The sequence below is a fragment of the Paenarthrobacter sp. NEAU-H11 genome, assembly GCF_050573415.1.
GTDB lineage: Bacteria > Actinomycetota > Actinomycetes > Actinomycetales > Micrococcaceae > Arthrobacter.
This window is the reverse complement of record NZ_JBNZGA010000005.1, coordinates 113,401-228,743: the sequence shown is the minus strand read 5'-3', so window position 1 is coordinate 228,743 and position 115,343 is coordinate 113,401. Positions and strand designations below refer to the sequence as shown.

The window sequence follows — 115,343 nt, the reverse complement described above, 5'->3', positions numbered from 1 at the left end:
GATACCGCCCCCGGCGGCGCACCCGTCAACGAAGTAGTCATCGAGGGCCGCTCATGAAGCACCTGCTCTCCACCGAGGACCTCAGCCTTGCCAGCGCGATCCGTATCCTCGACACCGCCGAGGAGATGGCTGCCGTGGGCGACCGCGAGGTCAAGAAGCTCCCGGCCCTTCGCGGCCGTACCGTGGTGAACCTCTTCTTCGAAGATTCCACCCGCACCCGCATCTCCTTCGAGGCCGCCGCCAAGCGGCTCTCGGCGGATGTCATCAACTTCGCCGCCAAGGGATCCTCGGTGTCCAAGGGGGAGTCCCTGAAGGACACCGCCCAGACGCTGTCCGCCATGGGCGCGGACGCCGTCGTGATCCGCCACTGGGCCTCCGGTGCGCCGCACCGCCTGGCCGCAACCGACTGGATCGACGCCGCCGTCATCAACGCCGGGGACGGCACCCACGAACACCCGACCCAGGCACTGCTCGATGCGTTCACCATGCGCCGGCACTGGGCCCGCCTGGCCGGCACCGGTTCCGAAGGCGCAGACCTCAAGGGCATGCGGGTGGCCATTGCCGGGGACGTCCTGCACTCGCGGGTGGCGCGCTCCAACGTCTGGCTCCTGCGTACCCTCGGTGCCGACGTCACCCTCGTGGCGCCGCCCACCCTGCTGCCCATCGGCGTCGAAAAGTGGCCCTGCAAGGTCAGCTACAACCTGGACGAGACCCTCGAACAGGGCGTGGACGCGGTCATGATGCTCCGCGTCCAGGGTGAACGCATGAATGCATCCTTCTTCCCCAGTACCCGTGAGTACTCCCGCCGCTGGGGCTTTGATGACAACCGTCTGCGGGCGCTGGACACCCTGGGCATGAAGGACACCATCATCATGCACCCCGGCCCGATGAACCGCGGCCTGGAAATTTCGGCGGCAGCCGCTGATTCACCGCGTTCCACCGTGCTGGCCCAGGTCCGCAACGGCGTCTCGGTGCGCATGGCCGCACTCTACCTGCTGCTCTCCGGGGACACCCGCGGACCAGCCGCCACCCCCGCCCTGGCGTACGCCGGCACCCATCCCACCAAGGAGAGCAACTGATGGCAGCCAACACCGGAACCTACCTGATCCGCGGCGCCTCGATCCTGGGCGGCGAACCGGCGGACCTGCTGATCCGCGACGGGCTGATCGCTGAGCGTGGGACGGGTCTTTCAGCCGACGGAGCCACAGTGGTCGACGCCGCCGGCCTGGTGGCACTGCCGGGCATGGTGGACGTCCATACCCACCTCCGCGAACCCGGCCGCGAAGACGCCGAAACCGTGGAGACCGGAACCCGGGCCGCCGCGCTGGGCGGTTACACCGCTGTCCATGCGATGGCCAACAGCACTCCCGTGGCAGACACCGCCGGCGTGGTGGAACAGGTCTACACGCTCGGCCAAACGGCCGGCTGGGTGGACGTCCGGCCCGTCGGCGCCGTCACCGTGGGCCTGGCCGGGGAACAGCTCGCCGAGTTGGGCGCCATGGCCGATTCCCGCGCCAGGGTCCGGATGTTCTCCGACGACGGCATCTGCGTCCACGATCCCGTCCTCATGCGCCGTGCGCTGGAATACGTCAAGGCGTTCGACGGCGTGGTGGCCCAGCACGCGCAGGAACCCCGCCTGACAGCCGGCGCCCAGATGAACGAGGGCGAGGTGTCCGCCGTGCTGGGGCTGGCAGGGTGGCCCGCGGTGGCCGAGGAAAGCATCATAGCCCGCGACGTCCTGCTGGCCCGGCATGTCGGGTCCCGGCTCCACGTCTGCCACGTCTCCACCGCCGGTTCGGTGGAAATCATCCGCTGGGCCAAGGAGCGCGGCATCAACGTCACCGCCGAGGTCACCCCGCACCACCTGCTCCTGACCGACGACCTGGTCCGCAGCTACGATCCCGTCTACAAGGTGAACCCGCCCTTGCGGACCGACGCCGATGTCCAGGCCCTGCGCGCCGGCCTCGCGGACGGCACCATCGACGTCGTGGGCACGGACCACGCGCCGCACCCCAGTGAGCACAAGGAATGCGAGTGGGCGCAGGCGGCCATGGGAATGACCGGACTGGAAACAGCCCTGTCCGTGGTCCAGCACACCATGATCGAAACCGGCCTGATCACCTGGGCGGATTTTGCCAGGGTGACCTCCACGGCGGCTGCCGCGATCGGCCGCCTCGAGGACCAGGGCCGGCCGCTGGAAGCAGGGGAGCCCGCCAACATCACCTTGGTGGACCCGGCCGCGCGCTGGACCGTGGAGCCCGCAAAGATGGCCACGATGGGACGGAACTCCCCGTTCAAGGGCATGGAACTGCCCGGCAAGGTGGTGGCCACGTTCTTCAAGGGCCACCCCACCGTCCTCAACGGCGAGCTCAACACCCCGTACCCGTACGGGTACGCCACAACCGCAGGCGCAGCCTGATGGACACCAAGCTGCTTTCGCTGGTCATCACGCTGGGCCTCATCGCCATAGCATTTGCCCTTATCTGGATGGGCTGGCGGAACCGCCTAAGGCGCCAGGCCGACGTCGAGCTGTTGCCCGTGGTGCCGGAGGCGCCGGGGGAGCCGCTCGCCGCAGCCGAGGGCCAGTACGTAGCATCCACCACCGCCGGTGACTGGCTGGACCGGATCGCCGTGCATGCGCTGGGCATCCGCACCAATGCCACGCTGGAGGTCTACCCGCACGGCGTCCTCTTTGACCGTTCCGGGGCTCCGGCGCTCTACATCCCGGCGGCGTCCCTGGCCGGCGTCCGGCTGGACAGCGGGATGACCGGAAAGTTCGTGGAGAAGGACGGCCTCCTCGTCCTTGCCTGGGCGCACGGCAGCCATGTACTGGACACCGGCTTCCGGACCAGGCGCGCAGAGGACAGGAACGTGCTCATCGCAGCACTTCAGGAATTGATTTCTTCGGCCCCCGCGGCTGATGCCAATAGTGGAAAGTAAGACAGTGACAACAAACACCGCAGTAACCGCCCCAGTTTCCGCTCCCGTGTCCGCTCCAGCTGCGCTGGTGCTCGAAGACGGCCGCATCTTCCGCGGAAGCAGCTACGGCGCCACCGGAACCGCGCTGGGCGAAGCAGTCTTCGCCACCGGCATGACCGGCTACCAGGAAACCATCACGGACCCCTCCTACGCCCGCCAGCTCGTGGTGCAGACCGCACCACACATCGGCAACACCGGCGTGAACAATGAGGACGCCGAGTCCCGCCGCATCTGGGTCGCCGGCTACATCGTCCGCGATGCCGCCCGCCGCCCGTCCAACTGGCGCTCCGAGCGTTCGCTGGACGAGGAGCTGGTGGCACAGGGCATCGTCGGCATCCAGGGCGTGGACACCCGCGCCATCACCCGCCACCTGCGCGAGCACAAGACCATGCGCGCCGGCATCTTCTCCGGCGAGGCCGCCCAGGCCACGGACAAGGAACTGCTCGACGCCGTGCTGGCCAGCGCCCCGATGGAAGGCGCCCGGCTGGCCGAGGAAGTCAGTATCGACGAAGCCTACGTGGTGGAACCCAAGGACCACGGCTGGGACGGCGAACCCCGCTTCAGCATCGCCGCCATCGACCTTGGCATCAAGGCCATGACCCCGGTCCGGTTCGCCGAGCGCGGCGTCCGCGTGCACGTGCTTCCGGCCACCGCAACCCTGGCGGACGTCAAAGCCGTCAACCCGGACGGCTTCTTTATGTCCAACGGCCCCGGGGACCCCGCCACAGCCGACGCCCAGGTCAAGCTCCTCCGCTCCGTCCTGGACGAAAAGCTGCCCTACTTCGGCATCTGCTTCGGCAACCAGATCCTGGGCCGTGCGCTCGGCTTCGGCACCTACAAGCTGAAGTACGGCCACCGCGGCATCAACCAGCCAGTCATGGACCGGCGCACCGGCAAGGTGGAGATCACCTCCCAGAACCACGGCTTTGCCGTGGATGCACCGCTCGACGGCGCCACGCAGGCACCGGAGGCACGTTACGGCCGCGTCGAAGTCAGCCACGTCAGCCTGAACGACGATGTGGTGGAAGGCCTCGCCTGCCTGGACATCCCCGCCTTCTCCGTCCAGTACCACCCGGAAGCAGCCGCGGGACCGCACGACGCCGCGTACCTCTTCGACCGCTTCATTGACCTGATGGAGGGCACCCGGGACGGCAGGACCGCCAACCTGTCCAAGGAACCGGTGGACTCCGCCCATCCCGCTGCCGGTGCCGCCGCTGGTACCGGCCACAACAACGACAACAAGACTGAGGACAAGAAGTAATGCCGAAACGTACAGATCTCAAAAGCGTCCTCGTCATTGGTTCCGGCCCGATCGTCATCGGCCAGGCCGCCGAGTTCGACTACTCCGGCACGCAGGCGCTGCGCGTCCTGAAGGAGGAGGGCCTCCGGGTCATCCTGGTCAACTCCAACCCGGCCACCATCATGACGGACCCCGAGTTCGCCGATGCCACCTACATCGAGCCCATCACCCCCGAGGTGGTGGAGAAGATCATCGCCAAGGAACGCCCCGACGCCGTACTGCCCACACTCGGCGGGCAGACCGCGCTGAACACGGCCATCGCGCTGGACAAGAACGGCGTGCTGGAGAAGTACAACGTGGAGCTGATCGGCGCCAACATCGCCGCCATCGAGCTTGGCGAGGACCGCGAGAAGTTCAAGGGCGTCGTGGAGCGCTGCGGCGCCGAGTCCGCCCGCAGCCACATCATCCACACCATGGACGAGGCATTGAAAGCCGCCGAGGACCTCGGCTACCCGATGGTGGTCCGCCCGTCCTTCACCATGGGCGGCCTGGGCTCCGGCCTCGCCTACAACGAGGACGACCTCCGCCGCATCGTCGGCCAGGGCCTGCAGTACAGCCCCACCAGCGAGGTGCTGCTCGAAGAGAGCATCCTCGGCTGGAAGGAATACGAGCTCGAGATGATGCGCGACAAGAACGACAACGTCGTGGTGGTCTGCTCCATTGAAAACTTCGATCCCGTGGGCGTCCACACCGGCGACTCCATCACGGTGGCGCCGGCCCTCACCCTCACCGACCGGGAATACCAGCGGCTGCGCGACATCTCCATCGCCGTCATCCGTGAAGTTGGCGTGGACACCGGCGGCTGCAACATCCAGTTCGCCATCGACCCCGCCACCGGCCGCGTCGTGGTCATCGAGATGAACCCCCGGGTGTCCCGGTCCTCGGCGCTGGCGTCCAAGGCCACGGGGTTTGCGATCGCCAAGATCGCCACCAAGCTTTCCCTCGGCTACACGCTGGACGAGATCCCCAACGACATCACCCAGAAGACCCCGGCGTCCTTCGAGCCCACGCTCGACTACGTTGTGGTCAAGGTTCCGCGGTTCGCGTTCGAGAAGTTCCCGGCGGCGGACAACACCCTCACCACCACCATGAAGTCCGTGGGCGAGGCCATGGCCATGGGCCGCAACTTCACCGAAGCCCTGCAGAAGGCACTGCGCTCCCTGGAGCAGAAGGGTTCGCAGCTGGACTTCAGCTCCGTCCCGGAATGGGAAGTGCCGGACCTCATCGAGAAGGCAAAGCGCCCGACGACGGAACGGCTCCACCAGGTGCAGCGCGCCCTCCTGGGCGGCGCCACCGTTGAACAGCTCTTCGAAGCCACCAAGATCGACCCCTGGTTCCTTGACCAGCTCCAGCTCCTCAACGAGATCTCCCGGGAAATCCGCCAGGCCGGCGCGCTGACGGCTGACATGCTCAAGCGGGCCAAGCGCCACGGCTTCTCCGACGAGCAGATCGGCTCCCTCACCCACAACTCCGAGGCCGTGGTCCGCGGAGTGCGCCAGGCCCTGGGCATCCGCCCCGTCTACAAGACCGTGGACACCTGCGCCGCCGAGTTCGCCGCGTACACGCCCTACCACTACTCGGCCTACGACGAGGAGGACGAGGTTGCGCTGCACTCCAAGCCGTCCATCCTGATCCTCGGCTCCGGCCCCAACCGCATCGGCCAGGGCATCGAGTTCGACTACTCCTGCGTCCATGCCTCCATGGCGCTGCGCAAGGCCGGCTACGAGACCGTCATGGTTAACTGCAACCCGGAAACCGTCTCCACCGACTACGACATCTCCACCCGCCTGTACTTCGAGCCGCTCACGCTCGAGGACGTGTTGGAGGTCATCGCCGCCGAGGAACGCACCGGCGGCGTGATGGGCGTGTTCGTCCAGCTCGGCGGCCAGACCCCCCTCAAGCTGGCCCAGCAGCTGGCCGACGCCGGCGTCCCCATCCTTGGCACCTCCCCGGAGGCGATCGACCTCGCCGAGCACCGCGGCGCCTTCTCCCGGGTGCTCGACAAGGCCGGCCTCATCTCCCCGAAGAACGGCACCGCCGTGTCCTTCGAGGACGCCAAGAAGATCGCCGACGAGATCGGCTACCCGGTCCTGGTCCGCCCGTCCTACGTGCTGGGCGGCCGCGGCATGGAGATCGTCTACGACGAGCCCAACCTGTCCCGCTACATCGCCAACGCCACGGAAATCACCCCGGACCACCCGGTGCTGATCGACCGCTTCCTGGAGGACGCCGTCGAAATCGACGTCGACGCGCTCTTCGACGGGACGGACATGTACCTGGGCGGCATCATGGAGCACATCGAGGAAGCCGGCATCCACTCCGGCGACTCGGCCTGCGTCCTGCCGCCCATCACCCTCGGCACCAATGTCCTGGAACGGGTCCGCACGGCAACCCGCGCCATCGCCGAAGGCGTGGGCGTCCGCGGCCTGATCAACATCCAGTTCGCCCTCGCCTCGGATGTGCTGTACGTCCTGGAAGCCAACCCCCGCGCATCGCGCACGGTGCCGTTCGTCTCCAAGGCCACCGGCGTGCAGATGGCCAAGGCCGCCGCGCTGATCGGCACCGGCGTGACCATCAACCAGCTCCGCAGCGCCTACAAGATGCTGCCGGAGACCGGTGACGGATCCACCCTGCCCCTGGACGCCCCTGTCTCCGTCAAGGAGGCAGTCCTGCCGTTCAGCCGCTTCCGTACGCTGGAAGGCAAGGTTGTGGATTCCCTGCTCGGCCCGGAAATGCGCTCCACCGGCGAGGTGATGGGCATCGACAAGCACTTCGACACCGCCTTCGCGAAGAGCCAGGCCGCCGCCAACAACGCACTGCCCACCGAAGGCAAGATCTTTGTCTCCGTGGCCAACCGGGACAAGCGCTCGGTGATCATGGGCGTCAAGCGGCTCTCCGACCTCGGTTTCGAGATCGTGTCCACCGGCGGCACCGCCGACGTCCTGCGCCGCAACGGCATCCAGGCAACGCCGGTCCGCAAGGTGGCAGAAGGCAGCAGCGCCGAAGGCGAAGGCACCATCGCCGACCTCGTGATCGCGGGTGAGATCGACATGGTCTTCAACACGCCTTCCGGCGGCGAGGCCCGCAGCGACGGCTACGAACTCCGGGCCGCGGCGACGTCCATCGGCATCCCCTGCATCACCACGGTGGCCGAGTTCAACGCCGCAGTGCAGGCCATCGAGGCCATGCGGACCTACGAATGGTCGGTCACCAGCCTGCAGGAGCATGCCGCTGCCCTGGCCGAGTCCCAGAAGGCGGCGCTGCAGCGTGCCTGAGCAGGCACCAGCGTCCCCCGCAGGGCAGGGCCGGGAGCCCTTCGGCTCCCGGCTTGGCGCGGCAATGGCAGCCCGGGGTCCGCTCTGCGTCGGGATCGATCCGCACCCTGCGCTGTTGAAGGCCTGGGGGCTGGCGGACGACGCCGGCGGGCTGAGGCGGTTTTCGCTGACAGTTTTGGAGGCCGTGGGTTCGCTCGCTGCCGCCATCAAGCCGCAGGTGGCGCTGTATGAGCGCCACGGGTCCGCCGGCATGGCTGTCCTGGAGGAGCTTCTTGCCGAAGCGCGCGATGAGTCGGTGCTCACCATCGCCGATGCCAAGCGCGGCGACATCGGATCCACCATGGCCGCCTACGCAGACGCCTGGCTCCGTGACGATTCCCCGCTGGCAGCGGATTCGGTGACACTCAGCCCGTACCTGGGTTTTGAGTCCCTGCGGCCAGCCCTGGACCTCGCTGCCGCGACCGGCCGCGGCGTCTTCGTCCTTGCCCTGACGTCCAATCCGGAGGGCGCCTCGGTCCAGCACGTCGGCGGAACCGATTCGGTGGCCCGGAGGATTACCGAAGCCGCCGCGGCGGAAAACCGGCGCTACCCGGGGAACCTGGGCTCCGTGGGCCTGGTGGTGGGTGCAACCGTGGGCTCGGCCCTCGCTGAACTGGAACTGGACCTTGCCGCGGTCCGCGGCCCGCTCCTGGCGCCGGGCCTCGGGGCCCAGGGCGCCACGCCCGCCGACCTCCGCGCCACGTTCGGTACGGCCTACCCGCAGGTCCTCGGAACATCCAGCCGGGACATCCTGTCCGCCGGGCCGGACCTGCGCGGCCTGCGGGACGCCGCGCAGCGGACCCTGCACGGCCTCCGCAGCGAATAGCGGCGGGTTTCACCGGATGCATTGATTCGGGCAGCACCAAAGGGTAGTTTCAGGACAGGTCCAAGGGCGGCCGCCTTTGGACACAGTCCGCCGAATCCGGGGGTGTCCACATGGTCCTGCGACCGTTATCCGCGTCGGAACGGGCTGACGCGCTGAACAAGGCAGCAGCAGCCAGGGCCACCCGCGCGGCGGCCAAGGAAAGCCTGAAGAACGGTGAGAGGTCCGCGGCGGACATCATCGACTCCGCGCAGCAGGACGACGCCCTTGCGCGGATGAAGGTTTCGGAGCTGCTCGAGGCCCTTCCGGGCATCGGAAAGGTCCGGGCCGCGATCATCATGGGCCAGTTGGGAATCGCCGCTTCCCGCAGGGTCCGCGGCCTGGGCGTTCACCAGCGCCGGGCGCTGGTAGATTTTATAGACGATAACCAGGGCGGGCCCTAAACCCGCCTTAACCCAAACCCCGGCAAAGGAATACGTGAGCAAGAAACCTGGATTGACAGTCCTCGCTGGCCCGACGGCTGTTGGCAAAGGCACCGTGTCCACCTACATCCGGGACAACTATCCCGAGGTCTGGCTGTCCGTATCCGCCACCACCCGCGCACCCCGCCCCGGAGAGCAGGACGGGGTCCACTACTTTTTCAAGTCCAAGGAAGAGTTCGAAAAACTCGTGGCTGACGGTGAACTCCTCGAATGGGCAGTGGTCCACGGCCAGAACACCTATGGGACCTTGAAGAGCACGGTGGACCATGCCATCGCCGAGGGCCGGTCCGTGCTCCTGGAAATCGACCTGCAGGGTGCCCGGCAGGTCAAGGCCGCTGTCCCGGACGCCCAGTTTGTGTTCCTGGCCCCGCCCAGCTGGGACGAAATGGTGCGCCGCCTGGTGGGCCGCGGCACGGAATCCCCCGAGGAACAGCAGCGACGCCTGGAAACCGCTAAACTGGAACTTGCTGCTGAACCGGAGTTCGACCATACCGTCATCAACGACGACGTTCGCCGGGCAGCGGACGAGCTTGTTTCACTCATGGGGCTGACCCCGCATCCGCACGGTTTGCCGGAACCGTCAACCCGCTAGAACTTTGGAGAATTCGTGTCCACGAACCTTGAAGGCATCATCAACCCGCCGATCGACTCGCTGCTTAAAGCGGCGGATTCCAAGTACGGCCTGGTGATCTTCGGTGCCAAGCGTGCTCGTCAGATCAACGCCTACTACGCCCAGCTGCACGAGGGCCTTTTCGAATACGTCGGCCCGCTGGTTGACACCAAGCTGAACGAGAAGTCCCTCTCGATCGCCCTTCGCGAGATCAACGAAGGCAAGCTGGTCTCCACGCCGATCCAGCCGGCAGAGTAAAACTGCCGCCTGACGTACTGGTGACGGAGGCCACGTGCGCATAGTCCTCGGAGTCGGGGGAGGGATTGCCGCCTACAAGGTGGCGTCGCTCCTCCGGCTTTTTACTGAAGCCGGGCACAACGTGACCGTGATTCCCACGGAGGCGTCCACACGTTTTGTGGGCACCGCCACCTGGGAGGCGCTATCCGGGAATCCGGTCAGCAACAGCGTCTTTCACGACGTCCACCAGGTCAACCACGTGCGTCTCGGCCACGAGGCAGACCTCGTGGTCGTCGCTCCGGCCACGGCGGACCTCCTGGCGAAGGCTGCAACCGGACAGGCCGGGGACCTCCTGACGAACACGCTGCTGATGGCTCACGGGCCGGTGCTGTTTGCCCCCGCCATGCACACCGAAATGTGGCAGCACGCGGCCACCCGCGCCAATGTCGAGACCCTCCGCGGGCGCGGGGCCGCGGTCCTGGAGCCGGCCACCGGGCGGCTCACGGGTGCAGATTCGGGCCCCGGCAGGCTTCCCGAGCCGGAAGCCATTTTCGCCGCCGCCATGGCCCTGGTGGAGGGCCGGCAGGACTTTCAGCTTCCGCTGGCCGGCCGCACAATCACCATCAGCGCCGGTGGCACCCGCGAGCCCCTGGACCCGGTGCGGTTCCTGGGCAACAGGTCCTCGGGCAAGCAAGGTGTCGCCCTGGCCGTAGCCGCCCGGAATGCGGGGGCAAACGTCCGGCTGCTCGCAGCGCACATGGAAGTCCCGCCGCCGGCCGGCGTCGAGGTTGTCCAGGTGGAGACCGCCCTGCAATTGCGGGAGGCGGCGCTGGCGGCGGCAGCTGATTCCGACGTCGTCATCATGTCCGCGGCAGTGGCGGACTTCCGCCCCGCGGAGGTCTCGGACACCAAGATCAAGAAACGTGATGACCGGACCGATCCCGTGATCACCTTGGTCCGCAACCCGGACATCCTGCTTGAACTGGTGGAACTGCGCAACAGTACCGTCCGGGGGGAGGGGCACCAGCTGATTGTCGGCTTCGCGGCGGAGACCGGAGACAGCGACGGCGATGTCCTGGCCCACGCCGAAGCGAAGCTGCAACGCAAAGGCTGCGACCTGCTGGTGGTCAACCACGTGGGTACGGACAAAGTGTTTGGCCAGGACACCACTTCGGTTGTCATCCTTGCCCGCTCCGGGTCCGATCCACAGGAGGCGTCCGGAACCAAGACCGAGGTGTCAGCGGCCATCATCAGCCGGATCGCCTTTGAACTGAATGCCGTTTCGCCCCGCGCCTGAGTGTTTCAGGCCACGTTTGCTTAGCACGGAGACATCTCCCGGCGTCTCCTGCGGGGCGGGCGTATTCCAACCAGTAAGGTAGTTAAGTGACTTTACCGCTGCACCTTCCCCACACTTCCGGGGCCACGCCTCCCGCGCTTCGGCTCTTCACTTCCGAGTCGGTCACCGAGGGCCACCCGGACAAGATCTGCGACCAGATCAGTGACGCCATCCTGGACGCGCTGCTGGCCGCCGACCCCGAATCCCGGGTCGCGGTGGAGACAATGGCCACTACCGGCCTGGTCCACGTTGCAGGCGAAGTCACCACCGATGCCTACGTGGAGATTCCGCAGATCGTGCGCGAAACCATCCTGGGCATCGGCTACGACTCTTCAGCCAATGGATTCGACGGCGCCCGCTGCGGAGTGTCCGTATCCATCGGCCAGCAGTCCAACGACATCGCCGGGGGCGTGTTCAACTCCCTGGAGGCCCGTGAGGGGCGCCAGGAAGACGATTACGACCTTCAGGGCGCCGGCGACCAAGGGCTCATGTTCGGGTACGCCAGCGATGAAACCCCCTCCTACATGCCCGTGCCCATCTGGCTGGCACACCGGTTGTCCGAGCGCCTCACCGAAGTGCGCAAGTCGGGCCAACTGGCCTACCTGCGTCCGGACGGCAAGACCCAGGTGACGGTCGGATACGACAAAGACGTTCCGGTCTCGGTGGAAACCGTGGTTATCTCAAGCCAGCACGCCGAAGGTGCAAGCCTTGACCAGCTCCGCGCCGACCTCGCGTCGATCGTCATCGAACCGGTGCTCGCAGGTGCCAACCTGGACCTGTCCCGGGTGCGCAACATCCTCAACCCTGCCGGCGAGTTCGTCATTGGCGGCCCCGTGGGCGACGCCGGCCTCACCGGCCGCAAGATCATCGTGGACACGTACGGCGGCATGGCCAGGCACGGCGGCGGGGCCTTCTCCGGCAAGGACCCGTCCAAGGTGGACCGCTCGGCTGCCTACGCCATGCGGTGGGTTGCCAAGAACGTGGTGGCGGCAGGACTCGCCAAGCGTGCGGAGATCCAGATTGCGTACGCCATTGGCCAGGCCCGTCCCGTAGGTACCTACGTGGAAACCTTCGGGACTGAAACCGTTGATCCGGCCCGGATCAGCGCCGCCATCGCGGAAATTTTCGACTTGCGCCCCCGTGCCATCATCGATGCACTGGACCTGAAGCGCCCCATCTATGCCAAGACGGCAGCCCACGGCCACTTTGGCCGCGACGAGCCGGACTTTACCTGGGAGCGGCTGGACCGCGTTGATGACCTGAAGGCGTTCTTCAACGCCTAAGCCCCGGTAGGCCGCCCTGAGCCTTTTTTGCCTTGGGAATCATTGCCTTCGGCGGAATGTCACCGCCCTGTGGTTGGCTGGACATGTCCACGCGGGAGCTGAACGGAGGTAACGGCCATCGCTGCTGACAGGACCCTCAAGCCATTCCTGGACATCCCGGACGCCGTGCAGCCTACCCTGCTGCAGGGGTTTCCTTCCGCGTCCCGGCCGCCGGGACCGCAGTTGTCAAAGAATATGCCCGTGGCCAGGGTGCTGGTGGAATCCTCCCTTCCGCACCTGGACCGGCTTTTCGACTACGGGGTTCCGGAGGCCCTTGACGAGTCCGCCAAGCCGGGAGTCCGGGTCAAAGTCAAGTTCAACGGCCAGGACCTCAACGGGTTCATCATGGAGCGGGTGGCAGAGTCCGACGCCGGGCACACCCTGGTGCCGTTGGCGAAGGTTGTGTCCCCGGTGCCGGTGCTGACGCCCGCCGTCCGGGAGCTTGTTTCCTCCGTCGCCGCACGCTACGCCGGGACGGTCAGCGATGTCCTCCGCGTCGCCGTCCCGCCCAGGGTGGCCAGGCTGGAAAAGGAGTTCGCGTCAGCGGAGCCGGAGGGGCCGGCAGTCCCGGACCAGGCAGAACCCCGCGAGGCCACGGCCCTGCAGGCCGGTCCCGCGCAGGACGCCCTGCCGAGTGCCTGGGCGGCCTACCATAACGGCCAGGCCTTCCTGCAGCACCTGGCCGGTGGCGGTTCGCCCAGGGCCGTGCTGAACCCGCTGCAGGGATTCGGTCCGGGTGGGTGGCCCCAGCTGCTGGCGGAGGCCGTGGCCGCCGCGTACGCATCAGGGCGCGGCGCGGTGGTGGTTGTGCCCGATTACCGCGACCTTGACCGCCTTGAAGAGGCGCTCCACTGCCTGCTGCCCGAAGACGCAGTTGCCCGGCTGACTGCCGACGACGGTCCCACCCCGCGGTACCGGAACTTCCTGCGGCTCCTGGCAGGGACTGCCCGCGTTGCCATCGGCACCAGGTCGGCAGCTTTTGCACCCGTCAAGGACCTGGGCCTGGTGGCCTGTTGGGACGACGGCGACGACCTCCACATCGAGCAGCGCGCCCCGTATGCGCACGCCCGCGAGGTGCTGCTCCTGCGGGCTGGGCAGGAGGATGCCGCGTGCCTCCTTGCAGGCCACTCCCGAAGCACGGAAGCCCAGCGGCTGGTAGAAGCGGGCTGGGCACGTGCGGTCGAAGCCGGCCGCCCTGACGTCCGGAGGACAGCTCCGCGCATCGTCAACACTGCTGACAGCTTCGAGCAGGAGCGGGATCCGCTGGCCAGGATCGCCCGCCTGCCCGGTGCCGCGTGGCGGGCCGCCAAGGAGGGGCTGGAGCGCGGACCGGTCCTGGTCCAGGTGGCCCGCGCCGGTTATGCGCCGTCACTGGCCTGTGAGATGTGCCGGGAGCCGGCGCGCTGCGGCAGCTGCCAGGGACCACTGGCCGTGGCAGGCGCCAGCGGCACGTCCGCCATGCCCCAATGCCGCTGGTGCTCCACCCCGGCGCCGGACTGGCACTGCGTGCACTGCGGCGGCAGGCGCCTGCGCAAGGGTGCCACCGGAGTGATCAGGACAGCTGAGGAACTCGGCCGTGCCTTTCCCGGGAAGACCGTCGTTACTTCCTCGGGAGACCAGGTAAAGGCTGAGGTGGGTCCGGGCAAGGCACTGGTGGTGGCCACTGTGGGTGCCGAACCGGTAGCGGACGGGGGATACGCGGCTGCACTGCTCCTGGACGGTGATTCACTCCTGCGCCGGGAGACGCTGCGCGCCGGCGAGGATACGGTGCGTCGGTGGTTCAATGCAGCCGCTCTGGTGCGTCCGGCGGCGGACGGCGGGCTGGTAGTGGTCACGGCCGCGGATACAGCTGCCGTGGGTGCACTGCTTCGCTGGGACCCCGCCGGTTATGCGGAACGGGAACTTTCCCTGCGCATGGAGCTGCAGCTTCCCCCCGCGGTCCGCCTCGCCTCCGTCACCGGGCCGCGCGCCGCCGTCGAACATTACACCGGTGCCGTGTCAGCGGAACTTGCCTCCAGCGGGATCACCTTACGGACCGCCGGGCCCGCACCCGTGGTGCTCAGCGGTCCGCCGTCGCCCCGCCGTTCAGCGGAGGATGTGCGCACCCTGCTCTTCTTCCCCTACGGACAGGCTGCGGCCGTCACTCGTGTCCTGCGGGTCACCAGGGCAGCGGCCGCTGCGAAACGCTCCAGCGAGCCTTTCCAGCTCCGGCTGGACGGCATCGACGTCCTCTAGGGGCTTCTTCTAACGCCGGCCCCGGCGCCGGGCCATGATTTCGTGTGCCACATCCACCAGCTGGCGGGCCGACTCGTCCCAGGTGAACTCCCGTGCACGCGCAACGCAGCGCCGCGAAAGTTCCTCCCAGTGCCCGTTGTCCTGGAGCGTGCGCACGGCATCGGCAAACTGTTCCGGGGACTCCGGATCCACGTAGAGAGCGGCGTCCCCGCCGACCTCCCGGAAGATGGGGATGTCGCTGGCAACAACAGGGGTGCCGAGCGCCATGGCCTCCACCAGGGGAAGCCCGTAGCCTTCAGCCCGGGACAGGCTGACCAGCGCCGCAGCAGAGCGCAGGAATTCGTGATACTGCTCGTCCGTGACGCCGTTGTGGAATACCACGTGCGCCCCTGGAGGAACCAGGCGTTCCAATTCGGCGCGGCGTTGGGGCGTGATGCGGCTGAGCAGGTGGAGGGTGTACCCGGGCAGGCCCGCCATCCCCGCCACCATGGTTTCCACGTTCTTGTACGGCATGAAAGAGCCCATGTAGACGAGCGCGCGGTCTGCACCGGCGCCAGCGGGCCGCGGTCCGTGTTCCTGCTCCGGCTGGGGGGCATTGCTGATGATCCGCACCGGGCGGCGCGTCAGGCGGTACTTTGCGATCAGCGCTTCCGTGGTTGCGCTGATGGTGGCCACAGTGTCGGCGCGGTTGAGGAGGAGCCGCTGCGGCCAGTATGCCTTGTGGTACAGCCGCCACAGCAGGCGCACGGGCGCGGGGAGGAAGCCGGGCGGGGCCGGGTGTTCGTAGTAGATAAGGTCGTGGAGGGTCAGGACCAGGCCGTACTTGCGGCCCCATGTTCCCATCGTCTGCATGGGGCACACCACCACGTCGGCGCCCAGCTTGTTGATGGTCCGCGCCACGAACAATTCCGACGGCGACAGCGGGCTGCCGATCAGGGTGTACGGAACGTCCGGGAGCAGGGCGAGTTGCCGGACGTCGGAGACCAGCATGGAGACGTCGGCGATTTTAGCCGTGGCGGCAATCAGGCTGGCGCCGTAGCGGCTGATGCCGTCGTGGTGGTCTGTCCGGGTAAACCGTGCGTCAATGACAATCTTCACGCGGGATGGTCCTTAAGGAAGCTGCGGATGAAAGTGGCTGCCGGTTCAGGTGTCTCGTAGTGGATCAGATGCCCGACGCCGGGAATCACCTGGAGCTCTCCATCCGGCAGCAGCGCAGCCAGGCGGTGTTGGTCGGCCAGGACGGCGATCTCGTCCTTTTCCCCCGCGATCAGCAGGACTGGCAGGGTCAGCCGGCCGGCTACTTCCGCCACATGGCTGCTGACTGATGCCGTAAACGATTCAAGGAGGCTCTCCCGGCTGGCGAAAGCGCTGAAGTAGGCGTGGTGCTGGCCGTGGATGAACCGGCGGAGGTCTTTATCGCCCGTCTTGGCCATGGTTTCACTCATTACCCGGACAATCAGCGGATTCCGCAGCAGGGCCAGTCCCACCGTCCGGGGGAGCCGGGCTGAAAGGCGGTAGTACAGGATCGCCAGCCTGGTCATCACACCCTTTGGCCCTTCCAGTGCCGGTGCCGCAATGGGGTTGATGAGGATGAGCGGATCCACGGTGCCGGGACGATCGGCCACGAAGTGCGCCGCAATGATGGAGCCGAACGAGTGTCCCAGCAGGACCGTGTCCGGGCCGAGGCCCAGGGCTGCCATGAATTGCGTGATGAACAGGCCGTAGCGCTCCACGGAATGCTCGCCCGACCGGAATGCCGCGGACTCACCAAATGCGGGCAGGTCCGGCATGATGATCCGCATCTCGGGAAGCTGGTCTGCCACCCTCAGCAGTCCGTGGTGGTCTCCGCGGAAGCCATGGATGACCAGGATGGTGCGTGTTTCGGGGCTGGCCACCAGCGGTTCGTAGGTCCAATAGGCAACCTTGCCGCCGTCGAGCTCCAGGGTGGAGGCGGACGTGCGTGCGGCCAGGTCGGCGCTGAAGTAGGCGGGCGCGGCGGATCCGGGCTGTGCTGTAGTCATGTGTCCTGCCTCAGTTAACGGTGTCCGGGTGGGACCCGGTGCGGTAACCCCGGTCCAGCCCGGCCAGCGCCGTCATGTCCCGGGCGGAGAGCTCGAAGTCGAAGATGTCCATGTTTTCCCGGATCCGCACCTCCGAGCTCGCCTTGGGGATGGCAATATTTCCCAGCTGGATATGCCAGCGGAGGATCACCTGGGCGGGGGTTTTGCCATGTTCGGAGGCGCAGGCGCGGACAACGGGGTCGGCGAGGACCTGGCCCCGCCCCAGGGGGCTCCACGCTTCGGTCCGGATACCCAGTCCATCATGCTGTGTCCGGAGTTCTGCCTGCTGCAGCCACGGATGCAGTTCTATCTGGTTGACGGCGGGGACCACTTCCGCGGTCTGCAGCAGCCGGTCAAGGTGGGCGGGCTGGAAATTGCTGACGCCGATGGCACGGACTTTTCCTTCCCGGTACAGGGTTTCCAGTGCACGGTACGTGTCCGGAAATAGGCCGCGGGCGGCGCAAGGCCAGTGGATGAGGTACATGTCAACGTAGTCAAGGCCGAGATTGACCATGGACTCATCAAAGGCACGCAGCGTGGCGTCATAGCCGTGGTCGCTGTTCCACACCTTCGTGGTGACGAAAATGTCTTCCCGGGACAGCGCCGGGAACAGCTCGCCCGAGCCGCCGCTGCCCGCGTCACCGCCCAGTTGGGAACTGATGCCCCGAGCCACACCGGTTTCGTTGCCGTACATCGCCGCCGTGTCGAAGTGGCGGTATCCGGCTGCGAGCGCAGTGGCGACGAGGCCTTCCGCGTCGGCGGCCGGGACCTTGTAGAGCCCGTATCCGAGTTGGTGGATCAGCACGCCGTTGTTCAGGCTGAGCCGCGGTGAAGTTCTCATAGCCACGACTCTACCCACCAGCGGTGGCGAGACCTTCAAAATCCACCAGGCGGCGCGCGGTGGCCTCGTCCAGGATCAGGTCCGTGGCCAGGCCCGCCGCCAGGGCTCCGCGGAGCCCGTTGATCTTGGACACCCCGGACACTACACAGATCCTCCGTCGGACTTGCCGCAACTGCGCGAGTGCGGGTCCGGTGGATCGTTCGTTGAGGACGATCCCGTCGGAGGAGCCATCGCTGCGGAAGAAGACGGTGGCTACGTCGCCCACAACATCCGAGGTTGCCAGGATGTTGAGGTCAGCCTCGTCCAGGTATCCACCGGCATACACGTGGCTGGGATAGTCGGCGTCCACGGAGCCCACGCCGAAAATTGCGATGCTCATCTTCGCCTGGAGTTCGAGGATCCGTTGCACGCTGCGTTCATTCCACATGGCAACCTTGGTGGCTGCGTGGTCAAAGAAGGCAGGCACCGGGAACTGTTCAACCCTGGCCCCGTAGGCGCTTCCAAACCGCCGCATGATGTCGCTGGCATACGTGATACCGGTGGTGTGCATGTTGCCGGCGCCGTTCAACTGCACGATGACGCTGTCATGGGTGATCTTGCGGGTGAGGTGGCGGCTGACGGCGCTCAGGGTGGATCCCCAGGCCACTCCGATGATCGCGTTGGAATCCACCAGCGGTCCGATGGTTCGCGCTGCCTGCATCGCCACCCGGTCCAGTGTTTCCGCCTCATTGAGTATTTCCATGACCGGAACCACGTGGACATCCACGCCGTACCGCCGGCGGATCCTGCCCTCCAGTTCGGGGCCCGTATCCAGCGGATTGCGGATCTGGATTTGCACCAGGCCGGATTCGCGGGCGGAGGACAGGAGGCGGGAAACCGTGGACCGGGACGTCCCCAGCTCCCGGGCTATGGCGTCCATGGTGAGGTCCTGCAGGTAATACATTTGTGCAGCCCGCAGTGCGTCAGAGTGGCGTGAGGGGTCCATCAGTCCTCCAGACTGCACGTTTGTGCATAGTGCTTGACTCCATTTTCCATTACTCCAAAGAATAGTGGTGAAACGGCGGTAAACCCATCCGGTACCGCGTCACACAAAGCCCCAAGGGAGTTGTTTTGGGACCCAAGGATTTTCACGTCCAACCTATTGCTTCAGCGGCGAAGCCAGGAGTGGAGCGCAGCGCAGTGCACCACCTCCGGCGCCGTCCACATGCCAAGGTCCTCGTGGTGGGAGGAGGTATCAACGGCGTGGGAACTTTCCGTGACCTTGCGCTGCAGGGCGTGGACGTCGCCCTCGTGGAACGCGGCGACTACTGCCAGGGGGCCAGCGGCGCCTCCTCCCACATGATCCATGGCGGCATCCGCTACCTGGAAAACGGCGAGTTTCGCCTGGTCCGGGAATCAGTGGTGGAACGTAACCGGTTGCTTCGCATCGCCCCGCACTACGTTAAGCCGCTGCAGACCACCATCCCGATCTTCAGCACCTTCTCCGGCGTCCTTGCGGCACCGCTTCGCTTCCTGACGCACAAGCAGCACGGCAAGCCGAAGGAACGGGGGGCCTTCCTCATCAAGCTCGGCCTGAGCCTGTACGACTCCTTTTCCCGGGATGGCGGCGCCGTCCCGCGTCACCAGTTCCGCAGCGGCCAGCGTGCCCTTGCCGAGCTGCCCAGCCTCCGCCCCGACGTGAAATACACGGCGACCTACTTCGACGCTTCCGTGCACAACCCGGAGCGGCTTACGCTCGATGTCCTCCAGGACGGGGAGAAAGCCGGGCTGGCGGCAACCGGTGCAGGCAACGGACAGGGCAGCACGGCCCGTGCCAGCAACTACGTTTCGCTGCAGTCCGTCACCGGACAGCCCAATCCGGGCACCGGCCGGGGAAGCACCGTGCGGCTGCGGGACGAACTGACGGGGGAGGAATTCGACTTCACTGCAGACGTCATTGTGAACACCACGGGCGCCTGGGTGGACCTCACCAACGCCGCCATGGGCTCTGCCTCCACGTTCATGGGCGGCACCAAGGGCTCCCACATCGTCCTGGACCACCCTGCGCTCCTTGAAGCCTGCCGCGGCAGGGAGATCTTCTTCGAGCACACGGACGGGCGGATCGTCCTGATCTACCCCATGGGTGACCGGGTCCTTGTGGGTACCACGGATGTGGATGCGGACATGGCGGAGGACGCCGTCTGCACAGATGAGGAAATCGAGTACTTCTTCGACCTGATAGGCCACGTGTTCCCGGACATCGCCGTTACCCGTGAGCAGATCGTCTACACCTTCTCCGGAGTGCGGCCGCTGCCGCGCCACGATGCCACCCAGCCCGGCTTCGTTTCCCGCGACTACCGCATCGAGCGCCGGGAAACGGGACTGGACCGGAATGGAAAGGGCGCCGTGGTCTTGAGCCTGGTAGGCGGCAAATGGACAACCTTCCGTGCCCTCGCCGAACACATGACGAACGACGTCCTGGCTGAGATCGGGATGGAGCGCAAAGTCTCCACCGCGCAGTTGCCTATCGGCGGCGGCGCCGGGTTCCCTGCCGATGAGGCCGGTGTCCAGAAGTGGATCAAGGCCCATATGGCCGACAACCGTGACGCGGACCGTACAGCAGGGCTCCTGACCAGGTACGGGACACGTGCGGAAGCGGTCATGGAATACCTTGACGCCGGACCTGACAGGCTGCTGCACTCCACCCGCGAACTGAGCGTCCGTGAACTTGAGTTCATGGCGGCCCATGAGCAGGTGGGGCACCTGGTGGACGTCCTCATCCGCCGGACCTCCCTGGCGTTCCGGGGGCTGGTGACGGGCGAGTTGCTCAACGAAATGGCCGAAGTGCTGTCCGTTCCCTTGGGTTGGAACGCCGCAGCCCGGGCAGCGGAAATCAAGCATGCCCAGGAAGTGCTGCAGAAGTTCCACCGTGTAGAAACCCACAGCCTGGTCGCCTGAGGCCCGGCTGTCGGCCGGGGCGGCAACCCGCCCCGGCCACACGGTCCTTCAACCCGCGAAGGACCTCCATCTGAAAATAAAAGGAGTCAAAGATGTCTCTTGGAATAGTTTTCCTTTCCGAAGTATTCGGAACGGCGATGCTGACCCTTCTGGGTTGCGGCGTCGTCGCCAACGTTGCCCTGAGGGGGACAAAGGGCAACAGCGGCGGGTTCCTGATGGTCACCTGGGGATGGGGCATCGCTGTCTTCGCGGGCGTCTTCGTGGCCGCAAAGTCCGGGGCGCACCTGAATCCTGCCGTGACCTTGGGGCTGCTGATTAACGGAAAGGCCGAATACGCGCCGGATGTACCGGTGGATTTCGCTTCCACCCTGACGTACTTCGGCGGCGAGATGCTCGGCGCCTTCCTCGGCGCCGTGGTGTGCTGGCTCGCCTACAAACAGCACTTTGACGCTGAAGAGGAGGTTGCCAGCAAGCTTGCCGTCTTCTCCACCGGACCGGCCATCCGCTCCAGTTCCTGGAACCTGGTGACCGAAATCATCGGCACCTTCGTCCTGGTGTTTGTCATCCTGACGTTCGGCGGGACCCCCTCCGGCCTGGGCCCGCTGGCTGTCGCACTCCTCGTCGTCGGCATCGGCGTCTCCCTGGGCGGCCCCACCGGCTACGCCATCAACCCTGCCCGCGACCTCGGTCCACGCATTGCCCATGCCCTGCTCCCCATCAAGGGCAAGGGCTCGAGCGACTGGGGCTATTCCTGGATTCCGGTGGTAGGCCCGCTGGTTGGCGGCGCCCTTGGCGGCATCGTCGCCAGGATTGCCCCCATCATCGTCACGGCCGCCTCCTGACCCCCTACCCAACCACTGCTCAACTCCATTACAGACAAGGACGTCAACCATGAACCAGTACGTAATCGCCATCGACCAGGGAACCACCAGCACCCGTGCCATCGTCTTCGACCACAGCGGGAGCATCGTGTCCTCTGGGCAGATGGAGCACGAACAGATCTTCCCGCAGGCCGGCTGGGTGGAGCACAACCCGGCCGAAATCTGGAACAACACCCGGGAGGTCATTGCCTCAGCGCTGTCGAAGGCGAACCTGACACGGCACGATATTGCCGCCGTCGGCATCACCAACCAGCGTGAAACTGCGGTGGTGTGGGACAAGACCACCGGTGAGGCCGTCTACAACGCCATCGTCTGGCAGGATACCCGCACCCAGGACATCGTGGACGAGCTGGCCAAGGATGGCGGGCCGGACCGCTTCAAGCAAAAAGTGGGCCTCCCGCTGGCCACGTACTTCTCCGGAACAAAGATCAAGTGGATCCTGGACAACGTGGAGGGCGCCCGCGCCAGGGCTGAGGCCGGCGACCTGGTCTTTGGCAACACCGACTCTTGGGTCCTGTGGAACCTGACCGGCGGAGTGGACGGCGGGGTTCACGTCACGGACGTCACCAACGCCTCCCGCACGCTGTTCATGGACCTGGATAGCCTGCAGTGGGATGAGGAGATCCTTGGCATCTTCGGTGTTCCCCGGACGATGATGCCCGAGATTAAGTCCTCCTCGGAGGTGTACGGCACCGTGCACACCTCCCAACTCCTGCGGGAGGTTCCCGTTGCCGGGATCCTCGGGGACCAGCAGGCCGCCACGTTCGGCCAGGCGGCCTTCGAGGCAGGCGAGGCCAAGAACACGTACGGCACGGGCTGCTTCCTGATCTTCAACACCGGCGAGGAGATCGTCCACTCCAAGAACGGGCTGCTGACGACGGTGGGCTACAAACTCGGTGACGCTGCGCCGCACTACGCCCTGGAAGGTTCCATCGCCGTCACCGGCTCGCTCATCCAGTGGCTGCGTGACAACCTGGGCCTGATCAGCAGCGCACCCGAGGTGGAAACCCTGGCTGCGTCCGTGAAGGACAACGGCGGCGTGTACATCGTGCCGGCCTTCTCGGGTCTCTTCGCACCCTATTGGCGGTCCGATGCGCGCGGCGCCATCGTGGGACTGACCAGGTTCGTCAACAGGAACCACATCGCGCGTGCCGCGCTGGAGGCCACCGCCTTCCAGACGCGGGAGGTCCTGGACGCTGTGAACGCGGACTCCGGCGTTCCGCTGACCGAGCTGAAGGTCGACGGCGGCATGGTGGCCAATGATGCGCTGATGCAGTTCCAGGCGGACATCCTGGGCGTCCCCGTCATCCGGCCAAAGGTAGTGGAGACAACCGCGCTGGGTGCCGCCTACGCCGCCGGCCTTGCCGTCGGGTTCTGGAAGGACCTGGGGGAGTGCTCGGCCAACTGGTCCGAGGACAAGCGCTGGGAACCGCAGCTGGACCAGGCGGAGCAGGACCGGCAGATGCGGCTTTGGAAGAAGGCCGTCACCAAGTCCATGGACTGGGTTGACGAGGACGTGCGCTAGGCGCCCCTGCTGGCAGCGGATGGCGAAGAAGGAGGGCGGCACGGGTGCCGCCCTCCTTCTTGCGCCGGCTTCATGCCGGCCAGGAACTTCCTCTGCCTCTCAGTAGTTGAGTTCGGCCCGCGGCGTCTTGGCATAGACGCTCCGGCTGACCTCGTATCCCCTTTCGTCCAGTTCCAGGGCCTGCGCGTTGACGGCCTCGAACTGCTCGGCGTTCAGTTTCCGCACTTTCACCAGATCCATGAATTCCTGGTCCGGACCTCCAACAGCAGTGACCTTAATCAGCCCGGTTCCGGCTGAGTAGAACTTCCGCTGGTGTCCGGCCTCAGGCGGTTCCAGGGGGTTGTATTCGTCGATCACCAGGACGTCGTCGTAGCACCCGGTGGGAACGCAGACTTCGTGGTTTTTCTTGAACACCGTCCCGCAGTCAAGGAAATCAACCCTGGGTGCGTATGCCTGGACGTAGGAGGCCGTGCCGGTCTTGGGCTTAGCCTGCATGGCGATGCCGGCTTGAGCCTTGGCCAAACCGCTGATGAAGGTGCTTGGGGCACCTACGAACTCGCCGTTTTCGTATTCCTCAGGGTATTCGCCAAACAGCCACACATCCCCGGCACGGGTCTGGGCAAAGAAGGCCAGTTCGGACTCCACCAGTTCACCGTCAGAGTAGTCACGGTCCCACATCACACGGGTGGTCACGCCGTCGATTACCTTCGTCAGGCCGGTGACCGTATGGACCACCTTGTGCGCCTGTACGCCGTCAGCCGATGTCACGGTGCCCACCGTGGTGAACTGCATGCCCGGCTTGAGCGGGAACCACTTGTTGTCGATCCGCGGATATTCCGGGAAGGCGGACCGGTCGAAATTAATCGCGGACCCTTCGCCGCAGAGTTCGTCGGCTGCCGGCGCGGCCGCCGTTGGTGCCGAGATCACCGTCAGCGACCCGAAGGCCAGCAGCAGCGCGGACCCGTATGCTGTGAGGCGGCGTGCCAAAAGCGTCATCTCAGTGCCTTTCATACTGGTTGGAAGAGGACTACACCGCAGGGGCCGGCTGCAGTTCGGGGGTGCTGCGCCGACCGCGGCCGCCCTTGGCGAAGCGGAGGTACAGCGAGGGGACGATGAACAGGTTGACCAACGTCGACGTGACGAGCCCGCCCAGGATCACCACCGCCATCGGATGCTCGATCTCGTGGCCCGGGATGTTGCCCATGACAACGAGTGGCACCAGGGCCAGCGCGGTGGCCAGCGTGGTCATCAGGATCGGCGACAACCGCTCTGCAGCCCCGCGAAGCACCAGCTCCGGCCCGAAGGGGACGCCTTCGAACTGTTCAAGGTGCTGGCAGTGGTTGATGAGCAGGATGCCGTTGCGTGCAGCGATCCCCATCAGCGTCAGGAAGCCGACCAGGGAACCCAGGGACAGGATTCCGCCGCTGAGGTGCGCAGCGATCACCCCGCCCACAAGCGCCACCGGGAGGGTCAGGATGGCCAGGGTGGCAAGCCGCCAGCTCCTGAAAGCAGCCTGCAGGAGAAGGTAGACAACGATGAGCGCGACGATGGAGTAGAGCATCAGGCGCTGCGATGCGGCCTGCCGTTCCGCGTATTCGCCGAGGACAACGGCGCTGTAGCCGACCGGGAACTGGACTGATTTCATGCCGTCCTGCAGCTTCTCCACCACCTTGGCCAGGTCGCCTTCCTTGACGTTGGCGCTGACATCGATGCGCCTTGACCCTTCGGAACGTTCAACGACGTTGGGTGTCGGCTTGACCGAAACGGCCGCCACGTCAGCCAACCGGATCTTCTGCCCGGACGGCGTATCCAGCACGAGGTTCTCTATGCTTGTGACGCTCGTCCGGACCTCCGGCGGGCTCCAGACCTGGACGTCGTAGGCTTTGCCGTCACGGTAGATGTCGCCGACCTCTTCGCCGGCCACCATGGTGGCCGCCGCCCGGCGCACATCGCCCGGCTTCAGTCCGTAGCGGTTCGCTGCGTCCAGGTTCACCTCCACATCAATCTGCGGAATGTTGGACTGGAGCGCGACCTTGGCACCGATGGCCCCGTCAATGCCGCCGAGGATCTCTTTGATCTTGTCGGCTTCCTGGCGAAGTATCGAAAGGTCGTCGCCGTAGACGCGGACGACGACGGCATAGCCGGTCCCCGTCAGCACCTCACGGATGCGTTCCTTGAGGTAGGTCTGCACGTCCCTTTGAATACCGGGGTAGCCGGCCACTACAGACTCGACCGACTTCAGCGTGGAATCGTAGTCCACGCCCGGGTCTACGCTGATCCAGTTCTCACCAAAGTAGACACCCACCACTTCATCAGCGTTGAAGGCCTGGCCGGTGTGGGATCCGCAGTTGTTCACGCCCTGGATGGTCATGAGTTCCTTGCAGGCCAGCTGGCTGACCCGGACTTCTTCGGCGTTGGACGTACCTGGTTTGGTAAGCCAGTGCATCAGGAAATCGCGTTCCTTGAAGGAAGGGAGCAGGGATTGGCCCAGCAACGGTGCCGCCACTATGCCCACCATGCCGAAGGCGGCCAAGGCGAGGTAACCGGGAATTGGCCGCCGGACGATGGGCCGGAGGGCCTTGCTGTACCAGCGCTTGAGGACCCTGACCACGGGCGGATCCCTGTCCTCCAGCTTGGCGTTCCGGAGGAAGATGTATGCCAACGCGGGGGTCACCGTAAGGGCCACGAGCATCGACGCGAACACTGCCAACGTGTAGGCCGTGGCCAGCGGCCGGAAGAAGGCCCCCGTCAGCCCGTCCAGGAAGAAGATCGGAACCGTGGCCGCGACGATGATCAGTGTGGCATAAACGATGGGTCCCCGGACCTCCAGGGACGCGTTGACCACAACCCTCGCGGTGCTTCCCGTGCCCCCGGTTGCCCGGTGGTGCCGAAGGCGCCTGACGATGTTTTCGACGTCGATGATGGCATCGTCCACCACCACCCCGACCGCAATCACCAGCCCCGCAAGCACCATGGTGTTGACTGTGCCGCCGGTCCAATAGAGCACAAGGGCAGCCGCCACCAGCGACAAGGGGATGGCCAGCACGCTGACCAGCGCCGTCCGCCACTGGAAGAGGAAGACACTCAACACCATGATGACAAGCAGGCAGCCAAGGAGAAGGGCGACGCCCAGGTTATTGAGGGATTCCTCGATGAATGTTGCCGGCCGGAAAATCGTGGTGTCCACGGCAATTCCGGTCAGGCCGGGTTCGAGTTGCTTCATTGCCTCTTCAACGCCCCGGGTGACTTCAAGGGTGTTTCCCCACGGCAGTTTCTCCACGATCAGCATCAGGCCCGGGCCGCCGTTGATCACTGCGTCACCAATAAGCTGCTGGTGGTCCTCCACGACATTTGCCACGTCGCCCAGCTTCAGTGGTGGCTGCCCCTCCCGGTCCTCCAGCGCCACCTGGGCGAGGTCTTCCGGGGTGGTGATGGGCTGGACGTGGCGGATTCCGATGGATTGGCTGGGCGTGTCCAGGGATCCGCCGGTGCCGATCATGGCACCCGAGGAGTAATGGAGGAGCCCGGCATCCAGCGCATTGGCCGTAGAATTCATCACTGTTTCCAGGCTGACCTTGTGGGTCGCCAGCCTGGCGGGATCCGCCTGGACCTGCAGCATCTGGAGGCGTTCGCCCCAGATTGCCACGTTCGCCACACCCGGAACGCGGAGCAGATGGGCCCTGATGTTCCAGTAGGAGATCATGGACATCTCGATCAGGGACCGCGTGTCGGAGGACAGGCCGATCTTCATCACCCGGCTGGTGGAGGACAGCGGTTGCAGCATCACCGGCGGGGCTGCCCAGGTGGGCAGGGTGGGAATGACTGTCGCCATCCGTTCGGATACCAGCTGGCGTGCAGTCAGCAGATCCGTGCCGTTCTCGAATTCCATGACGATCGAGGACAACTGCGGGACTGATTTGGAGCGCATGTGGTCGAGGCCGTCTATGCCGTTGAAGGCCTCCTCCATGGGAACCGATACCAGTTCTTCAACCTCCGCGGCCGTTAGGCCAAGGCATGCTGTCTGGACCTCGACTTTTGGCGGCGCGAATTCAGGGAAGACATCCACTGAGGCGTTGCTGAGCTGGGCGCCGCCAACCATCATCAGAGCCGCCGCCAACGCGATGACGATGGATCTGAAGCGCAGGCTGGCGGCGACTATCCGGCGCATGTCATTTGCCCGTGACGAACTCTGCGCCGAACAACTCAGCGGCGGCCACGGTCACCACTTGGGAACCCACTGCGGGACCTGCGCTGGCGGTGACAACACCAGCCTCCACTTTGGTCACGGTGACGGCCTGGCGTTCAAACACCCGTGGTTCGGGGTTCCCGTAAACCCAGGTCTTCCCCTCGGCGTCGTAAAGCAGGGCAGCGTAGGGGAGGAGGATGCCTCCATCCGCCGGCTTGACGGTCTCCGTGAGCAGTTCAAGCCGTTCAATGGCCCGCTGGCTGAGCGTTATGCGTGCAATCCCCGTGGTGGCGTTCTTCTCCACCTTGGCAGGCGCTTCGGCTGCAGACTCCGCCTGCGCTGTGGACTGGGCGCAGGCCGGCAGTGAAGACAGCAGGGCGGCGCAGACGGCAGCTGCGACTGGCAGGCGCCGAAGGAGGCTTTTGCTGGTCATGATACTTTCACCTTTTCCGGCATCGACATGACTGGATGTTCTGATTCGTAGACTTCCGACCACTCTTCGGGCTCGGTGCGGGGACCGAACCACAGGGTGAGCAGCGGGAGGATGAAGAGCCCCACGAGCGTTGTGGTCACCAGGCCACCGGCCAGGATCAGCAGCATCGGCCCTATCAAGGCTTGGCCGACCGTGCCGCCCATGAAGGCGGGCGGTATCAGCACAAGCAGCGTGATGATGGCCGACTTCAGGACTGGCGACACGCGGTCCCGGGCTGCCTGCATGACCACGTCTGTGCGCGAAGCTCCGGCAGTCTCCCGCCAGATCTCGTCGACGCGTGCGGACAACAGGGCTGCGTTGCGCGCGGCGATGGCAAGGACGGCAGCAAACGCTGTCAGTGACAGCCAGGACAGCGACGCCGATCCGAACCAGGCCGCCACCGCTGCTCCGGACATCGCGGCGGGAAGGGCCAGGAAGGTGGCGACAGCCAGTTTCCAGCTCCTCACCGCTGTCTGGAGCAGAAGCAGCACAGCCAGGGCGGCAGCAACTCCGAGTCCGTGCACCAAGGTATCCGCGGCCTGGAGTTCACCATATTTCGTGGGGATCTCGGCGTGGTACTCGAGCGGGAACTCGATTTGCTGGACGGCTGCCTGGATGTCCCGCTGGATATCTTCCAAGGGGCGTCCGCTGATGTCGGCGACAATGTCGATGCGCCGCGACGTAGCATCGTGCTGGACCACGACTTCACTCGGGACCATCCGCACGTCGGCGATCTGCCCCAGTTGGATGTGGCCGCCGTTGGGGGTGTCAAGGAGCAGCTCACGGATGCTTGTCAGGTCATCCCGGACGCCAACGGCACCCCGGATAACCACTTCGAAAACCTTCTGCTGTTCAAAGAGGTTCCCAACCACGATGCCCTGCATCAGGGTCGCAGCGGCGCGCCTTGCGTCACCGGGCTTGATACCTGCCTTTTGGGCGGCTTCGAGGTTGACCTGGACCTCCACTATCGGGGTCACGGCCGGTGCGTCGATGGTCGGGTTGTTCACCCCGTTGATCTTTTGGAGGGCCTGGCGGACCTCTTCTGCCTTTTTACGCAGCACCGGCATTTCCGTTCCAAAGACCCGGACCGCAAAGTCCGGTTCCATGCTGGAGCGTACATCTCCGATGGTTTGCTGCGAGTAGTTCATCACGTTGTGCGCGATGCCAGGGTAACCCTGGACCACTTCCCGCACGGCACGCTCGGTTTCGCCGAAGTTGGCGCCCCGGTCGATCGACACCCACAGCTCAGCGGAGCTGTTGCCTACCACCTGGTCTGCTGAAATGGCGCGTCCCAGGTGCCCGCCGACTCCGGAGACCCCCGGAAGGGCCCGAAGTTCCTCGGCGGCCTTGGCGGCAACCCGCTGGACTTCATCGTTGGAGGTCCCGGCCATGGTGTCCCACTGAACCAAAAGAGTGCGGTCAGGCATCGTGGGAACAAGTTGCCTGTTTTGCGTCAGCTGGGAACCGGCTACGATCCCCAGCATTCCCACAACCACCACCACCGCGACGGCAAGGCCTTTCCGGGGACCGATACCGTCCAGCGCGCGGCCGTAGTAGGCCTTCGCGCGTCCTACAGCGGGAAGTTCCCTGGCCGGAGCAGTCTTCGGCGGAAGCAGGAAGTACGCCAGCACGGGCGTCACGGAGAGGCCAACTATCAGTGCGGCGGCGAGGGTCAGCGCAAGTGACCAGAACAGCGGGGTGAAGAACGAGCCGCCGACCCCGGTCAGAAAGAGCGTGGGAACGAGGACAACCACCATGATGAGCGATGCGTGGAACAGCGGAGTGCGGATTCCCTTCGCGATGAGGCTGATCCTCGACCTTGGGGAAGTTCCCGGCTTCGCCACATCCTGGCCCGAGGCCAGCCGCCGGTGGGCCTGGATGTCTTCCACAATGTCGCCCACGATTACCGATGTGCCGAGCAGAACCCCGAGCAGGATGGCGATGTTGAGTGTTGCATTCTGGGCGAACAGTACAACTGCGGCCGTCGTGACCGTCGTGGCGATGGCCACGAGCGCAATCACAGCCGCACGCCAGGAGCGGAAAAGCAGCCAGAACAGGGCTACGGCAATCAGCAGGCTGATGAGCAGGGAGAGGCCCAGGCTGTCGACGGATTCCTGGACGCCGGTTGCCGGCCGGAAGACGGACGTGTCGATCTGGATCCCGGTGAGGCCCGGCTCCATGTCCTTCAGCGCGGCTTCAACGTTGCGGGTGACTTCCAGTGTGTTGGTGCCCGGGAACTTTTCGACGACCAGCATCAGGCCTGCACCTGAGCCGGCCACGGCGTCCCCGATCAGCGGCTGGTGGCCTTCCTTGACCTGGGCGATGTCGCCCAGGAGCACCGGCGGGTCCGCTTCCTCCACGCTGACCTTTGCCAGGTCGGCCGGGGTGCGGATAGGGAGGACGTGCTGGATGCCAAGGCGCTGGTTGGGTGACTCCACGAAGCCGCCGGTACCCGGCGTGGATGCCTCCAGGAAGCTCAGCGGCGAAACCCAGACGGCGTTGCCCGTGGTCTTGACCAGCTGCTCAAGGGTTATGCCCTTGTCGCGGAGCTGCGTGGGAGTGACTTCAACTTGCAGCTGCTGTTCGCGCTGGCCCCAGATAGACACGTTTGCGACGCCCGGGATGCCTATCAGGCGCGGCTTGATCTTCCACCGGGCCAGGACGGACATGTCGATGCCCGAGAGCTCGGTGGAGTTCATCTTGATCATCATCACGCGGCTCGTGGACGACATCGGCTGCATGATCAGGGGCGGCGAGGAGACGTTGGGCAGCGCGTGGGCCTGCGTCATCCTTTCCGCCACCAGCTGGCGTGCACGCAGGACGTCCGTACCGGGCTCGAAGACGAGTTCGATGGACGACAGGCCGGGAACGGACTTGGAGCGTATCTCGTCCAGCCAGGCCACGCCATTAAGAAGGTCCGCCTCCATGGGGGCGGTGATGAGCTGTTCGACCTCAGCGGCGGAAAGCCCGAGGGCTTCGGTCTGGATCTCGACTTGTGCGGGGGCGAACTCCGGCATGGTGTCCACAGCCATATGTGGAATGTTTACTACGCCAAAAGTAATAAGGCCCGCTGCGATCGCGAGAACCAGAATCCGAAACTGCATGCTGAACCGGGTAACCCAGCCAAACATGGTTCGTCACCCGTTGGATTCTCGGCCGGGGTTAGACGAAGGGTAAGACCCGCGGCTACTTTGCTGCGGGTGTAACTGGCATGAATACATTTCAGGCTCCTACGCCGGAGACCAGTCAGTTTCCCCCTCAGACTTGGTCATTACAATGCACCTGCCCTGCCACTGTTGGCAAGGGGGGAAAGCACACAAGTTCGCAGCTGTAGGGGGGTAGGGGAGGGCACGTGGTTTTGCGGGTTGCGTCAGTAGGGGGACACGTAATCCTGCGGGCCGTTCCAGTAGGGGGACTCGTACCCTCGGGGTCCTGACGGAGGCCGTCATTCCCGGCAGGCCCCCGGCGGTGTTCCTTCGCGGGTGCGCTAAAGTGGTTTCATGCGTGCGATCCTTCTGCTTAGCCAGCCGCCCGGTATCCGGACCAACGGATAGCGTGCGGCAGCCCCTCCATGGTGAGGGGCTTTTGTGTGTCCGGGAGCGTCCGGTGACAGCAGGAGGATCAGGCCGTTATGGCAGCACAGATGCCGTAACAGAACAGAAGAGGGCAGCAGTGGGCGTTCAGCCGGAGACAGAGACCGGAACAGCAGCAACAGTGTCAGCGGAGGTGGCCGAGGAGGGCATCTACAGCTTCACGGCGATGGAGGCCAAATGGCCGCAGGTGTGGGAAGACCTTAAGGTCTTCACCCCTGTCGACGACGGGTCCCGGGAGCGGCGCTACGTGCTGGATATGTTCCCGTACCCTTCGGGCGACCTCCACATGGGCCATGCGGAGGCGTTCGCCATGGGTGACGTGGTGGCCCGCTATCTGCGCCAGAAAGGATTCGACGTCCTCCACCCGATCGGCTGGGACTCCTTTGGCCTTCCGGCGGAAAACGCTGCCATCAAGCGCAACGCCCACCCCAGCGAGTGGACCTACGCCAACATCGACACCCAGGCCGCGTCCTTTAAGCGGTACGCCATCTCGGCCGACTGGTCGCGCCGGCTGCATACCTCGGATCCCGAGTACTACCGCTGGACCCAGTGGCTGTTCAAGCGTTTCTACGAGCGCGGGCTGGCATACCGCAAGGACTCCCCGGTCAACTGGTGCCCCAAGGACCAAACGGTGCTGGCCAACGAACAGGTAGTCAACGGTGCCTGCGAGCGCTGCGGCACCACCGTCACCAAGAAGTCCCTGAACCAGTGGTACTTCAAGATCACCGAATACGCCGACAGGCTGCTTGACGACATGGAGCAGCTCCGCGGCCACTGGCCCGAGCGCGTCCTGGCCATGCAGAAGAACTGGATTGGCCGCTCCGAGGGCGCCCACGTCAACTTCGTGATCGAGGCCGACGGCGGCAAGCCCGCCAAGGAGGTGACTGTCTTCACCACCCGCCCCGACACCCTGTACGGCGCGACGTTCTTTGTGGTGGCCGCGGACGCGCCGCTCGCCGTCGAACTCGTCACCGGGGAGCACGCCGCGGCCCTGGACGAATACCGCGAGCAGGTCAAGGCACTCTCCGAGATTGAACGCCAGTCCACTGAGCGGGAGAAGACCGGCGTCTTCACCGGCCGGTACGCCGTCAACCCGCTCAACGGGGAGAAGCTTCCCGTCTGGGCCGCTGACTACGTCCTGGCCGACTACGGCACCGGCGCGATCATGGCCGTGCCGGCCCACGACCAGCGCGACTTGGACTTCGCCCGCACCTTCGACCTGCCTGTCCGGGCAGTCCTGGACACGGGCGAGGAGGATCCTGCCGTTTCCGGCACGGCTACCACGGGGGAGGGCACCCTGATCAACTCGGGCGGGCTGGATGGCCTGCCCAAGGCGGAGGCCATCCCGGCCGCGATCGCCATGCTGGAACGCCAGGGCACCGGTGAGAAGTTCGTGAACTTCCGCCTGCGGGACTGGCTGCTCAGCCGCCAGCGGTTCTGGGGCACCCCGATCCCGATCATCCACTGCCCGTCCTGCGGCGAGGTTCCTGTCCCCGACGAGCAGCTGCCCGTCACGCTGCCGTCCGATTTGCGCGGTGAAGACCTGTCGCCCAAGGGCACCTCTCCGCTGGCTGCTGCCGAAGCGTGGGTCAACGTGGATTGCCCTTCCTGCCACGGCCCGGCCAAGCGGGACACCGACACCATGGACACCTTCGTGGACTCGTCGTGGTACTTCCTGCGCTTCGTTTCGCCGCACTACACGGAAGGGCCTTTCGACCCGGAGAAAATCAACGACTGGATGCCGGTGGGCCAGTACGTTGGCGGCGTTGAGCACGCGATCCTGCACCTGCTGTACGCCCGGTTCTTCACCAAAGTCATCCACGACCTCGGCATGATCGACGCCGACGAGCCGTTCAGCGCCCTGCTCAACCAGGGGCAGGTGCTCAACGGCGGCAAAGCCATGAGCAAGTCCCTCGGCAACGGTGTGGACCTCGGCGAGCAGCTGGACAAATACGGCGTGGATGCCGTCCGCCTGACCATGATCTTCGCCTCCCCGCCCGAGGACGACGTGGACTGGGCTGACGTTTCGCCCTCCGGTTCCGCCAAGTTCCTGGCGCGGGCGTGGCGCCTGGCCCAGGACGTGGCGAGCGAACCCGGCGTCGACGTCACCAGCGGCGACCGCGCACTGCGCTCCGTTACGCACCGGACCATCGCCGACGCCGCCGCGCTGCTGGACGCCAACAAGTTCAACGTGGTGGTGGCCAAACTGATGGAGCTGGTCAACGCCACCCGCAAGACCATAGACGCAGCCTCCGGTGCCGGCGGCGCCGACCCCGCTGTGCGCGAGGCCGCTGAGGCCGTCGCGGTGATCCTGAGCCTGTTCGCGCCGTATACGGCTGAGGACATGTGGAACGTCCTGGGCCACCCGGCCTCCGTCGCGAATGCGGGATGGCCGGCCCATGACGCCTCCCTGCTGGTCCAGGACACCGTCACGGCAGTGGTCCAGGTCCAGGGCAAGGTCCGGGACAGGCTGGAAGTGTCCCCGAACGTCTCCGAGGACCAGCTGCGCGAACTGGCGCTTGCGTCGGAGAATGTCCAGCGGGCACTGGACGGCCGCGGCATCCGCACGGTGATTGTCCGCGCACCTAAACTGGTCAACATCGTCCCGGCCTAGCCGGACCGGGCCGCCGGAACAGCTCCGGCGGCCTGCAGTGACACCAGGAGGCCCCCTTGCCCGACCGCGACACCGCCGCCTGGCCCTGGCTCCGCGCACGCCTGGCGGCCATGCGCGCCAGGCAGGAGGCTGCCAGGCGGGACGATTCCGGAACACGGCCGGGCGCCGTCGTGCGTACTGCCGTGGTCACTGATTCCGCAGCTGCCTTGCCGCCGGAGTGGGTGTCCGCGCTCACGGGCGACGGCGTCCTGACGGTCATTCCGATGCCTGTGATGGTTGGGTCGGAGATCTATGGCGAGGGCGAAGACGACATCTCCGAAACCATCGCCCTGGCGTTGGCCGCCGGGACCTCCGTTAAGACCTCCCGGCCCTCGCCCGGCCAATTCGAGCAGGCCTACCGCGCTGCCCGGCAAAAGGGCTTCGAGGCGGTAGTCTCCATCCATATTTCCGGGGACCTGTCCGGGACGGCGGACGCGGCCCGGCTGGCTGCGGCGAGGGTGGACATCCCGGTGGAGGTCGTGGACTCCCGCACCGTTGGCATGGCTTTGGGCATGGCCGTCCAGGCGGCAGTGGGGGCAGCGGCCGACGGCGGTGGCGCTGCGGCCGTTGCCGCTGCCGCGGCTGGACAGGCAGGACGGACCAAGGTGTATTTCTACGTCCCGAGCCTGGAGCAGCTGCGCCGCGGGGGCCGGATCGGTGCAGCCGCCTCGCTGCTGGGGACGATGCTGGCCATCAAGCCGATCCTGGCGGTGGAGGGCGGCAGGATTGTCCTGCTTGAGAAGGTGCGGTCTGCTGCAAGGGCTGTTGCGCGCCTGGAAGAGATCGTCGCCGCCGATGCTGCCGGCCGGCCGGCATCGGCCGTCCACCTTGCCATCCACCATTTCGGCAATCCCGACGAAGCCAAAAACCTGGCTGCACGCCTGGCCTTGGCCTTGCCGGGGCGCCCGCCGGCCCAGACCAGCCCGCTTCCCGCTGTCCTCGCGGCCCATGCCGGCCTGGGGGTCCTGGCCGTGATCGTGGGGGAAGAGCTGACGGAAACGGGCAGCCGTTCGGCAGGCCTTTCCACATAACGCGTACCTGCCCTGTTGCCGCGCCCGGACGTTTCCCTAGCGTGAAGCCATGTCACGGCGGGACGCTGGAGAAGCAGGTGGTCCGGCGCGCCATGCCAGGAATCGCCTGCAGGCCGCCCTCGGGGAGGCTCCCGCGGGGCTGCTCCGGAACGGTAACGGGCCCGGTCCTTTTGAGTACCGGGGACCGGCCGGGGACCCGCCGGGGGCCTCCCCGCACTCCCCACCCGCCGGTTCCCGGCAGGACCTGGACCCTGCCGCCGCCACTCCCGTGGGATCCGTGCTCCGGTGGCGGCTGGGGCCGCGCCTCGCTGTGCTGCTGGGCATCCTCTCTGTTGCGGCGGGGGCATGGTTCTGGTGGCAGGTGGCATCAGGCCGTCCGGAGATCCTGCCCCTCAGCGGCATCAGCCCCGGTGGTCCGGTGGCGGACGGCGCCCCCGCGGGGGACCAGGGGACCGGAGGTGATCCTGAAGCTGCCAGGGACGCCCGCGGCGATGAATCCCCAGGCTCGGTAGTGGTCCATGTGGCCGGGGCAGTGGCAAGGCCGGGCGTGGTTCAACTGCCCGCAGGAAGCCGGGTGCACGAGGCCATCGCGGCAGCAGGAGGCGGGGCGCCGGGAGCCGACCTGAACCGCCTGAACCTTGCCCTCGCCGTGGAGGACGGCCAGAAGATCCATGTTCCGCGGGAAGGGGAGGAGGTCCCTGCAGGCGGGCCGGATGGCGCTGGCCAGGATGGCGGCAGCGGTGCAATGCCGCCGGAAGGAAAAGTCAACCTCAACACGGCGGGCGTGGAGGAGCTGGACGCCTTGCCGAAAGTGGGTCCTGTCCTTGCCCAACGAATCGTGGACTGGCGCAAGGAGCACGGGGCATTCAAGAACGTCGAGGAGTTGGACGCCGTGGACGGCGTGGGACCCAAGATGCTTGAAGCATTGCTGCCACTGGTGACGGTGTGAGGCCCTGGCGGTATGGGGAGGCCCGGTATGAGAAGGCCCGGGTGAACCGTGATCCCGATGGGTAGTGGCAGGAAGACCTCCCGGACGAGTCCCTGGAGCCGTTACGTGCAGTCCGCTGTGAAAGGACCGGCTACTCCACCCGGTCCTGGGGGCAGCCGTGAAGCAGGCGCCCGCCTTCCCGGGACCCGTGACAATCCGGCAGTCCGCTCCGGGGATGCTCCTTTCGAGCGCCGGAGGCCGGGGCTTGCAGTGCCCTTCCGGCACCGTGTCCTGGAATATTGGAGCCGGATCCTAAAGGACACCTGGCCGCGGGCAGTGAAGGACGGGGCAGGGACAACCACCGGCACCCCCGGTGAGGCCCCGCGCCGCCGCACAGACGTCCGCCTCACCCTGCCGGCAGCCGCGGTGTGGGCTGCGTCAGTCGCCGGGCTCTGGCTGGACCCTACAGCCCTGGCGGTCGTATGTTGCGCAGCGGTGGCCTTGGGGCTGCTCCTGCTGTTCCGCACGGCCCGGCCCTCCTTGCCCGGCCTCCGCCGGCGCAGGCTACGGGCAAACCCGGCAGGGGGAACCCGTACCGGGGGAACGGGGGCATCGGGAGGCGGGGCCTGCGAAGGAGGGGCGCCGGCAGCCAAAAATACTCCGGTTCGGCGGAGTTTCCTGGCCACCAGCGCGGTGGCACTCTTCCTGGCTGCCGCCGCGGCATCGCACTCGGCCGTCGCGTCCAGCCAGAGGTCCGAGGGCCCGCTGGCGGCGGCGATTGCGTCCGGGAAGTCGGTGGTGGCCGTGGTCGAAGTGGCGGGAGCCCCGCGCGCACTGGCGGCACCCGGCCAGGCAGGACCGCCCGAGCGTTGGTCGGTGCCCGTCTGGACACGGGATGTCAGCACCGGCGGCGTCCTGCTCAGGACGCGTGCCCACCTTGTGGTTATGGGCGGCCCGGCCTGGGCAACCCTTGTGCCGGGCCAGCTGGTCCGCACCGCAGGAAAGCTTCGCCCTCCTGATCCGGGCAGGGAGGAGGCCGGCACCCTCACTGCTTCCTCCCCGCCCGGGCGGCCCAACGAATCTCCGCTACTGCAGGGATCGGCCAAGGAACTGCGGGAACGGCTTGTTGCCGCAGCTTCCTTCCTCTCCCCTGATCCAGCGGGCCTGCTTCCCGGCATGGTCACGGGAGACACCAGCGCGCTGGATGAGGGCCTGAAGAACGCCATGAAAGGTGTGGGCATGACGCACCTGACAGCTGTCAGCGGGGCCAACTGCAGCCTGGTCCTCGGTGCATTGCTGTTGGCCTGCCGCAGCCTCCGCCTGCCCCGGGTGCCGGCTGCTGTGCTGGCCGGGGCCGGACTGGGCCTGTTCGTGGTGCTTGTGGGTCCCGATGCGAGCGTGCTTCGGGCGGCGCTGATGGGAGGTGTTGGACTGATCTCACTGGCAGGCGGGCGGTCCGGACGCGGGCTCAGCTTCCTGAGCGTGGCCGTCATCGCGCTGCTGCTGATCGACCCGGGCCTGGGATCGAGCTTCGGTTTCCTCCTGTCCGTCCTGGCCACCCTGGGGATCATTGTCCTCGGGCGCCGCATCATCGACTGGACGCCGGTGTTCATTCCGCGTTGGGTGGCGGCCGGGGTCGCAGTGCCGTTGTCGGCGCAACTGATGTGCGGGCCGGTTACAGTGCTGCTGCAACCCGAATTCTCAACGTACTCGCTGCTGGCCAATGTCATCGCTTCACCCCTGGTGGCTCCGGTGACACTTCTGGGGACCGCAGCCGTGCCCCTGGTAATTCCGGCTCCCTGGCCCGCCACAGCCCTGATCGCCGTAGCGGGCATCTTCAGCGCCGGCATTGCAGCCACGGCAAGGTTCACCTCACAGCTCCCGGGCGCATCACTTCCGTGGCCGGAAGGCGTTGCCGGGCTGCTCACCATGCTCTTCCTGTCAGCCCTCACGTTAGGAACGCTGTGGGCGGCGTCCCGGCCCCGCAGGTTCGGCCGCTGCGTCCTGGCTTCCCATCGGCGCGTTGTAGCCCTGATCGAGGCCCTTGAATCGCGCCAAGTCGGTACCCTGGACGGCCTTGGCCGCGGGTCAGGGCCCGGGCCGAGCCGGCCCGTGGTGCCACTGACGCCTGCCGGCTTGGACCGGACGGCCGGACGTGGCAGGCTGGAATCCTCCACAAGACTTTCCGGAAGGAACCCACGATGGCCGCTGCGCAGAAGCGAGCAACCCGTTCCCCGGCATCGAATGCGGCCTCCTGGCGGGATGTAAAGCCCGCTGCGGTGGTGCTGGTCAGCGGCCCGGAGGAGTACCTGGGCATCAGGGCCATGGACCACATCCGTGCCCAGGTCCGGGCAACAGCCCCGGACGTGGAGGTCAGCCGCATCAATGCGGCCGCGTACGAGCCCGGCACCCTGCTGATGCAGGTCAGCCCGTCGCTGTTCGGCGAAAGCAAGCTCATCGAGGTCGAAGCTGTCGAGGCCATGAACGACGCCTTCCTCGCTGACGCGCTTCGGTACGTAGAACATACGGAACCCGATGCCGTCCTTGTCCTGCGGCACGGCGGGGGAGTCCGTGGGAAGAAACTCCTGGACGCAATCAAGAAGGACGGCTGGCCCGTGGTGGACTGCCAGCCCCTCAAGAAAGACGCAGACAAGGTGGCCTTCGTGGCGGCCGAGTTCAAGGCCGGCGGCCGCCGTATTGAGCAGGACGCGGTGCAGGCCCTGGTCAACGCTGTCGGCGCAAACCTCTCGGAACTTGCGGCGGCGTGCAGCCAGCTCATCGCCGATGCCGGGACCACCGTGACTTCAGATATTGTGGACCGCTACTACGGTGGACGCATTGAAGCGACGGCGTTCAAGGTGGCGGACGCGGCAATGGCCGGCAACGCTCCTTTGGCCCTGTCCACGCTCCGTCATGCCCTCGCCACGGGAGCAGACCCCGTCCCGCTTGTTGCCGCGCTGGCCGCAAAACTCCGTACCGTGGCCCGCGTTGCCGGTGCGTCGGGCTCCTCTGGCCAGATTGCCGCGGAACTGGGCATGCAGCCCTGGCTGGTGGAGCAGGCGCAGCGCGACGTCCGCCGGTGGACCCCGGATGGCCTGGTCAGGTCCATCCAGGCCACGGCCGAGGCGGACGCGCAGGTCAAGGGGCTTTCGCGTGATCCTGTGTATGCAGTGGAGCATGCGGTCACGGTGATCGCCATGTCGGTCCAGGGCCGCTGACAGTTCCGTTCCGATCCGGGCCCAAGCCTGGCATCCGGGGCCGCAATTCAGGGCCTTAAAGATGTGTGGCCGGCCCCCGAGGGGACCGGCCACAACCATCAGTTCAGTTGAACTGGAAACCTTACAGTGCGTTGACCTTCTTGGAGATCGCCGACTTGCGGTTCGCTGCGTTGTTCTTGTGCAGAACACCCTTGCTGACAGCCTTGTCCAGCTTGCGGCTGGCAGCAACCAGGGCAGCAGCAGCTGCATCCTTGTCCGTGGACTCAACGGCGGTGTTGACGGCGCGGATGGCCGTCTTCAGCTCGGACTTGACTGCGTTGTTGCGCAGGCGTGCCTTCTCGTTGGTGAGGATGCGCTTCTTCTGGGATTTGATATTCGCCACGTGTGAACTCTCTTTTTAATGCGGAAATGGTCTAGAGGGCTTTCAGATTGGCCATTGACTGAGCGGCGTGGGGATACCTATGGCGGCCAACCATCAGTGGCCGTCGACCTGCACGGACACACAGCTACAAAGAATAGCAGGTCAGCGGCAGGGCTGGCCATTTCGGCGTTTACGTCCAGCCGTGTCGGCTGCGCAGTCCGGCCGCCACGGTGTCGAAGCGCGCACGGTCCAGGACAGCACCTTCGCGCCGGATGGCGTCCGGCCGAAGCTGCACGATCCTGTCCAGCCGGGCTTCGCTGGCCCGGCCCTGCCTGTCCCATGCGCCGGCGCCCAGGTCCACATAGTCCTGTGACACGGCCGATTCGGGGACACGGTCCCTGCTCGTGAGCATGACTCCCAACAAGTAACTGCCGCTGCGGCCCACCAAAAGCACGGGGCGGTCTTTGCCCCGGCTGTGGTCCTCTTCGTAGGGCACCCACGCCCACACCACCTCGCCCGGATCCGGTTCACCATCGGGCCTCGGTGCGTAGCGGACGCTGGACCGGCCCTGGAAGTCCCCGGGATATACATCGCCATCCACGGCGCCGCCGCGGGCAGCGGCCGGCAGGCGGGCGTTGCCGGGCACAGGCGCCGCCCGGCCGGGGGAGGAGTCGGGGCCAGGCGCCGGGGACGTCCTGGCTGCGTTGCGCAGTGCCCGGAGGCCTGTCCTGACGGCATCCTGCAGGGAGCGGAGATTGAGAACCATCCAGCAACCCTATAACCGCCCCCGGTACGGGAGAGTGAAGGCAGGAACTCCGCTCAGGATGCGGTGGCGCGGGCCCTGACGTGGGACACTGGAGGTTGAAAATGTGCGGTCGGGCCGCAGCGTGCCATCGGCGCGTCCTGCCTGGTTGCCCAAAGCCATCAGTGAATGCCAACAGTAAGGACCCTGCGTGTCTCCCATGGCCCGCACCGCCCCGGTGCCCGCCGCGACAGATCCGGCCATCATTCGGAATTTCTGCATCATCGCGCACATTGACCACGGTAAGTCCACCCTGGCCGACCGGATGCTGCAGTTCACCGGAGTGGTCCAGTCCCGCGACATGAAGGCCCAGTACCTGGACCGGATGGACATCGAACGCGAGCGCGGCATCACCATCAAGTCCCAGGCTGTCCGCATGCCGTGGGAGCTGGATGGCGTCAGCTACGCGCTGAACATGATCGACACGCCCGGACACGTTGACTTCACCTACGAGGTCTCCCGCTCCCTCGCGGCCTGCGAGGGAGCAATCCTCCTGGTGGACGCGGCACAGGGCATCGAAGCCCAGACCCTCGCCAACCTGTACCTGGCAATGGAAAACAACCTGACCATCATCCCGGTCCTGAACAAGATCGATCTTCCTGCGGCACAGCCCGAGAAGTACGCGGCTGAACTTGCCAGCCTGATCGGCGGCGAACCGGAGGACGTGCTGCGGGTATCGGGAAAAACCGGCATGGGCGTTGAAGCGCTGCTGGACAAGATTGTCCGCGACCTCCCGGCTCCCCAGGGTGACGCCAATGCCCCGGCCCGCGCAATGATCTTCGACTCCGTCTACGACACCTACCGCGGCGTGGTCACCTATGTCCGTGTGGTGGATGGCATGCTGCACCCTCGCGAGCGCATCCAGATGATGTCCACGCGGGCCACGCACGAACTCCTCGAGATTGGCGTGAGCTCCCCGGAGCCGACGCCCTCGAAGGGCCTGGGCGTCGGCGAGGTGGGGTACCTCATCACCGGAGTGAAGGACGTCCGCCTGTCCAAGGTCGGCGATACCGTCACCAACCTCGCCAAGCCGGCCGCTGAATCCCTGCCCGGCTACGCCGATGCCAAGCCGATGGTCTTTTCCGGCCTGTACCCGCTGGACGGCACGGACTATCCGGTGCTGCGCGATGCACTGGAGAAGCTGATGCTCAACGATGCCGCCCTGGTCTACGAGCCGGAGACCTCCGCGGCACTGGGCTTCGGGTTCCGGGTGGGCTTCCTGGGACTGCTCCACCTTGAAATCACCCGCGAGCGGCTGGAACGCGAATACAACCTGGACCTGATTTCCACGGCCCCCAACGTGGAATACGAGGTGACGCTGGAGGACAAGAAAGTGGTCCACGTGACCAACCCCAGCGAATACCCCTCCGGCAAGATCTCCGAGGTCCGCGAGCCCATGGTGTCGGCCACCATCCTTGCGCCGAACGAATTCGTCGGCGCCATCATGGAGCTGTGCCAGAGCCGCCGCGGCGTCATGGGAGGAATGGATTACCTCTCGGAGGACCGGGTGGAAATCCGCTACCGCCTGCCGCTCGCCGAGATCGTGTTCGATTTCTTCGACATCCTCAAGTCCAAGACCCGCGGCTACGGCTCGCTCGACTGGAAGGCCGACGGCGACCAGGTGGCGGACCTCGTCAAGGTCGACATCATGCTCCAGGGCGAACAGGTGGATGCCTTCTCCGCCATCACGCACCGCGACAAGGCCTACGCCTACGGCGTCATGATGACCACCAAGCTGCGCGAACTCATTCCCCGCCAGCAGTTCGAGGTGCCCATCCAGGCGGCCATCGGCTCCAGGATCATCGCCCGGGAAAGCATCCGCGCCATCCGCAAGGACGTCCTGGCCAAGTGCTACGGCGGCGACATCTCCCGTAAGCGCAAACTGCTGGAGAAGCAGAAGGAAGGCAAGAAGCGCATGAAGATGGTGGGCCGCGTTGAGGTCCCCCAGGAAGCCTTCATCGCCGCGCTCACCACGGACGAGTCCAAGGACAAGGCCAAGAAATAGTGGTCACAGCGGCCGGCGCCACCGGAGGCCCCTGCAATGCCTAGCACTCTTCCCCTCGGCGACCCGGCGCCGTCGGACGGTCTCCTGCCTCCCCAGGCGGTTGACGGTGCGGCGGGCCGGGCGTTCGGGCTTTACGTCCACATTCCGTTCTGTGCCGTCCGCTGTGGCTACTGCGACTTCAACACCTATACCGCCACGGAGCTCGGCGGCGGGGCCTCGCAGGACGCCTATGCCGCCACGGCCGCCTCCGAAGTGTCCCTGGCAGCCAGGGTCCTGGCGGAATCAGGGCTTCCTGCGCGACCGCTCAGCACGGTGTTTTTCGGCGGCGGCACACCCACCCTGCTTCCCGCCGAGGACCTCGCCCTGATCCTGCGCCGCGCCATCGGACAGTGGGGAATCGAGGCCGGCGCCGAAGTCACCACGGAGGCGAACCCGGACTCCGTCACGCCTGAATCCCTTGCCATCCTGAAGGAAGCCGGCTTCACCCGCATCTCCTTCGGGATGCAGTCTGCTGTGCCGCATGTCCTCAAAGTGCTTGACCGGACCCACACGCCCAGCCGAGTCCCGCAGGTTGTGCAATGGGCCCGGGACGCGGGACTGGCTGTGAGCCTGGACCTCATCTACGGCACGCCGGGGGAGTCCCTGGACGACTGGCGCTACTCCCTGGAGACGGCACTGTCCTACCAGCCGGACCACATCAGCGCCTATGCGCTGATCATCGAAGAGGGAACCAAGCTCGCCGCCCAGATCCGCCGGGGCGAGGTTCCAGGAATCGACGACGACGACCACGCCGACAAGTACGAACTCGCCGACGACCTCATCACCAAAGCCGGCCTGGGCTGGTACGAGGTCAGCAACTGGGCCCGCACGCCGGAGCAGGCCTGCCGCCACAACCTCGCCTACTGGCGGGGCGACGACTGGTGGGGGATCGGCCCCGGCGCCCATTCGCATGTGGGCGGCGTGCGGTGGTGGAACGTCAAACACCCCACGGCCTACGCCGGACGCCTCGCACAGGGAGTGTCACCGGCGGCCGGCAGGGAAACCCTGGACCAGGAGACCCGGAACGTCGAACGTGTGATGCTCGAGGCCCGTCTCCAGTCCGGCCTCGAAGTATCGTCGCTGGGCCAAGAAGGACGCCATGAGGTTGCGGGGCTGATCGCGGACGGCCTCGTGGATCCTGCTGCCGCGTTCAGGGGCAGGCTGGTCCTGACCCTCAAGGGCAGGCTGCTGGCAGACGCGGTGGTCCGCCGGGTCCTGCCGGACTGAACGGCACAAAGCAACGTGGGTCCGCGCCCCCGCGGGCGTGGACCCGTGCAGCCGCTACTTGATCCAGCGCAGGTTGTACTGGTAACGGTGCGGCTGGCCACGGTTGACATGGATGCCGGCCGCCACCGAGAAGCAGGTGAGCGCAATCCAGATGAGGGTGGCGATGACGGCAAAGATGTTGCCGATCACGGGGACGAAGACCACCAGGATGTTCGCCAGCAGGGCAGCAATGGTGGGCGGCAGGCTGAAATTCAGGGCTTCCTTGGATTCCTGTGCCGTGAAGGGCCCGCGGTCCCGGAAGATCAGGTAGATCAGCAGCGACGGAACGCAGCCCAGGATGCCCCCGAAGTGCGCCATGGTGGCCCATTGCCGGTCTTCGCTGGCTGTCAGGGGCAGCGCATTCGCGGGAACGCCGTGGTACTCCGAACGGCCCTGGCCGCCCGGGCTGTCCCTGTGATCACGTGCGTTTTCTGCCACAGTCTGTTCCTTCTGAAGTGCAATGGTGCCGGCTAAGAAAGCTTATTGGGTGCGGCGGCCTGCAATGTTGCAGGATCCGCAGTACCAAGAATACTTGGTACCGGCCCCATACCTGCCCCGGGATGCGCGGGCCGGGGCAGAACCGTCCTTCAGGGCACGGTGAGGAAGTCGATGACTTCTTCGACCCTCCCCAGCAGCGAGGCTTCCAGGTCGGCGTACGTTCGGACGGCGCCGAGCAGTTTCTGCCAGCCAAGCCCGATGTCCTCCTTTGTGGCATGGGGCCAGCCGAACGCTGCGAGAATGCCGGTCTTCCAATCCTGCCCGCGCGGCACTACCGGCCACTGCTCAATGCCCAGGACCGCGGGCCGGATGGCCTGCCACACGTCCACGTAAGGGTGACCCACAATCAGGACGTTCCCTGCAGCTCCCGGCGAGGCCATGACGGCGTCCGCAATGCGGGATTCCTTGGAATCCGGCACCAGGTGGTCCACCAGGACGCCGAGGCGCCTGCCCGGTCCGGGCCTGAACGCTGCGACGGCCCCCGCCAGGTCATCAATGCCGTGCAGGGGTTCGACGACGATGCCCTCCACGCGCAGGTCGTCTCCCCAGACCTTTTCCACCAGTTCGGCGTCGTGCTTTCCCTCCACCCAGATCCGGCTGGCCTTGGCCACCTGTGCCCGCTGGCCGGCGACGCGGACGGACCCGGAGGCGGTCCGGCCGGCGACGGCGCCGGCGGCCTGCCGCGGGGCCGGGGGCAGGAGCTTGATGGCCCGGCCTTCGAGGAGGAATCCGAAACCAAGCCGGAAGGACCGGGATTTACCGCGCCGGTCCTCCAGGGCAACCACGTGCATGCCGCCGGATTTTTCCACCCGGGTCACGGCGCCCACCCAGCCGGACTGGACGTCCTCAAGGACCATTCCCCGTTCAACGGGAACCTCGGGCAGTTCAGTCTTTGCGGGAGCGGACAAGTCGCGTGGGCCCCAGTTCTGGTACTGCATGGTTTCACTCCGCCTAGCGTTCGGTCACAGGTCCGGATTTCGCCCGGAGCGGTACCAATGCTAGCAACGGCGGGAGTCATAATAGACTGTTAGCACTGAGGCATGTCGAGTGCTAACCCTTGAGGTGGCACAGCGCGGGCGGCGCGGCCGCCCCGAACCCTGGATGGAGGTGGAGTGTGAGCGAGCCACGCAAACTTGAAGTGCTGCGTGCAATCGTGGAGGACTACGTCCACTCCCGGGAACCCGTCGGGTCCAAGGCCCTGGTGGAGCGGCACCATCTCGGTGTGTCCAGCGCAACGATCAGGAACGATATGGCCGCCCTGGAGGAAGAGGGCCTGATCACCGCTCCGCACACCAGCGCCGGACGTATCCCCACTGACAAGGGTTACCGGCTGTTCGTGGACCAGATCTCGGCGGTCAAACCGCTGTCCCAGGCCGAGCGCAGGGCCATCCAGTCGCTGCTGGAAGGATCTGACGACCTCGACGACGTCCTTGACCGCACGGTCCGCCTGCTGTCGCAGCTGACCAACCAGGTTGCCGTGGTCCAGTATCCGCACCTGAGCCGGGCACTGGTCCGCCATATCGAGTTCGTCCTCCTCGCGCCGCGCAAGGTGCTGGTGGTGCTGATCGCCAACAGCGGCAAAGTGGAACAGCGCGTTATCGACGTCGGCCAGGACCTGGGGGACGACGCCCTCGCCACCCTGCGGGCACGGTTCCTTGGCTCCCTTGCCGGCACTCCGCTGAACCAGCTCGCCCAGTCCCTGCCGGCAGTGGTGGCCACAGCCGGCCCGGGGCAAAGGCAGGCCGCCCATGCCCTCGCCGTCGGCCTCGAAGGCCTGGCCCAGAGCAGCAGGGAAGACCGCATGGTCATGGCGGGCACCGCCAACCTTGCGCGTTCCAACGTGGACTTTCCGCTCAGCATCGGACCGGTCCTGGAAGCACTCGAGGAACAGGTGGTCATGCTCCGCCTGCTGAGCGAAATGGCGCAGGACCACCGCGGGGTGGCTGTCAGCATCGGCCGCGAGAATCCCTACGACGGCCTTGCCGAGGCGTCCGTCGTTGCCACGGGGTACGGTCCGGACCACATTGCGAAAATTGGTGTCCTGGGACCAACCCGGATGGACTATCCCACCACCATGGCCGCAGTCAGGGCCGTTGCCCGCTACCTTTCGCGGATCCTGGGACCCTGACGTTTTCCCGTTCCCGGGCATGCAGATCATTTCCCGCAGTCCAACTGCAGGCAGTACAACAAGGAAGAGATACGAACTTTGAGCAGCCACTACGACGTCCTTGGAGTCTCACCGGAGGCCACGGGAGAAGAGATCAAGAAGGCCTACCGCAAGCTGGCGCGCACGCTCCACCCGGACGTCAACCCGGGTGAGGACGCGTCGGACCGCTTCAAGGCCGTGACCCACGCCTACGAGGTTCTTTCGGACCCGCAGAAGCGCCGCGTCTACGACACCACCGGCAACGAGAACGGCACGGACAACGGCTTCGGCGGAGGCAGCTACGCCGGCCAGGGATTCGCGTTCCAGGACATCTTCGACACCTTCTTCGGGGCCGGCGGAACAACGGGCCCGGCTTCCCGCGTCAGGCGCGGCCAGGACGCACTCATCAGTGTCCGCATCGAACTCCGCGACGCTGTCTTCGGCGTCAACAAGAAGCTGGAAGTGGACACGGCCGTCACGTGCCCCACCTGCGAAGGTTCGTGCTGCCGGCCGGGAACCCATCCGGAACGCTGCGACATCTGCGGCGGCAGCGGCCAGGTCCAGCGTGCCGTGCGCTCCATCCTGGGACAGGTCATGACCGCCGCCCCGTGCGGTACGTGCGAGGGCTTCGGCACCGTCATCAAGGACCCCTGCAATGAGTGCAGCGGCCAGGGACGCATCCGCAGCCGCCGTTCGCTGACCATCAAGGTTCCCGCCGGCGTAGCCACCGGAACCCGCATCCAGCTTTCCGGCCAAGGCGAAGCAGGTCCCGCCGGCGGTCCCGCCGGCGACCTCTACGTCGAGATCCGCGTGAACAACGACGCCACCTATGTCCGGGACAACGACGACCTCCACGCAACCCTGCACCTTCCCATGACCGCTGCAGCCCTGGGCACCGAGGTGAGCCTGGAAACGTTCGACGGACCGCAGGAGATCGACGTCAAGCCGGGCACCCAGTCCGGCGAGATCATCACCCTTCGCGGACTTGGCGTGACCCACCTTCGCGGGTACGGGCGCGGCGACCTGAAAGTGCACCTCCAGGTCGAGACTCCCGCCAAGCTGGACGCCGCGCAGGAGGACCTCCTGCGTCAGCTTGCCAAGATGCGAGGTGAACAGATCACCGAGGGCAAGCTTGCGGCCAGCGGGGGCATGTTCGCCAAGCTCCGGGACCGGCTCGGTAACCTGTAGCGGTGAGCAACCCGGTCTTTTTCACTCCTCCCGGTTCCCTTGACCAGCTGGTGGCGGGGGAAGTCTTTGTCCTGGAGGGGCCCGAGGCGCGGCACGCCGTCACGGTGAAGCGGCTTGCCCCGGGCGAGCCCGTTGACATCGTGGACGGCGCCGGGACGCGCATGAGCGGAAAGGTGCTTGCGGCGTCCCCCTCCGGGCTGGATGTTGAGTGCTCCTCCGTGGCCGTTGAGCCGCAGCCGGTAACAAGGCTGGTGCTGGTACAGGCGCTGGCGAAGGGCGACCGCGACGAACTTGCCATTGAGACGGCAACTGAACTCGGGATCGACGCCGTCATACCCTGGCAGTCCGAACGGTCCATCGTCCGCTGGAAAGGCGACCGGGCCGCGAAGGCCCACGCCAAATGGCAGTCCGTGGTCACGGCAGCCGCCAAGCAGGCGCGCCGCGCCTGGGTTCCCGAGGTGCGGCCCGTCGTCGACACCGCCGCGCTGGCCGGCCTCGTGGAGGCCGCAGGGCTTGCCGTCATCCTGCACGAGGACGCGGTTAGGCCCTTGCGGACAGTGCTGGAAGCGTGGCAGCGCGGCGGAACCCCAACGGAACCCCGCGAAGTCTTCCTGATCGTTGGGCCGGAAGGCGGCATCAGTCCCCGGGAAGTAACCCGGCTCTGCGGCAAGGGTGCTGTCACGGCCCTGCTGGGGCACCATGTGCTGCGCTCATCCACCGCCGGCCCCGCCGCCGTCGTGCTTGCCAGCGACGTCCTGGGCCGCTGGGCGGCGCATGCTGCCGAGCCTGCCGGTTGAGCAGGCCGCCGAAGCTGCAGCGTGCGGGCTAGCGGACTTTGAAAGCCCGCGAGTCCTCGTTCTGGTCCGGCTGCCCGTCGGCGCCGGCCTGGGCCACGCGCAACTCGTAGTCGCCGGAAGGCAGCGTGAGGGCAAGCGTGAAGATCCCTCCCTGTCCGGGCTGGGCGGAGGCCGTTGTTTCTCCGGTGAGGAACGGTACCTTGTTGCCGTCCTGCTCCGCCCGCTGGATCTGCCAGCGCAGCTTGCTGCCGGCCAGGGTGCTGCGGCCGGTGATCTTCACGCTTCCGTCGGCAATTTCCACATTTTCCTGCGGATCGATGATCCAGACGGGCGCCACCATGCCCGCGCCCCTCGTCATGAGGTCACCCAGCTGGATGTGGTCGAAAGCAACGTAGTCCGTGTGCCCGTCCACCAGGATCCGCACCCGGATCTGCTGCCCGGAGTCAATGAGCCCGGAGCTGGCCGCAGCGGCCGTGGCCGTATAAACAAGCTGCTGGACGGCACGGGCCGCCATGTCAGCGTCGAGGTTGCTGTTGAACGCGTCCTCGGACACGTCCACCGTAATAACGTCCTTGCCGGAAATCGAGGTGGCGAGCTTGCTGGGATTCTGCCACGGGGTGAAGAAGTCCGGATCAAGCGGCTTATCCTTCATCATCGCCCGCAGGGCACGCGTCACGGGGTTTTCCTGCTCCGGCACGTCCCGGAACTCCCGGTAAAGGAACACGCTGCTGCCGGTGCGGCCAATCCAGTACACCGGCGCCTTGTTGGAGGACTGCGTGGTTTCAAGGGGGGCGCTGGTGGATGGTGCGGTGCCGGTGGCGGCAGGCCCGGAGTTCAGGAGGCCGGTAGGTGCAGGATTGGGCTCGGCCAGGCACCCCGCCAGGAGCGGGCCCACTGCCAGAACCACTGCGAGGACCGCAGGGCGCGCACGGCCCCAGCGTCGTCCTGCCCTCAGGGGCGCAGCTGATGCCGGCACGTTTGGTTGCCTGTCCTTTCGCAACTGGGCCGCTTCCGGGCGGCGGTAGTCCAGCAATGAAGCTGGATTTCCAGCATGGCACAGGGCGCTGGACCGTACGGCCCTGCCATGGTCCCCGGGGCCAACTGCAACGGGAACGATATGAGGCCGATATGAAGTTGATACCTAATGACGCAGCCTCCGCGCCTGAAGGCCGCCTTGCCCTGGTCCGTGGCTGGTTGCCTCATCCGGTGTTGACGCCGTACTGGCGTAAGATGGAGGGACCGCTTGGGCAAGGCGCGCCGGATGCGGTGGCCGGCCCTGCGGTGGACATTATTTTCGTACTTTGAGGGGATCACGGGCCTGCGGGCCGTCACCATGACTGAATCAGCGAATGGAAAGCGCCGGCTCAACACAGGCGAAGGCGCTGCGGGGGAGTTTCCCCATTCCCTGCCCGGCAGCCGTACCGAGGTTGTACTTTTCGACAACTCCGACCAGATGGTCCAGTCCTTGGGCAGCCACGATGAGGCTTTGCGCTTCATCGAGGAACAGTTCCCGCACGTCAATTTCCACGTCCGCGGAAATGAACTTTCCATCACTGGTCCTGCCAGCGACGTGCCCCGCATCATGCGGCTCCTCCACGAGGTCCGCGGCCTGGTGGCCCGCGGCACGGTTATCAGTCCCGCTGTCCTTCAGCAGCTCGTGGCCCTCCTGCGTACCCAGTCGCTGCAGAACCCCGTGGATGTTCTGACCCACGACATCCTTTCCAGCCGCGGGAGGACAATCCGTCCCAAGACGCTGAACCAGAAGACCTACGTCGACGCCATCGACAACAACACGGTGATCTTTGGCATTGGCCCGGCCGGAACAGGGAAGACCTACCTGGCCATGGCAAAGGCTGTGCAGGCGCTTCAGCAAAAAGAGGTCAGCCGGATTATCCTGACGCGCCCGGCAGTTGAAGCCGGGGAACGGCTGGGATTCCTGCCCGGAACCCTGAGCGACAAGATTGATCCCTACCTGCGCCCCCTCTACGACGCGCTGCACGACATGATGGACCCGGAGTCCATTCCCAGGCTGATGGCGGCGGGCACCATCGAAGTGGCTCCGCTGGCCTACATGCGCGGACGCACGCTCAATGACGCCTTCATCATCCTTGACGAGGCGCAGAACACCACGCCCGAGCAGATGAAGATGTTCCTGACCCGGCTGGGCTTTGGCTCCAAGATGGTGGTCACCGGCGACGTCACCCAGGTTGACCTGCCCTTCGGCACCCGCTCCGGGCTCCGTATTGTGGCGGAGATCCTGCAGGGTATCGAAGGCGTCAGTTTCTCGGTGCTGGACGCCGCAGACGTTGTCCGGCACCGCCTGGTGGGGGATATTGTCAACGCCTACAGCATCTGGGATGAGGCACAGCGCAGCCGGGTAAAGCATTCGACCGGCGCCGGCAAGCGGGGGGAACACGCATGAGCATCGAGGTCAACAACGAGTCCGGTGTCCAGGTGGACGAAGCTGAACTCGTTGCTTTGTCCCGGTACATCTTCGAACAGCTCTACATCCATCCGCAGGCTGAACTGTCCATCCTCCTGGTGGATGAGCCTGCAATGGAGAAGCTTCACATCGAACTGATGGACGAGCCAGGTTCCACGGATGTTTTGTCCGTGCCCATGGACGAGCTGACCCCGGGTACGCCTGACCGGCCCACGCCCCAGGGAATGCTGGGCGACATTGCCATTTGCCCCCAGGTGGCCCGGGTGCAGGCCAAAAACGCCGGCCACCCCCTCCAGGACGAGATGTTGCTGCTGACCACCCACGGCATCCTGCATCTGCTGGGATACGACCACGCCGAACCCGAGGAAAAGGCCGAGATGTTCGGGCTCCAGCGTGAGCTGCTGTCCGGCTTCACGGGCAAAGAAGCGCCTGCCGAGACCACCCAGTGACGCCCCTGCTCCTCGTGGCAATGGCCCTGGTTTTCCTGGCCGTTGCGGCGGTGCTGACCGCGGCGGAGGCCGCGTTCAACTTCATCCCGCGCCATGATGCCGAGGAAGCCCTGGTCAAGAGCCGCGGCACCGCCCTGCGGCGCATCCTCGGCCAGCCTGTGGCGCACATCCGCGCCCTGAGGTTCTGGCGCATCTGGTTCGAAATGGCGTCCGCCGTTGCCGTGTCCGTCCTGCTCTACAGCCTGCTCAGCAACGTTTGGCTTGCGGGCCTTGCAGCAACCGGGATTATGGCCCTGCTGGGCTTTGTCATTGTTGGTGTCTCCCCGCGGCAACTCGGACGGCTGCACGCAGCCGCTGTTGTCCGCTTCACCGCGCCGACGATCCGTTTCCTCACCTGGGTGCTGGGGCCCATCCCGGGCTGGCTGGTGAGGCTTGGAAGCACGGCGGCCCCCGGGGCCCCCGGCGGCGACGAGGCGTTCTTCAGCGAGCAGGAATTCCGTGAACTCGTGGAGCGCGCCAGCGAGTCGGACATGATCGAGGACACCGAGGCTGAGATGATCCAGTCCGTCTTCGACTTCGGTGACACCCTTGTCCGCGCCGTCATGGTGCCCCGGACCGACATCCTTACCATCGAAGCGGGGTCAAGCCTGCGCCAGGCCATGTCGCTTTTCCTTCGTTCCGGCTATTCCAGGATTCCGGTGATCGGCGACAGTACCGACCAGATCCTGGGCATCATCTACCTGAAGGATGTTGCCGCCGTCATCCATGAGCTGGCGCCCAACGAGGAGCCGCCGCTGGTGGAATCGCTCGCCCGCGACGTTCGCTACGTACCGGAGTCGAAACCTGTCAGCGACCTGCTCCGGGAGCTGCAGAAAGAGTCCACGCACGTGGCCATCGTGATCGACGAATACGGCGGAACGGCCGGCCTGGTCACCCTCGAGGACCTTATCGAGGAAATCGTGGGCGAAATCGTGGACGAGTACGACACCGAAAGCGCGGAGGCCGTGGAGCTGGGGGACGGTTCGTACCGGGTCAGCGCGCGGATGGGGATTGACGACCTCGGCGAGCTCTTCGGCATTGAGCTTGACGACGACGAAGTGGACACCGTCGGCGGCCTGCTCGCCAAGGCCCTGGGCCGCGTTCCCATTGTGGGGAGCTCCGTGGAAGTGCACGGTGTGTCCCTGCGGGCCGACCGGCTTGAAGGCCGCCGAAACCGCGTCAGCCACATTATTGCGGCACCGTTGGCAAAAGAAGACACTGACCTTGAAGATCTCTTCGACGAGGCGGAAGCAACCCAGCAGGGAGTTTCACGTGAGCAAGAAAAATAAGGCCGAAGGCCAGGACGATTTCGGCGGTTTCCACGCAGGATTTGCGATCCTGGTGGGACGGCCCAACGCGGGCAAGTCCACTTTGACGAACGCGCTGGTGGGCAAGAAGGTGGCCATTACGTCCGCCAAACCGCAGACCACCCGCCACACCATCCGCGGCATCGTTCACCGCGAGGACGCACAACTCATCCTCGTGGATACGCCGGGCCTCCATCGCCCGCGGACGCTCCTTGGCAAGCGCCTTAATGACCTCGTGGCGGATACGCTGGCCGAAGTTGATGCGATTGGGTTCTGCCTGCCGGCCAACGAAAAGATCGGCCCCGGAGACAAATTCATTGCCGCCCAGCTCGCGGCGGTTGGCCGCAAGCCCGTGATCGCCATCGTCACCAAAGCCGACCTCGTGGACCGCCAGGCCCTGACGGAACAGCTCCTGGCCGTCGCAGCCCTCGGCAGGGAAGTGATGGGGGAGGACGGCTGGAAGGACATCGTTCCCGTTTCTGCCACCGACGGCTTCCAGGTGGGCACCGTTGCTGACGTCCTGATCAGCCACATGCCGCCGTCGCCCCCGCTGTACCCCGACGGTGAACTGACGGACGAACCTGAGGCCGTCATGGTCGCAGAACTGATCCGCGAGGCGGCGCTGGAAGGTGTCCGCGATGAACTTCCGCACTCGCTCGCTGTGGTTGTGGAGGAAATCGTTCCCCGCGAAGACCGGCCCGAAGACAGCCCGCTGCTTGACGTGCGGGTCAATCTCTACGTTGAGCGTCCCTCGCAGAAGGCGATCATCATCGGCAAGGGCGGCAGCCGGCTGCGTGAAGTGGGCACCAATGCACGCAAGGGCATCGAGGCGCTCCTGGGCACGCGGATCTATCTCGACCTTCACGTGAAGGTGGCGAAGGACTGGCAGCGGGACCCGAAACAGCTGGTCAAGCTGGGTTTCTGAGCCGTTTCGGCTCCGCCGGCGCAGGCCGCCCGGCATTTTCCCAGCCCGGGCCACTAAAATGGGCCGGATTTGGTTTTTAGAGGAAGGTTCACCACGTGGGGCTAGGCCGCGACAGACGCGACAACGGACTCGATGGTCCCGCCGGAGCGGGACCCGTATCCCGCCACGCCGACGGCGGTACCGTCGGTGCAGCCCGCCATCTTGGGCGCATAAGCGGAATGCCGGTGTGGCTGAAGGTGGTCACGGCCATCCTGTCAGTGGCTATTGTGGGCGGCCTCGCCTTCGCGGGCTTCTGGTTTCTGCGCCTGCAGGGCAACATTTCCAAAGCGCCCCTGAACGCCGGTGGCGGCAGCAACGAATCCGTGAGCGACGCCACCGGACGGATGCAGATCCTCATCCTCGGTTCCGATACCCGTGACGGGAAGAACTCCGAATACGGTACCGCGGATGACTCCAACGGATACGGCAAGTCCGATGTCATGATGCTGATGGACATCTCCGAGGACAACAAGCGCGTCAGCGTCATCAGCTTCCCGCGGGACCTGCTGGTTGACATCCCGCAGTGCAAGGACCCGAAAACCAACCAGGTCTATCCTGCCCGCAGCGGTGTGATGATCAATGAAGCCATGGCTGAAGCAGGCATTGGCTGCGCCGTGGACACCGTCAACAAACTCACCGGCCTGGAAGTGGACCACTTCATGATGGCTGACTTCAATGCCGTGAAGGAACTGTCCAACGCGGTCGGGGGTGTGGAGGTGTGCATCAGTGACGCCGTCTACGATCCTGACTCACGCCTCCGGCTGCCGGCCGGCACCTCGGCTGTCCAGGGTGAGATGGCCCTCGCGTTCCTGCGCACCCGGCATGCCTTTGCCGACGGCGGCGACCTGGGCCGGATCAAGGCCCAGCAAGGGTTCCTGTCCTCCCTGACCCGCAAGATCAAGGACGACGGTACGCTCTCGGATCCGGGAAAGATGCTGAAGATCGCCGACGTGGTAACCCAGAACCTGACCGTCGATGAAGGGCTGGCCTCGGTGCCCAGCCTGCTCACCATCGGGTCCCGGCTCAAGGACATCGACGTCAGCAAGGTGGCGTTCGTGGCTGTGCCCACCACCCCCGCGGTGCTGGATCCGAACAGGCTCCAGATTGCCGAGCCCGCAGGTTCCCAGCTCTTCTCGGCAATGCGGCAGGACGTCGACCTGACCGATCCAACCGCTCCGTCGCCTGCGCCAACGGAGACGTCGGCACCCCCGACCCCCACGGAAACCACGCCTGCGCCCCCGCCCTACGACAAAGCCCTGCAGCCTGTCACGGTGGCCAACGGCAGCGGCGTCCCGGGCCGTGCCCAGGAAATAGTCCAGGCCCTGGTCGCCGGCGGATTCGCGCAGGCCGGCCGGTTTGAGGCGACGGCTGTGGCGCAGTCAGTGGTCTACTACGGCCCGGACTTCGCGGACGTGGCAGCGGATGTTGCCGCAATGCTGGGTATTCCCGCTGAACAAATGCTCCCTGCCCCGAACATCGCAGGGGTCCAGGTATACCTCGGTACCGACTTCACCGCCGGCACCACCTACGGGGCGGCCGTATTGCCCGAAGACATCGTTAACCAGACAGCCAAGGATGCGGCCTGCCAGCAGGCCAATCCGATGCTCATCGAGCGTTAGCGGACCGGGCCCCAGCGGCACAACGGAACAGTCTGTGACAAGGCACAACGGGGACCGCCGGAAGGCGGGTCCCGCTGTGCCTTGTCATTACCAGATGCTGACGCGTTCCGCGGGAGGCATCCACATGCCATCCTGTTCGGAAACCTCGAATGCCTCGTGGAAGGCGTCGAGGTTCCTGGCAATGGCATTGGTGCGGAACTCGTTAGGGGAGTGCGGGTCCGTCGCGAGCCGGCGGATAGCCTCCTCCTGCCGAATGACCTGCCGCCAGCCGGCGGCCCACGAGGCAAAGAAGCGCTGCTCCCCGGTCAGGCCGTCCAGGACCTCCGGTTCCTTTCCGTCAAGGCTGATCTGGTAGGCCTTGTAGGCGATCGCCAGGCCTGCCAGATCGCCAATGTTCTCGCCAAGCGTGAGCCGGCCGTTGACGTTGTGTCCTGGCGCCGCGGAGGGTGACAGGGCATCGAATTGGGCTACGAGTTTGGCGGTGAGCTCTTCGAAAGCCTCCCGGTCCTCGTCCGTCCACCAGTTCCGCAGCGCCCCGCCGCCGTCGAACTGGGACCCCTGATCATCAAAACCATGGCCGATCTCGTGCCCGATGACAGCCCCGATGCCGCCATAGTTCACGGCGTCGTCAGCATCGGCCGTGAAGAACGGGGGCTGCAGGATCGCTGCCGGGAACACGATTTCGTTCATCATCGGGTGGTAGTACGCGTTGACCGTCTGCGGGGTCATGAGCCACTTGTTGCGGTCCACCGGCTTGCCCACCTCATCAAGGTGCCTGTCGACGTCGGCATTGTGTGCACGTTCCACATTGCCCAGCAGGTCAGCCGGATCGATCTCCACGGCGGAGTAATCGATCCATTCCTCCGGGTAGCCGATTTTCGCCCGGAACCCCTCAAGTTTCCGGAGCGCTTCCGCCTTAGTGGCGTCTCCCATCCAGCCCACGGCGGTGATGCTCTGCCGGTAGGCCTCAATCAGGTTGGCAACAAGCGCCTGCATGCGGGCCTTATGGGTCTCCGGGAAATGCCGGGCGACGTAGATCTGCCCCACGGCTTCGCCAAGCGCCGCTTCGACGACGGCGACACCGCGCTTCCAGCGGTCCTTGTTCCTCGGGGTGCCGCTGAGGGTGGTCCCGTAGAAGGCGAAATTGGCATCCACGAACGACGACGAAAGGTAGGGGGCCGCGGCGCTCACCACCCGCATGGCGAGCCATTCCTGCCAGTGGGCCAGCGGCTCGGACCCAAGGAGCGCTGCGGCCCCGTCGAAGAACGGCGGGGTGCTCACCACGATTTCCCGGCGTTTGGCCTCGTCGATGCCGGCGGCTTCGAACCATGTGGTGAGCAGGGGGAACAGCGCGGACGCTTCATCCGCCGTCTTCAGGTTGTAGGTCTTTTGCGGGTCCCGAAGCGTGACTTTGTCCCAGTGGTGGGATGCGAGCCTGGTCTCCAGCTCCACCACCCGCCCGGCGGCGGCCCCGGCGTCAGCAACGCCGGCCAGCTCAAGCATGGTCTTCACGTGTGCGTTGTACGCCGTAACCGTCGGCGCGAACTTTTCTTCCCGGTAGTACGACTCGTCCGGCAGGCCAAGGCCGCCCTGTCCGGTGTACAGCAGGATCCGGTCGGGGTTGCCCGCATCGGGGGCCGGGTAGATATAGAAGAGCCCCCCAACATCGGCCCGGAAGAGCCGCCCTGCCAGGGACACGAGCTCAGCCACGGTGGTTGTGGCGAACACGGCCGCCAGCCTCTGCCGGATCGGTTCCATGCCCTTGGCTTCCACAGCGGTCTCGTCCATGAAGCTGTTGTAGAGGTCGCCGATCTTCCGCTCGATTCCGCTGGCGGCGTCACCCTTGGCCGCCGCCTCCTCAATGATGTCCCGGACCGCGATCTCTGCACCGTCCCGGAGCGCCGTGAAGGCTCCCTCAAGCGGACGGTCGTCAGGGATTTCCGCGCCCTTCAGCCAGGCACCGTTGACGTGCTGGTACAGGTCATCCTGCGGCCGGACCGTGTGGTCGATGGTGGACAGGTCGATCCCCGATATGGGCACTGAAACTCCTTTGATGAAGGGCCGCGGCCCGGTCGAATACCCGGCGGCGTCTGCATGGTGGACTTTACGGACGGTAGTGCCCTTTCATCTTACGCACGCGTGTTACCCTCAAAAGGTGCGTGCAGAGCTCCTTCTTCTTAGCTGCCGCGGCGAGGCCTCAGACGCGATCTAGCGCAAGGCCCACCCTCGCTGCGGAGTTTGTGTTGCCCGGCCACCCTTTCACCGAAGAACCACAGAAAAGGCCCCGATAGTAATGCGAAACGCACAGAAGCCCTCAGGAATGCCCGCCCACCGCTACACGCCGTTCCAGGACCAGATCAAGGTAGAGCTGCCGGACCGCACGTGGCCGGACAAGATCATCACCAAAGCCCCCCGCTGGTGTGCGGTGGACCTGCGTGACGGGAACCAGGCGCTGATCGATCCCATGAGCCCTGCCCGCAAGATGAAGATGTTCGACCTGCTGGTACGGATGGGCTACAAGGAGATTGAGGTAGGTTTTCCCTCTGCTTCCCAGACGGATTTCGACTTTGTCCGCCAGCTCATTGAGGGCAACCACATCCCGGACGACGTCACCATCCAGGTCCTCACCCAGGCCCGCGAGCACTTGATCGAGCGCACCTACGAATCCCTGGTAGGCGCCAAGCAGGCCATCGTCCACCTGTACAACTCCACCTCCGTCCTGCAGCGCCGGGTTGTCTTCAACCAGGACGAGGACGGCATCCTGGACATCGCACTCCAGGGCGCCCGCCTGTGCAGGAAGTACGAGGAAACCCTAGCGGACACGCACGTGACCTACGAGTACTCCCCGGAGTCCTTTACCGGCACTGAGCTGGAATACGCTGTGCGGGTCTGCAACGCCGTCGCTGATGTTTTTGAAGCCTCCGCGGACCGCCAGGTCATCATCAACCTGCCTGCCACCGTGGAAATGGCCACCCCCAACGTTTACGCCGACTCCATCGAGTGGATGAGCCGCCACCTGCATCCCCGCGAAGGCATCATCCTCTCCCTGCACCCCCACAATGACCGCGGCACTGGCGTAGCGGCCGCGGAACTGGGCTATATGGCGGGCGCCGACCGCATCGAGGGCTGCCTCTTCGGCAACGGTGAGCGGACCGGCAACGTCGACCTGGTGACCCTCGGCCTGAACCTGTTTGTGCAGGGCATCGACCCCATGATCGACTTCTCCAACATCGACGACGTCCGCCGGACCGTGGAGTACTGCAACCAGCTCCCCGTCCCCGAGCGCTCACCCTACGGCGGCGACCTCGTCTTCACCGCGTTCTCCGGCTCCCACCAGGACGCCATCAAGAAGGGTTTCGAGGCGTTGGAGCGGGACGCCGCGGCCGCCGGCAAGGCAGTGGAAGACTTCACGTGGCAGGTGCCGTACCTGCCCGTGGATCCCAAGGACCTGGGCCGCAGCTACGAGGCCGTTATCCGCGTCAACTCGCAGTCCGGCAAGGGCGGCGTGGCCTACCTGCTGAAGAACGAGCACAGCCTGGACCTGCCGCGCCGCGCCCAGATCGAATTCTCCGGCGTGATCCAGAAGCGCACGGACACCGTTGGCGGCGAAGTAAGCGGCGCCCAGCTGTGGCAGGTCTTCCAGGATGAGTACCTGCCCTCCGGGAAGGCAGACGGGCAGTGGGGACGCTACTCCCTGGGCGCTGTCAAGACAGAAACGGATGACGACGGCGGCATGACGCTTCACGCCTCGCTCACCGTGGACGGCGTGCAGGTCCAGCGTACCGGGACCGGCAACGGCCCCATTGCGGCCCTGCTGAGCATCCTGCGGGAAGACGGCGTGGATGTCCGGGTCCTCGACTACAGCGAACACGCCCTGTCCGAGGGCGGCAATGCCATGGCCGCCGCCTACGTCGAGTGCGCCGTGGGGGAGCGGGTCCTGTGGGGCGTGGGCATTGACGCCAACACCAGCATGTCTTCGCTGAAGGCAGTTATTTCCGCCGTGAACCGCGCCATCCGGGACGCCCGGGCCTGACGCCGCACCGTTGAGCCGCCGGGACCCGCCGGCGGCACAACGGAGCCCCGCCCGGTGGCGGCCGGCGGAATGGTGCCTGCAAAGGATGGGAAGATAAGGCGTGGCCCAACACTCTTTCGCCTCCCGCGCGTACCGGGACGACGCCGTCGTACTGCGCACCCATAAGCTGGGCGAGGCGGACCGGATCATCACCCTCCTGACCAAGCACCACGGCCAGGTGCGGGCTGTGGCCAAGGGGGTCCGGCGCACCAGCAGCCGGTTTGGAGCGCGCCTTGAGCCCTTTATGGTGGCGGACCTGCAGCTTGTTTCCGGCAAGACGCTGGACATCGTCACCCAGGCGGTGGCCAAGGGCGCCTACGGCGGCAGCATTGCCGCCGATTACGGCCGGTATACGGTGGCGGCCGCGATGACCGAGACGGCGGAGAAGCTCACCGACGTCGACGGGGAGGCAGGAACTGCTCAGTACAACCTGCTGGTGGGTGCCCTGGCCGCCTTGAGCAGGGATGAACACGCCGCCGGCCTGATCCTCGACTCCTATCTGCTGCGCGCCTTGGCCACCGGCGGCTGGGCCCCCAGTTTTACGGACTGCGCCCGCTGCGGGGTTCCCGGCCCGCATACCGCTTTCTCAGCGCCGCTGGGAGGGATGGTTTGCAGCGGCTGCAGGCCCCCAGGATCACCGGCTCCTGCGCCGGAAACCGTGGTCCTCCTGGCGGCACTGCTCACCGGCGACTGGACCACGGCGGACGGCTCCCTTCCGCCACACCGGAAAGAAGCTGCGGGCCTGGTGGCGGCGTACCTGCAATGGCATCTCGAACGAGTCCTGAAGTCCCTCAAACATGTGGAGCGAAGCTGACAGTGGCCCTCGGCAAAAAGAACCCCGCGTCCCGAAAGCGCACCCACCCGGTGGTTGCACCGTACCCTCATCCCTCCGGAGCCGTGGCGCCCTCCATCCCCGCAGAGTTCATTCCCCGCCACGTGGCGATCGTGATGGACGGCAACGGGCGCTGGGCCAACCAGCGCGGACTGCCCCGGATTGAAGGGCACAAGGCAGGCGAGCCGGCGCTGCTGGACGTCATGGCAGGGGCGATAGAACTCGGCATCGAGTATGTCAGCGTCTATGCCTTCTCCACGGAAAACTGGCGCCGGTCTCCGGAGGAAGTACGCTTCCTGATGGGATTTAACAAGGATGTGCTGCGCCGGCAAAGAAACCAGCTCGATGAATGGGGCGTGCGCGTCCGGTGGTCCGGCCGCCGGCCGCGGCTGTGGGGCTCAGTCATCCGGGAGCTGGAAGAGGCCGAGGAGTTCACCGCGGGCAACAGCACTTGCACGTTGACCATGTGTGTTAATTACGGCGGCCGGGCTGAAATTACCGACGCGGTCTCGGCCATCGCCGCCGAGGTTGCTGCGGGCAGGCTGAAGCCCGGTGCCATCACCGAGCGGACCATCCAGAAGTACCTTGACGAGCCGGACCTGCCGGACGTGGACCTGTTCCTCCGCAGCTCGGGCGAGCAGCGGCTGTCCAATTTCATGCTTTGGCAGTCCGCCTACGCCGAGTTCGTTTTCATGGACACGCTGTGGCCCGACGTCGACCGCCGGACGCTCTGGGCGGCAGTGGAGGAGTACGCCCGGCGGGACCGCCGGTACGGCGGGGCGGTGGATGCCGCCGCACCCGCGGGATCCTAGGGTCCACGCCCCGCCGGCAGTACGCCGGTTCCGGCAGGAGGCGGCCTTCAGGCCGGGTAGCCCCTGAGCCACGCCGCGAGGTCCCGGCAGGCTTCCTCCCGCACCCCGCGGCGGGACAGGAAAACGTCGTGGATGGCACCGGGATAGCGGAACACCGCCACCCGCCGTCCGAGGCGGAGCGCACGGTGGGCTGTTTCCTCGACATCGATGACGGCGTCCGCCTCCATCAATTCCGCCGACCACTCGATTTGGATGCGGGTGCGGTCCGACAGCATGACCAGGGCCGGGGCCCGGATGTCCAGCCGGCGTTCCACCGCGGCGTGGCCGGCAAGGACTGCCTTGGCCCATCCTGCCCGAATGGGAAAGGACGCCCGTGGGCGCCACAGCGGGTCGAGGTGCCACTCCCCGTGGGCCTCGCTGCTGACGCTCTGCCAGTAGCCGGGCATCTCCGGAAGCCACAATGGGCGGCGGGGATCGGCCCTGGACAGCGGGTCCACCAGGTGCATGGCAATGGTGCGGATGATGCTGCTCCCCTGCAGTTCCAGCCACGGTGCGTTCAGGATCAGGGTGCCCACCGCCTTCGGGTTCCGGTCAGCCCACAGGGCGGTGATAAGCCCGCCCAGGGAGTGCGCCAGGACGTGCACAGTGGGGAAGACTCCCGGTCCCAGGGCCTCCTCGAAGTCCTCCCTGATCGCCGCGATGGCGGCTGCCAGGTCAGCATCGTAGACTCCCAGGTCGTCAGTGAAGCCAGGCGTCTGCCAGGGGCGCAGGCTGCGGCCGAACTTGCGCAGGTCAACGGCGTAGAAAGGGAACCCCGCCCCGGTGAGGTACTCCGCGACTTCCGCCTGGAGGAAGTAGTCCGCCCAGCCGTGGACGTAGAGGACCACGTTGACAGCCGCCCGCTGTTCCGCCGTACCCTGCCAGGGTCCCTGGCCGGTGCAACGGACAAGCGTTGCGCACACTTCGCCTTCATCATCGGGTTCCAGGGGCAGCACGCGCTGCTCGAAACGCGGCCCCAGGATGTCGGCAGACCATTGGGCAGCGGCTCTTTCCCGGCCCGCGTGCCCTTTGCTCATCCGCTCGTCCAACTTTCGGATGGCTCGTCGTCGCCATAAGCCTTAAGCCAGCGTGCCAACCGGGCATAGGCATCGGCACGCACCGCGGCGCGGGAGAGGAACACGTCATGAAGTGCACCGTCTATGCGTTCCACCGTCACCGTACGGCCAAGGGTGAGGGCACGCGTAGCGATGATGTTGACGTCAAGTACGGCATCCGTCCGCCGCATCTCTTCCGACCAGAAGAGGCCGTTGGCGCTGCCGCTGGACAGCAGGACAAGGATGGGAACGTCTATGTTAAGGCCCCGCGCCACCTTGGAGTGCCCGGACAGCACGGCATTGAGCCAGCCTGCCCGCACGGGAAACGCCATCGGGGGACGGTACCGGTCATCCAGAGTCCACTCACCGTCGGCCGAGCTGCTGATGGTCCGCCAGTAGAACCCCCGTTCCGGAAGCCTAAGCACGGCTTCGGGCCGGAACCGCGCGACCGGTCCCACCATCCTGGATGCCGCACGCCGCACCAGTGAGCTGCCGTGCATCTCCAGCCACGGGCTGTTCAGGACCAGCCGGGAGACCCGGCCGGGGTGCCGGCTGGCCCACAGCGCCGCCACCAGTCCTCCTGTCGAATGGCCCATAAGGGTCAGCGAGGGGTCCGCGCCGTCCTGGCCGATCAGTTGGAATGCAGCTTCGATTTCGGCATCGTAGTCCATGAGGTCGGCGACGTATCCGCCCGGGAAATCCGGACGCAGGCTCCGGCCGTGGTTGTGCATGTCCAGTGCGTAGAAGTCGTAACCCGCCATGGACCAGAATCGGGCAAGGTCCGCGTTGAAGAAATAGTCGCTCCAGCCATGCAGGAACAGGACGGCGCTGCGCCGGCCCGGGGATGGAGGCAACTTCGTCAGTGCTGGGCGGAACCGGACCAGCGTGGCAGTGCGCTCCACACCGTCCGGCCCCGTGGCGCGGAAGGCGTGCGACTCGAAGTCAGCGCCCAGGATGTCCTGCTGCCATTCCATGCGTTTATGCTAATCCGCTGCAGGTTTGCCCCGCCTCATTTTGGTCTGGGCCCTCCTAGGCGGAAAACTAGAGGCATGCGCGTTTATCCCACATTCTTCAGGCTGGCCTTTTCATGGATGGACGCCGAGCGCGCCCACAAGATCGGATTCAAGGGCATCAGGCTGGCGCATCGCTCCGGTGCGGGGAAGGTGCTGGCGAAGCTGACGGCTCCAGCACCGTCGCTCCAGACCACGGCCTTCGGAATCACCTTTCCGTCGCCGTTCGGGCTTGCTGCCGGCTTCGACAAGGAAGGCCATGGGATCGAGGCCCTGACGGAGCTTGGCTTCGGCCACGTTGAGGTGGGAACCATCACCGGGCAGGCCCAGCCGGGCAACGAGAAACCTCGGCTCTTCCGCCTGGTGGAGGACCGCGCCGTCATCAACCGCATGGGATTCAACAACGACGGCGCAACCGCCGTGGCCCCGCGGCTCAAGGCCGCGCGCGCCGCCCTCCAGCGCCGGCACCGGGGCGTGCGCCCCGTCATCGGCGTCAATATCGGCAAGACCAAAACGGTGGAGCTTGCCGATGCGGTGGAGGACTACCTCGTCAGTGCCCGCAGCCTTGCACCTGCTGCGGACTACCTGGTGGTCAACGTAAGTTCGCCCAATACCCCCGGCCTGCGGCTGCTGCAGGATGTGGAGTCGCTCCGGCCGCTGCTGACGGCTGTGGGCCAGGAAGCGGACAGGTCGGCAGGCCGCCACGTCCCCCTGCTTGTAAAGATCGCCCCGGACCTCAGCGACGAGGATATCGACAACGTCGCACGCCTGGCGCTGGACCTCAAGCTGGACGGCATTATCGCCACCAACACCACCATCGCCAGGAGCGGCCTGTCCACGCCGGCGGAAGAGGTGGAAAAGTGCGGCGCCGGAGGGCTCTCGGGTGCGCCGCTGAAGCAGCGCTCCCTCGACGTGCTGCGCCGCCTGAAGCAGGTCACCGGTGACGCCCTCACCCTGGTGGCCGTGGGCGGCGTTGAAACGGCACAGGACGTCCAGGACAGGCTCGACGCCGGGGCCACCCTGGTCCAGGGCTATACCGCCTTCCTCTATGAAGGACCGTTCTGGGCTGCCCGGATCAACCGCGAACTGGCGAAGAGCCGCCGGCCCTAGGCCGTGAACGGTTCAAAGCAAAAACCCCGGCGGAATATCCGCCGGGGTTTTGTTGGCTGTTGGAGGGCGCCGCGGGCTCAGGCCGGGTACTGGCCGCGCTTGACCTGGGGCTTGGGGAGGCGGAGCTTGCGGAACTGCAGGGAACGCATGGAGCCGTACCACACGGTTCCGCGCTCCAACTCGCCGAATTTGGCGGTCAGCCGCTTGCGAAGCTGGCGGGACAGGATGAACACGTCCACGAAGACGGCCAGGAACATCACCCAGAACCCGCCGAGGACGTAGATCATCAAGTCGCTGGACGCCGGGACCACCAACGACACCAGGACGAATACGAGGGCGCCGAACATCAGGTACTCACCGAGGCTGAAACGTGCGTCAACGTAATCACGGGCAAACCGTTTCTGCGGACCCTTGTCGCGCAGCGGCAGGAACCGTTCGTCACCGGTGTCCAGCGCCTGGCGCATCTTAAGCCGCTGGTCCTGGATTGCCTGGCGCTCGGCAGCCTTCGAGGCTTTACGGTCTTCCGGGACAAGTGGCCGCCTGCGGGCCGCCTCCTGTGCCTTACGCGTGGGAGTTGGGGCACCCTTGCCGCTCAAGCCCTCTGTCCGCCCCGGCTCTGCAGCCTGTTGGTCTATTATTTGCTGCGCCGAGGGCGCTTCCTTTTTACGTCCGAACACCAGAACAGAATACCTTGCGGCGGGGAACTGAAGTCATGCCCAGGCCAACCGTTGGTCCCAAGCAGTCAATGTGACGCGGGTAATGTTTTGCCATGACTTCATTGCCGACGGGCACGCCGCAAAACCATAATGCCCTTCCATCACCGGGCCTTGCCGGAAACAACCGGACGGAAGACCTTCGCAGCTCCATAGACCGGTCCTTCAACCAGACCTTGGCCCGGCTCAAAGAGCTGGTCGCCATCCCCGGCATCGCCTGGCCAAGCTTTGACCGGGCCCCGCTGGAACGCAGCGCCGAAGCTGTAGCGGAACTGCTCCGCGGCACCGGACTCGGAAACGTCCAGATCCTTGGCTGCAACAAGCCTGACGGCACCCCGGGAGGGCCCGCCGTCGTCGCCCAACGGCCTGCCGCCGACGGCAAGCCGACGATCCTCCTCTATGCCCACCACGACGTCCAGCCCGCGGGTGATCAGAGTCTGTGGGAGACGGCACCGTTCACCGCCGTCGAGAAGGACGGACGCCTGTACGGCCGCGGCGCGGCGGACGATAAAGCCGGCATCATGGCGCACCTGGCGGCGTACGCAGCAGTTACGGAGGTGCTCGGGAACTCGCTGGGGCTCGGCGTCACGTTCTTCTTTGAGGGTGAGGAAGAAGCCGGCTCGCCTACTTTCCGCTCTTTCCTGGAGGCAAACCGGGAACTGCTCCGCGCCGACGTCATCGTCGTCGCCGATTCCAGCAACTGGAAGGTGGGGGTTCCGGCCCTGACCACCAGCCTGCGGGGCCTGGTGGACGGAACCATCGAAGTCCAGGTCCTCGACCACGCCGTGCACTCCGGTATGTACGGGGGACCGGTGCTGGATGCGCCCACCCTCCTGTCGCGCCTCATCGCCACCCTGCACGACGACGAAGGAAATGTCGCCATCGAGGGACTGGTGGCAAGGGATACAGCCACGGTTGACCTTTCCGAGGAAGACTACCGGGCAGACGCTTCAGTACTCGACGGCGTCCGGCTTGCCGGGTCGGGCAGCATCGCCTCCCGGTTGTGGACCAAGCCGGCCCTGTCCATCATCGGGTTCGACGCTCCGTCAGTGGAGGCGGCTTCGAACACCCTGTTGCCCCGCGCCCGGGCGAAGTTCAGCCTGCGCCTCGCCCCTGGCCAGGTCCCGGAGGAAGCCATGGAGGCTGTGCGCCGGCATGTTGCGGCAAACGCACCCTTCGGCGCGAAGGTGACCTTCACGCCGGGGGAGAGCGGCAACCCGTTCCTGACCGACACGTCGTCGCCTGCGGCGTCACTGGCCATGTGGGCGCTGGGAGAGGCCTGGGGGGTCAAAGCCGTGGAAACAGGGATCGGCGGATCCATTCCCTTTATTGCCGACCTCACGGAACTGTATCCGGACGTGCAGATCCTGGTGACCGGTGTGGAGGATCCGGACTCCCGGGCGCACAGTGCGAACGAGTCCCTGCACCTTGGCGATTTCCGCAAGGCCATCCTTGCCGAGGCCCTGCTCCTGGCCCGGATTAACGACCAGGGACTCTAGGACCGGTTCAGGGGACCCGGGGCACGATGGGAGCGCGGCGCTGGCTGTTCCCGGGGAACAACGGGGAGCCGTCGATGGTTACGTTCAGGAGTTAGAGCTACACCTCCGCCCCGCGTAGCATGTAGCTATAGCCCATACCGAAACCGTAGGGGCAGGCACCGCCAGCGCGGCGCCGCCAGACCGTCCTAAGAAGGTAGGCCAAATGAGCACCGCAACCAATGAGAACAGCACCGGTACCACCAGCACGGCCAGTGACGAACTGCCCGTCCACGAGGTCAAGCTGACCGACGTCGCCGCAGGTAAGGTACGCAGTCTTCTCGAGCAGGAAGGCCGTACGGATCTGCGCCTCCGGGTTGCAGTGCAGCCCGGCGGCTGCTCCGGACTGATCTACCAGCTCTACTTCGATGAGCGGCTCCTGGACGGAGACGCAGTCCGGGATTATGACGGCGTCGAGGTTGTCGTGGACAAGATGAGCGTTCCGTACCTTAGCGGTGCCAGCATCGACTTCGAGGACACCATCTCCAAGCAGGGCTTCACCATCGACAACCCGAACGCCGGCGGCTCTTGCGCGTGTGGGGATTCGTTCCACTAAGCCGGTTATTTCGCCCGATGCCGGCGCCGGGTTTCCTGCCGAAAATATCGGTACGGGGGCACGGCGCCGACATGTGGGCGAAACGCCCGGCGGAGCGGTAAGCTCTACACCGAGTAGTAAAACTTTTAGTGTGCCCGGGGCGGCCAAGGCTGCCCGGACAACAGCAACAAGTAGGAAGGGCCGTCTGTGAGTTCGCAGAACCGAACCGGCAGCCGACGCAAAACGATCACAACGATCTCAAGCTTGGCAATTGCCGGCGCGTTGGTTTTGACCGGATGTTCGCCAGAGGTAGAGAAAGGGTGGCTGCCCACTGAACGTGGCACCACCAGCAACACCGACCGCATCATGGACCTCTGGGTCAACTCATGGATTGCCGCCCTGGTTGTGGGCATCATTACCTGGGGCCTGATCGTCTGGTGCCTTGTTGCATACCGCCGCCGCAAGGGCACCGTCGGGTTCCCGCGGCAGACCAGCTTCAACCTGCCCCTTGAAGTCTTTTACCTGACCATCCCCCTGTTCATGGTTGTGGTGTTCTTCTACTTCACCGACCGTGACCAGCAGGCGATTGACAACCGCTCCCAGCCTGCCGACGTCGTTGTCGACGTCCGCGGCAAGCAGTGGGCCTGGGACTTCAACTACAAGGCCGGCGACGTCATCCAAGAGGACGTCCACGAGGCCGGAGTGCAGGCGCACCTCACGGGCAACACCATCGATAAGGAACAGCTGCCCACCCTGTACCTGCCGGTCAACAAGTCTGTTGACCTCGAACTCAACGCACGCGACGTCATCCACTCCTTCTGGGTCCCCGCTTTCCTCCAGAAGCGCGACATGATCCCGGGCAAGACCAACTACATCAGGTTCACCCCCACCAAAGAGGGCACCTACGACGGCAAGTGTGCCGAACTTTGCGGCGAGTACCACTCCGAAATGCTGTTCCGCGTGAAGGTGGTGTCGGAATCCGAATTCCAGGCCCACATGAACGAGCTGCGCGAAGCCGGCAACACGGGTCTCCTTGGCGTCGAGTACGACCGCAACCCGAACCTGAACGAAATTAAGTAAGGGGAGCGACGTGGCTACTTATACCCAGACCGCACCTGCCGGAACCCTCGAGGCTTCCGTAGTTCCTAAGTCCAAGGGACGCATCGTCGTCAACTGGATCACCTCCACCGACCACAAGACCATCGGGTACATGTACCTGATCGCGTCGTTCGTGTTCTTCTGCCTGGGCGGCGTCATGGCGCTGCTCATCCGCGCCGAACTGTTCGAGCCCGGCATGCAGATCCTGCAGACCAAAGAGCAGTACAACCAGCTCTTCACGATGCACGGCACCGTCATGCTGCTGATGTTCGCGACACCGCTGTTCGCCGGCTTCACCAACGTCATCATGCCGCTGCAAATCGGTGCCCCCGACGTCGCGTTCCCGCGGCTGAACGCCCTGGCCTTCTGGTTCTTCCTCTTTGGTTCCACCATCGCGGTGTCCGGCTTCATCACCCCGCAGGGTGCGGCATCGTTCGGCTGGTTCGCCTACGCGCCGCTGTCCAACACGACGTTCAGCCCCGGCATCGGCGGCGACCTGTGGGTGTTCGGCCTGGCGCTGTCCGGCTTCGGCACCATCTTGGGCGCGGTCAACTTCATCACCACCATCATCTGCATGCGTGCCCCCGGCATGACCATGTGGCGGATGCCCATCTTCACCTGGAACGCCCTGGTGACTTCCATCCTCGTGCTGATGGCCTTCCCGCCGCTGGCGGCTGCTCTGTTCGCGCTCGGTGCCGACCGCCGCTTCGGTGCCCACATCTTCGATCCGGAAAACGGCGGTGCCGTCCTCTGGCAGCACCTGTTCTGGTTCTTCGGCCACCCCGAGGTGTACATCATCGCGCTGCCGTTCTTCGGCATCGTTTCGGAGATCTTCCCGGTGTTCAGCCGCAAACCGATCTTCGGCTACAAGGGCCTGGTCTACGCCACCATCGCCATCGCCGCACTGTCGGTAACCGTGTGGGCACACCACATGTACGTCACCGGATCCGTGCTGCTGCCGTTCTTCGCGTTCATGACCATGCTGATCGCGGTTCCGACCGGTGTGAAGTTCTTCAACTGGATCGGCACCATGTGGCGCGGTTCGCTGACGTTCGAGACCCCGATGCTCTGGAGCATCGGCTTCCTGATCACCTTCCTGTTCGGCGGCCTGACCGGCATCATCCTGGCGTCCCCGCCGCTGGACTTCCACGTCTCGGACTCCTACTTCGTGGTGGCGCACTTCCACTACGTGGTGTTCGGCACCGTGGTGTTCGCGATGTTCGCCGGCTTCTACTTCTGGTGGCCGAAGTTCACCGGGAAGATGCTGAACGAGCGCCTGGGCAAGATCCACTTCTGGCTGCTGTTCCTTGGCTTCCACGGGACGTTCCTCATCCAGCACTGGCTGGGTGTCGAAGGCATGCCGCGCCGGTATGCGGACTACCTGGTGGAGGACAACTTCACCTGGATGAACCAGTTCTCCACCGTGGCATCGTTCGTCCTGGGCGCCTCCCTGATTCCGTTCTTCTGGAACGTCTACATCACGTGGCGCAACGGGGAAAAGGTCCAGGTTGATGATCCGTGGGGCTTCGGCGCCTCGCTGGAATGGGCCACGTCCTGCCCGCCGCCGCGGCACAACTTCACCTCGCTGCCCCGGATCCGTTCCGAGCGGCCCGCCCTGGACCTGCACCACCCGGAACTCCGCCAGGTCCACACCGTTGAGTCACCGGCGCCGGCCGCCCAGGTACTCGGAAACGCCGACCAGAGGGACAACTGACAATGAAAATTGAATCTTGGATTTTTGGTGCCGGAGTCTTCTTCTTCGTCCCGGTGTCCCTGGTCTATGGCTTCCTGACCAACTGGGGCGAATGGGTGGGCATCCTCGGCATCCTGCTGGTGGGCGGACTTGCCGGCATGATTGGCGGCTACCTTGGCTTCACCGGGAAGCGCGTTGGTATGCGCCCCGAGGACCGCAGCGATGCTGAGATCCACGAAGGCGCCGGCGAGCAGGGACACTTCAGCCCCTGGAGCTGGTGGCCGCTGGTCCTGGGAATCGCGTGCGCAACAGGTTTCCTGGGCCTTGCGGTCGGTTTCTGGATTGTGTTCATCGCGGCCGGCCTGGCAGTAGTGGCACTCATCGGCTGGGTGTACGAATACAGCAGCGGAGACCACGCGCACTAACGCTTCACCAATTACGACGTCGGCCCCCCCAAATGGGGGGGCCCCGACGTCGTTTCTGTTGCTCCTGGCACGCCCTAGGCTGCGCCCTGCGACTCCAGCAGCTCGCCAAGCGCCCGCAAGGCGTCCTCGGCCACCTGGCGGCCCAGAGGGCCTCTGACGGCCGCGTCGCTGACGCCAAGCTCCACGATGCATCCCTGGTGAAAATCCGCCGCCATTACCTGCAGCAGGGAGCGCGCATCAACGCCTGGGCCACCCTCCTTGGAGATGGTCACCGGCAGACCGGTTTCCGTAACAGCCCGTACAAATAGGGCGGCAGGCCTGGCGTGCAGGCCCACCGATGCTTTGACCACGGCGTTATGTGTTGGCAAAGGGACTCCTCCGTTATGACGGCCCCCTCCGTCGACATCGCGTTTTCATGACAAATATAGGGCCTGCCCCGTTGCCCTGCTAAACGGCTGGGCATGGTGAACAACGCTGGTCTAGACCTGACCTAAAATTGGAAGGTGAACTTCAACGCAGGGGAGACAATCCATGCCAGCTAGTGCGGCAGCCATCACCGGCGACATCGACCGGTCCAGTGGCACGGCCATCTACGTCCAGCTGCGTGAGATCCTGCGTACCTACATCGCCGACTCCTGCCCGCCGGGATCAGCCCTGCCGTCTGAACGGGATCTCGCCGAACGGTTCGGCCTTGCCCGCATGACCGTCCGCCAGGCGATTGATGCGTTGGTAGGCGAAGAAGTGATCGAGAGAGTAGTGGGCCTGGGCACGTTCGTCCGCCGGCCAAAGCTCGATCTCCAGGTCAAACTGACGTCCTACAGCGAGGAGATGCAGCGACGCGGGATGGTCCCCGCGGCGAAGGTCCTGAGCTTTGAGCAGATTGCCGCCAGTGCGTTCCTTGCACGCGAGCTGCAGTTGGATGAGGGAACGCCATTGGTGCGTTTCCGGCGCCTGCTCCTGGCCGACGGTGAACCCATGAGCGTTGACGAGAACTTCATTCCGGCCCACCGGGTGCCTGGACTGCTGGATGGGGAACCGCCCACCTCGCTGTACAACGTCCTCAGCGAGCAATTTGGGCTGGTGATGGAATGGGGCGAGGACATGATCGAGGCCACCGCGGCTTCGCCGTCCACCGCGCGGTTGCTGAACGTGGAGGTGGGTGCGCCGCTCCTTAAGATCCAGCGGCATGCCTTCGTAGCCCGGGCCATGGTTGACTATTCGGTCTCCTACTACCGCGCAGACAGGTACAAGCTATGGGTGCCGCTGCAGCGCCCGGGTGCACGCCGGGCACGTAACCACTGAGGCGCCCGCCGCCACACCGGCGGCAGACGGAGTGCAGCGCTGGCGCTGCGGACACGCGAAAGGCAAACAGGAAGGCCCGGTCCATGTGGACCGGGCCTTCCTGTTTGCCTTTGTAAGCCTTAGTGGGACAGGCTCTTTGCTTCCTCGGGTGCTTCCACTGCGGCATGGCCGTGGCCGTGCGCAGCTTCAAGCTCAGCCGGAGTTGCAGGTGCAACCCGGTCCTCGAAGAACCACTTGGAGAGCAACGCGCGGCGCTTTTCCTTGCGGGTTACAACGCCGTGTTCATTCGGCACGGCGGGAAGAACCTCAGGCGATTCGAAGCCCACCAGCTTGTAGCGCTTGTACTCGTCCAGGGGAGCGTGAACCTCGATGAACTCACCATGCGGGAGGCGGACAATGCGGCCCGTCTCGCGTCCGTGCAGGGCGATCTCGCGGTCCTTGCGCTGGAGGGCCAGCGCCACGCGCTTCGTGACGACGAAGGCGATAATCGGCCCGACGAAGAACAGGGCGCGCAGCCAGTACGTCACATCGTTCAGGGAGACATGGAAGTGGGTTGCGATGAGGTCGGACCCGGCAGCCGCCCACATGACGCAGTACCAGACGAAGCCGGCCATACCGATAGCCGTACGGGTGGGGGCGTTCCGGGGACGGTCCAGGACGTGGTGCTCACGTTCGTCCTTGGTAACCCAGCGTTCGATCCACGGGTACATGAACATGATGGTGAACAGGATGCCTGCCGGGACCAGGGCCGGCAGCAGGACATTCAGCGTGAGGGTGTAGCCGAAGATGACGTATTCGAAGTGGAAGTCGCCAATCACACCCGGCATCAGGCGCAGGGCGCCGTCAACGAAACCGATGTACCAGTCGGGCTGGGTACCGGCGGATACGGGGGAGGGATCGTAGGGGCCGTAGTTCCAGATCGGGTTGATCGTGAAGAAGCCTGCCATCAGGGCCAGGACGCCGAACACGATGAAGAAGAATCCACCGGCCTTGGCTGCATAGACAGGACCCAGAGGGTAGCCGACGACGTTGTTGTCGTTCCGGCCGGGGCCGGGGTACTGGGTGTGCTTGTGGACGACCACCATGAAGAGGTGCAGGACGATCATCAGCAGGATGAGTGCCGGCACCAGCAGGATATGCAGCATGTAGAGGCGCCCGATGATGGCGGTGCCCGGGAATTCTCCCCCGAAGAGGAAGAACGAGATGTAGGTGCCGATGACCGGGATGGACTTGATCACGCCGTCGATGATGCGCAGGCCGTTTCCGGAGAGCAGGTCATCAGGCAGCGAGTAGCCGGTGAAGCCGGCGGCCATTGCCAGGATGAGCAGGACGCTGCCCACAACCCAGTTCATTTCGCGGGGCTTGCGGAAGGCGCCGGTGAAGAAGACCCTCAGCATGTGCACCGCGATGGAGGCTACGAACAGCAGGGCCGCCCAGTGGTGGACCTGGCGCATATACAGGCCGCCACGGATGTCAAACGAGATGTCGAGCGACGAGCTGTACGCCACGGACATCTCCACGCCCTTCAGCGGGACGTATGAACCCTCATAGTGCGTCTCGGCCATGGACGGATCAAAAAAGAATGTCAGGAACGTGCCCGAGAGCAGGAGGATGACAAACGAGTAGAGGGCCACTTCGCCGAACATGAAGGACCAGTGGTCCGGGAAGACCTTGCGGCCGAACTCGCGGAGGATTCCGGAACCGCCAACACGTGCATCGACGAAGTCGGTAATCCGGCCCGTCTTGGTTTTGGCGACGAAAGCCGGCTCAGCTGGTGATGCTGCGCTCATGCATATCACGCTCCCAGTAACTTGGTCCTACGGGTTCTTTGAAGTCGCTGGTGGCGACCAAGTAGCCCTCGTCGTCAACTGCGATGGGCAGCTGGGGGAGGGGCCGGCTGGCGGGGCCGAAGATCACCTTGCACTCTTGGGTGAGGTCGAAGGTGGACTGGTGGCACGGGCACAGCAGGTGGTGCGTCTGCTGCTCGTACAGGGCAACAGGGCAACCGACGTGGGTGCAGATCTTGGAGTAGGCAACAATGCCGTTGTAGCCCCAGTCCTCGCGTCCCTCGGAGGGGTTCAGCGATGCCGGGTCCAGCCGCATGAGCAGCACAACGGCCTTGGCCTTTTCGTTGAGCTTGCCTTCGTGGAGGTCGTTCAGCCCTTCCGGAATAACGTGGAAGGCTGAGCCGATGGTGACGTCGGAGGCCTTGATCGGCGTTCCGTCAGGGTCACGGGCAAGCCGCTTGAGCTTGCCTTCCTGGGGTGCCCACATGGTGTGGGCCAGTTTGTCGTCCGGGCGCGGTCCGAGGTCACCGAAGATGGCGACTGCCGGAAGCGGCGCGAGTGCAACGGCACCCAGGAGGGTGTTACGGATCAGCGGACGGCGCTTGATGCCCGTCTCTTCGACGATGTCATCGACGATGCGGACAGCCGCCTGGCGGTCCTCCTCGTAGCGGATCGCGTGGCGCTCCTCGGAAACTTCGTGGTCCGGCATGAGGGCCTTGGCCCAGTGCACAATGCCGGTACCGATCCCGAGCATGGCGAACGCCGTGCCAAGGCCGAGCAGCATGTTCTGGAGCCGGATGGTGCCGATGCTCGATTCTTCGCCTCCCAGGTCAATGGCGAAGTACGCCACCAGGAAGATCAGGGTTCCAACAACAGAGATGCCAAATAGTAAGGCGACCTGCCGTTCTGCCCGCTTTGCGGCCTTCGGGTCCGTGTCAGCCAGGCGCAAACGGTGCGGAGGGATTCCAGGATCCTGGAATTTCTCCACCTCATTCTGACCAGCCGTAGCTACGGTGCCCGAGTGGTTCGGACTGCCGTCACTATGGTTGCCCATAATTCGCCTCATCCTTCTCTCGTCCCGGCGGGTGCCGGGTTAGTTTCTAATATCAAGCTGCTGACGGATCAGCAGAAGTGTGTGGTGGTTCCCAGGGGTCAGGACGTCCGGGAAGTCAGCCAGATAGTGAAGGCGATAATGACGCCGAGGCCGGCAACCCAAACAAACAGGCCTTCTGCCACCGGGCCCAGGGATCCGAGGTCTGCTCCGCCCGGCGAGCCGGTGGTTTCGATCTGCTTGAGGAAGGTGATGATGTCCCGCTTGCCTTCGGGGGTGATGTTCGAATCACTGAACACAGGCATGTTCTGGGGGCCGGTGGCCATGGCTTCGTAGATGTGCTTGCCGGATACGTCTGCCAGCGCGGGTGCGAACTTGCCGCGGGTCAGCGCGCCGCCGGCGGCTGCTGCGTTGTGGCACATGGCGCAGTTGGTGCGGAACAGCTCGCCGCCTTCCGCTGCGTCGCCGCCTTCGTCGAGCAGGCCTTCTTCAGGGACCGCCGGGCCGGCACCCAGGGAAGCAACATAGGCTGAAAGCTGCCGGGTCTGCTCATCGTTGAACTGCACGGGCTTCTTCATGGCCTGGGGGCCGTTCATCTGCATCGGCATGCGGCCGGTGCCCACCTGGAAGTCAACGGCTGCTGCACCAACGCCAACCAGCGAAGGACCAGCTTGGCTTCCGCTGGCACCCATCCCGTGGCAGGTAGCGCAGTTCGCTGCAAACAGCTTGCCGCCCTCTTCCACGTCATTGGCGCTGTAGGAAGTGCTGGAGGCCTTGGCCTCGTTGACTGTGGTAGCCGCGGCGTATACCCCACCCGTGATGAGGAGCCCCATCAGGAGCAGCGCTAGTGCTGCTAGTGGGTGACGCCGCTTTTGTGAGAGTGCCTTCACGTGGTGGTTCCTTTATTCGATCCTGCGCCGGCTCCGGGAGCCGCTACCTGAAATTCTGCCTCTTGTAGAAAAAGAATCAAAGCTGGCTACTTGAGTACGTAGATGACCAGGAAGAGGCCGATCCACACGACGTCCACGAAGTGCCAGTAGTACGAGGTGACAATCGCTGAGGTCGCTTCAAAATGCCCGAACTTCTTCGCGGCGAAGGACCGGCCCATGATGAGCAGGAAGGCGATGAGGCCGCCGATGACGTGGAGGCCGTGGAAGCCGGTGGTCATATAGAAGGCGGAGCCGTAGGCGTTGGAGGACAGCGAGACGTGCTCAGAGACCAGCATGGCGTATTCCGTGGTCTGTCCGGCAACGAAGAATGCGCCCATGAGGAACGTCAGGGTGAACCATTCGTTCATTCCCCAGCGGGCGAACTGGAAAGCGCCCCCGGTCCGGCGCGGCTGGAGCCGTTCGGCCGCGAAGACGCCCATCTGGCAAGTAAAGGAACTTGCCACGAGGACGATGGTGTTGACGAGCGCAAAGGGGAAGTTGAGCTTGGCTGTCTCATCGGCCCACATCTGCGCACTCGTGGAGCGCAGCGTGAAGTACATGGCGAAGAGACCGGCGAAGAACATCAACTCGCTGGACAGCCACACAACGGTTCCAACGGAAACCATGTTCGGGCGGTTCAGCGTGGGGTGCGCCGGGGTACTGGGGGCATGGGTCGCAGATGTCACATAGACATTATGTCTGTAAAACTCCGTGCTGCCCAACGCAAACCGCCTTTTCGGGGGACTTTTTCTACAAAGACGCGAAATCGCCCGGAAAAGTTCCTGGAGGGGTTCACATTGGTCACGCCCCGGCAACGCTCGATAGCATCAGGAGGTGACTTCACAGGTTTCCGCACCGTCCGGCAATTCTTGGCCCCGCCTGATCTCCGCCTTGATCGGCGGTGCTGACCTGACAGCGGACAACACCTCCTGGGCGATGGACACCATCATGTCGGGGGAGGCCACGCCCGCCCAGATTGCCGGATTCCTGGTGGCGCTCAGCTCCAAAGGCGAAACAGTTGAGGAGCTTTCGGGCCTGGTGGCGGCCATGCTTGCCCATGCCAGGCCTGTGAGCATCTCCGGCGAGAAGCTGGACATCGTGGGCACCGGCGGAGACCAGTTGAACACGGTGAATATCTCCACGATGGCAGCCCTTGTCGCGGCGGGGGCCGGTGCCAAGGTGGTCAAGCATGGCAACCGGGCCGCGTCGTCGTCGTCCGGCTCTGCAGACGTACTCGAAGCCTTGGGCGTGCGGCTCGACCTGACCATCGAGGAGGTGGCGCGCAACGCCGAAGAGGCCGGAATCACGTTCTGCTTTGCGCAGGTGTTCCACCCCTCATTCCGCCACACCGCCGTTCCCCGGCGCGAGCTGGCTATTCCCACCGCTTTCAACTTCCTCGGCCCCCTCACCAACCCTGCCAACGTGCAGGCCTCAGCGGTCGGCGTCGCAAACGCCAGGATGGCGCCGCTGGTAGCCGGCGTGCTGGCGCAGCGGGGGAGCAGGGGCCTGGTATTCCGCGGCAACGACGGCCTGGACGAGCTCACCACCACGGGTCCGTCCACAGTGTGGGAGATCCGTGATGGCCGGGTGACAGAGCTGACTTTCTCTCCGGAGGACCTGGGCATCCGCCTTGCCACCGTGGAACAGCTGCGGGGTGGAAACGCAGAGGTAAACGCAGCCGTTGTCCGCGAGGTCCTCGCCGGCAAGGCAGGCCCGGCCAGGGACGCCGTCCTGGTCAATGCGGCGGCCGGGCTGGTGGCCTTCGACGAATCGGCCGAGGGCCCCTTCCTTGACCGGATGCGGAAGGCTTTTGCCCGCGCTGCCGAATCCATTGATACCGGGGCCGCCGCAGCCGTCCTTGGGAAGTGGGTCTCGCTCACCGCCCGGTGAGCAAGGTCAGTTCCCTACTGGCTACTGCTCAAAGCCCAGCGAGAACGCCGCGTCCAGGTCGTGCTGCGAATATGCGCGGAAGGCAATGTGGGTTGTGGTGTGGACCACGGCAGGGACCTTGGAAAGCCTGTCCGCGATGACGTCCGCCAGATCCTCGTGCCGGTGGACCCGGGCCACGGCAATGAGATCCCATTCTCCGGTTACGGAATAAACCTCGCTGATCCCCTCGATCGAGGAGATTTCCTCGGCAGTTTCAGGGATGCGGGCAGCGTCGGTCTTGATCAGGACAAATGCAGTGATCACGTTGAACCCTTCCGGATCTGTTGCGCCGTAGCAGTGCCCGGCAAGCTTCTGCTGCCAGCCTATTACATTGGCAGTCGCGCGCGGCCGGATCGTCGTGTCCCGTCCTGTTCAGGCACGGCGGCGGCGCCTGAACCCCGCCAGCAGCAAGCGGTAGCCAAGCAGCAGGACCCCCAGGCTGACCAAAGCCACTATGACAAACGGGAGCACCACGGTCTGGCCGGTCAGGGCGCGCAGCACCATCCCTCCCGCCACGCTGCCGAGCCAAACGGCGAGGCCGGTGCGCCGTAGCGAGAGGGGTTGCCGCCATGCCCTCGCAATGATCCATCCCAGCGCAGCACCCGCCAGGAACGGCCAGGCGGTCAGGAGCACACCGGTCACCACTTCGCCGCGCTGGTGGGCGTCACGTCCGACGGCGGCGAACACCAGGATCATGGCGGCGTCGGTCGCCGCCGCTGCCAGAGTCAGGCGGAAGGCGGACGGATTTGCGGTCTTCATGTTGCGGGAAGTCATGGATCCGAGCTTAACGCCGGCCGTTGTGTGACGTGGACCGCGGCATTAGGCTCAAGCCGGAAGGGAGCCACCATGCCACGAAAGATCGGGACCTGCCTCTGGTTCGAAAACCAGGCGGAAGAGGCGGCACAGTTCTACACTTCGGTTTTCGACGATTCAAGAATCCTCAACGTTTCGCGGTTCGGTGAGGGCGGACCGGGCGCGGCAGGCGAAGCAATCGCCGTCGACTTTGAACTCGAAGGAAGGGGGTTCACTGCCCTGAATGGTGCCCGGGGATCCACCTTCACTGAGGCTGTTTCGTTCGTGGTGGACTGCGAGGACCAGTCCGCGGTGGACCGGTACTGGGCAGCCCTGACCGACGGCGGCTCAGAAAGCCAGTGCGGTTGGCTAAAGGACCGTTTCGGTTTGTCCTGGCAGGTCATACCCTCAATCCTGCCGTCCTTGATCGCGGGACCCGACCCCCACGGATCTCAGCGGGCCATGCAGGCCATGCTGGGGATGCGCAAGCTGGACATCGCCGAACTGCAGAAAGCCTATGACGGGTGACCTTGCCGGGAAATCCGCAGTAATCTCCGGTCGGCCTGCGCTGCCGAAGTATCTGCCGGAGGCCCTGTGAACAAGCCACTGTGGATCTGTTGCCTCGTTGGCGGTGCTGTTGGAATTACCCTTGGGCTCGCGGTTTTTGACAGTCCGTTGCTTGGTTTTGCACTGGGACTTGGGATCGGGGCCGTGGTTGGCGCCGGGATCGGGTCCAGGCGCTAGATTCCGTCCGCGTTGCCTCCGCTTCGGAGAGGGACCTCTCCCTTAGGAAGTATGGGGATGGCCCCATTGACAGGACCGACCGTCCTGAGGATGCTCATTCGTACCATCCATCACACGTTTTGCTGAACCGAAATCAGGTTCCCATGGGCGCCGACGGCTATGGAGAATTGAAACTGGAACTGCTCGGGTCCTGGCGTCTCTGCCGGGACGGCGTGGTTGTGCACGTTGCGACGCGTCAGCAGCGGCTGATTGCGGCGCTGGCCATCAAGGGTCCGCTTCTCCGTAACTACCTCGTCGGCTTGTTATGGCCCGAGTATCCGGATTCCAAGGCGTTGGAGAGCCTGCGCGTCAGTGTGCATCTGATTTCCCGCCAAGTGCCCGGGCTGATCGTCAATGAGGGCCGGATGCTGTACCTCAGCGACGACGTGGATGTCGACCTAAGGCGGGTCCGGCTTCAGGCCAGGGCCCTGGGCGGCGCAGGGCTGCAGGCCGACCCTGCATCCCTGCTGGACGGACTACATGACGCGCAGCTGCTTCCCGGCTGGTACGAGGACTGGATGATGGTTGAACAGAGCCGGTTGCAGCAGGACCGCTTACGGGCTTACGTAGCCGTCGCTTCGCATGCACTTGCCGTGGGGGACACCGGTACGGCAGAGGCAGCCGCCGAGGCGGCGGTGGAGATCGAGCCGCTCTATGAAACTGCCGTCAGTCTCCTTATCCAGGCTGAATTGCAGCACGGCAATCCCGCCGCCGCGCTCAGGGCTTACGAACGCTACCGGAAGCAGCTTGGGGAAGACATGGGTCTACTGCCTTCGGAATCGGTCAGCGGGCTTCTCACGGGGCCCCTCGAGCGCCGGCCAGGTTTGGGGACGGAACGGTCAGTTCCGCCCGGTCACCCCTGGCTGAGCGGCCAGCCAGCGCTTGACCACGCTTAGGACCTCCGCGGGGTCGGCTGTGGCCACGGTGCTTTGAGTGCTGCTGGGAGTCTGTCCGTAGGTTATCCTCGCGCGGAACCCCTGTGGGTGGCCGGGCTCCTGCCAGGTTCGAATGACCATGAAGCCGGCGGAGGGGGGCTCCTGCTCTGGTCCCTGGTCGCCCGCGGGCTCGGACCAATGGTGGTCTTGCATCACCGCGGTCACCTCTCCCGTCCTGGCTCAATGATTGTGGGAAGGTCCAGGCTTCTGCCGCGCCGATCCCTTGGCCGCCAGAGGTGCCCTCCATTGAATGGAGGCCTTCCTCTTGGTTCCTTTGATCTTGGTGGAGGAAAATCAGGAGTTGGCTCGCGTTTCCGAAATATTGACGCAAGATTAGTCCTGCCCGGCGGGGCTCCCGCCCCCGTACACCGCTGAGCCGTTAACCCCCACGGCACCGGCACTGGGACCCGCGGGGCGCGGCGGAGGAACCGGCAGCAGTAACGCTGCGGTAACGCCGCGGATGGTCCAATCGGCCAAGACCCGTACGCTGCAAGGCGCACGGCAGAGTCCTGATCTGTTGCCTAAGGAGGGACAGTATGGGGTTCCCTGGCGACGACGGCCGGCTGCCCGTGATCTACGTCCGGGGTTTCGCCGGAACAGGCACCGCCGTCAATACCGCCGTCGATGACCCGTTCTACGGCTTCAGTCAGGGCTCTGTGCACGTCAGGGCTGACAGCAATGGCCGGGCGAAGTTCCACCAGTTCGAGTCTCCGATGCTGCGGCTGGTGAGCGACCATAAGTACGAGGTCCCTGTTCACGGTGACCAATGGGCCTTTCTGAACAGCGCGGACGCCGGCTCGGTGAACCCGGCGTCGGTGTGGATCCACCGCTTCTACGACGTGTCAGCAGATACCTTTGGCGCGGACCCGGAAAACTTCTCCTTCGAGGATGCGGCACGCGACCTGTTCAAGCTGATCAAGCTTGTGCTGGAGAAGACCGGCGCGCCCAAGGTCTTCCTGGTGGCCCATTCCATGGGCGGGCTGATCTGCCGCTCGCTTCTGCAACGGGTCATCCCGGAAAGCCTCGCCGGGCAGGACGGCAATGTAGACGCCGCCGCGGGAGCCGGATTTGTTGCCAGGGTCTTTACCTACGCAACGCCGCACGGTGGAATCCGTTTCGCCATCGGTTTTGGCCTGCTGGAGAAGATTCGCGACGCCACGGGGCTCCAGGGCGCGGATATTTTTGGCCCTGACCGGATGTACGAGTACCTGACCCCTCCTGCCCTCAGGAGGACGCTGACGCGCGACCAATTCATCGCAACCGAGATGCCCGAGGAGGGCTTCCCGGTGGACGAATTGTTCTGCCTCGTCGGTTCCAATCCGGAGGACTACGATGTGGCCCTGGGTCTGTCCTCCAAGGCGGTGGGTGCCCGCAGTGACGGGCTGGTCCAGATCGACAACGCTGCAGTCCGGGGCGCGCCGCTGGCCGTAGTGCACCGCAGCCACAGCGGACGGTACGGAATCGTCAACTCGGAGGAGGGCTACCAGAACCTCCAGCGCTTCCTCTTCGGCGACCTTAAGGTCGAGGTGGAGCTGGTCGGCTTCACGGTCGGCAGGGACGCTCCTGCCGACGTCGAATTCCAGCTTGACGTCGCGCTGGCCATCAGGGGACTGCCGGTCATGGTCCACGAGCAGAGTGCGTCCCACTTCTGTCCGGTACAGATTGAGCACTGGCGGGAAGGGGACCCCATCGATTCTCCGGTTCCGCTGCTGACGACTTTCCTTTCCTCCAAGGCGCCACGGCCGCGTGTCGGCGGCAGGGTGGTACCCCGGCTTCGTCATGCGCTCCGGCTCCGGCTGATGTCCATCAGGGAGAAGGAGGGACACTTCTTCTTTGACGACCACCTGGAGCAGACCGAGGACTGGCAGGACACCCTGGTGGTTGACATCGAACCTCCCGCAAAAGACCGGCCGCTGCCGAGGGCATGGGCTGCCTGGAACAGCGTGATCCCGACGGCCCTTCGGGACTGGGAGCCGGGGGAGAGGGACCAGTTGAAGGACATAGACCCTACCGTTCACCGCTGGAGCGGACGCATAGACGTCCCGGAGGCCTCCCGGGACCTGCTGGGACGGCATGCAGGGATCAACCTCACCGTGACCCCGAGAACCCTTTCATTCTGAGACCGACCGCTTCAGCCGCAGGGGAGGGGTGCAGTTCCGAACGCACTGGTGCCTGCCGTCCGCGAGGGCGGGATGCCAGAATTGTGCCAGAAGCAGGTAGGGGCTTTCGTGGACAGGAGGTGACGGTGGGCGGTTACACCTTCGTCGTGGTCAACGGGGCTGAGTGGCGGTTCGACCGCGAAGGCGTCTTCGGAGCACTGCGGCGCGACCACATCGGACAGCCTCTCGAGCGCCGCGGTAGACGGCTGGCGCGAGTCGGCTACTCGGACGCCTGGGATGTAGGGCTCAGCGATGACCTCACCGCGTTCGTGATCAGCGCTCCGCCCGCGCCGATGATCGAATTGGTGGCCTGGGTGCGGGCCTTCGTGCCGGCGGACGTGGACCTGCTGCTCTTCGAAGACCAGCTTGCCTTCGATCCAGTTTTGCTGCCTCCTGGCATCACGCCTGAGCAGGTGCGGAGCCGGTTCTTCCCCGATGCCTGGAGGGTGGAACAGTTGGGTGCGCCGGGGCCTCCGGTGCTGGCCGAACGCCTGGGGTCGACGAAGCCGCCCAAAGTTCCATGAAGCCCAACCCACGGAATTATCCGAACGTGAAGCAGGGCGTGCATCTCCCCATGGCAGATGGACTCGACTCTACTTGACATAATGTAGATTATCGGCGTTCTGTTAAGGTCCTGGAAGAGTGGGTCCACCAGGCCGGGCGCATCCGCCCGGATCGGACAACTCCGCAGGTCACCGGGCCGCCCACCGTTGCCTTATTCCAAGGGCTCGCTAAGAATGAACCAATGACGGTCTACGTGCGTTCACTTGAAACTGCAGTTCCGAAAACGATGCTGATCCAATCCGAAGCCCGGGATGTTTTTGCGGCCCAGCCTGGCCTGTCCAGGCTTGGTTCCCGGCTGGTGAACACGTGCTTCGATTCAGCGGCCATTGACACCCGCTTTACCGCCGTCGAGGAACTGACCAACGAATTCCGCTCGGACGATCCGCAGTTCTACGACCCCGCCACCGGCCTCCTCCTGAACCCCGGCACCAAAGCCCGGAATGAGATCTTCGGCCGGGAAGCCACCAAGCTCTTCGTCGAAGCCGCCCGTTCCGCCGTCAACGCCTGCCCGGAACTCAATTTACTTGACATAACTCACCTGGTGACAGTCTCCTGCACGGGATTCTTCAACCCGGGGCCCGACTACAAAATCGTGCGGGAGCTCGGCCTGGATCCAGCGGTCCAGCGCTACCACCTCGGCTTCATGGGCTGCTACGCGGCCTTTCCCGCGCTGCGCGCAGCAAAGCTGTTCTGCGAAGCGGACCCCAACGCCGTTGTCCTGGTGGTCTGCGCCGAACTGTGCTCGCTGCACGTCCGTACCTCCAACGACCCCGACACCATCATGGGGTCAGCACTTTTCGCCGATGGTGCGGCAGCCGCCGTCGTCACTGCCCGGCAAGGCGCCGAAGACCACGCGCTGATGCAGCTGGACCATTTTGAAACAGTCCTCACCCCCGTCGGCGAGGACTCCATGGCCTGGAACATTGGCGACCACGGATTCGAAATGGTCCTGGGCAACTACGTCCCGCACATCATCGACGACCACATCGTCGGGGCACTGGCGCCCCTCCTGGCGCGGGAACCGGAACTGGCAGCACTCCCCTATTCCTCCATCCGCCACTGGGCCATCCACCCGGGCGGCCGCAGCATCCTCGACAAAGTCGAGTCCAGGCTCGGCCTCACGCAGGAACAGCTGGTTCCGGCCCGCGAGGTCCTCCGCAATTACGGCAACATGAGCAGCGCTACCGTCCTGTTCGTCATCAAGCACATCCTGGAACAGGACCCGGAGCCGGGTGACGAACGGATCTGCTCCATGGCCTTCGGCCCCGGCCTCACTGTGGAAACGGCGGTCTTCACGAAACTGCGGCAAGCGCCGCGCACCACCCGGCCGGCGCACAACTCTCCAGAGGAACAGGTGCAGGAGGGGCTGCCGGTGGAAGCGCCGGTGGCCTGATCCCCGTGGATCTCCTGCTGCGGCGGCGCGCCGCCTGGGCGGTGGAAATCATGGACCTGCCCGACTGCGACCCGCAGGCCCTGGACAACACGTACCGCCAGTTCGCTGTCATAAACCGGATGCTCTCCGGATGGCGCCGGCTGTATGTGCGCGAGCTGCGTCCTTTCCTGGCCGGCAGCTCCCGGCCCGTGACGCTCCTTGACATTGGCTCAGGCGGAGGGGATCTCCCAACCCTGCTGTGGCGCTGGGCCGCGCGCGACCACCTCGCCCTGCACATCACGGGCATCGATCCCGATCCCCGGGCCGCCGCCTTCGCTAAGCGGCGCCCCGAAGTCCCGGGGCTCACTTTCCGGCAGGCCCACAGCGCCGATCTGGTGAGCGAGGGCAGGCAGTACGACTTCGTGATTTCCAACCATGTCCTGCACCACCTTGCTGAGGCACAACTCCAGGAACTGCTGGCGCATTCGCAAGTTCTGGCCGAAAGGGCCGTGCTGCACAACGATCTCCGCCGCAGCCCGGTTGCCTATGCCCTTTTCAGTGCCGCCGCCCTGCCCTTCCGGCATTCATTCATCCGCGCGGACGGGCTCACGTCCATCCGGCGCAGCTATTCGCGCCGGGAACTGGCGGCCGTCGCTCCCCCCGGCTGGGTGGTCAGGCCGAGCAGCGCCTTCCACCAGGTCCTCGCTTTTTCGAGGGACTGACGTGGAAACAGACGTGGTCATCGTCGGCGGCGGCCCGGTGGGCCTCTACCTGGCGGCTTCCCTGCTCCAGGAGGGCGTCTCCGTACGGCTCCTCGAGCAGCGGACGGAACGCAATATCCACACCCGCGCCATCGGGATCCATCCTCCCGCCCTCGAGGCGCTGGACGGCGTCCACCTGGCCGATGCCATGGTGCGGGAGGGCGTGCCGATCCGTGCGGGCATGGCCCTCAGCGGCGGGAGGACCGTGGGCACCATGTCCTTCGCAGGCGTTTCGGAGGACTTTCCGTTCGTGCTGGCCCTCCCCCAGTACCGGACGGAACAACTCCTCGAGGAACGCGTCGTTGCCCTCGACAGCCGGGCCATCGTCAGGGGCGTGCGCGTCACAGGAGTGAACGACGACGGCGCTTCGGCCGCCGTCGTCGTCGAACCTTCCAGCGACGCAACGGCAGGGGGCGGCAGCTTTGAAGCGTCAATTGTGGTCGCCGCCGACGGCGCAAGGTCACGGCTGCGCGATGCCGTCCGTATGCCCGTCCGCACCAAGGCCTATCCGGACCACTACCTGATGGGCGACTTCGCCGACTCCGGACGCCATGGGCAGATGGCTGTCCTCTTCCTCGAGCCGGAGGGGATCGTAGAATCCTTTCCGCTCCCGGGCGGGCTGCGGCGTTGGGTGGTACGGCTCGGCCAGCCCGCGGAAGGAGCCGACGCCGGCCGGCTGGCACGCCTGGTCCTGCGGCGGACGGGAATCCTCCCTGACGTGCGGACCAACACCATGCTGAGCGCCTTCAGCGTCCGCTCCACAATGGCCCGGCGCATCGTGGCCGGGCGTGTAGTGCTGGTGGGCGACGCCGCCCACGAAATCAGCCCGATCGGCGGCCAGGGCATGAACCTTGGCTGGCTGGACGCCCAGGCCCTGGCTCCCGTGGTTCGGGAGGCTGTGGCGGGAAATCCAGTGGCCGGGCGGCTGAAGGCATTCGACGCCGGGCGGCGACGTGCCGCTGTGATCGCGCGGCGCCAGTCCGAAGTGAACATGCTGCTGGGACGTCCGCTGCCTGCGCCGCTCCTTAGGTTTCGCAACCTTGCCATCGGAGGGGCCGCTTCAATCCCGGCTATGAACCGGTGGACGGCCCGGCGCTTCACCATGCAGTAGGGCCGGGAACGCTCGGACATGGCGCCCGGCGGGAGTCAGCGGAAGTAGCAGTCGTAGCTGTCCTGGCTCACGATTTTTCCGTCAGCAACCTCAAAAACCGACGACGTCCGGGCCCGGATGGTTTCCCCCCGGTCCCAGAAGCGGAGGTCCATCCGGACCGTCGCTGACCAGTCTGCCTCCACGGCCACCCTTCCGCCTTCACAGGTGGTGCGCCTGATATGGAACTTCTGGTCCGAGACCACCTCGGAGCTCTGGTCCGCGCCGGCAAGGACCGAAGCGAGCGTGCGGGTGGAGCCTTCCGGAGCCAGGAGGTGCGGTGCTTCCACCAGCACGAAGGTGTCCGCCAGGAAAGGCCTGATCTCAGCGGCCCCTCCGCCTGCTTCCAGAACCCGGATGAATCCGAGGACCCGATCCAACGGGGAGATGCTCAGGGAAGGGTCTTCAGCCATGGAAACGACACTAACCCACTGCGGCCGGGAGGATGACGGAGGCCAGTAGGCTTTCCTCATGAACCCCATCCCGCCGGAGACCACCGCCAGCGATGAACAGATCCGGGAAACCGTGGAGCGGATCCTTTCGGCCGGAACGCTCCCGCCAATCGTGCAGGCCGGCCACCCCGCACTTCGACAGCGCGCCGCCGCCCTTGACGGTCAACTCTCCTCCGACCAGCTGGAGCGCCTCATCGCCCTCATGCGGCAGGTTATGCACGAGGCCCCCGGAGTGGGACTGGCGGCGCCGCAGCTCGGCATCCCCCTCCAAATCGCGGTCGTCGAGGACCAGTTCGACGTCGATCCGGAGGCCGCTGCGCTGCGCAAGCGACGTCCATTGGAGTTCCTGGCACTCCTAAACCCCCGGTACACGCCGCTGGGAACGGAGTATGCCTCCTTTTACGAGGGCTGCCTCTCCCTGAACGGGCTCCAGGCAGTGGTGACCCGACCCGAAAACGTCCTGCTGGACTTCCAGGCACCCGATGGCTCACCGGTGCAGCGGGAGTTCGCAGGCTGGCAGGCCCGGATCGTGCAGCACGAAACCGACCACCTGAACGGTGTCCTGTACGTGGACCGGGCCCAGCTGCGGTCGCTCAGCAGCAACGCGGAGTACGCCGCGCACTGGGCGGAACCGGGGATCAGCAAGGCTCGGGCAGGGCTCGGGTTCGATACCGGCCCGGTCAGCGTCGCCGGCTCATAGCCGGACCCATCCGGGGCGCCGGGCGGGCCGCCCTAAGATGGTGGCTATGCCCGCTCCCAAGCTTCCCCTGCTGTGCCCTGTGTGCTTCCAGCCGCTGGAGCCGGCGGGACCGCATCCCTCCGGCCACGGCCGCCTTCTTTGCGGCTCTTCCCACAGCTTCGACGCCGCCAGGCAGGGGTACTTCAACCTGCTGGTGGGAAAAGGCACCGCGTTCGAAGCGGACACCGCGGAGATGGTGGAGGCCCGCTTCAACTTCCTGGGGAAGGGGCACTACCTGCCGCTGGCAGAGGCGGTGGCAGCCGCCGTCGTCCCATCCCTGCCCCGGGACCACGCCGTCGTCCTGGACTCAGGAACCGGCACGGGACACTACCTGCGCGTTCTGCTTGATGCGGCGGCGGCCAACGGCCGGGAGGTGGCCGCCCTTGGCCTCGACATCTCGAAATTCGCCCTGCGGCGCGCTGCGCGGCTCAACCCGGAGGCGGTAAACCTCGCCTGGGACGTATGGCAGCCGTTGCCGGTGAAGGACAACTCGGTTGACGCGCTCACGGTTATTTTCGCGCCCCGGAACGCCCCGGAGTTCGCACGCGTGCTGCGGCCAGCGGGCCTGCTGGCCGTGGTGACACCCCGGTCCGGTCATCTCGCCTCCATTGCGGAGCCGGCCGGCATGCTCGGTATCGAAGAAGGCAAGGAGAACCGTTTGGCCGGGGCAATGGAGCCGCACTTCACGATCGAAAGCGCCCGGGACATCGACTTCCCCCTTGCGCTAACCCGCCAGGAGGCAGCAGACCTTGCGTTCATGGGACCGGCGGGGCATCACAGCGACCGCACCGCCATCGCCGCCCGGCTGGAGGGCCAGCCGGAGCCCGTCCTGGCCGAAGCGCGGTTCCGCCTCACAGTCTTCCGCCCCGCGACGGCCCGGACGCAGTAACGACTTGGCCACTATCCCCGCCAACTCCCGGCGGCCCGCCCATAGGAAGGCTGCCAGCATTAGGATGGAAGAACAGTTGCTGGAGGGTCCGCGGTAGCGGCTCCCCGTAGCGAAGGGGGAGCATGTTGTTTGAATGGTTGGGCGAAAACTGGTGGGCACTGTGGCTCACCGCTTTCCTCGCCTTTGCAGTGATCGAGATGATCACCCTTGACCTGTTTTTCATCATGCTCGGCGGAGGAACCCTCGCCGCCCTGGTGGCTGATTTCGCCGGCGCTGACCTCTGGCTGCAGATTGTGGTTTTCTGCGTCGTCTCCCTGCTTATGATCGCCTTTGTCCGGCCGGTGGCCCTGTCCCACTTGAAGAAGGGTCCGTCCGAGCAGCGCACCAATGTTGACCGGCTGATCGGTGAACAGGCCGTGGTCATGGAACCCGTCTCCTCAGACGGCGGCCTGGTCAAAATCGGCGGCGATATCTGGAGCGCCCGCTCAGCGGCAGGAGTCCTTCCCGCCGGCCAAAAAGTTGTGGTGGCCGCCATAGACGGAGCCACCGCCGTGGTTTCGGCAGCATCCGAACCCGACACCAAGTCCTGATACAGCCTGATCAATTGGGGAAGAAGGAAATGTATGAATAACGCAGGAGGAGCCGCACTCGCCATTGTGCTGGTGGTCCTGATCGTGTTTGTGATTATTGTCCTGGTCCGGGCGGTCCGGATCATTCCACAGGCACGGGCTGGTGTTGTTGAAAGGCTGGGCAAATACCAGCGGACGCTCAATCCGGGACTGACCATCCTTATTCCCTTCGTTGACCGGCTCCTGCCGCTGCTGGACCTGCGCGAGCAGGTGGTCTCCTTCCCGCCGCAGCCTGTCATCACCGAGGACAACCTGGTGGTCTCCATCGATACCGTGGTGTATTTCCAGGTCACGGACCCGCGCGCCGCCACGTACGAGATCGCCAACTACATCCAGGCCGTGGAGCAGCTGACCACCACCACGCTGCGCAACGTGGTGGGCGGGCTGAACCTCGAGGAGGCGCTCACGTCCCGGGACCAGATCAACGGACAGTTGCGCGGCGTCCTGGACGAGGCCACGGGCCGCTGGGGCATCCGGGTTTCCCGCGTGGAACTGAAGGCAATCGATCCGCCCCACTCCATCCAGGACTCGATGGAGAAGCAGATGCGCGCCGAGCGCGACCGGCGCGCGGCCATCCTGACGGCCGAAGGAACCAAGCAGTCAGCGATTCTCACCGCTGAGGGCCAGCGGCAGGCCTCCATCCTGAAAGCGGAAGGTGATGCGAAGGCGGCCATCCTCCGTGCCGACGGCGAAGCCCAGGCCATCCAGAAGGTCTTCGACGCCATCCACAAGGGCAATCCGGACCAGAAGCTGCTGGCCTACCAGTACCTGCAGACACTGCCCAAGCTGGCGGAGGGCTCCTCCAACAAGCTGTGGATCATTCCCAGTGAAGTCGGCGAAGCACTCAAGGGAATCGGCAACGCCCTGGGCGGGACCACCCCGGAATCCGCCGGCGGCCTGTTCGACGAAGTCGGGGCCAAACCGTCGGAGCCTTAGGCGCTACGGCCGGAGGACCGGCTGACGGTCCTTGCCGGTTACGAGGAGGGGTCCGTGCTGAACGGACCCCTCTTTTGGCTGTTCCGGCCTTACGCCGGTATAATTGTGTATTTGTCCGGCTGGAGCAGATCCGCTGGAACAACAAAGCTTCGCGATGCGTTGAATCTAGAGATGCAGCACAGAGCACACAGTAGTCCGATGGTACGTGTTTACCGTCGGCCGGCGCGGTGTTGTACACCGCGAATCGACCAGAGGGAGAAATCATGAGCGATCGCAGCCTGCGGGGCATGCGCCTTGGTGCACAGAGCATGGAGACCGAGTCCGGAGTAGAGCCGGCTCCGCGCCAGCGTGTCGAGTACCGGTGCGAGGACGGCGAGCAGGTCTTCGTCACCTTCTCCTCAGAGGCGGAAATCCCCCCGGTGTGGGTTTCCAAAACCGGCAAGGAAGCGCTCCTGGTTGATGGCGAACGGCCCGACACCAGCAACGACAAAGCTGTCCGTACCCACTGGGACATGCTCCTGGAACGCCGCTCGCTGCCCGAGCTTGAGCAGATCCTCGAAGACCGGCTGACCATCCTGCGCGAACGCCGCGGAGAACGGCGCTCCGCCTAAGGAATCCAGCCCGGGGCTTGAACCAAAGGGGCTGTCCCTGCACTTTGTGCAGGGACAGCCCCTTCCTTGTTTAATTCGGCTTCTACGCGCTGTGCTGCAGCGGCTACGGCTGCCGCGCCGGTGTCTTCTTGCCGGTCAGGGCGTGCCAGCGGGCCTGCAGGCCCCACTTGGTGACGTTGACCATGGCTTCGAGCACGATGTTGCCGCTCATCTTGGAGGCGCCGAGTTCCCGCTCAACAAAAGTGATGGGCCGTTCCTCAATCCGGAGCCCCATGCGGGCCACCCGGAACGCGAGGTCCACCTGGAAGCCGTAGCCAACCGAGTCCACCTGGTCCAGGTTGAGCTTTTCCAGCGTGGTCCTGCGGAACGCGCGGTAGCCGCCCGTGACGTCCTTGATCTTCAGACCCAGCATGAGGCGGGCATAGGTGCTGCCCACCCTGGAAATGGCCTGGCGGTAGAGGGGCCAGTTGACGACGCTGCCGCCGGGAACCCACCGGGAGCCCATGGCAAGGTCGGCGCCCTGTTCAACGGCTTCCAGCAGCTGGGGAAGCTGCTCGGGCTGGTGGGAACCGTCAGCGTCCATTTCAACCAGGACGTCATATCCGGCGTCCAGACCCCACCGGAAGCCGGCAATGTACGCGGCGCCCAAGCCTTCCTTGCCCTTGCGGTGCAGGACGTGCACCTGGGAATCCTCGGCAGCGAAACGGTCCGCGAGCTGGCCGGTGCCGTCAGGGCTGTTGTCATCCACCACCAACACGTCCGACGCCGGAACCGCCGCGCGAAGCCGCTGGAGGGTCTTGGGCAGCGATTCCAGCTCGTTGTAGGTGGGAATGATCGTGAGGACGCGCACAGAGGGCCTTTCCTGGGGGAAACGGTCAGAGCGCCCGGCCGCAATCGGGGTCGCAGCAGGCGCAACTACCAATTATAGGGTGGCGGCAGCCGGGTCAGGACCGGAGCGCTGGACTTGCGAAAATTTCGATGCCGTTCCTGACCGTTTGCAGGCACACCGGATCAGTGCCGGTGTCCAGGGCAGGCAGCAGCGGTGTCCGCGCCCTCGGGTCGGTGCTCCAGGACTGGACGCGGCCGTCCGCCACCTGGACCATCAGTTCCTCGACCTCCCAGACGGCGAAACTGGCAGGAGCTCCGGGCACGAGCTGTCCCGCCATGGGGTCGGAATATCTGGCGGCGCGCCAGCCTGCCCGGGTGTGGCCCAGGAAGGCTGCGCGGGCCGAAATCCGCTCATCCTGGTTGTGGTGCTCCAGGCAGGCGCGGACACTGGACCAGGGCCGCAGGGGCGTCACTGGGCTGTCGCTGCCGAAGCACACCGGAACCCCGGCCGCGAAGAGCCTGGCAAAGGGGTTCATTGACCGGCTCCGCTCCCCCAGCCTTTGTTCGTACAGCCCTCCGGGGCCGCCCCAGGCAGCGTCGAACGCCGGCTGGGCGCTGACTGTAACCGCGTACCGGGCCAGGGTTTCGACGGCGGCGGCGTCCACCATCTCCACGTGTTCAAGGCGGTGGCCTGCGGCACGCACCCGCTGCTCACCCACTTCACGTGCTGCCAGCTCGAGGGCGGCCAGCGCGGTGTCCAGCCCGGCGTCCCCAATAACATGGAATCCGCCTTGGACTCCGGCAAGGGAGCATGCAGCAAGGTGCGCTGCAGCTTCATCAACAGTCAGATACAGGCTCCCCTGCTCGCCCGGCGCGTCCCTGTACCCGGACCTTAGGGCGGCCGTCCGCGATCCGATGGAGCCGTCGATGTTGAGGTCGCCGGCCAGCCCCCGCACGCCAAAGCCAAACTGGTCCAGGAGGCTGCGGGCATGTTCTTCGGAGGACGCCAGTTCCCCCCAGTAGGGAAGGACTTCAGGGACGCAGGCGCTTTCAGGGCCGCCATCGTTCCATCCGGCGGCAAGCCGCAGGTCCTCTGCGCCGCCGATATGCGGTGCGCCCATTTCCGCAACGGCCACGTAGCCGTTCGCCGCCGCTTCGGACAATGCGCGGCCCTGGTGGCGCCGCAACTCGTCGTGCGGCAGCCGCCGGGTAGCCTGTCGGGCGGCCGTGTGCGCTGCCCGGCGGACCCTCGCCCCGCCGTCGAACCCGTCCAGCTCCCGGACGCCCGCCGCGTGGGCCAGGGACCCGGACACCAGCGCGGAGTGCACGTCCACCCGCGAGAGGTATACGTGCCGCCCGGCGGACGCCCGTTCCAGTTCCTCGGCGGTTGGCAGGGTGTCATCCGCCCAGGTGGTCTCATCCCAGCCGTGGCCCAGCACAGGTCCTGTGCCGGGGACGCCGGCTACGGCGTCCAGCAGTTCCTTGGCTGAACGGATTCCGCCCAGCTGCAGTGAGTCCAGCGCGATGCCGGTCTCAGTCAGGTGGATATGCGAGTCCACAAAGCCCGGCGCCACGAGGGCGCCCCGGAGATCGATGATCTCCATTGAACTGTCAGCGATGGATGAGGCTGCCTGTTCGGATCCCACCCAGGCAACCGTGCCGCCGTCAACCACCATGGCCGTGGCAAAAGGGTCTGCCGCGGTGTAGACGGACCCGTTCCGGTAGAGGACAGTCTTAGCTCGGGCAGCGGGCAGCGGTTCAGGCTGGGACATGCGGGGCAGTGCTCCTGGAGTTGGTGTGGGCCGGTGGGTGGCCGGCGAGGCTTGTCAGAGTACGGAAGAATAGGCTACGACGCCGCGGCGGATCAGCGAGATGGCTTCGGCACAGAGCCGGGCAAGGCGCGGTTCCAGGCCGGGAATCTTTGCGAGCTGGTCCAAGAGGTCGACAACCTGCTTCACCCACCGGACAAAGTCACCGGCTGCCAGGTCCGTGCCGCTCAGGACGTCCTGCAGGTGGCGGCCACGGGCCCACTTGTAGATCGGCCAGACGAGCCCCAGTTCGGGTTCGCCGGTCAGCGGAAGCTTGTTCTCCTCTTCCACGTCCTCCAAGGCAGACCACTCGCGGACGACGATATCCACCGACGTCTCAAGGGAAATACTGGGCATCCGCGGCCGGAGCCCCCGGTCCTCCCTTTTCGCCTGGTACACCAGCACACTGGCCAGTGCTGCAACTTCCACGGCATCCAGATCGTCAAACGCGCCCAGCCGCAGGGACTGGGAAATGAGGAGGTCCTTCTCCCCGTAAATCCGCCGCAGCCGCTGGCCATCGGGACTGATGCCCAGCCGGCCGTCGGCAGCCGGCTCCAGATACCCGTACGCGGTCAGGACGTCGCACACACGGTCAAAGGTCTTGGCGATCGTGTTGGTCCGGCCCTGGATCTGGCGCACCAGCCCGTCGGTTTCCCGCCGCAGCTTCCACCAGCGTTCGGACCAGCGGGCGTGGTCCTCCCGTTCGCTGCAGCCGTGGCACGGGTGGGCCCGGAGGACGCGGCGGAGGTCGGCGATGCGCTTTTCCTGGTTGGGCAGGGCCGTGGCAAGGCCGAAATCGTGGTTGCGGGTGTTGCCCGGGGCGGGCGGCCGGTTCTCCCGCAACGCGTTCCGGGCCGAGGACGCGAGATCACGGCGGGATTTGGGCACCTTGGCATTGAAGGACTTGGGAATGCGGATGCGCGTCACCGGCGCGATGGGGCCTTCCAGGTCATCGGTTCCGATTCTCCGCAACTGGTTGTCCAGCGTCAGGACCGCAGGCCGCGGCTCGCGGCTGGTGTGGTCCGAACTGAGCACAATGGCCGGGCCGGGCGCCCTGCCCCCGGGCACCTCCACCACGTCCCCCGGCAACAGGCGGGCCAGGGAATCGTCGCTGAGTGATTTCCGGGCGCGGGACTTGGTACGCGAACCGGCGTTTTCGGCGTCGGAGAGTTCCCTCCGCAGCCGCGCGTACTCGGTAAAGTCGCCCAAATGGCAGGTCATCGACTTGGCATACCCGGCCAGCGATTCCTCCCGGCTGCGCACCTGCCTGGCAAGCCCCACCACCGAACGATCAGCCTGGAACTGGGCAAAGGAGGACTCAAGGATTTCGCGGGCCCGGGCCCGGCCGAACTGGGCCAGGAGGTTGATGCTCATGTTGTACGTGGGCCGGAAGCTCGAGTTCAAGGGGTAGGTGCGCCGGGACGCCAGGCCGGCGACCGCCGTCGGGTCCGTACCGGGCTGCCACAGCACCACTGCATGGCCTTCGACGTCGATGCCGCGGCGGCCCGCACGGCCGGTCAGCTGCGTATACTCACCGGCGGTGATGTCCACATGGGCTTCACCGTTGAACTTATCCAGCTTTTCCAGCACCACGGAGCGGGCAGGCATGTTGACGCCCAGGGCCAGGGTTTCCGTGGCGAAAACCGCTTTGACCAGGCCGTCGGCGAAGAGTTTCTCCACCACTTCCTTGAAAGTGGGCAGCATGCCGGCATGGTGGGCGGCGAAGCCCCGGATCAGTCCGTCACGCCAGGTCCAGAAGCCCAGGATATCGAGGTCGTCCGGCGGGATGTCCTGGCCGGCTTCGTCAACGCGCTGGGCGATGATCCGCTGTTCTTTCTCCGTGGTGAGCCACAGCCCGGAGCCGACGCACTGTGCCACGGCAGCGTCACAGCCGGCCCTTGAGAAAATGAAGGTAATGGCAGGGAGCAGGTCCATGCGGTCCAGGCTTGCGATGACCTGGGGGCGGCTGGCGGGGCGAACGCCACGTTCGTCGCCGCGGCCGGGACGGTCGTTGCCGCGCCGCCCGCGCTGGCCGCGTCCGCCGGGCCCGCCCTGGCGGCTGCGGAAACTCTGCTGGATTTCGCTGCGCGCTACCTTGAGGAGGTCGGGATTGACGTCGACGCCGCGGCCCTTTGCGCTGTCCTTCGACGAAACCGGCTGCGTCTCCCCCTGGTCCACCGGCGGCGCAATTTCGTCGAAGCTGGTTTCTCCGGCGAACAAGTCCATGATCTGGCGGCCAACCATCACGTGCTGCCAGAGAGGTACCGGCCGGTGCTCGGAGACGATGATGTCAGTATCACCGCGGACGGTGTCCAGCCAGGCTCCGAACTCCTCGGCGTTCGAGACGGTGGCGCTGAGTGAGACCACCTGCACCTCGCTGGGGAGATGGATGATCACTTCCTCCCAGACGGCACCCCGGAACCTGTCGGCCAGGTAATGCACCTCGTCCATCACCACATAGCCGAGGTCGTCCAATGTTGCCGAATCCGCGTACAGCATGTTCCGCAGGACTTCCGTGGTCATGACGACGACGGGGGCGTCACCGTTGATGCTGGTGTCGCCGGTGAGGAGGCCAACATTCCGGGCGCCGTATTTTTCAGAAAGTTCGGTGAACTTCTGGTTGCTCAAAGCCTTGATGGGGGTTGTGTAAAACGCCTTCAGGCCCCGCTGAAGCGCCAGGTAGATGGCGAATTCACCGACGATGGTCTTGCCGGCGCCTGTGGGGGCCGCCACCAGCACTCCCCTGCCCCCCTGGAGGGAGCGGCATGACTGCCGCTGGAAGTCGTCCAGTTCGAAGTCCAGGGTACGGACGAAGGCTCCGAGGTATGTCGCCGCTTCGGCCCTGCGCTCGGCGCTGGCACGGTACCGCTCGGCAGGAGAGAGCTCTTCAGTGTCGGTGGGCCCGGCAGGGAACGGTCCAATGGAAGAAGGCCCGGTGTTGGAGGACATACCCCAAGCCTAACGGGGCTCAGAGGTTCTTGAGCTCACTGCCGGGGGTGGCGATGTCCGCTGTGGCCTCGGTTTCAGCTGCCCGTTTGGCTGTCCTGCGTTCGCGGCGCTTGTCGTTCATCAGGCAGATGCCGATCGCGGCAAAGAAAAGCACCAGCAGTGGGCCGGCCAGCATGAACATCGAGATGGCATCTGCTCCGGGAGCAGCAATGGCAGCGAGGACGAACACGAGGAACACTGTGATGCGCCAGGCCTTGAGGATGGTACTGCCGGAGATGATGCCCGCCATGTTGATGCCCACCAGCACCACGGGAACCAGGAAAGCCACGCCCAGGACCAGCACCATGCGGGTCACGAACTCGATGTATGTGCGGGCATCGATGACGCTGGAGGACCCTTCCGGGGTGAACTGCGTCAGCGCGTGGACCACCTGCGGCACAACAAGCCAGCCGGCCCAGATACCGGCCAGGAACAACGGGACTGCCGCCGCCATGTACCCCAGCGTGTACCGGCGTTCCTTGGAAGTCAGGCCGGGAGTGATAAACGCCCAGAGCTGGTAGATCCAGATGGGGCTGGAAATGACCACGCCGATGAGGAGTGACATTTGCAGCTTGAAATCGAACGGAGATGCAATGCTTCCGAAGTTTATGGCCGAGAGCCCGCCGGTCTGCTCGGAGATGCGGTTGACCGGCTCGGCCAGGGCCTTCAGCAACGGATCGTAAAGTATCCAGCCCCCGATGCCGCCAATGACGACGCCGATCGCCGACTTGATCAGCCGGTTCTTGAGCTCTTTGAGGTGGTCCCAAAGAGCCATCCGCCCCTCGGGGTTGGCTTTACGGGCCCGCGACAGTGCCACTGGGGGTCAGGCGCGGTTCGACGGCGGAACGTCAGTGCCGTCTGTCGGCTCACCGGGCTTCGCCTTCGGGTGGTTGACGATGGTGCCTTCCACCGGACCTGAGGCGTCAGTGGATTCGGTCTTGCCGTCGTTCTTCATTTCCTTGACTTCGGACTTGATGATCCGCATGGACTGGCCAAGGCTGCGCGCCATGGCCGGAAGTTTAGGCGCGGCAAAAAGGAGCAATGCAACAACGATGATAATTACGATGGGCCAGGGGCCATCAAAGAGTCTTCCCACGGGAAATCCTTTCGTTTCAATACAATTTTACTTCGAGGTGAAGTCCAGATCGCCGAGTGCCTGCGGCTGGCCCCGGTCGATCTTGCGCTGCACCCGCCGAAGACGGCGTTCTTCCTGTCGGGACGACTTGGATGCCTCGTAATCATGTCTCATGACAGTCGGCGAGGCAAAAACCGCGGATCCCGGGTGGGGCGTCGCCGGCGCTGTGGAGGCCGGGGATGTTTCCATGGGGCCCAGCTGCCCCAGTTTTTCACCGGCCGCCCCCAGGTCCTTGACGGTTGCAATGAACTGGCGGAACAACCGGATGCCCAGCAGGACATAGAAGAGCAGCGAGAGCGCAACGAGCGCCACCCATATCAGGATCCAGGACCACCAAGGCATGCTGAGAAGTCTAGTCGCCATACATGGCCAGCGATGCCGCCAGCCAGGTGCGGGCAGCTTCCGCCAGCTCCTCGGGGGCAAGAATACGGGCAGCACCCCCGTGCTGGGCCACGAACATCGGCAACCATGCGGTGTTGCTGAAGCGGATGTCCGCCACCAGGCCGCCGTCGGGCAGTTCCGCCGTGCGTTCCGCGTAGTAGTCATCTGCCAGTCCCCTCCCCTGCCGGGTGAGCTGGACGGTGACGGTGGTGTCGTCGTCGTTGGCGGTGAAAAGCTTTGCAGGCGCCCCTTCGGCCGGCGTGATGTCGGCGGAAACGGGAGCACCGTTCGGGTGCAGCTCCTGGACCCGGTCCAGGCGGAAATTCCGCAGCCCGCGGACCAGGTGGCAGTAGGCCTCGAAGTACCAGGTGTTGTCCAGGGAGTAGAGCCGGAGGGGGTCCACATCGCGTTCGGACACGGCGTCCCGCTGGGGCGACAGGTACGCCAGGCGCAGCTGTGAGCGTGACTCGATCGCCTGCCGCACGGCGGCGTGAGTGGCGGCATCCGCGGGTGCGACTTCGGGCCCGGCAAGGGAGGCCGCCCTGAGCCCTTCTTCGCCGGCTGCTGCCAGGAGTTTTAGCGTCACCGATTCCAGGGCGCCGCCCTCGGCTACTTCCGGCAGCCCGTTCAGCGTCTCCAGCCCGGTCAGGAGGGCGCAGGCCTCCTCCACGGTGAAACGGACCGGTTTCGTCAGGTCCAGGTCCTGGGTGATGTACACGTGGTCGTCGTCCCACTGGATGTCCAAAAGATCATCGGGATATCCCTCGGGCAGCCCGGAGCAGATCAGAATCTGCAGGTCGTCCTCCAGCTCCTTCCTGCTGACGCCGAACTGATCGGCGACGTCCTGGATGTGCAGGCCCTGGTTGTGCACCAGGAAGGGCACCAGTTGGAGCATCCGCTTGAGCTGGTCCTCGGAAGTGCGTTTGCGGACACTCCGGGCACGGGCCTCGCCGAAGCGGTATGAGGGCACAGGAGCCGCGCTGAAGTCCGCAGCGGCACGCAGCCTGCGGCGGACGGCTTTGACGAGCTCGGAGGGGGACACCGCGCGCGCATCCGGCCCGTATGAGGCCAGTTCCTCGGCCAGGCTCTCGGGGTCCCTGAATTGCAGGGCCAACCGCTCATAGCCGGCGGCCGGCCGCCCGGCCGCGTTGCCTGCGTCAGAGCTCCGCCGGCGCAGGGCCAGCAGGCGTCCTTCCCTGACGTCCACGATGGCAGGGCGCAGCGGAAGCTCCGGGAGGCGGGCCAGTTCCTGCCGTACATTGAAGTCCGCGGGCGGCGTAAAGAGCTCTTTGTCCAGGGTTGTCACCGCACTGGTAATGCGGGAGAGCCGGAAGTGCCGGGTGGCATTCCGCACCCGGTCGTGGCCCATCAGGTACCACTGGCCAAAGCGGCTGCCCAGGCCCCATGGTTCCACTGTCCGCAGTTCCTCCTTGCCGGTGGTGCCCGCGAGGTACGTGAAGGTGACGGGGTGCCGGGAGTGCATTGCGGCGACCAGGTCATCGAAGGCCTGTCCGGCGGGTTTGATCCGTGGCTGGACGCCGGCGGGCAGGCCGACGTCGGCCATCCGGCCGGAAGCCTTGAGCTTCCGGAGCGCGCTTTGGGCGGACGTGCCCAGGGCGGCGCGTTCCCACAACTGCGAGGCCAGGAGGAGTACGGTCCATTCCTCCGGCCCCAGCTGGACATCAGGAAGGCGGTTCGATTCCTTGCCGATCCGGTAGCGGGTGGTTGCAGGGTCGTCCTCGCTCCACCCCGTGTCCGTCAGTGTTTCCACATCGAAGCCGAACTGGCGGAGGTCGTTTTTGTCCCGTTCGAACATCCGCCCGAAGGCAACGTCGTTTCCTGACTGGTCGTGGTAGACCTTCTCCCGCAGCTCACTGCGGCGCAGGCCATACCGGGTGTTCAGGAGCGCGATGAGCAGGTTGAGGAGACGTTCAGTACGGGATACGGACACCCTGGCTACGTTACTAAAGTCCGCGCCGGAACGCAGAAAGCGCGGCAGGCCCGGGTGTTCAAAGTCCCGGGCCTGCCGCGCTCCTGGCGGTGATGGATACCGTTGAGGGGCTGATCTCCGTCAGCGCACGCCTACGAGGTCCACTACGAAGATCAGGGCTTCGTTCGGAGCGATGGCTCCGCCGGCGCCGCGTGAGCCGTACGCCAGCTCGGAGGGGATCTCCAGGCGGCGGCGGCCGCCCACCTTCATGCCGAGCAGGCCCTGGTCCCAGCCCTGGATGACCTGGCCGACGCCCACGCGGAAGTCTAGCGGTGCGCCGCGGCCCCAGGATGCGTCGAACTCTTCGCCTGTTGACCAGGCAACGCCCACGTAGTGGGTGGATACGGTGTCGCCCGCTTTGGCTTCCCGCCCGTCGCCCTCAATGAGGTCGGTGATCACCAGTTCCGTGGGAACATCGCCCTCGGGGAAGTCGATCTCGGGCTTCTGGCGGTCGAAATCACGCTGGCCAAATGACATGGTTACTCCTTTAGGTCTGTGCTGCTCGTGTTCTGCTGCGCACGTGTGGTGCTGCTGATCGATGCCGCGGTGGGGCAGCGGCCCGACTGTAAGTGTTGCTACTTCGCCCCGAGGATGTCCACTACGAAGACGAGGTCCCCCTTGGCCTCGCCCTGTCCGGCGTCGCCGTAGGCAAGGTCCTTGGGGATGACCAGGAGGACGCGGGAACCAACCGTCTTGCCGGCAAGGCCCTGGGTCCAGCCCTTGATGACGCCGGTGAGCGGGAAGCTTGCGGGTTCGCCGCGGTCGAAACTCGAATCGAACTTGGTGCCGCCAACGAGGGTCACGCCAACGTAGTTGACGGTGAGGGTGTCGGATTCCTTGACTGTGGGGCCCTTGCCCTTGATGAGGTCCTGCGACACCAGGGCCGTGGGGGCGGCTACGCCTTCGACGTTGATTTCGGGGATGCCGTCTTTTTCGGTGACTGTGGGCAATCCTGCCGGCGGGGTCACGGTCTCGCCCTCGGGCTTTTCCAGGACCGGCGCTACATCCTCAGCGGACAGCACCTTGATGACCAGCAGCTGGGTGGGCTGGGCTTCGGCTCCGGCTGACGCGGCCTGGCCGGGCACAGCCAGTGCCAGGCTGGAGCCTACTTTCGATCCGACGAACGCGTTGTAGATGACCTCGCTGCCGGTCTTCAGCTCCTCGTTCAGCTCAAGCGGTTCCGGTTCACCCGGGAATGTGTCCTCGAGCGTCGTGCCGTCGGTACCGTTTAGGGCCAGGATGGAAATGTTGGCGACCTGGTTGGCTTTAACCGTTTCGCCGCTGCCCTCGGTGACCACCTTGATGGTGGGTTCTGCCACTTCCAACGGCTTGGTGAATTCAACACCGGGGGCTTTCTTGTCCCCGTTGTCGGTCAGTTTGAGGGAGTCGAACTTGGCAGTCTCACCGGCGGATACGCTGGTGGGTTCCGGCTCTGCGGTTGAACCGCCGCAGGCGGTCAGCAACAGCAGGCCGGGAAGAAGGATTGCTAGTAGTCGGCGCACGTATAAAACTTTCGTCGGGGCAGGATGGATGCGATGTTCCGCATGGCAACGGCCGGCATCGCGCAGGGCCCGGATAAAGGGCCCTATCCAGAATAGCCCCTGAAGCTGGGTGTCAGCCCATAGAGTCAAGGAGCGCATCCACACGCTCGTCGACGCTGCGGAACGGATCCTTGCACAGGATGGTCTGGTGCGCACGGTCATTCAGCTTGAGGTGCACCCAGTCAACCGTGTAGTCCCTGCCCAGCTCCTGGGCGCGGCGCACGAAATCCCCGCGCAGCTTTGCCCGGGTTGTCTGCGGCGGAACGTCAACGGCGTCCTTGATGACCGTATCTTCCACGATGCGGCGGACTGCCCCGCGTGACTGAAGCAGGTAGTAGAGACCGCGGCTGCGCGAGATGTCATGGTACGTGAGATCCAGCTGGGCAATCCGCGGGGCGTCCAGGCCCAGCCCGTGGCGTTCACGGTAGTTGTCCATGAGCTTCTTCTTGATGGCCCAGTCGATTTCGGTGTCGATGCTGCGGAAGTCGCCGCTTTCGATGGCCTTGAGCGTGCGCTCCCAAAGGTCCAGGATCAAGGGGACGTGGGGGTTGTGGGCGCCATGCTCTTTCACGAACGCCGTGACCTTCGTCAGGTACTCCTGCTGGATTTCCAGTGCCGTCAGCTGGCGTCCGTTCGCCAGCCGGACCAGTGCGCGGCCGCTGAGGTCGTGGGAGATCTCACGGATGCTGCGGATCGGGTTTTCCATCCGCATGTCCCGCATGATCACCCCGGCCTCGATCATGCGCAGCACGAGGTCCACGGTGCCGATCTTCATCATGGCCGTGGCTTCAGACATGTTTGAGTCGCCCACGATGACATGGAGGCGCCGGTAGAATTCCGCATCCGCATGCGGCTCGTCGCGGGTGTTGATGATGGGGCGGGACCTGGTGGTGGCGGAGGATACGCCCTCCCAAATATGGTCGGCCCGCTGCGAAAAGGCGTACGTTGCCCCGTGCGGTGTCTTGAGGATCTTGCCGGCACCGGCGATCAGCTGGCGGGTGACCAGGAACGGGATCAGGATTTCTGCCAGCCGCGAGAATTCGCCGCGGCGGGGAATGAGGTAGTTTTCGTGGCTGCCGTAGGAGTTTCCGGCGGAGTCAGTGTTGTTCTTGAACAGGTAGACCGTTCCGTTGAACCCTTCGGCCGCAAGGCGGGCCTGTGCCTCGTCCACGAGGTCATCAAGGATCAGTTCCCCGGCCCTGTCATGGGCAATGAGCTGCGCCAAGTCATCGCATTCGGCGGTGGCATATTCCGGGTGGGACCCCACGTCAAGGTAGAGCCGGGAGCCATTGGTCAGGAAGACGTTGGAGGAGCGCCCCCAGCTGACAACTTTCCGGAAAAGGTACCGGGCCACCTCCTCGGGAGCGAGAGGCCTCGAGTCGGGGCTCGAATATGAGATGCCGAATTCGGTTTCGATGCCGAAAATTCTCTTGTCCATCTGTCCTGTCCTCCTAGGCCAGCATTGCAGTGATATCTGCGTCAGTAAGCCGGCGGAAGGCACGCCTTGATCCGCGGCTGCTTTCTGACTGCCGGTCCAGGACTGCCACCTCCAGCGCTCCAGCCGGCAGTGCCTTCGCCGGTTCCTCTCCCTCCGCGGGCGGAACCAGTCCCGCCATTGCCAGCCGCACAGCCTCTGCGAAGCTCAGCGAGCTGCGCCAGCCCTGGCCAATCACGGCTGAGACCTTGTCTGCCTGGCCGCCCATCACAACAAAGGAGTGCTCATCGGCAATGGAGCCGTCAAACGTCAGCCGGTAGAGGTGGTCCTCCGCCTGTGTGGGGCCAACCTCGGCCACTGCAAGCTCCACCTCGAACGGCTTCTGTTCAGCGGTGAACACCGCACCAAGGCTCTGCGCGTAGACACTGGCCAGTCCCCTGGCCGTCACGTCCTCCCGGTCATAGGAGTACCCGCGCACATCGGCGTAGCGGACCCCGGCCTGGCGGAGGCTTTCGAACTCGTTGTACTTGCCGACGGCGGCGAACGCGATTTTGTCGTAGATCTCACCGATTTTGTGAAGCGACGGCGAGGGGTTTTCGGCAACGAGTGCAATGCCGTCCTCGCAGCTGACGACGACGACGGACCTGCCGCGGGCGATGCCCTTCCGTGCAAAGTCGGCACGGTCCTTCATGAGCTGCTCGGGTGATACATAGAACTGCTGTGTCATCTCAGGCCTCCCGTCCAGCGATGGTGCGGGCTTCGATGACATTCCTCGCGGCAGCTGCCAGTTCGCTGTCCGGAACCCGCCGCGCACCCGAGCTATCCACCGTGTAGATGACAGGCCAGAGTTGCCTCACGGTGTCAGGACCGCCGGTGGCTGAGTCGTCGTCGGCGGCATCGTACAGGGCTTCGACCGCGACGGCGGTAGCTTCCGCTGCCGTAAGGTTTGGCCGCCAGAGCTTCTTCAAAGCACCGCGTGCGAAGACAGCGCCGGATCCCACCGTATGATGCTCGTGTTCCTCGTACCGGCCCCCGGTGACATCGTAGGAGAACAGCCTGCCGACACCGGCGCTGGTGTCGAACCCGGCGAAGAGTGGCACCACTGCCAGTCCCTGCAGCGCCAGGGGCAGGTTTCCCCTGATCATGGCGCCAAGCCGGTTGGCCTTGCCTTCCAGGCTGAGGAGCGTGCCCTCGATCTTCTCGTAGTGCTCGAGTTCCACCTGGAACAACCTGGTGAGGTCAATCGCAATGCCGGCAGTCCCCGCGATCCCCAGGACGGAGTAGCGGTCGGCCGGAAAGACTTTTTCGATGTGCCGGCTCGCTATGACGTTGCCCATGGTGGCCCGCCGGTCCCCCGCCATCAGCACGCCGCCGTCGTAGCTCATCGCAACGATCGTGGTGGCGTGCGGAACCTGCAACGGGGCGGCGGCCGCGCCCGCCTGGAGGGACCGGTTGTAAGGCAGAAGCTCTGGCCGGTCCCGCTGCAGGTGTTCGGTGAACGATGACGTGGCGTTGGCGGCTACCTGGTTGGCGGTTGATTCCTGCACTCATGCACTCCTTGAACGTGGTACTTCAACGTCGGTACAGATTCGGCCGTCCGCGGCTTCCGCCAGCCTCCGGGTCCGGGTTACTGACCGCCCTTTTGGACGAATGCCCGTACGAATTCTTCGGCGTTGGATTCGAGGACGCCGTCGATCTCGTCGAGGAGGTCGTCCACGCCTTCCGTTGATGCCGATGCCTGCGCCTCAGGCGGCGTGGGCGGCGACTCGGGAATGTCCTCTTCGACCTGGCTGTCGCGTGACTGCGGCTGCTGTTGCTCCTGGCCTGCCATTGCTACCCCTCCTTATGTCTGTCTTCGGATCCGGCGGATCCTCCGATATGCCCATCCTGCCACGGTGTGGGCCAACCGGGGCGGTTTACGCCGCAGGCGGAGCGTTATGTCCCAGAAGCTCCGCGAGGAACGGGCCTGCGTCCCGGTAGCGATCAAACAACGCTCCGGTCAGGGCTTTGGTTCCCCGAAGCGGTTCCCTGGTGGGCACGCGCTGCAGCCGGCCGTATCCCGGAACATCGAAGATGACGGAGTCCCAACTGGCACCTACGACGTCCTTGCCGAAGCTGCTGATGCACTTGCCCCGAAAGTATGCCCGGGTATCGGCCGGTGGTTCAGTGACGGCGGAGACGATGGCGTCATCTTCAAGGATTCTTTGCATCCTGTCCCTGGCGAGGAACCGGTAATAGAGTCCCTTTTCGGGCCTGATATCAGCCCACTGAAGGTCGACGAGGCCGAGCCTGGCGTCGTTCCACTCAAGTCCGTCGCGTTCACGGTAGCCGTCGAGCAGCGACAGTTTGGCAAGCCACTCCACCGAGGAAGCTGCGGCGGCCCGGTCATTGTCGAGCTGGGTCAGGACGGTGGCCCAACGCTCCAGGACGTCATGCGTGTGGCCGTCCCCGTCCACGGCGTCGCCAACCCCCGTATCCTGCGCCAGCTTGGCCGCGGCCTCGTGGTAGATCCACTGGAGGTCAAGGGCGGTGACCCGCCTGCCGTCCAGCAGCCGCAGTTTTGCGGTGAGCGAAGTATCGTGGCTTACCGCCTGGAGTGCAGAAACCGGCTCGTACACCTCGATCTTGGGCGCCAGCCCTGCCTCAATGAGGCTGAGGACCATCGACGTGGTTCCGAACTTCAGGTAATTGGAAACCTGGCTGAGGTTTGCGTCGCCGATGATGACATGCAGGCGCCGGTACTTGTCCGCTGTTGCGTGCGGCTCGTCCCGGGTATTGATAATGGGCCGGCGGATAGTGGTCTCCAGTCCCACTTCCGCTTCGAAGAAGTCGGCCCGCTGGCTGATCTGGAAACCCGGGGTGGAGGCGTCCTGGCCGATGCCCACCCGGCCGGATCCGCACAGGACCTGGCGGCTGACGAAAAAGGGCGTCAGGCCCCGCACGATGTCGCCGAAGGGAACGGAACGCGGCATGAGGTAGTTCTCGTGCGAGCCGTAGGACACCGATTTATTGTCCGTGTTGTTCTTGTACAGGTTGACCGGCGGAAGGTCCGGATCTGCGGCCAGCCGGCGAACGGTGGCCAGCGCAACAAGGTCTCCGGCGGCGTCCCACTTCACGGCGTCCCGCGGGTTGGTCACCTCCGGGCTGGAGTACTCGGGATGGGCATGGTCGACGTACAGCCGCGCGCCATTGCCGAGGACCATGTTCATCAGCAGTGTTCCGGACTCGTCCTGCCCGTCGAGCTCCAGCTCCTCCCGCCCGTACGCCAGTGCCACCGTTTCCGCATCCAGCACCGGCGGCTGGTCGGTGAGCTGGCTCGGATGGGCTGAGCGTCGGTCCACTGTCCAGCCGCGGGCGTCATGCAGCGGCTCCTCATCCGTATAGTCCCAGCGGGTTTCCGCTCCGCCGGCGGCGCGCTGCCGGGTTACCTGCGCATAGGCCTGGACCACCCTGGCACTCATCATGGTGGCATTGGCAGTAGGGGCGGAGGGGGCATGGATGCCATACTCCGTTTCCGCCCCCATCACCCGCATGGCCCCGCCGGCCGGCAGAGTCCCCCCGGCCGCGGGTTCCCGTGCAGCGGTCATAGATACTGCCCTGTGGTCGGCATGGTTTCGATCGACTTGCCTGGCTCCTGGCCCGCCTTGCCCTGGACGATGGTCCGGATGTATGTGATCCGTTCGCCCTTCTTGCCCGAGATCCGTGCCCAGTCATCCGGATTGGTGGTGTTGGGCATGTCCTCGTGCTCGCGGAATTCGTCCACGACGGCGCGCAGCAGGTGCTCGATCCTCAGACCCTTCTGCTGCGTGATGAGAAGGTCCTTGATGGCATACTTCTTCGCCCGGTCCACAACGTTTTGCACCACGGCACCGGAGTTGAAGTCCTTGAAGTAGAGCATTTCCGTGTCCCCGTTGGCGTAGGTGACCTCAAGGAACTCGTTGGACTTGTCGGTGGAGTACATAGCTTCGACAGTGCGCTGGACCATCGCATCCACCGTCGCCTGGACATCGCCGTCGTGCTCAGCGAGATCGGATTCGTGGAACGGCAGGTCCGGAGTGATGTACTTGTTGAAAATGTCCGCAGCAGCCTCCGCATCCGGACGGTTGATTTTGACCTTAACGTCAAGCCGGCCCGGACGGAGGATTGCCGGATCGATCATGTCCTCACGGTTTGACGCGCCAATGACGATCACGTTGTCCAGCCGCTCCACGCCGTCAATCTCGCTGAGCAGCTGCGGCACGATGGTTGTTTCGACGTCGGACGAAATCCCTGTGCCGCGCGTGCGGAAGAGGGAATCCATCTCATCGAAAAACACCACGACCGGGCTGCCATCGGAGGCCTTTTCGCGTGCCCTGGAGAAGATCAGCCGGATGTGGCGCTCGGTCTCACCGACGTACTTGTCCAGGAGTTCCGGCCCCTTGATGTTCAGGAAATAGCTTTTCAGGTCCACATTGCCCGAACGCTCGGCGGCGCGGGCGGCAAGGGAATTGGCCACCGCCTTGGCGATGAGGGTCTTGCCGCAGCCGGGAGGGCCGTACAGCAGGATGCCCTTGGGAGCTTTGAGGCCGTGTTCCCGGTAGAGGTCAGGGTGGAGGAACGGCAGTTCGACGGCGTCACGGATCTGCTCGATTTGGGGCCCAAGGCCGCCAATGTCCTCGTAGGTGATGTCAGGGACTTCCTCCAGCACGAGGTTCTCCACCTCGGAGCGGGGCACCTTTTCGAGGGCGTATCCGGTCCTGGAGTCAACCGACAGGGCATCGCCCACCCGCAGCTTTTCGGCAAGGAGCGCTCCGGAAAGCCGCACAACCCGCTCTTCATCGGCACGCCCCACCACGAGTGCGCGGTCGGCACCGAGCATTTCCTTCAGGGTGGCGAGTTCACCGGCCCGCTCGTACCCCAGCCCGGCGACCACAAGGAGGGCCTCGTTGAGCAGGACCTCCTGCCCAACGGCCAGCTGGTTGATGTTCACCAGGGGGCTGATGCCCACTCGCATCTTCCGTCCCGCGTTGAAGATGTCCACCGATTCCTCGGTTGCAGCCTGTCCGCTGTTGCCGGGTGAGGGCTGGCGCTTGGGGTTCAACTGCAGGATGGTACCGAAGCTGTAGGGCGGCTGCCCCTCCTGGTCCAGCGCATTTTTCAGCCGAAGGATCTCGGCCTTCGCGGTTTCAAGCATGCTGACCAGCTTGGTGTTGTTTTGCGTCGCCGCAGCCAGCTGGCGGTCAATGTGCCTCAGCTTGTCCCGGAGGATGTTGACCTGGCGGTCGGCAACCGAGAGGTCATTGGCGGCAGACTGCTCTGCCGGTGTACGTCCGGAGTCCTGGTTTGGCGTCTCCATGATGTATCAGCCCCTTCCTGCGCTTCTATTAAGACATTAGCCCCAACACGGCAGGTAGGGATGGCGACTCCCGAAATGTGGACTACTTCGTGACCTCTGGCTCGTCCTTGACGTTCGTTCCGGCGATGGCGTCCCGCGCTGCGCGCCGGAGCTTCTTGTCGGAGACCTGCCGTTCCCCGACCGCGCCGGGGGTCCAGGCGTTGACGTCCTCTTCATTGAAGTCGGTTTTGGAGGGGCGGCGCTTCACGGAGATGCCGGTAACGCCGTCGGCCAGGCGCCGGGTGACCAGCAGGAACCCGGTATGCGCCACCATGCGGTGGTCCGGCCGGACGGCCAGTCCTTCGAGGTGCCAGCCCCGGACCAGGGATTCCCAGGCATCCGGTTCAGTAAAGCGGCCGTCTGCACGAATGGCTTCGGCGGTGCGGGAAAGCTGGGTCACCGTGGCCACGTAGTTGATCCAGACACCGCCGGGTGCCAGGACGGTTGCCACGGCGTCCAGGCATTCCCACGGAGCCAGCATGTCCAGGACCACGCGGTCCACGGAGCCCGGCGCTTCGCTCCGGACCACCTCGTCCTGGAAGTCGCCCAGGGAGATTTGCCAGGCCGGGTGCGGCCCGCCGAAAATCGTCTCCACGTTGCCGCGGGCAATGTCGGCGAACTCCTCGCGGCGCTCGAAAGAGTGGAGGTAGCCCTGGTCGCCTACTGCCCGGAGCAGGGAAATCGACAGGGCCCCGGAGCCCACGCCCGCTTCCACGACGCGCGCACCGGGGAAGATATCAGCCATCGTCACGATCTGCCCGGCGTCCTTGGGGTACACCACTGCCGCCCCGCGCGGCATGGACAGGACGAAGTCGGAGAGCAGGGGGCGCAGGGTCTGGTACTGCTGGCCGACGTTGTTGACAACCACAGACCCGTCCGCCTTGCCGATGATGTCATCGTGGTTCAGGAAGCCGCGGTGCGTGTGGAATGCTCCGCCACTCTCAAGGGTGATGGTATTCATGCGCCCGCGCTCGTCGGTCAACTGGACGCGCTCACCTTCGCGGAAAGGACCACGCCGGCGGGCAGCGCCGACGGGCTGCGAGACGCCGGCAGCATCACCGGCTTGACCGGAAGCTGCTGTGGCCTCGTTGACGGCAGTTTCGCTGCTCATGAATTTCCTCGCTCCTGTAAAACATGGCGCCTGGATGTCCCGTTGCAGACAATCCGGCTTCTGCGGCGGCGATGCACCGGCCGGCAGGTAACTCTACCGGTTTTGGCCCTGCCGGCGTGTATCGGGCCGCCGGGGTTTTCCAGTAACGGCGGCCAGGACCGCGTCCTGGGAAAGAAGCCCGGTGACCTTGCCGTTGTGGTCCACCACGGCGTAGTGCCGCCCATCGAGCTGGGAGAGGAACTGGAGCAGCTCCTGTCCTTTCGACCATTCGGGAACGTAAGCCCCCGGTGCGAGGGCGAAGGAAACAGCCGTGATGGGGGTGGAAGCCGCAGCGTGCGCAGGGACAGAGGACAGGGCGGCGGCATCCACCACTCCCTCCGGCCGGCCGTCCGGCCCGCAAACCACCAGTGACAGGGCACCGGCACCCTCGTGCCGGAGGGCTTCCTCCACCGTTGCCGTGGCAGGCAGCCCGGTAGCCGGCGTCGACAGCCCTGCGGCGCTGACAAGGTGGAGCCGTCCCCGGAGGGTTCCCTGCTGGATGGACGCCGAGGCACCCACCCAGAGGAAGCTGGCCACCAGGACCGTGATCATCAGCAGGCTGAAGTCGGGCGACTTTCCGGCCAGCAGGGGCCGCGCAACGAACCAATAGCAGATGGCGACGACGATGATGCGGCCGCCCCACCCGGCGGCCACAGTGCCTTTTGCCTGGCTACCGGTTGCCTTCCATACGGCGGATTCGACCAGCCGTCCACCGTCAAGGGGAAGTCCCGGGAGCACGTTGAAGACGCCAATCAGGAAGTTCGCCCACATGAAAATGTTGATCAGGATTTCGGCAACGCTGCCCAGGGTCACGGTGCCGAGCACCAGCCAGGCGCCCGCGGCCAGGACGAAATTCGCGGCGGGCCCGGCCAGGGCCACCAGGACTGACCGTCCCGGCGTCGCGGTAAAGCTCTCGAACTGGGTATGCCCGCCCCAGAGGTTGAGCACGATCTTCTGGGTCGGCCAGCCGTAGATTCTCGCTGTCAGCGCGTGGGCGAGCTCGTGGACCAATACCGAGATGAGGAGCAGGACGGCGTAGGCGAACGCCACAATGTATGCGCTGGCGCCAAGGGCGGGGTTCTCCTGGCCCAGGACAGGGCCGTACACGATCACGGTGAAGGCGGCGATGACGAACCACGAATAGGCGAGCACCACTGGAACTCCGGCAATCCTGCCCAGCGGGATGCCCTCGCGCCGGACCGGCGCACTGGTTTCAGCCACCGGAGATCTCCGGCGAGCGGGCAGGCGCAGATGAGGACCCCAAGAGCTCAGGGCCGGCCAGGACCAGGGATTCAAGGTCCGTCACGGAGCGGCCGGACAGTGAGTCCCAGAGCGTGTACCGATCATCCTCGGGAAGCGGGACGATGTGCGGAATAGCCACGGTTGCCACGCCGGACGCCACGGCTGCCGCCACACCCGGGGCTGAGTCCTCCAGCGCGACGCAGTGATGGATGGCCAGCTCCGGGTCCGAGTCCTGCAGCCATTCGACGGCGGTCAGGTACGCCTCGGGGTGCGGCTTGCCCTGCGCCACTGTGTCCCCGGTGACCAGGACTTCAAAGTACGGCCGTGGAAGGCTGGCAACCACCTGGCGGGCCAGCGGCCCCTCGGACATGGTGACCAGGGCGCAGCGGACCCCTGCGAGGTGAAGCTCCTCGAGGAGTTCGCGCGCACCGGGCCGCCATGGCACCTGGCGTTGCACGCTGCTCACGACGGCCCCGGTCAGGGTGTCAATGATTTCGCGTATTTCAAGGTCCACGCCGGCCTCCTGCAGGATGCCGGCGGAAAAGGTCAGCGACTGCCCGACCAACTGCATGGCCTGTTCATGGGACCAGGTGCCGCCGTGGGCTTCCACCAGTGCGTGTTCGGCAGCAATCCAGTACGGCTCCGTGTCAACAATCGTGCCGTCCATGTCCCACAGGACGGCTTTGAGCGGGGAACTGTCAGCTGGCAATCGCATGTCCTCAGTCTACGGGGACAGCCCGGACGCAGGCTGACGGCTACGCCTTCGGCGAATATCAGGCTCGTTCGCGCCACCGACCCTGCTTTCGGCGGATTTTGCGGCGCTTCATTCAATGCACAGCTGCGGTCCTTGGACGTAGGGTGAAGAAATGAATAGCTTCGAGGGAGACACCGCCGAACCAGGTGCCGGACCCGAGCGGTTCCTGCAGCCGGTCGCTGACGGACAGCGCATAACAGTGATGCTTGCCGCCTTTGAAGGCTGGAACGACGCCGGAGAAGCGGCAAGCGATTCGTTGCGCTACCTGAACAAACTGTGGGGCGGCAAGAAGGTGGCGTCCATCGACGCGGACGAGTATTACGACTTCCAGTTCACGCGGCCCACCGTGCGCCGGAATGCTGCCGGTGAACGCAAGATAAAGTGGCCCTCCACGAGGATCTACAAGGCCAGCGCACCGGATTCGAATGTGGACGTCATTTTTGTCCAGGGAACTGAACCGTCCTACAAGTGGCGCGCCTACACGGCCGAACTCCTGGTGCACGCTGAAGCGCTGAACGTTGACTATGTCGTCCTGGTCGGGGCGCTGCTGGCGGATGTTCCGCACAGCAGGCCCATTCCGGTCAGCACTTCTTCTGACGACGCCCCCCTGCGGGAGCGCATGAACCTGGAGGCTTCGCAGTATGAAGGCCCGGTGGGAATCGTCGGCGTGCTCTCGGAGGTCGCCCTGCTGGCAGGAATTCCCACCGTCTCGCTTTGGGCCGCGGTCCCCCACTACGTTGCCCAGGCGCCGTCACCGAAGGCCCAGCTGGCGCTCCTGAACCGCATCGAGGAACTGCTCCAGGTGCCGTTGGACACGCATGAGCTGGCAGAGGAGGCAGACGCCTGGGAACGGGGTGTGGACGAACTCGCCACGGAAGATCCCGAAATCGCCGCCTATGTCCGGCAGCTTGAGGAGGCAAAGGACACGGCGGACCTGCCCGAGGCCACCGGCGAGTCGATTGCCCGCGAGTTTGAGCGCTATCTCAAGCGGCGGGGCCAGGACCGGCCCTGAACGGGCAGCCTAGAGAACCACACCAAGCAAGGCGTCCACCGCGTCCTTGACCATTGCCTGGTCTACGGGACTTGCCGGGCCGGCGTCGTTGTTTGCCTGCTCCGCCCAGCGGGACACGGCCGCGACGGCAGCCGGGGCATTCAAGTCCGCAGCCAGAGCCTCCCGCATCTCGGCAACAAGCGGGACGGCAGACCCCTTGGGAGCGCGGCCCAGCGCCCGGCGCCACGCGGCCAGGGTGGCCTTGGCTTCCAGGAACCCTTCATCCGTCCAGGACCAGTCGGAGCGGTAGTGGTGGGCAAGGATGCCAAGGCGGATGGCGGCAGGGTCCTCCCCCGCTGCCCGAAGTTTCGACACCAGGACCAGGTTTCCTTTGGATTTGCTCATCTTCTCGCCGTCCAGGCCCACCATGCCTGCATGGGCGTAGTGCCTGGCAAGTGGAACACCGGCAAGTGAATACGCGTGGCCGGCACCCATCTCGTGGTGCGGGAAGATCAGGTCCGAGCCGCCGCCCTGAACGGTGAAGGGCGAGGGCAGGTACTTTTGCGCGATCACGGTGCACTCAATGTGCCAGCCGGGCCGGCCCGCACCCAGGCTGCCGCCGGGCCAGCTTGGCTCGCCTTCCCGTGCCACCCGCCACAGCAGCGGATCAAGTGCCTGCCGCTTTCCTGCCCGCCCGGGATCGCCGCCGCGTTCCGCGAACAGCTCAAGCATCTCGCTTTCCGCCAACCCGGAGATGCATCCCAGGGTCCACGCGTCCGGTGCCACGGAGTGCTTTCCGGCCGCTTCGACGTCGTAATAAACGTCCCCGTCAGGCTCGCCGTTGGTGCCCTGCACTTTGTAGGCCAGCCCGAGGCTGACCAGCCGTTCCACCTCCGGAACTATCAGGCCGATGGATTCCACTGCACCCACGTAGTGGTCCGGAGCGAGCACGTTGAGGGCTTCCATGTCCGTCTGGAAAAGCTCAATCTGGCTGGCGGCGAGCTCCTGCCAGTCAACGCCGGTGGCCGTGGCGCGTTCCAGGAGCGGATCGTCCACGTCCGTGACGTTCTGCACGTAGTCAACCTCGTGGCCGGCGTCCCGCCAGGCCCTGTTCAGGAGGTCAAAGGCCACGTAGCTGGCGGCGTGGCCCATGTGGGTGGCGTCGTACGGCGTGATGCCGCAGACGTACATCGAGGGGCGTCCCTCATTCTCCAGGGCAACTTCACGGCCTGCCGCCGTGTCGAACAGCCGGAGGGCGGCCATGCTTCCGGGCACGTCGGGAACGGGGCGGGATTTCCAGGATTTCACACGCCAAGCCTAGTGCTAGGCGCTGATGACATTGAAACCGAGCAGGAGGTACAGGGCCAGGCCCAGGAAGATCCGGTACCAGACGAACAGCCGGTAGCTGCGGGTGGAAACGAACTTCAGGAACCAGCCGATGATGATGTAGCCCACCACCAGGGCGATGACGGTGGCAAGCGCGGTTTCCGGCAGGCCGTAGGGGCCGGTGATTCCTTCCTTGGACACCGTCTTGTACAGCTGGAAGAGGCCGCTGCCAAAAACCGCCGGAATGGCCAGCAGGAAGGAGTACCGTGCGGCCGCTTCCCGGGTGTACCCCATCAGGAGGCCGGCGGTGATGGTGCCGCCGGACCGGGACACGCCGGGGATCAGCGCCATGGCCTGGGCGAAGCCGTAGAGGATGCCGTGCTTGTACGTCAGCCGGGTCAGGTCGCGTTCCTGCCTGCCTACTGCGTCGGCGACCGCCAGGATCAAACCGAAGACAATCAGCATGGTGGCGACGATCCACATGCTGCGGAGCACCGATTCGATCTGGTCCTGGAACAGCAGTCCCAGGATAACGATGGGGAGGCTGCCCAGGATGACAAGCCAGCCCATCCGGGCATCCGGGTCCTGCCGGGAGACTTTTCCGGTAAGCGAACCGGCCCATGCCTTGACGATCCGGACGATGTCCCGCCAGAAATAGATGAGCACCGCCGTCTCGGTGCCCAGCTGGGTGATGGCGGTGAAAGCAGCGCCGGGATCCTCGGCATTGGGCAGGAACTGCCCCACAATCCGCAGATGCGCGCTCGATGAAATCGGAAGGAATTCGGTCAGTCCCTGCACTAGGCCCAGCAGGGCCGCCTCAAACCAGTTCACGCTAAGACCCTACGTCATGGGCAGCGCCGGTTCTGCCCGTAAGCTTGCTGCTATGCAGCAGCGTTACGTCGGCAACAGTGGATTGCGGGTTTCCGCCCTTTCCCTCGGCACCATGTCCTGGGCCGGCGAAACGGACGAACAGGACGCCTCTGAGTTGCTGCGCACCTTCCTTAATGCCGGCGGCCGGCACGTCGATACCGCCGCCTCCTACGCGGACGGGCGCTCGGAGGCGATGATCGGCTCCATGCTGGGCGACGTCGTGGCCCGGACGGAGGTTTCCATCTCCACCAAAGCAGGAATGACGACGCCGGATGGCCGGCTCGGCGTGGACACATCGCGTAATTCGATGCTCACCGGACTGGAAGCGAGCCTCGCCAGGCTGGGCACCGACTATGTGGACATCTGGTTCGCGCAGGCCTGGGACCGTAATGTGCCGTTGGACGAGACGCTGTCAGCTTTGGAATTTGCTGTCCGTACCGGCCGTGCGCGGTATGTGGGGGTCTCCAACTTCAACGGCTGGCAGGCGGCGAAGGCCGCAGCCATCGCCGGCTTCCCCCTTGTCGCCGCGCAGGCGGAGTATTCGTTCCTGCAGCGCAGGCCGGAAGCCGAACTGATCCCTGCCGTCGAGGACGCCGGCATGGGCCTGATGGCGTGGGCGCCGCTTGGCCGCGGCGTGCTCACGGGCAAGTACCGCGGCAGCATCCCCTCCGGATCAAGGGCTGCCTCCGCAACCGAAGCCGGGTACGTTGAGCCGTACCTGGAGGAGCAGCCGTCCCGGACGGTGGAAGCTGTTTGCATGGCAGCCAAAGGCCTGGGCCGGACTCCGCAGGACGTTGCCCTCAGTTGGCTTCTGTCGCAGCACGGCGTAGCAACCGCCATTGTGGGCCCGCGGACGCCGGCCCAGCTGAAGGAACTGGTGGATGCCCAGCTCTCGCCGCTGCCGCCGGAAATTGCCCGGGCTCTGGAGGATGTGTCAGCCCCGCACTAGGTCCGCGGTCCTACTCCTGGACGATTTCCAGGTCCTCGTCGTCGTCCACGTCGCTTTCCTCGTCCTCTTCGTCCTCGTCATCAAAGACCTGGAGCGGCGTGACCTCGTTGTAGGCCTCATAGAGTGCGTCTTCGTAAACTTCGAAGGCGTCTGCAACTGCAAAGAATGCCGCCTCCACGGAGGGATCACCGTCTCCGCGGCGGTTGGATGCTGCTATAAGGTGTTCTTCCAAAGCGGTGGTCAAGGACTGAAGCGCGACACGCGGATCGATGCTCATGACTTCACGTTAGCCGGAAAAGGACGAGAATGGAGGGCAAATGAAGGAACAATTTCTCACCAGTTCGGTCCAGCGGGAACGGGACTATTTGAGGCAGTACGAGTACCTCGTGCTGACGGTCAGCCCTGTCGATTCCCTGCATGAGGCACGGCGCCGCCTGGTGGAACACTCCGAGTACGGCAAGTGGGAGCTGGAGCGCAGCAAGCTGTACGTGGGCGGAGGACGGCGCTTTTGGCTGCGCCGCCGGGTGCTGCAGGTTCAAAGGACCGTTTAGGTCAATCCTCCAGCGGACCCAGCCAGGCGTTGGCCACGGTGTTGTGGGCAGATTCGTCATCGGACGGATGGAACATGCCGGCAAGGACGTCCCGGTAGAGCCGCTCCAGTTCCGATCCCCGGAAATAGCTGGATCCCCCGCTGACGCGGATGGCCAGGTCCACTACGCGCCGCGCCGTTTCCGTCGCGTTCACTTTCAACCCCACCAGCTTGGGGAACCACTGCTGGCCATGGTCCACCAGGGAATCCACGTCGGCTGCGACGGCCCGCAGCTGCGGGTAGAGGTTATCCATGGCCATTGCCGCCTCGGCAACCTTCCAGCGGATGTCGGGGTCCTGCGCGTAGCTGCGTCCGCCGTTCTTGAAGGAGGTGCGGCGCTTGACGTTCTCCACGCCCAGGGCCAGGGCCCGCTCCCCCAGCCCGGTGTAGACGGCGGCGAGCAGCGTCTC

General features: G+C 65.3%; 104 protein-coding genes (2 of these 104 only partly in view). 57 read left to right on the top strand and 47 right to left on the bottom strand.

From position 1 onward, the window contains the following. The 13 genes from pyrR to ACQ3DC_RS08935 all read left to right on the top strand — a co-directional run. On the top strand, nt 1-57 hold the end of the coding sequence (gene pyrR / locus ACQ3DC_RS08995) for a bifunctional pyr operon transcriptional regulator/uracil phosphoribosyltransferase PyrR (RefSeq protein ID WP_321213616.1). 531 nt of this gene lie to the left of the window's left edge; only the last 57 of its 588 coding nucleotides appear in the window; the start codon falls outside the window, past its left edge; the stop codon is at nt 55-57. Next, nucleotides 54-1,079: an aspartate carbamoyltransferase catalytic subunit gene (locus ACQ3DC_RS08990; RefSeq protein WP_323057115.1), complete on the top strand. Its 1,026-nt coding sequence runs from the start codon at nt 54-56 to the stop codon at nt 1,077-1,079. The genes pyrR and ACQ3DC_RS08990 overlap by 4 nt, the downstream gene beginning before the upstream one ends. Beyond that, nucleotides 1,079-2,419, top strand: a complete 1,341-nt coding sequence (locus ACQ3DC_RS08985; RefSeq protein WP_430752028.1) for a dihydroorotase — start codon at nt 1,079-1,081, stop codon at nt 2,417-2,419. Before ACQ3DC_RS08990 ends, ACQ3DC_RS08985 begins: the two co-directional genes overlap by 1 nt. Then, nucleotides 2,419-2,940 (top strand): hypothetical protein, encoded by a 522-nt coding sequence (locus tag ACQ3DC_RS08980; RefSeq protein ID WP_430752027.1) that lies wholly within the window; start codon nt 2,419-2,421, stop codon nt 2,938-2,940. The genes ACQ3DC_RS08985 and ACQ3DC_RS08980 overlap by 1 nt, the downstream gene beginning before the upstream one ends. Next, complete coding sequence (gene carA, locus ACQ3DC_RS08975; protein WP_430752026.1) at nt 2,921-4,240, top strand: glutamine-hydrolyzing carbamoyl-phosphate synthase small subunit; 1,320 nt, start codon at nt 2,921-2,923, stop codon at nt 4,238-4,240. The genes ACQ3DC_RS08980 and carA overlap by 20 nt, the downstream gene beginning before the upstream one ends. Continuing rightward, on the top strand, nt 4,240-7,554 hold the full coding sequence (gene carB, locus ACQ3DC_RS08970) for a carbamoyl-phosphate synthase large subunit (RefSeq protein ID WP_157242085.1): 3,315 nt from the start codon (nt 4,240-4,242) through the stop codon (nt 7,552-7,554). Before carA ends, carB begins: the two co-directional genes overlap by 1 nt. Further along, complete coding sequence (gene pyrF / locus ACQ3DC_RS08965; protein ID WP_321213613.1) at nt 7,547-8,419, top strand: orotidine-5'-phosphate decarboxylase; 873 nt, start codon at nt 7,547-7,549, stop codon at nt 8,417-8,419. The genes carB and pyrF overlap by 8 nt, the downstream gene beginning before the upstream one ends. A 110-nt stretch (nt 8,420-8,529) precedes the next feature. Continuing rightward, the gene (gene mihF / locus ACQ3DC_RS08960; protein WP_157242087.1) at nt 8,530-8,859 is read left to right on the top strand and encodes an integration host factor, actinobacterial type; all 330 of its coding nucleotides are present in this window, start codon (nt 8,530-8,532) and stop codon (nt 8,857-8,859) included. 34 nt (nt 8,860-8,893) lie between these two features. Next, nucleotides 8,894-9,490, top strand: coding sequence for a guanylate kinase (gene gmk / locus ACQ3DC_RS08955; protein ID WP_321213612.1), 597 nt, complete (start codon nt 8,894-8,896; stop codon nt 9,488-9,490). Nucleotides 9,491-9,505: 15 nt separating this feature from the next. After that, entirely contained in the window at nt 9,506-9,766 is a 261-nt protein-coding gene (gene rpoZ, locus ACQ3DC_RS08950; RefSeq protein WP_321213611.1) for a DNA-directed RNA polymerase subunit omega, read from the top strand. Nucleotides 9,767-9,800: 34 nt separating this feature from the next. Next, nucleotides 9,801-11,042, top strand: a complete 1,242-nt coding sequence (gene coaBC / locus ACQ3DC_RS08945) for a bifunctional phosphopantothenoylcysteine decarboxylase/phosphopantothenate--cysteine ligase CoaBC (RefSeq protein ID WP_430752025.1) — start codon at nt 9,801-9,803, stop codon at nt 11,040-11,042. An 86-nt stretch (nt 11,043-11,128) separates the two neighbouring features. Continuing rightward, complete coding sequence (metK, locus tag ACQ3DC_RS08940) at nt 11,129-12,364, top strand: methionine adenosyltransferase (RefSeq protein ID WP_321213609.1); 1,236 nt, start codon at nt 11,129-11,131, stop codon at nt 12,362-12,364. 234 nt (nt 12,365-12,598) lie between these two features. Then, the gene (locus ACQ3DC_RS08935) at nt 12,599-14,638 is read left to right on the top strand and encodes a primosomal protein N' (RefSeq protein WP_430752053.1); all 2,040 of its coding nucleotides are present in this window, start codon (nt 12,599-12,601) and stop codon (nt 14,636-14,638) included. 9 nt (nt 14,639-14,647) lie between these two features. Here the strand turns inward: ACQ3DC_RS08935 and ACQ3DC_RS08930 are convergent, their stop codons facing one another. Genes ACQ3DC_RS08930 through ACQ3DC_RS08915 form a run of 4 tightly spaced genes read right to left on the bottom strand, consistent with a single transcriptional unit; the run spans nt 14,648 to nt 18,524 of the window. Continuing rightward, nucleotides 14,648-15,736, bottom strand: coding sequence for a glycosyltransferase family 4 protein (locus ACQ3DC_RS08930; RefSeq protein WP_321213608.1), 1,089 nt, complete (start codon nt 15,734-15,736; stop codon nt 14,648-14,650). Continuing rightward, entirely contained in the window at nt 15,733-16,659 is a 927-nt protein-coding gene (locus ACQ3DC_RS08925) for an alpha/beta fold hydrolase (protein WP_157242089.1), read from the bottom strand. The genes ACQ3DC_RS08930 and ACQ3DC_RS08925 overlap by 4 nt, the downstream gene beginning before the upstream one ends. Nucleotides 16,660-16,669: 10 nt before the next feature. Beyond that, on the bottom strand, nt 16,670-17,539 hold the full coding sequence (locus ACQ3DC_RS08920; protein ID WP_157242090.1) for an aldo/keto reductase: 870 nt from the start codon (nt 17,537-17,539) through the stop codon (nt 16,670-16,672). A gap of 10 nt (nt 17,540-17,549) precedes the next feature. After that, entirely contained in the window at nt 17,550-18,524 is a 975-nt protein-coding gene (locus ACQ3DC_RS08915; protein ID WP_157242091.1) for a sugar-binding transcriptional regulator, read from the bottom strand. Nucleotides 18,525-18,703: 179 nt separating this feature from the next. On the opposite strand from ACQ3DC_RS08915, the gene ACQ3DC_RS08910 reads away from it, so the two are divergent. The 3 genes from ACQ3DC_RS08910 to glpK all read left to right on the top strand — a co-directional run bounded on the left by ACQ3DC_RS08910 (nt 18,704) and on the right by glpK (nt 22,882). Continuing rightward, nucleotides 18,704-20,476 (top strand): glycerol-3-phosphate dehydrogenase/oxidase, encoded by a 1,773-nt coding sequence (locus ACQ3DC_RS08910; RefSeq protein ID WP_370460710.1) that lies wholly within the window; start codon nt 18,704-18,706, stop codon nt 20,474-20,476. A 92-nt stretch (nt 20,477-20,568) separates the two neighbouring features. Continuing rightward, nucleotides 20,569-21,318 (top strand): MIP/aquaporin family protein, encoded by a 750-nt coding sequence (locus tag ACQ3DC_RS08905; protein ID WP_157242093.1) that lies wholly within the window; start codon nt 20,569-20,571, stop codon nt 21,316-21,318. Nucleotides 21,319-21,367: 49 nt separating this feature from the next. Next, nucleotides 21,368-22,882, top strand: coding sequence for a glycerol kinase GlpK (glpK, locus tag ACQ3DC_RS08900; RefSeq protein WP_430752024.1), 1,515 nt, complete (start codon nt 21,368-21,370; stop codon nt 22,880-22,882). Nucleotides 22,883-22,981: 99 nt separating this feature from the next. Here glpK and ACQ3DC_RS08895 read toward each other — a convergent pair whose 3' ends face one another. From ACQ3DC_RS08895 to ACQ3DC_RS08880, 4 genes are read right to left on the bottom strand one after another with little or no spacing between them, the layout of a single operon-like run. Next, nucleotides 22,982-23,878 carry a hypothetical protein gene (locus ACQ3DC_RS08895; RefSeq protein WP_430752023.1) on the bottom strand — a complete coding sequence of 299 codons (897 nt, stop codon included), beginning with the start codon at nt 23,876-23,878 and terminating at the stop codon, nt 22,982-22,984. A 31-nt stretch (nt 23,879-23,909) separates the two neighbouring features. Next, entirely contained in the window at nt 23,910-27,050 is a 3,141-nt protein-coding gene (locus ACQ3DC_RS08890) for an efflux RND transporter permease subunit (RefSeq protein WP_321213605.1), read from the bottom strand. 1 nt (nt 27,051) lies between these two features. Continuing rightward, on the bottom strand, nt 27,052-27,501 hold the full coding sequence (locus ACQ3DC_RS08885; protein ID WP_321213604.1) for a hypothetical protein: 450 nt from the start codon (nt 27,499-27,501) through the stop codon (nt 27,052-27,054). Further along, the gene (locus ACQ3DC_RS08880; RefSeq protein ID WP_430752022.1) at nt 27,498-30,644 is read right to left on the bottom strand and encodes an efflux RND transporter permease subunit; all 3,147 of its coding nucleotides are present in this window, start codon (nt 30,642-30,644) and stop codon (nt 27,498-27,500) included. Before ACQ3DC_RS08880 ends, ACQ3DC_RS08885 begins: the two co-directional genes overlap by 4 nt. A 568-nt stretch (nt 30,645-31,212) precedes the next feature. Between ACQ3DC_RS08880 and leuS the strand changes: the two genes are divergently transcribed. From leuS to holA, 5 genes are all read left to right on the top strand, one after another. Continuing rightward, entirely contained in the window at nt 31,213-33,747 is a 2,535-nt protein-coding gene (leuS, locus tag ACQ3DC_RS08875; RefSeq protein WP_430752021.1) for a leucine--tRNA ligase, read from the top strand. A gap of 56 nt (nt 33,748-33,803) precedes the next feature. Beyond that, on the top strand, nt 33,804-34,817 hold the full coding sequence (locus tag ACQ3DC_RS08870; RefSeq protein ID WP_430752020.1) for a DegV family protein: 1,014 nt from the start codon (nt 33,804-33,806) through the stop codon (nt 34,815-34,817). 49 nt (nt 34,818-34,866) lie between these two features. Further along, nucleotides 34,867-35,766: a ComEA family DNA-binding protein gene (locus ACQ3DC_RS08865; RefSeq protein WP_430752019.1), complete on the top strand. Its 900-nt coding sequence runs from the start codon at nt 34,867-34,869 to the stop codon at nt 35,764-35,766. Between the two features lie 315 nt (nt 35,767-36,081). After that, nucleotides 36,082-38,013 carry a ComEC/Rec2 family competence protein gene (locus ACQ3DC_RS08860; RefSeq protein WP_430752018.1) on the top strand — a complete coding sequence of 644 codons (1,932 nt, stop codon included), beginning with the start codon at nt 36,082-36,084 and terminating at the stop codon, nt 38,011-38,013. Continuing rightward, nucleotides 37,947-38,963: a DNA polymerase III subunit delta gene (gene holA, locus ACQ3DC_RS08855; RefSeq protein ID WP_157242275.1), complete on the top strand. Its 1,017-nt coding sequence runs from the start codon at nt 37,947-37,949 to the stop codon at nt 38,961-38,963. Before ACQ3DC_RS08860 ends, holA begins: the two co-directional genes overlap by 67 nt. A gap of 121 nt (nt 38,964-39,084) precedes the next feature. On the opposite strand, the gene rpsT is transcribed toward holA, so the two are convergent. Both rpsT and ACQ3DC_RS08845 read right to left on the bottom strand, forming a co-directional pair. Continuing rightward, complete coding sequence (rpsT, locus tag ACQ3DC_RS08850; RefSeq protein WP_011692086.1) at nt 39,085-39,345, bottom strand: 30S ribosomal protein S20; 261 nt, start codon at nt 39,343-39,345, stop codon at nt 39,085-39,087. Between the two features lie 169 nt (nt 39,346-39,514). Next, complete coding sequence (locus tag ACQ3DC_RS08845; protein ID WP_157242276.1) at nt 39,515-40,090, bottom strand: type II toxin-antitoxin system PemK/MazF family toxin; 576 nt, start codon at nt 40,088-40,090, stop codon at nt 39,515-39,517. A 187-nt stretch (nt 40,091-40,277) separates the two neighbouring features. On the opposite strand from ACQ3DC_RS08845, the gene lepA reads away from it, so the two are divergent. Next, entirely contained in the window at nt 40,278-42,131 is a 1,854-nt protein-coding gene (gene lepA / locus ACQ3DC_RS08840; protein ID WP_321213598.1) for a translation elongation factor 4, read from the top strand. A gap of 36 nt (nt 42,132-42,167) precedes the next feature. Then, nucleotides 42,168-43,397 (top strand): radical SAM family heme chaperone HemW, encoded by a 1,230-nt coding sequence (gene hemW / locus ACQ3DC_RS08835; protein ID WP_421093276.1) that lies wholly within the window; start codon nt 42,168-42,170, stop codon nt 43,395-43,397. Nucleotides 43,398-43,451: 54 nt separating this feature from the next. Here the strand turns inward: hemW and ACQ3DC_RS08830 are convergent, their stop codons facing one another. Together ACQ3DC_RS08830 and ACQ3DC_RS08825 are read right to left on the bottom strand one after the other, a co-directional pair. After that, nucleotides 43,452-43,874 (bottom strand): DUF4870 domain-containing protein, encoded by a 423-nt coding sequence (locus tag ACQ3DC_RS08830; RefSeq protein WP_321213596.1) that lies wholly within the window; start codon nt 43,872-43,874, stop codon nt 43,452-43,454. A 149-nt stretch (nt 43,875-44,023) separates the two neighbouring features. Continuing rightward, nucleotides 44,024-44,872: a DUF3097 domain-containing protein gene (locus tag ACQ3DC_RS08825; RefSeq protein ID WP_157242278.1), complete on the bottom strand. Its 849-nt coding sequence runs from the start codon at nt 44,870-44,872 to the stop codon at nt 44,024-44,026. A gap of 176 nt (nt 44,873-45,048) precedes the next feature. Here ACQ3DC_RS08825 and hrcA point away from each other — a divergent pair, with 176 nt between their 5' ends. The 3 genes from hrcA to ACQ3DC_RS08810 all read left to right on the top strand — a co-directional run bounded on the left by hrcA (nt 45,049) and on the right by ACQ3DC_RS08810 (nt 48,065). Beyond that, entirely contained in the window at nt 45,049-46,062 is a 1,014-nt protein-coding gene (gene hrcA / locus ACQ3DC_RS08820; RefSeq protein WP_321213595.1) for a heat-inducible transcriptional repressor HrcA, read from the top strand. Nucleotides 46,063-46,140: 78 nt separating this feature from the next. Then, nucleotides 46,141-47,268, top strand: coding sequence for a molecular chaperone DnaJ (gene dnaJ, locus ACQ3DC_RS08815; RefSeq protein ID WP_157242280.1), 1,128 nt, complete (start codon nt 46,141-46,143; stop codon nt 47,266-47,268). Between the two features lie 2 nt (nt 47,269-47,270). Continuing rightward, entirely contained in the window at nt 47,271-48,065 is a 795-nt protein-coding gene (locus ACQ3DC_RS08810) for a 16S rRNA (uracil(1498)-N(3))-methyltransferase (protein WP_323057133.1), read from the top strand. 28 nt (nt 48,066-48,093) lie between these two features. Here the strand turns inward: ACQ3DC_RS08810 and ACQ3DC_RS08805 are convergent, their stop codons facing one another. After that, complete coding sequence (locus tag ACQ3DC_RS08805) at nt 48,094-49,041, bottom strand: GerMN domain-containing protein (protein WP_321213593.1); 948 nt, start codon at nt 49,039-49,041, stop codon at nt 48,094-48,096. A gap of 357 nt (nt 49,042-49,398) precedes the next feature. On the opposite strand from ACQ3DC_RS08805, the gene ACQ3DC_RS08800 reads away from it, so the two are divergent. The 5 genes from ACQ3DC_RS08800 to ACQ3DC_RS08780 all read left to right on the top strand — a co-directional run bounded on the left by ACQ3DC_RS08800 (nt 49,399) and on the right by ACQ3DC_RS08780 (nt 54,886). Further along, a complete protein-coding gene (locus ACQ3DC_RS08800) occupies nt 49,399-50,487 on the top strand; it encodes a PhoH family protein (protein ID WP_157242281.1) in 1,089 nt (362 codons plus the stop codon). Further along, a complete protein-coding gene (gene ybeY / locus ACQ3DC_RS08795; protein ID WP_157242282.1) occupies nt 50,484-50,957 on the top strand; it encodes an rRNA maturation RNase YbeY in 474 nt (157 codons plus the stop codon). The genes ACQ3DC_RS08800 and ybeY overlap by 4 nt, the downstream gene beginning before the upstream one ends. Further along, entirely contained in the window at nt 50,954-52,285 is a 1,332-nt protein-coding gene (locus tag ACQ3DC_RS08790) for a hemolysin family protein (protein WP_321213592.1), read from the top strand. The genes ybeY and ACQ3DC_RS08790 overlap by 4 nt, the downstream gene beginning before the upstream one ends. Beyond that, nucleotides 52,269-53,228, top strand: a complete 960-nt coding sequence (gene era / locus ACQ3DC_RS08785) for a GTPase Era (RefSeq protein ID WP_321213591.1) — start codon at nt 52,269-52,271, stop codon at nt 53,226-53,228. The genes ACQ3DC_RS08790 and era overlap by 17 nt, the downstream gene beginning before the upstream one ends. 218 nt (nt 53,229-53,446) lie before the next feature. Beyond that, nucleotides 53,447-54,886 carry an LCP family protein gene (locus tag ACQ3DC_RS08780; RefSeq protein WP_157243182.1) on the top strand — a complete coding sequence of 480 codons (1,440 nt, stop codon included), beginning with the start codon at nt 53,447-53,449 and terminating at the stop codon, nt 54,884-54,886. Between the two features lie 87 nt (nt 54,887-54,973). On the opposite strand, the gene ACQ3DC_RS08775 is transcribed toward ACQ3DC_RS08780, so the two are convergent. Then, complete coding sequence (locus ACQ3DC_RS08775) at nt 54,974-56,926, bottom strand: M13 family metallopeptidase (protein WP_430752017.1); 1,953 nt, start codon at nt 56,924-56,926, stop codon at nt 54,974-54,976. Between the two features lie 253 nt (nt 56,927-57,179). Here ACQ3DC_RS08775 and leuA point away from each other — a divergent pair, with 253 nt between their 5' ends. From leuA to ACQ3DC_RS08760, 3 genes are all read left to right on the top strand, one after another. Next, a complete protein-coding gene (gene leuA, locus ACQ3DC_RS08770) occupies nt 57,180-58,919 on the top strand; it encodes a 2-isopropylmalate synthase (RefSeq protein WP_321213588.1) in 1,740 nt (579 codons plus the stop codon). Nucleotides 58,920-59,019: 100 nt separating this feature from the next. Beyond that, the gene (gene recO, locus ACQ3DC_RS08765) at nt 59,020-59,772 is read left to right on the top strand and encodes a DNA repair protein RecO (protein ID WP_321213587.1); all 753 of its coding nucleotides are present in this window, start codon (nt 59,020-59,022) and stop codon (nt 59,770-59,772) included. Between the two features lie 2 nt (nt 59,773-59,774). After that, the gene (locus ACQ3DC_RS08760; protein ID WP_321213586.1) at nt 59,775-60,602 is read left to right on the top strand and encodes an isoprenyl transferase; all 828 of its coding nucleotides are present in this window, start codon (nt 59,775-59,777) and stop codon (nt 60,600-60,602) included. Between the two features lie 47 nt (nt 60,603-60,649). Here the strand turns inward: ACQ3DC_RS08760 and ACQ3DC_RS08755 are convergent, their stop codons facing one another. Then, a complete protein-coding gene (locus ACQ3DC_RS08755; RefSeq protein WP_430752016.1) occupies nt 60,650-61,678 on the bottom strand; it encodes an alpha/beta hydrolase in 1,029 nt (342 codons plus the stop codon). Then, nucleotides 61,675-62,670: an alpha/beta hydrolase gene (locus ACQ3DC_RS08750; protein WP_430752015.1), complete on the bottom strand. Its 996-nt coding sequence runs from the start codon at nt 62,668-62,670 to the stop codon at nt 61,675-61,677. Before ACQ3DC_RS08750 ends, ACQ3DC_RS08755 begins: the two co-directional genes overlap by 4 nt. A 75-nt stretch (nt 62,671-62,745) precedes the next feature. Between ACQ3DC_RS08750 and ACQ3DC_RS08745 the strand changes: the two genes are divergently transcribed. Then, nucleotides 62,746-63,816 (top strand): quinone-dependent dihydroorotate dehydrogenase, encoded by a 1,071-nt coding sequence (locus ACQ3DC_RS08745; RefSeq protein WP_430752014.1) that lies wholly within the window; start codon nt 62,746-62,748, stop codon nt 63,814-63,816. 77 nt (nt 63,817-63,893) lie between these two features. Here ACQ3DC_RS08745 and ACQ3DC_RS08740 read toward each other — a convergent pair whose 3' ends face one another. Further along, nucleotides 63,894-64,493, bottom strand: coding sequence for a DUF3043 domain-containing protein (locus ACQ3DC_RS08740; protein ID WP_430752013.1), 600 nt, complete (start codon nt 64,491-64,493; stop codon nt 63,894-63,896). A gap of 92 nt (nt 64,494-64,585) precedes the next feature. On the opposite strand from ACQ3DC_RS08740, the gene ACQ3DC_RS08735 reads away from it, so the two are divergent. From ACQ3DC_RS08735 to ACQ3DC_RS08715, 5 genes are all read left to right on the top strand, one after another. After that, nucleotides 64,586-66,028: a dipeptidase gene (locus ACQ3DC_RS08735; RefSeq protein ID WP_430752012.1), complete on the top strand. Its 1,443-nt coding sequence runs from the start codon at nt 64,586-64,588 to the stop codon at nt 66,026-66,028. 202 nt (nt 66,029-66,230) lie between these two features. Beyond that, nucleotides 66,231-66,620 carry a HesB/IscA family protein gene (locus tag ACQ3DC_RS08730; protein ID WP_066275924.1) on the top strand — a complete coding sequence of 130 codons (390 nt, stop codon included), beginning with the start codon at nt 66,231-66,233 and terminating at the stop codon, nt 66,618-66,620. Nucleotides 66,621-66,806: 186 nt separating this feature from the next. After that, nucleotides 66,807-67,679 carry an aa3-type cytochrome oxidase subunit II gene (gene ctaC / locus ACQ3DC_RS08725; RefSeq protein WP_321213581.1) on the top strand — a complete coding sequence of 291 codons (873 nt, stop codon included), beginning with the start codon at nt 66,807-66,809 and terminating at the stop codon, nt 67,677-67,679. 10 nt (nt 67,680-67,689) lie between these two features. After that, a complete protein-coding gene (ctaD, locus tag ACQ3DC_RS08720; protein WP_321213580.1) occupies nt 67,690-69,411 on the top strand; it encodes an aa3-type cytochrome oxidase subunit I in 1,722 nt (573 codons plus the stop codon). A 2-nt stretch (nt 69,412-69,413) separates the two neighbouring features. Next, nucleotides 69,414-69,815, top strand: coding sequence for a cytochrome c oxidase subunit 4 (locus tag ACQ3DC_RS08715; protein ID WP_430752011.1), 402 nt, complete (start codon nt 69,414-69,416; stop codon nt 69,813-69,815). A 74-nt stretch (nt 69,816-69,889) separates the two neighbouring features. On the opposite strand, the gene ACQ3DC_RS08710 is transcribed toward ACQ3DC_RS08715, so the two are convergent. Beyond that, nucleotides 69,890-70,183: an HPr family phosphocarrier protein gene (locus ACQ3DC_RS08710; protein ID WP_321213579.1), complete on the bottom strand. Its 294-nt coding sequence runs from the start codon at nt 70,181-70,183 to the stop codon at nt 69,890-69,892. Between the two features lie 163 nt (nt 70,184-70,346). Between ACQ3DC_RS08710 and ACQ3DC_RS08705 the strand changes: the two genes are divergently transcribed. Continuing rightward, nucleotides 70,347-71,117 carry a GntR family transcriptional regulator gene (locus tag ACQ3DC_RS08705; RefSeq protein ID WP_157242292.1) on the top strand — a complete coding sequence of 257 codons (771 nt, stop codon included), beginning with the start codon at nt 70,347-70,349 and terminating at the stop codon, nt 71,115-71,117. A gap of 119 nt (nt 71,118-71,236) precedes the next feature. Here the strand turns inward: ACQ3DC_RS08705 and qcrB are convergent, their stop codons facing one another. The 4 genes from qcrB to ctaE all read right to left on the bottom strand — a co-directional run bounded on the left by qcrB (nt 71,237) and on the right by ctaE (nt 75,570). Beyond that, nucleotides 71,237-72,907, bottom strand: a complete 1,671-nt coding sequence (gene qcrB, locus ACQ3DC_RS08700; RefSeq protein ID WP_430752010.1) for a cytochrome bc1 complex cytochrome b subunit — start codon at nt 72,905-72,907, stop codon at nt 71,237-71,239. Further along, the gene (gene qcrA / locus ACQ3DC_RS08695; RefSeq protein ID WP_157242294.1) at nt 72,885-73,958 is read right to left on the bottom strand and encodes a cytochrome bc1 complex Rieske iron-sulfur subunit; all 1,074 of its coding nucleotides are present in this window, start codon (nt 73,956-73,958) and stop codon (nt 72,885-72,887) included. Before qcrA ends, qcrB begins: the two co-directional genes overlap by 23 nt. Before the next feature lie 98 nt (nt 73,959-74,056). Then, nucleotides 74,057-74,845, bottom strand: coding sequence for a cytochrome bc1 complex diheme cytochrome c subunit (gene qcrC / locus ACQ3DC_RS08690; protein ID WP_321213577.1), 789 nt, complete (start codon nt 74,843-74,845; stop codon nt 74,057-74,059). A gap of 86 nt (nt 74,846-74,931) precedes the next feature. Beyond that, nucleotides 74,932-75,570 carry an aa3-type cytochrome oxidase subunit III gene (ctaE, locus tag ACQ3DC_RS08685; protein ID WP_323057139.1) on the bottom strand — a complete coding sequence of 213 codons (639 nt, stop codon included), beginning with the start codon at nt 75,568-75,570 and terminating at the stop codon, nt 74,932-74,934. A gap of 148 nt (nt 75,571-75,718) precedes the next feature. On the opposite strand from ctaE, the gene trpD reads away from it, so the two are divergent. Continuing rightward, a complete protein-coding gene (gene trpD, locus ACQ3DC_RS08680) occupies nt 75,719-76,774 on the top strand; it encodes an anthranilate phosphoribosyltransferase (protein ID WP_370460725.1) in 1,056 nt (351 codons plus the stop codon). Nucleotides 76,775-76,795: 21 nt separating this feature from the next. On the opposite strand, the gene ACQ3DC_RS08675 is transcribed toward trpD, so the two are convergent. Next, nucleotides 76,796-77,077: an Lrp/AsnC family transcriptional regulator gene (locus ACQ3DC_RS08675; RefSeq protein ID WP_321213574.1), complete on the bottom strand. Its 282-nt coding sequence runs from the start codon at nt 77,075-77,077 to the stop codon at nt 76,796-76,798. 108 nt (nt 77,078-77,185) lie between these two features. Beyond that, nucleotides 77,186-77,587 (bottom strand): DUF3054 domain-containing protein, encoded by a 402-nt coding sequence (locus tag ACQ3DC_RS08670; RefSeq protein WP_430752009.1) that lies wholly within the window; start codon nt 77,585-77,587, stop codon nt 77,186-77,188. Nucleotides 77,588-77,659: 72 nt separating this feature from the next. Between ACQ3DC_RS08670 and ACQ3DC_RS08665 the strand changes: the two genes are divergently transcribed. The 7 genes from ACQ3DC_RS08665 (at nt 77,660) to ACQ3DC_RS08635 (ending at nt 85,290) form a co-directional block, all read left to right on the top strand. Then, nucleotides 77,660-78,133, top strand: coding sequence for a VOC family protein (locus tag ACQ3DC_RS08665; protein WP_321213572.1), 474 nt, complete (start codon nt 77,660-77,662; stop codon nt 78,131-78,133). Between the two features lie 335 nt (nt 78,134-78,468). Next, entirely contained in the window at nt 78,469-79,284 is an 816-nt protein-coding gene (locus tag ACQ3DC_RS08660) for an AfsR/SARP family transcriptional regulator (protein ID WP_430752008.1), read from the top strand. A 575-nt stretch (nt 79,285-79,859) separates the two neighbouring features. Beyond that, nucleotides 79,860-81,443 (top strand): esterase/lipase family protein, encoded by a 1,584-nt coding sequence (locus ACQ3DC_RS08655; RefSeq protein WP_430752007.1) that lies wholly within the window; start codon nt 79,860-79,862, stop codon nt 81,441-81,443. Between the two features lie 125 nt (nt 81,444-81,568). Further along, a complete protein-coding gene (locus tag ACQ3DC_RS08650) occupies nt 81,569-82,006 on the top strand; it encodes a hypothetical protein (protein ID WP_430752006.1) in 438 nt (145 codons plus the stop codon). A gap of 221 nt (nt 82,007-82,227) precedes the next feature. After that, nucleotides 82,228-83,439: a type III polyketide synthase gene (locus tag ACQ3DC_RS08645; protein ID WP_421093061.1), complete on the top strand. Its 1,212-nt coding sequence runs from the start codon at nt 82,228-82,230 to the stop codon at nt 83,437-83,439. A gap of 5 nt (nt 83,440-83,444) precedes the next feature. Beyond that, complete coding sequence (locus ACQ3DC_RS08640) at nt 83,445-84,140, top strand: class I SAM-dependent methyltransferase (RefSeq protein ID WP_430752005.1); 696 nt, start codon at nt 83,445-83,447, stop codon at nt 84,138-84,140. A gap of 1 nt (nt 84,141) precedes the next feature. Continuing rightward, complete coding sequence (locus ACQ3DC_RS08635) at nt 84,142-85,290, top strand: FAD-dependent oxidoreductase (RefSeq protein ID WP_430752004.1); 1,149 nt, start codon at nt 84,142-84,144, stop codon at nt 85,288-85,290. 35 nt (nt 85,291-85,325) lie between these two features. Here ACQ3DC_RS08635 and ACQ3DC_RS08630 read toward each other — a convergent pair whose 3' ends face one another. Next, nucleotides 85,326-85,739, bottom strand: a complete 414-nt coding sequence (locus tag ACQ3DC_RS08630; protein ID WP_430752003.1) for a nuclear transport factor 2 family protein — start codon at nt 85,737-85,739, stop codon at nt 85,326-85,328. Nucleotides 85,740-85,797: 58 nt separating this feature from the next. Between ACQ3DC_RS08630 and ACQ3DC_RS08625 the strand changes: the two genes are divergently transcribed. The 5 genes from ACQ3DC_RS08625 to ACQ3DC_RS08605 all read left to right on the top strand — a co-directional run bounded on the left by ACQ3DC_RS08625 (nt 85,798) and on the right by ACQ3DC_RS08605 (nt 89,582). After that, a complete protein-coding gene (locus ACQ3DC_RS08625; RefSeq protein WP_321213567.1) occupies nt 85,798-86,478 on the top strand; it encodes a peptide deformylase in 681 nt (226 codons plus the stop codon). Between the two features lie 46 nt (nt 86,479-86,524). Then, nucleotides 86,525-87,406: a putative RNA methyltransferase gene (locus ACQ3DC_RS08620; RefSeq protein WP_430752002.1), complete on the top strand. Its 882-nt coding sequence runs from the start codon at nt 86,525-86,527 to the stop codon at nt 87,404-87,406. A gap of 125 nt (nt 87,407-87,531) precedes the next feature. After that, nucleotides 87,532-87,996: an NfeD family protein gene (locus ACQ3DC_RS08615; RefSeq protein ID WP_157242303.1), complete on the top strand. Its 465-nt coding sequence runs from the start codon at nt 87,532-87,534 to the stop codon at nt 87,994-87,996. A 33-nt stretch (nt 87,997-88,029) separates the two neighbouring features. Beyond that, entirely contained in the window at nt 88,030-88,971 is a 942-nt protein-coding gene (locus ACQ3DC_RS08610) for an SPFH domain-containing protein (protein ID WP_421093065.1), read from the top strand. Between the two features lie 263 nt (nt 88,972-89,234). Beyond that, the gene (locus tag ACQ3DC_RS08605) at nt 89,235-89,582 is read left to right on the top strand and encodes an RNA polymerase-binding protein RbpA (protein WP_013600997.1); all 348 of its coding nucleotides are present in this window, start codon (nt 89,235-89,237) and stop codon (nt 89,580-89,582) included. A gap of 103 nt (nt 89,583-89,685) precedes the next feature. On the opposite strand, the gene ACQ3DC_RS08600 is transcribed toward ACQ3DC_RS08605, so the two are convergent. The 18 genes from ACQ3DC_RS08600 to ACQ3DC_RS08515 form a co-directional block, all read right to left on the bottom strand. Then, a complete protein-coding gene (locus ACQ3DC_RS08600; RefSeq protein ID WP_321213565.1) occupies nt 89,686-90,432 on the bottom strand; it encodes a polyprenol monophosphomannose synthase in 747 nt (248 codons plus the stop codon). 94 nt (nt 90,433-90,526) lie between these two features. Next, nucleotides 90,527-92,182 carry an amidohydrolase gene (locus tag ACQ3DC_RS08595; RefSeq protein ID WP_430752001.1) on the bottom strand — a complete coding sequence of 552 codons (1,656 nt, stop codon included), beginning with the start codon at nt 92,180-92,182 and terminating at the stop codon, nt 90,527-90,529. Nucleotides 92,183-92,236: 54 nt separating this feature from the next. Further along, nucleotides 92,237-95,167, bottom strand: a complete 2,931-nt coding sequence (locus ACQ3DC_RS08590) for a DEAD/DEAH box helicase (RefSeq protein WP_430752000.1) — start codon at nt 95,165-95,167, stop codon at nt 92,237-92,239. A gap of 19 nt (nt 95,168-95,186) precedes the next feature. Next, on the bottom strand, nt 95,187-95,981 hold the full coding sequence (tatC, locus tag ACQ3DC_RS08585; protein ID WP_157242307.1) for a twin-arginine translocase subunit TatC: 795 nt from the start codon (nt 95,979-95,981) through the stop codon (nt 95,187-95,189). A gap of 48 nt (nt 95,982-96,029) precedes the next feature. Beyond that, nucleotides 96,030-96,302, bottom strand: coding sequence for a Sec-independent protein translocase subunit TatA (tatA, locus tag ACQ3DC_RS08580; protein WP_045731378.1), 273 nt, complete (start codon nt 96,300-96,302; stop codon nt 96,030-96,032). A 27-nt stretch (nt 96,303-96,329) separates the two neighbouring features. Further along, nucleotides 96,330-96,683, bottom strand: coding sequence for a hypothetical protein (locus ACQ3DC_RS08575; RefSeq protein WP_430751999.1), 354 nt, complete (start codon nt 96,681-96,683; stop codon nt 96,330-96,332). A 10-nt stretch (nt 96,684-96,693) separates the two neighbouring features. Continuing rightward, complete coding sequence (locus ACQ3DC_RS08570; protein WP_430751998.1) at nt 96,694-98,673, bottom strand: helix-turn-helix transcriptional regulator; 1,980 nt, start codon at nt 98,671-98,673, stop codon at nt 96,694-96,696. A gap of 120 nt (nt 98,674-98,793) precedes the next feature. After that, nucleotides 98,794-99,189, bottom strand: coding sequence for an FKBP-type peptidyl-prolyl cis-trans isomerase (locus tag ACQ3DC_RS08565; protein WP_104997974.1), 396 nt, complete (start codon nt 99,187-99,189; stop codon nt 98,794-98,796). A 98-nt stretch (nt 99,190-99,287) separates the two neighbouring features. Beyond that, a complete protein-coding gene (locus ACQ3DC_RS08560; RefSeq protein WP_323057150.1) occupies nt 99,288-100,214 on the bottom strand; it encodes an FKBP-type peptidyl-prolyl cis-trans isomerase in 927 nt (308 codons plus the stop codon). A 112-nt stretch (nt 100,215-100,326) separates the two neighbouring features. Continuing rightward, complete coding sequence (gene pafA, locus ACQ3DC_RS08555; RefSeq protein WP_323057151.1) at nt 100,327-101,691, bottom strand: Pup--protein ligase; 1,365 nt, start codon at nt 101,689-101,691, stop codon at nt 100,327-100,329. Between the two features lie 13 nt (nt 101,692-101,704). Next, entirely contained in the window at nt 101,705-102,415 is a 711-nt protein-coding gene (gene prcA, locus ACQ3DC_RS08550; protein WP_157242311.1) for a proteasome subunit alpha, read from the bottom strand. A 1-nt stretch (nt 102,416) separates the two neighbouring features. Continuing rightward, entirely contained in the window at nt 102,417-103,235 is an 819-nt protein-coding gene (gene prcB / locus ACQ3DC_RS08545; protein ID WP_321213558.1) for a proteasome subunit beta, read from the bottom strand. Between the two features lie 80 nt (nt 103,236-103,315). After that, entirely contained in the window at nt 103,316-103,519 is a 204-nt protein-coding gene (locus tag ACQ3DC_RS08540) for a ubiquitin-like protein Pup (RefSeq protein ID WP_157242312.1), read from the bottom strand. An 85-nt stretch (nt 103,520-103,604) separates the two neighbouring features. Next, nucleotides 103,605-105,275, bottom strand: coding sequence for a depupylase/deamidase Dop (dop, locus tag ACQ3DC_RS08535; RefSeq protein ID WP_321213557.1), 1,671 nt, complete (start codon nt 105,273-105,275; stop codon nt 103,605-103,607). Next, nucleotides 105,272-107,023, bottom strand: a complete 1,752-nt coding sequence (arc, locus tag ACQ3DC_RS08530) for a proteasome ATPase (protein ID WP_157242314.1) — start codon at nt 107,021-107,023, stop codon at nt 105,272-105,274. Before arc ends, dop begins: the two co-directional genes overlap by 4 nt. 82 nt (nt 107,024-107,105) lie before the next feature. Beyond that, on the bottom strand, nt 107,106-108,173 hold the full coding sequence (locus tag ACQ3DC_RS08525; protein WP_157242315.1) for a tRNA (adenine-N1)-methyltransferase: 1,068 nt from the start codon (nt 108,171-108,173) through the stop codon (nt 107,106-107,108). A 93-nt stretch (nt 108,174-108,266) separates the two neighbouring features. Then, on the bottom strand, nt 108,267-109,433 hold the full coding sequence (locus ACQ3DC_RS08520; protein WP_430751997.1) for a site-2 protease family protein: 1,167 nt from the start codon (nt 109,431-109,433) through the stop codon (nt 108,267-108,269). Then, nucleotides 109,426-110,169: an HAD family hydrolase gene (locus ACQ3DC_RS08515; protein ID WP_321213554.1), complete on the bottom strand. Its 744-nt coding sequence runs from the start codon at nt 110,167-110,169 to the stop codon at nt 109,426-109,428. Before ACQ3DC_RS08515 ends, ACQ3DC_RS08520 begins: the two co-directional genes overlap by 8 nt. A 151-nt stretch (nt 110,170-110,320) precedes the next feature. Between ACQ3DC_RS08515 and ACQ3DC_RS08510 the strand changes: the two genes are divergently transcribed. Beyond that, the gene (locus ACQ3DC_RS08510) at nt 110,321-111,220 is read left to right on the top strand and encodes a PAC2 family protein (protein ID WP_321213553.1); all 900 of its coding nucleotides are present in this window, start codon (nt 110,321-110,323) and stop codon (nt 111,218-111,220) included. Nucleotides 111,221-111,229: 9 nt separating this feature from the next. On the opposite strand, the gene mshC is transcribed toward ACQ3DC_RS08510, so the two are convergent. Next, nucleotides 111,230-112,507, bottom strand: a complete 1,278-nt coding sequence (gene mshC / locus ACQ3DC_RS08505) for a cysteine--1-D-myo-inosityl 2-amino-2-deoxy-alpha-D-glucopyranoside ligase (RefSeq protein ID WP_430751996.1) — start codon at nt 112,505-112,507, stop codon at nt 111,230-111,232. Between the two features lie 15 nt (nt 112,508-112,522). Further along, complete coding sequence (locus ACQ3DC_RS08500; RefSeq protein WP_321213551.1) at nt 112,523-113,356, bottom strand: undecaprenyl-diphosphate phosphatase; 834 nt, start codon at nt 113,354-113,356, stop codon at nt 112,523-112,525. Between the two features lie 52 nt (nt 113,357-113,408). Here ACQ3DC_RS08500 and ACQ3DC_RS08495 point away from each other — a divergent pair, with 52 nt between their 5' ends. After that, nucleotides 113,409-114,344, top strand: a complete 936-nt coding sequence (locus ACQ3DC_RS08495; RefSeq protein WP_430751995.1) for an aldo/keto reductase — start codon at nt 113,409-113,411, stop codon at nt 114,342-114,344. Nucleotides 114,345-114,354: 10 nt separating this feature from the next. Here ACQ3DC_RS08495 and ACQ3DC_RS08490 read toward each other — a convergent pair whose 3' ends face one another. Next, nucleotides 114,355-114,621, bottom strand: coding sequence for a hypothetical protein (locus ACQ3DC_RS08490; RefSeq protein WP_157242319.1), 267 nt, complete (start codon nt 114,619-114,621; stop codon nt 114,355-114,357). Nucleotides 114,622-114,661: 40 nt separating this feature from the next. On the opposite strand from ACQ3DC_RS08490, the gene ACQ3DC_RS08485 reads away from it, so the two are divergent. After that, nucleotides 114,662-114,895 (top strand): DUF5703 family protein, encoded by a 234-nt coding sequence (locus tag ACQ3DC_RS08485; RefSeq protein ID WP_157242320.1) that lies wholly within the window; start codon nt 114,662-114,664, stop codon nt 114,893-114,895. A 1-nt stretch (nt 114,896) separates the two neighbouring features. Here ACQ3DC_RS08485 and ACQ3DC_RS08480 read toward each other — a convergent pair whose 3' ends face one another. Continuing rightward, on the bottom strand, nt 114,897-115,343 hold the final stretch of the coding sequence (locus ACQ3DC_RS08480) for an acyl-CoA dehydrogenase family protein (protein WP_430751994.1). Its footprint extends 714 nt past the window's final position; 447 of the gene's 1,161 nt are visible here — the last part of the coding sequence; its start codon lies beyond the right edge, outside the window — the gene reads right to left on this strand; it ends in the stop codon at nt 114,897-114,899.

Excerpts from the sequence above, each read along its gene's own strand:
- ACQ3DC_RS08990 (WP_323057115.1), top strand. The coding sequence starts at position 54 with ATGAAGCACCTGCTCTCCACCGAGGACCTCAGCCTTGCCAGCGCGATC.
- ACQ3DC_RS08985 (WP_430752028.1), top strand. The coding sequence starts at position 1,079 with ATGGCAGCCAACACCGGAACCTACCTGATCCGCGGCGCCTCGATCCTG.
- ACQ3DC_RS08980 (WP_430752027.1), top strand. The coding sequence starts at position 2,419 with ATGGACACCAAGCTGCTTTCGCTGGTCATCACGCTGGGCCTCATCGCC.
- carA (WP_430752026.1), top strand. The coding sequence starts at position 2,921 with ATGCCAATAGTGGAAAGTAAGACAGTGACAACAAACACCGCAGTAACC.
- carB (WP_157242085.1), top strand. The coding sequence starts at position 4,240 with ATGCCGAAACGTACAGATCTCAAAAGCGTCCTCGTCATTGGTTCCGGC.
- mihF (WP_157242087.1), top strand. The coding sequence starts at position 8,530 with ATGGTCCTGCGACCGTTATCCGCGTCGGAACGGGCTGACGCGCTGAAC.
- ACQ3DC_RS08935 (WP_430752053.1), top strand. The coding sequence starts at position 12,599 with ATGCCCGTGGCCAGGGTGCTGGTGGAATCCTCCCTTCCGCACCTGGAC.
- ACQ3DC_RS08925 (WP_157242089.1), bottom strand. The coding sequence starts at position 16,659 with ATGACTACAGCACAGCCCGGATCCGCCGCGCCCGCCTACTTCAGCGCC.
- ACQ3DC_RS08920 (WP_157242090.1), bottom strand. The coding sequence starts at position 17,539 with ATGAGAACTTCACCGCGGCTCAGCCTGAACAACGGCGTGCTGATCCAC.
- ACQ3DC_RS08915 (WP_157242091.1), bottom strand. The coding sequence starts at position 18,524 with ATGGACCCCTCACGCCACTCTGACGCACTGCGGGCTGCACAAATGTAT.
- ACQ3DC_RS08905 (WP_157242093.1), top strand. The coding sequence starts at position 20,569 with ATGTCTCTTGGAATAGTTTTCCTTTCCGAAGTATTCGGAACGGCGATG.
- glpK (WP_430752024.1), top strand. The coding sequence starts at position 21,368 with ATGAACCAGTACGTAATCGCCATCGACCAGGGAACCACCAGCACCCGT.
- ACQ3DC_RS08895 (WP_430752023.1), bottom strand. The coding sequence starts at position 23,878 with ATGACGCTTTTGGCACGCCGCCTCACAGCATACGGGTCCGCGCTGCTG.
- ACQ3DC_RS08890 (WP_321213605.1), bottom strand. The coding sequence starts at position 27,050 with ATGCGCCGGATAGTCGCCGCCAGCCTGCGCTTCAGATCCATCGTCATC.
- ACQ3DC_RS08885 (WP_321213604.1), bottom strand. The coding sequence starts at position 27,501 with ATGACCAGCAAAAGCCTCCTTCGGCGCCTGCCAGTCGCAGCTGCCGTC.
- ACQ3DC_RS08880 (WP_430752022.1), bottom strand. The coding sequence starts at position 30,644 with ATGCAGTTTCGGATTCTGGTTCTCGCGATCGCAGCGGGCCTTATTACT.
- ACQ3DC_RS08865 (WP_430752019.1), top strand. The coding sequence starts at position 34,867 with ATGTCACGGCGGGACGCTGGAGAAGCAGGTGGTCCGGCGCGCCATGCC.
- holA (WP_157242275.1), top strand. The coding sequence starts at position 37,947 with ATGGCCGCTGCGCAGAAGCGAGCAACCCGTTCCCCGGCATCGAATGCG.
- ACQ3DC_RS08845 (WP_157242276.1), bottom strand. The coding sequence starts at position 40,090 with ATGGTTCTCAATCTCCGCTCCCTGCAGGATGCCGTCAGGACAGGCCTC.
- hemW (WP_421093276.1), top strand. The coding sequence starts at position 42,168 with ATGCCTAGCACTCTTCCCCTCGGCGACCCGGCGCCGTCGGACGGTCTC.
- ACQ3DC_RS08825 (WP_157242278.1), bottom strand. The coding sequence starts at position 44,872 with ATGCAGTACCAGAACTGGGGCCCACGCGACTTGTCCGCTCCCGCAAAG.
- ACQ3DC_RS08800 (WP_157242281.1), top strand. The coding sequence starts at position 49,399 with ATGACTGAATCAGCGAATGGAAAGCGCCGGCTCAACACAGGCGAAGGC.
- ybeY (WP_157242282.1), top strand. The coding sequence starts at position 50,484 with ATGAGCATCGAGGTCAACAACGAGTCCGGTGTCCAGGTGGACGAAGCT.
- ACQ3DC_RS08780 (WP_157243182.1), top strand. The coding sequence starts at position 53,447 with ATGCCGGTGTGGCTGAAGGTGGTCACGGCCATCCTGTCAGTGGCTATT.
- leuA (WP_321213588.1), top strand. The coding sequence starts at position 57,180 with ATGCGAAACGCACAGAAGCCCTCAGGAATGCCCGCCCACCGCTACACG.
- ACQ3DC_RS08755 (WP_430752016.1), bottom strand. The coding sequence starts at position 61,678 with ATGAGCAAAGGGCACGCGGGCCGGGAAAGAGCCGCTGCCCAATGGTCT.
- ACQ3DC_RS08750 (WP_430752015.1), bottom strand. The coding sequence starts at position 62,670 with ATGGAATGGCAGCAGGACATCCTGGGCGCTGACTTCGAGTCGCACGCC.
- ACQ3DC_RS08745 (WP_430752014.1), top strand. The coding sequence starts at position 62,746 with ATGCGCGTTTATCCCACATTCTTCAGGCTGGCCTTTTCATGGATGGAC.
- ACQ3DC_RS08735 (WP_430752012.1), top strand. The coding sequence starts at position 64,586 with ATGACTTCATTGCCGACGGGCACGCCGCAAAACCATAATGCCCTTCCA.
- ACQ3DC_RS08730 (WP_066275924.1), top strand. The coding sequence starts at position 66,231 with ATGAGCACCGCAACCAATGAGAACAGCACCGGTACCACCAGCACGGCC.
- ACQ3DC_RS08715 (WP_430752011.1), top strand. The coding sequence starts at position 69,414 with ATGAAAATTGAATCTTGGATTTTTGGTGCCGGAGTCTTCTTCTTCGTC.
- ACQ3DC_RS08705 (WP_157242292.1), top strand. The coding sequence starts at position 70,347 with ATGCCAGCTAGTGCGGCAGCCATCACCGGCGACATCGACCGGTCCAGT.
- qcrB (WP_430752010.1), bottom strand. The coding sequence starts at position 72,907 with ATGAGCGCAGCATCACCAGCTGAGCCGGCTTTCGTCGCCAAAACCAAG.
- qcrA (WP_157242294.1), bottom strand. The coding sequence starts at position 73,958 with ATGGGCAACCATAGTGACGGCAGTCCGAACCACTCGGGCACCGTAGCT.
- ACQ3DC_RS08670 (WP_430752009.1), bottom strand. The coding sequence starts at position 77,587 with ATGACTTCCCGCAACATGAAGACCGCAAATCCGTCCGCCTTCCGCCTG.
- ACQ3DC_RS08665 (WP_321213572.1), top strand. The coding sequence starts at position 77,660 with ATGCCACGAAAGATCGGGACCTGCCTCTGGTTCGAAAACCAGGCGGAA.
- ACQ3DC_RS08655 (WP_430752007.1), top strand. The coding sequence starts at position 79,860 with ATGGGGTTCCCTGGCGACGACGGCCGGCTGCCCGTGATCTACGTCCGG.
- ACQ3DC_RS08645 (WP_421093061.1), top strand. The coding sequence starts at position 82,228 with ATGACGGTCTACGTGCGTTCACTTGAAACTGCAGTTCCGAAAACGATG.
- ACQ3DC_RS08630 (WP_430752003.1), bottom strand. The coding sequence starts at position 85,739 with ATGGCTGAAGACCCTTCCCTGAGCATCTCCCCGTTGGATCGGGTCCTC.
- ACQ3DC_RS08625 (WP_321213567.1), top strand. The coding sequence starts at position 85,798 with ATGAACCCCATCCCGCCGGAGACCACCGCCAGCGATGAACAGATCCGG.
- ACQ3DC_RS08620 (WP_430752002.1), top strand. The coding sequence starts at position 86,525 with ATGCCCGCTCCCAAGCTTCCCCTGCTGTGCCCTGTGTGCTTCCAGCCG.
- ACQ3DC_RS08610 (WP_421093065.1), top strand. The coding sequence starts at position 88,030 with ATGAATAACGCAGGAGGAGCCGCACTCGCCATTGTGCTGGTGGTCCTG.
- ACQ3DC_RS08605 (WP_013600997.1), top strand. The coding sequence starts at position 89,235 with ATGAGCGATCGCAGCCTGCGGGGCATGCGCCTTGGTGCACAGAGCATG.
- ACQ3DC_RS08595 (WP_430752001.1), bottom strand. The coding sequence starts at position 92,182 with ATGTCCCAGCCTGAACCGCTGCCCGCTGCCCGAGCTAAGACTGTCCTC.
- ACQ3DC_RS08590 (WP_430752000.1), bottom strand. The coding sequence starts at position 95,167 with ATGTCCTCCAACACCGGGCCTTCTTCCATTGGACCGTTCCCTGCCGGG.
- tatC (WP_157242307.1), bottom strand. The coding sequence starts at position 95,981 with ATGGCTCTTTGGGACCACCTCAAAGAGCTCAAGAACCGGCTGATCAAG.
- ACQ3DC_RS08575 (WP_430751999.1), bottom strand. The coding sequence starts at position 96,683 with ATGCCTTGGTGGTCCTGGATCCTGATATGGGTGGCGCTCGTTGCGCTC.
- ACQ3DC_RS08565 (WP_104997974.1), bottom strand. The coding sequence starts at position 99,189 with ATGTCATTTGGCCAGCGTGATTTCGACCGCCAGAAGCCCGAGATCGAC.
- pafA (WP_323057151.1), bottom strand. The coding sequence starts at position 101,691 with ATGGACAAGAGAATTTTCGGCATCGAAACCGAATTCGGCATCTCATAT.
- prcA (WP_157242311.1), bottom strand. The coding sequence starts at position 102,415 with ATGACACAGCAGTTCTATGTATCACCCGAGCAGCTCATGAAGGACCGT.
- ACQ3DC_RS08540 (WP_157242312.1), bottom strand. The coding sequence starts at position 103,519 with ATGGCAGGCCAGGAGCAACAGCAGCCGCAGTCACGCGACAGCCAGGTC.
- dop (WP_321213557.1), bottom strand. The coding sequence starts at position 105,275 with ATGACCGCTGCACGGGAACCCGCGGCCGGGGGGACTCTGCCGGCCGGC.
- arc (WP_157242314.1), bottom strand. The coding sequence starts at position 107,023 with ATGGAGACGCCAAACCAGGACTCCGGACGTACACCGGCAGAGCAGTCT.
- ACQ3DC_RS08525 (WP_157242315.1), bottom strand. The coding sequence starts at position 108,173 with ATGAGCAGCGAAACTGCCGTCAACGAGGCCACAGCAGCTTCCGGTCAA.
- ACQ3DC_RS08515 (WP_321213554.1), bottom strand. The coding sequence starts at position 110,169 with ATGCGATTGCCAGCTGACAGTTCCCCGCTCAAAGCCGTCCTGTGGGAC.
- ACQ3DC_RS08510 (WP_321213553.1), top strand. The coding sequence starts at position 110,321 with ATGAATAGCTTCGAGGGAGACACCGCCGAACCAGGTGCCGGACCCGAG.
- ACQ3DC_RS08495 (WP_430751995.1), top strand. The coding sequence starts at position 113,409 with ATGCAGCAGCGTTACGTCGGCAACAGTGGATTGCGGGTTTCCGCCCTT.
- ACQ3DC_RS08490 (WP_157242319.1), bottom strand. The coding sequence starts at position 114,621 with ATGAGCATCGATCCGCGTGTCGCGCTTCAGTCCTTGACCACCGCTTTG.
- ACQ3DC_RS08485 (WP_157242320.1), top strand. The coding sequence starts at position 114,662 with ATGAAGGAACAATTTCTCACCAGTTCGGTCCAGCGGGAACGGGACTAT.